The 113,927-nt window shown below is 72.6% G+C and carries 100 protein-coding genes, 1 pseudogene and 1 riboswitch (2 of these 102 cut by a window edge); of the genes and pseudogenes, 65 read left to right on the plus strand and 36 right to left on the minus strand.

The window, feature by feature from the left end; genetic code table 11:
- The 3 genes from ACIGAQ_RS00450 to ACIGAQ_RS00460 all read left to right on the plus strand — a co-directional run.
- Positions 1-699 carry the 3' portion of a pitrilysin family protein gene (locus ACIGAQ_RS00450; RefSeq protein WP_311683347.1) on the plus strand. 690 nt of this gene lie to the left of the window's left edge, so only the last 699 of its 1,389 coding nucleotides appear in the window; its start codon lies beyond the left edge, outside the window; it ends in the stop codon at positions 697-699.
- Positions 700-891: 192 nt separating this feature from the next.
- Positions 892-1,057, plus strand: a riboswitch (cyclic di-AMP (ydaO/yuaA leader).
- Between the two features lie 12 nt (positions 1,058-1,069).
- The gene (locus tag ACIGAQ_RS00455; RefSeq protein ID WP_399778058.1) at positions 1,070-1,858 is read left to right on the plus strand and encodes a M23 family metallopeptidase; all 789 of its coding nucleotides are present in this window, start codon (positions 1,070-1,072) and stop codon (positions 1,856-1,858) included.
- Positions 1,859-2,045: 187 nt separating this feature from the next.
- Positions 2,046-2,741, plus strand: coding sequence for a GntR family transcriptional regulator (locus tag ACIGAQ_RS00460; RefSeq protein ID WP_311683343.1), 696 nt, complete (start codon positions 2,046-2,048; stop codon positions 2,739-2,741).
- Positions 2,742-2,921: 180 nt separating this feature from the next.
- Here ACIGAQ_RS00460 and ACIGAQ_RS00465 read toward each other — a convergent pair whose 3' ends face one another.
- Positions 2,922-3,203: an HPr family phosphocarrier protein gene (locus ACIGAQ_RS00465; protein ID WP_003993478.1), complete on the minus strand. Its 282-nt coding sequence runs from the start codon at positions 3,201-3,203 to the stop codon at positions 2,922-2,924.
- Between the two features lie 174 nt (positions 3,204-3,377).
- Here ACIGAQ_RS00465 and ACIGAQ_RS00470 point away from each other — a divergent pair, with 174 nt between their 5' ends.
- From ACIGAQ_RS00470 to ACIGAQ_RS00485, 4 genes are read left to right on the plus strand one after another with little or no spacing between them, the layout of a single operon-like run.
- A complete protein-coding gene (locus tag ACIGAQ_RS00470; RefSeq protein ID WP_399778060.1) occupies positions 3,378-6,197 on the plus strand; it encodes a GNAT family N-acetyltransferase in 2,820 nt (939 codons plus the stop codon).
- Positions 6,198-6,248: 51 nt separating this feature from the next.
- Positions 6,249-6,836, plus strand: a complete 588-nt coding sequence (locus tag ACIGAQ_RS00475; protein ID WP_094053888.1) for a DUF5998 family protein — start codon at positions 6,249-6,251, stop codon at positions 6,834-6,836.
- The gene (locus ACIGAQ_RS00480; protein ID WP_311683336.1) at positions 6,836-8,032 is read left to right on the plus strand and encodes an alkaline phosphatase family protein; all 1,197 of its coding nucleotides are present in this window, start codon (positions 6,836-6,838) and stop codon (positions 8,030-8,032) included. Before ACIGAQ_RS00475 ends, ACIGAQ_RS00480 begins: the two co-directional genes overlap by 1 nt.
- Before the next feature lie 44 nt (positions 8,033-8,076).
- A complete protein-coding gene (locus tag ACIGAQ_RS00485) occupies positions 8,077-8,727 on the plus strand; it encodes a thymidine kinase (protein WP_399778063.1) in 651 nt (216 codons plus the stop codon).
- Between the two features lie 31 nt (positions 8,728-8,758).
- On the opposite strand, the gene ACIGAQ_RS00490 is transcribed toward ACIGAQ_RS00485, so the two are convergent.
- Positions 8,759-9,562 carry a VOC family protein gene (locus tag ACIGAQ_RS00490; RefSeq protein ID WP_311683332.1) on the minus strand — a complete coding sequence of 268 codons (804 nt, stop codon included), beginning with the start codon at positions 9,560-9,562 and terminating at the stop codon, positions 8,759-8,761.
- A 252-nt stretch (positions 9,563-9,814) separates the two neighbouring features.
- Here ACIGAQ_RS00490 and ACIGAQ_RS00495 point away from each other — a divergent pair, with 252 nt between their 5' ends.
- Positions 9,815-10,666 carry a sulfurtransferase gene (locus ACIGAQ_RS00495; protein ID WP_399778065.1) on the plus strand — a complete coding sequence of 284 codons (852 nt, stop codon included), beginning with the start codon at positions 9,815-9,817 and terminating at the stop codon, positions 10,664-10,666.
- Between the two features lie 196 nt (positions 10,667-10,862).
- On the opposite strand, the gene sepH is transcribed toward ACIGAQ_RS00495, so the two are convergent.
- The gene (sepH, locus tag ACIGAQ_RS00500; RefSeq protein WP_311683328.1) at positions 10,863-11,912 is read right to left on the minus strand and encodes a septation protein SepH; all 1,050 of its coding nucleotides are present in this window, start codon (positions 11,910-11,912) and stop codon (positions 10,863-10,865) included.
- A 471-nt stretch (positions 11,913-12,383) separates the two neighbouring features.
- On the opposite strand from sepH, the gene ACIGAQ_RS00505 reads away from it, so the two are divergent.
- A complete protein-coding gene (locus ACIGAQ_RS00505) occupies positions 12,384-13,211 on the plus strand; it encodes a hypothetical protein (RefSeq protein ID WP_399778067.1) in 828 nt (275 codons plus the stop codon).
- Here ACIGAQ_RS00505 and ACIGAQ_RS00510 read toward each other — a convergent pair.
- The gene (locus ACIGAQ_RS00510) at positions 13,135-14,454 is read right to left on the minus strand and encodes a D-arabinono-1,4-lactone oxidase (RefSeq protein ID WP_311683324.1); all 1,320 of its coding nucleotides are present in this window, start codon (positions 14,452-14,454) and stop codon (positions 13,135-13,137) included. The genes ACIGAQ_RS00505 and ACIGAQ_RS00510 overlap by 77 nt on opposite strands.
- A complete protein-coding gene (locus ACIGAQ_RS00515) occupies positions 14,414-15,652 on the minus strand; it encodes an MFS transporter (protein ID WP_399778069.1) in 1,239 nt (412 codons plus the stop codon). The genes ACIGAQ_RS00510 and ACIGAQ_RS00515 overlap by 41 nt, the downstream gene beginning before the upstream one ends.
- Before the next feature lie 170 nt (positions 15,653-15,822).
- Here ACIGAQ_RS00515 and ACIGAQ_RS00520 point away from each other — a divergent pair, with 170 nt between their 5' ends.
- On the plus strand, positions 15,823-16,950 hold the full coding sequence (locus ACIGAQ_RS00520) for a ferrochelatase (RefSeq protein WP_311683320.1): 1,128 nt from the start codon (positions 15,823-15,825) through the stop codon (positions 16,948-16,950).
- An 8-nt stretch (positions 16,951-16,958) separates the two neighbouring features.
- Positions 16,959-17,774 carry an inositol monophosphatase family protein gene (locus tag ACIGAQ_RS00525; protein WP_311683319.1) on the plus strand — a complete coding sequence of 272 codons (816 nt, stop codon included), beginning with the start codon at positions 16,959-16,961 and terminating at the stop codon, positions 17,772-17,774.
- Between the two features lie 282 nt (positions 17,775-18,056).
- Here ACIGAQ_RS00525 and ACIGAQ_RS00530 read toward each other — a convergent pair whose 3' ends face one another.
- On the minus strand, positions 18,057-18,230 hold the full coding sequence (locus ACIGAQ_RS00530) for a hypothetical protein (protein WP_184989363.1): 174 nt from the start codon (positions 18,228-18,230) through the stop codon (positions 18,057-18,059).
- 411 nt (positions 18,231-18,641) lie between these two features.
- Between ACIGAQ_RS00530 and ACIGAQ_RS00535 the strand changes: the two genes are divergently transcribed.
- The 4 genes from ACIGAQ_RS00535 to ACIGAQ_RS00550 all read left to right on the plus strand — a co-directional run bounded on the left by ACIGAQ_RS00535 (position 18,642) and on the right by ACIGAQ_RS00550 (position 22,224).
- Positions 18,642-19,295 (plus strand): response regulator transcription factor, encoded by a 654-nt coding sequence (locus ACIGAQ_RS00535; protein ID WP_003993508.1) that lies wholly within the window; start codon positions 18,642-18,644, stop codon positions 19,293-19,295.
- 6 nt (positions 19,296-19,301) lie between these two features.
- Positions 19,302-20,534 (plus strand): HAMP domain-containing sensor histidine kinase, encoded by a 1,233-nt coding sequence (locus tag ACIGAQ_RS00540; protein WP_311683318.1) that lies wholly within the window; start codon positions 19,302-19,304, stop codon positions 20,532-20,534.
- 405 nt (positions 20,535-20,939) lie between these two features.
- Entirely contained in the window at positions 20,940-21,236 is a 297-nt protein-coding gene (locus ACIGAQ_RS00545) for a DUF4193 domain-containing protein (protein ID WP_003993510.1), read from the plus strand.
- A 13-nt stretch (positions 21,237-21,249) separates the two neighbouring features.
- A complete protein-coding gene (locus ACIGAQ_RS00550) occupies positions 21,250-22,224 on the plus strand; it encodes a hypothetical protein (protein ID WP_399778072.1) in 975 nt (324 codons plus the stop codon).
- A gap of 91 nt (positions 22,225-22,315) precedes the next feature.
- On the opposite strand, the gene ACIGAQ_RS00555 is transcribed toward ACIGAQ_RS00550, so the two are convergent.
- Positions 22,316-22,774 carry a DUF3093 domain-containing protein gene (locus ACIGAQ_RS00555; protein ID WP_399778074.1) on the minus strand — a complete coding sequence of 153 codons (459 nt, stop codon included), beginning with the start codon at positions 22,772-22,774 and terminating at the stop codon, positions 22,316-22,318.
- 58 nt (positions 22,775-22,832) lie between these two features.
- On the opposite strand from ACIGAQ_RS00555, the gene ACIGAQ_RS00560 reads away from it, so the two are divergent.
- The 8 genes from ACIGAQ_RS00560 to ACIGAQ_RS00595 all read left to right on the plus strand — a co-directional run bounded on the left by ACIGAQ_RS00560 (position 22,833) and on the right by ACIGAQ_RS00595 (position 30,605).
- Positions 22,833-23,417: a PaaI family thioesterase gene (locus ACIGAQ_RS00560; RefSeq protein WP_399778076.1), complete on the plus strand. Its 585-nt coding sequence runs from the start codon at positions 22,833-22,835 to the stop codon at positions 23,415-23,417.
- Complete coding sequence (gene dut, locus ACIGAQ_RS00565; RefSeq protein WP_311683309.1) at positions 23,414-23,965, plus strand: dUTP diphosphatase; 552 nt, start codon at positions 23,414-23,416, stop codon at positions 23,963-23,965. The genes ACIGAQ_RS00560 and dut overlap by 4 nt, the downstream gene beginning before the upstream one ends.
- A 1-nt stretch (position 23,966) precedes the next feature.
- Positions 23,967-24,719: a DUF3710 domain-containing protein gene (locus tag ACIGAQ_RS00570; RefSeq protein WP_094053904.1), complete on the plus strand. Its 753-nt coding sequence runs from the start codon at positions 23,967-23,969 to the stop codon at positions 24,717-24,719.
- A gap of 158 nt (positions 24,720-24,877) precedes the next feature.
- On the plus strand, positions 24,878-26,062 hold the full coding sequence (locus ACIGAQ_RS00575) for an alginate lyase family protein (protein WP_399778078.1): 1,185 nt from the start codon (positions 24,878-24,880) through the stop codon (positions 26,060-26,062).
- 132 nt (positions 26,063-26,194) lie between these two features.
- Positions 26,195-28,738 (plus strand): ATP-binding protein, encoded by a 2,544-nt coding sequence (locus ACIGAQ_RS00580; RefSeq protein WP_399778081.1) that lies wholly within the window; start codon positions 26,195-26,197, stop codon positions 28,736-28,738.
- Positions 28,735-29,418 carry a response regulator gene (locus ACIGAQ_RS00585; RefSeq protein WP_399778083.1) on the plus strand — a complete coding sequence of 228 codons (684 nt, stop codon included), beginning with the start codon at positions 28,735-28,737 and terminating at the stop codon, positions 29,416-29,418. The genes ACIGAQ_RS00580 and ACIGAQ_RS00585 overlap by 4 nt, the downstream gene beginning before the upstream one ends.
- A 53-nt stretch (positions 29,419-29,471) precedes the next feature.
- Complete coding sequence (locus ACIGAQ_RS00590) at positions 29,472-29,870, plus strand: OB-fold nucleic acid binding domain-containing protein (RefSeq protein WP_311683300.1); 399 nt, start codon at positions 29,472-29,474, stop codon at positions 29,868-29,870.
- Positions 29,871-29,873: 3 nt separating this feature from the next.
- Positions 29,874-30,605 carry a DUF3159 domain-containing protein gene (locus tag ACIGAQ_RS00595; protein ID WP_309094476.1) on the plus strand — a complete coding sequence of 244 codons (732 nt, stop codon included), beginning with the start codon at positions 29,874-29,876 and terminating at the stop codon, positions 30,603-30,605.
- Positions 30,606-30,674: 69 nt separating this feature from the next.
- Here the strand turns inward: ACIGAQ_RS00595 and ACIGAQ_RS00600 are convergent, their stop codons facing one another.
- Positions 30,675-31,352, minus strand: a complete 678-nt coding sequence (locus tag ACIGAQ_RS00600; protein WP_311683296.1) for a TrkA family potassium uptake protein — start codon at positions 31,350-31,352, stop codon at positions 30,675-30,677.
- Positions 31,352-32,023: a TrkA family potassium uptake protein gene (locus ACIGAQ_RS00605; RefSeq protein ID WP_033308364.1), complete on the minus strand. Its 672-nt coding sequence runs from the start codon at positions 32,021-32,023 to the stop codon at positions 31,352-31,354. Before ACIGAQ_RS00605 ends, ACIGAQ_RS00600 begins: the two co-directional genes overlap by 1 nt.
- A 248-nt stretch (positions 32,024-32,271) precedes the next feature.
- On the opposite strand from ACIGAQ_RS00605, the gene ACIGAQ_RS00610 reads away from it, so the two are divergent.
- The 3 genes from ACIGAQ_RS00610 (at position 32,272) to ACIGAQ_RS00620 (ending at position 36,953) form a co-directional block, all read left to right on the plus strand.
- A complete protein-coding gene (locus ACIGAQ_RS00610; protein ID WP_399778086.1) occupies positions 32,272-33,186 on the plus strand; it encodes a PfkB family carbohydrate kinase in 915 nt (304 codons plus the stop codon).
- Between the two features lie 265 nt (positions 33,187-33,451).
- Positions 33,452-35,503, plus strand: a complete 2,052-nt coding sequence (locus tag ACIGAQ_RS00615; protein WP_311683291.1) for an APC family permease — start codon at positions 33,452-33,454, stop codon at positions 35,501-35,503.
- Positions 35,504-35,624: 121 nt separating this feature from the next.
- Positions 35,625-36,953 (plus strand): class I SAM-dependent RNA methyltransferase, encoded by a 1,329-nt coding sequence (locus ACIGAQ_RS00620; protein WP_399778089.1) that lies wholly within the window; start codon positions 35,625-35,627, stop codon positions 36,951-36,953.
- 818 nt (positions 36,954-37,771) lie between these two features.
- Here ACIGAQ_RS00620 and ACIGAQ_RS00625 read toward each other — a convergent pair.
- Positions 37,772-38,113 (minus strand): annotated as a pseudogene (locus ACIGAQ_RS00625) (maltose acetyltransferase domain-containing protein); the annotation flags it as partial.
- A gap of 178 nt (positions 38,114-38,291) precedes the next feature.
- On the opposite strand from ACIGAQ_RS00625, the gene ACIGAQ_RS00630 reads away from it, so the two are divergent.
- Positions 38,292-38,990, plus strand: a complete 699-nt coding sequence (locus tag ACIGAQ_RS00630) for a GNAT family N-acetyltransferase (protein ID WP_311683258.1) — start codon at positions 38,292-38,294, stop codon at positions 38,988-38,990.
- A 28-nt stretch (positions 38,991-39,018) separates the two neighbouring features.
- Here ACIGAQ_RS00630 and ACIGAQ_RS00635 read toward each other — a convergent pair whose 3' ends face one another.
- Positions 39,019-39,684, minus strand: a complete 666-nt coding sequence (locus ACIGAQ_RS00635; RefSeq protein ID WP_311683256.1) for a thioredoxin domain-containing protein — start codon at positions 39,682-39,684, stop codon at positions 39,019-39,021.
- Positions 39,685-39,773: 89 nt separating this feature from the next.
- The gene (locus tag ACIGAQ_RS00640; protein ID WP_399778092.1) at positions 39,774-40,364 is read right to left on the minus strand and encodes a hypothetical protein; all 591 of its coding nucleotides are present in this window, start codon (positions 40,362-40,364) and stop codon (positions 39,774-39,776) included.
- Positions 40,365-40,821: 457 nt separating this feature from the next.
- Between ACIGAQ_RS00640 and ACIGAQ_RS00645 the strand changes: the two genes are divergently transcribed.
- From ACIGAQ_RS00645 to ACIGAQ_RS00655, 3 genes are all read left to right on the plus strand, one after another.
- Positions 40,822-41,880, plus strand: coding sequence for an N-acetylmuramoyl-L-alanine amidase (locus ACIGAQ_RS00645; protein WP_362278207.1), 1,059 nt, complete (start codon positions 40,822-40,824; stop codon positions 41,878-41,880).
- Between the two features lie 92 nt (positions 41,881-41,972).
- On the plus strand, positions 41,973-42,203 hold the full coding sequence (locus ACIGAQ_RS00650; protein WP_399778094.1) for a DUF2945 domain-containing protein: 231 nt from the start codon (positions 41,973-41,975) through the stop codon (positions 42,201-42,203).
- Positions 42,204-42,209: 6 nt separating this feature from the next.
- Positions 42,210-42,545, plus strand: a complete 336-nt coding sequence (locus tag ACIGAQ_RS00655; RefSeq protein WP_399778097.1) for a DUF3140 domain-containing protein — start codon at positions 42,210-42,212, stop codon at positions 42,543-42,545.
- A 16-nt stretch (positions 42,546-42,561) separates the two neighbouring features.
- Here ACIGAQ_RS00655 and ACIGAQ_RS00660 read toward each other — a convergent pair whose 3' ends face one another.
- The 4 genes from ACIGAQ_RS00660 to ACIGAQ_RS00675 all read right to left on the minus strand — a co-directional run bounded on the left by ACIGAQ_RS00660 (position 42,562) and on the right by ACIGAQ_RS00675 (position 45,935).
- On the minus strand, positions 42,562-42,732 hold the full coding sequence (locus ACIGAQ_RS00660) for a hypothetical protein (protein WP_399778099.1): 171 nt from the start codon (positions 42,730-42,732) through the stop codon (positions 42,562-42,564).
- Between the two features lie 209 nt (positions 42,733-42,941).
- Entirely contained in the window at positions 42,942-43,169 is a 228-nt protein-coding gene (locus tag ACIGAQ_RS00665) for a hypothetical protein (RefSeq protein WP_311683243.1), read from the minus strand.
- Positions 43,170-43,572: 403 nt separating this feature from the next.
- A complete protein-coding gene (locus tag ACIGAQ_RS00670; RefSeq protein WP_399778101.1) occupies positions 43,573-44,595 on the minus strand; it encodes a hemolysin family protein in 1,023 nt (340 codons plus the stop codon).
- Positions 44,592-45,935: a hemolysin family protein gene (locus ACIGAQ_RS00675; protein WP_399778103.1), complete on the minus strand. Its 1,344-nt coding sequence runs from the start codon at positions 45,933-45,935 to the stop codon at positions 44,592-44,594. Before ACIGAQ_RS00675 ends, ACIGAQ_RS00670 begins: the two co-directional genes overlap by 4 nt.
- A 671-nt stretch (positions 45,936-46,606) precedes the next feature.
- Between ACIGAQ_RS00675 and ACIGAQ_RS00680 the strand changes: the two genes are divergently transcribed.
- From ACIGAQ_RS00680 to ACIGAQ_RS00695, 4 genes are all read left to right on the plus strand, one after another.
- Entirely contained in the window at positions 46,607-47,002 is a 396-nt protein-coding gene (locus ACIGAQ_RS00680) for a cell division protein SepF (protein ID WP_094053930.1), read from the plus strand.
- A 96-nt stretch (positions 47,003-47,098) separates the two neighbouring features.
- Entirely contained in the window at positions 47,099-48,448 is a 1,350-nt protein-coding gene (locus tag ACIGAQ_RS00685) for an ATP-binding protein (protein ID WP_399778105.1), read from the plus strand.
- Positions 48,441-48,767: a nucleotide pyrophosphohydrolase gene (locus ACIGAQ_RS00690; protein WP_362278193.1), complete on the plus strand. Its 327-nt coding sequence runs from the start codon at positions 48,441-48,443 to the stop codon at positions 48,765-48,767. The genes ACIGAQ_RS00685 and ACIGAQ_RS00690 overlap by 8 nt, the downstream gene beginning before the upstream one ends.
- Positions 48,768-48,964: 197 nt before the next feature.
- Positions 48,965-49,435 carry a DUF6099 family protein gene (locus tag ACIGAQ_RS00695; protein WP_362278191.1) on the plus strand — a complete coding sequence of 157 codons (471 nt, stop codon included), beginning with the start codon at positions 48,965-48,967 and terminating at the stop codon, positions 49,433-49,435.
- Between the two features lie 270 nt (positions 49,436-49,705).
- On the opposite strand, the gene ACIGAQ_RS00700 is transcribed toward ACIGAQ_RS00695, so the two are convergent.
- Positions 49,706-49,879, minus strand: a complete 174-nt coding sequence (locus tag ACIGAQ_RS00700; RefSeq protein WP_311683230.1) for a hypothetical protein — start codon at positions 49,877-49,879, stop codon at positions 49,706-49,708.
- 239 nt (positions 49,880-50,118) lie between these two features.
- On the opposite strand from ACIGAQ_RS00700, the gene ACIGAQ_RS00705 reads away from it, so the two are divergent.
- The 13 genes from ACIGAQ_RS00705 (at position 50,119) to ACIGAQ_RS00765 (ending at position 71,056) form a co-directional block, all read left to right on the plus strand.
- Entirely contained in the window at positions 50,119-51,042 is a 924-nt protein-coding gene (locus tag ACIGAQ_RS00705; protein WP_311683228.1) for an LLM class F420-dependent oxidoreductase, read from the plus strand.
- A gap of 156 nt (positions 51,043-51,198) precedes the next feature.
- The gene (locus tag ACIGAQ_RS00710; RefSeq protein WP_399778108.1) at positions 51,199-52,662 is read left to right on the plus strand and encodes a 3' terminal RNA ribose 2'-O-methyltransferase Hen1; all 1,464 of its coding nucleotides are present in this window, start codon (positions 51,199-51,201) and stop codon (positions 52,660-52,662) included.
- Positions 52,659-55,235, plus strand: a complete 2,577-nt coding sequence (locus tag ACIGAQ_RS00715) for a polynucleotide kinase-phosphatase (protein WP_399778110.1) — start codon at positions 52,659-52,661, stop codon at positions 55,233-55,235. Before ACIGAQ_RS00710 ends, ACIGAQ_RS00715 begins: the two co-directional genes overlap by 4 nt.
- Positions 55,236-55,391: 156 nt before the next feature.
- Positions 55,392-56,906 carry a hypothetical protein gene (locus ACIGAQ_RS00720; protein WP_399778112.1) on the plus strand — a complete coding sequence of 505 codons (1,515 nt, stop codon included), beginning with the start codon at positions 55,392-55,394 and terminating at the stop codon, positions 56,904-56,906.
- Between the two features lie 16 nt (positions 56,907-56,922).
- Positions 56,923-58,017: an AAA family ATPase gene (locus ACIGAQ_RS00725; protein WP_311683218.1), complete on the plus strand. Its 1,095-nt coding sequence runs from the start codon at positions 56,923-56,925 to the stop codon at positions 58,015-58,017.
- Positions 58,017-62,507 (plus strand): FxSxx-COOH system tetratricopeptide repeat protein, encoded by a 4,491-nt coding sequence (gene fxsT / locus ACIGAQ_RS00730; protein WP_311683216.1) that lies wholly within the window; start codon positions 58,017-58,019, stop codon positions 62,505-62,507. Before ACIGAQ_RS00725 ends, fxsT begins: the two co-directional genes overlap by 1 nt.
- Before the next feature lie 87 nt (positions 62,508-62,594).
- The gene (locus tag ACIGAQ_RS00735; protein WP_399778115.1) at positions 62,595-63,770 is read left to right on the plus strand and encodes a hypothetical protein; all 1,176 of its coding nucleotides are present in this window, start codon (positions 62,595-62,597) and stop codon (positions 63,768-63,770) included.
- Positions 63,767-64,894 (plus strand): caspase family protein, encoded by a 1,128-nt coding sequence (locus tag ACIGAQ_RS00740; RefSeq protein ID WP_399778117.1) that lies wholly within the window; start codon positions 63,767-63,769, stop codon positions 64,892-64,894. The genes ACIGAQ_RS00735 and ACIGAQ_RS00740 overlap by 4 nt, the downstream gene beginning before the upstream one ends.
- 97 nt (positions 64,895-64,991) lie before the next feature.
- Positions 64,992-65,228: a hypothetical protein gene (locus ACIGAQ_RS00745; RefSeq protein WP_311683211.1), complete on the plus strand. Its 237-nt coding sequence runs from the start codon at positions 64,992-64,994 to the stop codon at positions 65,226-65,228.
- Between the two features lie 95 nt (positions 65,229-65,323).
- Positions 65,324-67,009 (plus strand): HEXXH motif domain-containing protein, encoded by a 1,686-nt coding sequence (locus tag ACIGAQ_RS00750; RefSeq protein ID WP_399778119.1) that lies wholly within the window; start codon positions 65,324-65,326, stop codon positions 67,007-67,009.
- A gap of 127 nt (positions 67,010-67,136) precedes the next feature.
- A complete protein-coding gene (locus ACIGAQ_RS00755; protein WP_399778121.1) occupies positions 67,137-68,360 on the plus strand; it encodes an arginine deiminase in 1,224 nt (407 codons plus the stop codon).
- A 103-nt stretch (positions 68,361-68,463) separates the two neighbouring features.
- Positions 68,464-69,471, plus strand: a complete 1,008-nt coding sequence (gene argF / locus ACIGAQ_RS00760; RefSeq protein ID WP_311683206.1) for an ornithine carbamoyltransferase — start codon at positions 68,464-68,466, stop codon at positions 69,469-69,471.
- Between the two features lie 154 nt (positions 69,472-69,625).
- Entirely contained in the window at positions 69,626-71,056 is a 1,431-nt protein-coding gene (locus ACIGAQ_RS00765; RefSeq protein WP_362278171.1) for an amino acid permease, read from the plus strand.
- Here ACIGAQ_RS00765 and ACIGAQ_RS00770 read toward each other — a convergent pair.
- Positions 71,013-71,480: an ATP-binding protein gene (locus ACIGAQ_RS00770; RefSeq protein ID WP_362278169.1), complete on the minus strand. Its 468-nt coding sequence runs from the start codon at positions 71,478-71,480 to the stop codon at positions 71,013-71,015. The genes ACIGAQ_RS00765 and ACIGAQ_RS00770 overlap by 44 nt on opposite strands.
- A gap of 308 nt (positions 71,481-71,788) precedes the next feature.
- Here ACIGAQ_RS00770 and ACIGAQ_RS00775 point away from each other — a divergent pair, with 308 nt between their 5' ends.
- Positions 71,789-72,616, plus strand: a complete 828-nt coding sequence (locus tag ACIGAQ_RS00775) for an enoyl-CoA hydratase family protein (protein WP_362278167.1) — start codon at positions 71,789-71,791, stop codon at positions 72,614-72,616.
- The gene (locus tag ACIGAQ_RS00780) at positions 72,601-74,958 is read left to right on the plus strand and encodes a bifunctional salicylyl-CoA 5-hydroxylase/oxidoreductase (RefSeq protein WP_399778124.1); all 2,358 of its coding nucleotides are present in this window, start codon (positions 72,601-72,603) and stop codon (positions 74,956-74,958) included. Before ACIGAQ_RS00775 ends, ACIGAQ_RS00780 begins: the two co-directional genes overlap by 16 nt.
- On the opposite strand, the gene ACIGAQ_RS00785 is transcribed toward ACIGAQ_RS00780, so the two are convergent.
- Positions 74,942-75,769 (minus strand): PaaX family transcriptional regulator C-terminal domain-containing protein, encoded by an 828-nt coding sequence (locus tag ACIGAQ_RS00785; RefSeq protein ID WP_399778126.1) that lies wholly within the window; start codon positions 75,767-75,769, stop codon positions 74,942-74,944. The two genes, ACIGAQ_RS00780 and ACIGAQ_RS00785, sit on opposite strands and share 17 nt — an antisense overlap.
- Positions 75,770-75,784: 15 nt before the next feature.
- The gene (locus ACIGAQ_RS00790) at positions 75,785-77,413 is read right to left on the minus strand and encodes an AMP-binding protein (protein ID WP_399778128.1); all 1,629 of its coding nucleotides are present in this window, start codon (positions 77,411-77,413) and stop codon (positions 75,785-75,787) included.
- A 126-nt stretch (positions 77,414-77,539) separates the two neighbouring features.
- Between ACIGAQ_RS00790 and ACIGAQ_RS00795 the strand changes: the two genes are divergently transcribed.
- On the plus strand, positions 77,540-78,667 hold the full coding sequence (locus tag ACIGAQ_RS00795) for an acyl-CoA dehydrogenase family protein (RefSeq protein ID WP_399778130.1): 1,128 nt from the start codon (positions 77,540-77,542) through the stop codon (positions 78,665-78,667).
- On the plus strand, positions 78,664-79,062 hold the full coding sequence (locus tag ACIGAQ_RS00800; protein WP_311683190.1) for a RidA family protein: 399 nt from the start codon (positions 78,664-78,666) through the stop codon (positions 79,060-79,062). Before ACIGAQ_RS00795 ends, ACIGAQ_RS00800 begins: the two co-directional genes overlap by 4 nt.
- Before the next feature lie 13 nt (positions 79,063-79,075).
- Here the strand turns inward: ACIGAQ_RS00800 and ACIGAQ_RS00805 are convergent, their stop codons facing one another.
- The gene (locus ACIGAQ_RS00805; RefSeq protein WP_311683188.1) at positions 79,076-79,270 is read right to left on the minus strand and encodes a DUF5999 family protein; all 195 of its coding nucleotides are present in this window, start codon (positions 79,268-79,270) and stop codon (positions 79,076-79,078) included.
- Positions 79,271-79,516: 246 nt separating this feature from the next.
- Between ACIGAQ_RS00805 and ACIGAQ_RS00810 the strand changes: the two genes are divergently transcribed.
- The 6 genes from ACIGAQ_RS00810 to ACIGAQ_RS00835 all read left to right on the plus strand — a co-directional run bounded on the left by ACIGAQ_RS00810 (position 79,517) and on the right by ACIGAQ_RS00835 (position 85,287).
- Positions 79,517-79,972 (plus strand): DUF6299 family protein, encoded by a 456-nt coding sequence (locus tag ACIGAQ_RS00810; protein ID WP_362278151.1) that lies wholly within the window; start codon positions 79,517-79,519, stop codon positions 79,970-79,972.
- A gap of 173 nt (positions 79,973-80,145) precedes the next feature.
- Positions 80,146-81,735, plus strand: a complete 1,590-nt coding sequence (locus ACIGAQ_RS00815; RefSeq protein WP_399778133.1) for an ABC transporter substrate-binding protein — start codon at positions 80,146-80,148, stop codon at positions 81,733-81,735.
- A 20-nt stretch (positions 81,736-81,755) separates the two neighbouring features.
- A complete protein-coding gene (locus ACIGAQ_RS00820) occupies positions 81,756-82,724 on the plus strand; it encodes an ABC transporter permease (protein ID WP_399778135.1) in 969 nt (322 codons plus the stop codon).
- Positions 82,714-83,613, plus strand: a complete 900-nt coding sequence (locus ACIGAQ_RS00825; RefSeq protein WP_399778137.1) for an ABC transporter permease — start codon at positions 82,714-82,716, stop codon at positions 83,611-83,613. The genes ACIGAQ_RS00820 and ACIGAQ_RS00825 overlap by 11 nt, the downstream gene beginning before the upstream one ends.
- A gap of 98 nt (positions 83,614-83,711) precedes the next feature.
- A complete protein-coding gene (locus ACIGAQ_RS00830) occupies positions 83,712-84,641 on the plus strand; it encodes an ABC transporter ATP-binding protein (protein WP_399780615.1) in 930 nt (309 codons plus the stop codon).
- A complete protein-coding gene (locus ACIGAQ_RS00835; RefSeq protein ID WP_311683178.1) occupies positions 84,634-85,287 on the plus strand; it encodes an ATP-binding cassette domain-containing protein in 654 nt (217 codons plus the stop codon). The genes ACIGAQ_RS00830 and ACIGAQ_RS00835 overlap by 8 nt, the downstream gene beginning before the upstream one ends.
- Before the next feature lie 12 nt (positions 85,288-85,299).
- Here ACIGAQ_RS00835 and ACIGAQ_RS00840 read toward each other — a convergent pair whose 3' ends face one another.
- The 5 genes from ACIGAQ_RS00840 to ACIGAQ_RS00860 all read right to left on the minus strand — a co-directional run bounded on the left by ACIGAQ_RS00840 (position 85,300) and on the right by ACIGAQ_RS00860 (position 90,667).
- Positions 85,300-85,599: a hypothetical protein gene (locus tag ACIGAQ_RS00840; protein WP_311683176.1), complete on the minus strand. Its 300-nt coding sequence runs from the start codon at positions 85,597-85,599 to the stop codon at positions 85,300-85,302.
- Positions 85,600-85,735: 136 nt separating this feature from the next.
- Positions 85,736-86,500 (minus strand): class I SAM-dependent methyltransferase, encoded by a 765-nt coding sequence (locus ACIGAQ_RS00845; protein ID WP_399778140.1) that lies wholly within the window; start codon positions 86,498-86,500, stop codon positions 85,736-85,738.
- Positions 86,501-86,592: 92 nt separating this feature from the next.
- Positions 86,593-87,789 (minus strand): aminotransferase class V-fold PLP-dependent enzyme, encoded by a 1,197-nt coding sequence (locus ACIGAQ_RS00850; protein ID WP_311683172.1) that lies wholly within the window; start codon positions 87,787-87,789, stop codon positions 86,593-86,595.
- Positions 87,790-87,794: 5 nt separating this feature from the next.
- Positions 87,795-89,114 (minus strand): pyridoxal-phosphate dependent enzyme, encoded by a 1,320-nt coding sequence (locus ACIGAQ_RS00855; RefSeq protein WP_399778142.1) that lies wholly within the window; start codon positions 89,112-89,114, stop codon positions 87,795-87,797.
- Positions 89,111-90,667: a Y4yA family PLP-dependent enzyme gene (locus tag ACIGAQ_RS00860; protein ID WP_399778144.1), complete on the minus strand. Its 1,557-nt coding sequence runs from the start codon at positions 90,665-90,667 to the stop codon at positions 89,111-89,113. The genes ACIGAQ_RS00855 and ACIGAQ_RS00860 overlap by 4 nt, the downstream gene beginning before the upstream one ends.
- Positions 90,668-91,133: 466 nt before the next feature.
- Between ACIGAQ_RS00860 and ACIGAQ_RS00865 the strand changes: the two genes are divergently transcribed.
- The gene (locus ACIGAQ_RS00865) at positions 91,134-92,225 is read left to right on the plus strand and encodes a type I phosphomannose isomerase catalytic subunit (RefSeq protein ID WP_399778146.1); all 1,092 of its coding nucleotides are present in this window, start codon (positions 91,134-91,136) and stop codon (positions 92,223-92,225) included.
- Here ACIGAQ_RS00865 and ACIGAQ_RS00870 read toward each other — a convergent pair.
- The gene (locus ACIGAQ_RS00870) at positions 92,198-92,746 is read right to left on the minus strand and encodes a DUF488 domain-containing protein (protein WP_362278139.1); all 549 of its coding nucleotides are present in this window, start codon (positions 92,744-92,746) and stop codon (positions 92,198-92,200) included. The genes ACIGAQ_RS00865 and ACIGAQ_RS00870 overlap by 28 nt on opposite strands.
- A gap of 355 nt (positions 92,747-93,101) precedes the next feature.
- Here ACIGAQ_RS00870 and ACIGAQ_RS00875 point away from each other — a divergent pair, with 355 nt between their 5' ends.
- Entirely contained in the window at positions 93,102-93,437 is a 336-nt protein-coding gene (locus ACIGAQ_RS00875) for a DUF397 domain-containing protein (RefSeq protein WP_399778149.1), read from the plus strand.
- Here ACIGAQ_RS00875 and ACIGAQ_RS00880 read toward each other — a convergent pair.
- The 3 genes from ACIGAQ_RS00880 to ACIGAQ_RS00890 all read right to left on the minus strand — a co-directional run bounded on the left by ACIGAQ_RS00880 (position 93,419) and on the right by ACIGAQ_RS00890 (position 96,537).
- Complete coding sequence (locus tag ACIGAQ_RS00880; protein WP_399778150.1) at positions 93,419-94,255, minus strand: helix-turn-helix domain-containing protein; 837 nt, start codon at positions 94,253-94,255, stop codon at positions 93,419-93,421. The two genes, ACIGAQ_RS00875 and ACIGAQ_RS00880, sit on opposite strands and share 19 nt — an antisense overlap.
- Positions 94,256-94,714: 459 nt before the next feature.
- Complete coding sequence (locus tag ACIGAQ_RS00885) at positions 94,715-96,244, minus strand: UDP-N-acetylglucosamine 1-carboxyvinyltransferase (RefSeq protein WP_311683160.1); 1,530 nt, start codon at positions 96,242-96,244, stop codon at positions 94,715-94,717.
- 92 nt (positions 96,245-96,336) lie between these two features.
- A complete protein-coding gene (locus tag ACIGAQ_RS00890; protein ID WP_395573544.1) occupies positions 96,337-96,537 on the minus strand; it encodes a DUF4236 domain-containing protein in 201 nt (66 codons plus the stop codon).
- Positions 96,538-96,899: 362 nt separating this feature from the next.
- On the opposite strand from ACIGAQ_RS00890, the gene ACIGAQ_RS00895 reads away from it, so the two are divergent.
- Complete coding sequence (locus ACIGAQ_RS00895; protein WP_362278133.1) at positions 96,900-99,713, plus strand: aconitate hydratase; 2,814 nt, start codon at positions 96,900-96,902, stop codon at positions 99,711-99,713.
- Between the two features lie 72 nt (positions 99,714-99,785).
- Here ACIGAQ_RS00895 and ACIGAQ_RS00900 read toward each other — a convergent pair whose 3' ends face one another.
- Genes ACIGAQ_RS00900 through ACIGAQ_RS00920 form a run of 5 tightly spaced genes read right to left on the minus strand, consistent with a single transcriptional unit; the run spans position 99,786 to position 107,525 of the window.
- On the minus strand, positions 99,786-101,144 hold the full coding sequence (locus ACIGAQ_RS00900; protein WP_399778153.1) for an ABC transporter substrate-binding protein: 1,359 nt from the start codon (positions 101,142-101,144) through the stop codon (positions 99,786-99,788).
- 45 nt (positions 101,145-101,189) lie between these two features.
- Complete coding sequence (locus ACIGAQ_RS00905) at positions 101,190-102,491, minus strand: sugar ABC transporter permease (protein ID WP_394814273.1); 1,302 nt, start codon at positions 102,489-102,491, stop codon at positions 101,190-101,192.
- Positions 102,482-103,261, minus strand: coding sequence for an ATP-binding cassette domain-containing protein (locus tag ACIGAQ_RS00910; protein WP_362278130.1), 780 nt, complete (start codon positions 103,259-103,261; stop codon positions 102,482-102,484). Before ACIGAQ_RS00910 ends, ACIGAQ_RS00905 begins: the two co-directional genes overlap by 10 nt.
- Positions 103,262-103,275: 14 nt before the next feature.
- On the minus strand, positions 103,276-104,355 hold the full coding sequence (locus ACIGAQ_RS00915) for a sugar ABC transporter substrate-binding protein (RefSeq protein ID WP_399778156.1): 1,080 nt from the start codon (positions 104,353-104,355) through the stop codon (positions 103,276-103,278).
- Positions 104,352-107,525: a SpoIIE family protein phosphatase gene (locus ACIGAQ_RS00920; protein WP_399778158.1), complete on the minus strand. Its 3,174-nt coding sequence runs from the start codon at positions 107,523-107,525 to the stop codon at positions 104,352-104,354. Before ACIGAQ_RS00920 ends, ACIGAQ_RS00915 begins: the two co-directional genes overlap by 4 nt.
- 566 nt (positions 107,526-108,091) lie before the next feature.
- On the opposite strand from ACIGAQ_RS00920, the gene ACIGAQ_RS00925 reads away from it, so the two are divergent.
- The gene (locus tag ACIGAQ_RS00925) at positions 108,092-108,511 is read left to right on the plus strand and encodes an MmpS family transport accessory protein (protein ID WP_399778160.1); all 420 of its coding nucleotides are present in this window, start codon (positions 108,092-108,094) and stop codon (positions 108,509-108,511) included.
- A gap of 25 nt (positions 108,512-108,536) precedes the next feature.
- On the opposite strand, the gene ACIGAQ_RS00930 is transcribed toward ACIGAQ_RS00925, so the two are convergent.
- Positions 108,537-109,547: an acetylxylan esterase gene (locus tag ACIGAQ_RS00930; protein WP_399778162.1), complete on the minus strand. Its 1,011-nt coding sequence runs from the start codon at positions 109,545-109,547 to the stop codon at positions 108,537-108,539.
- 230 nt (positions 109,548-109,777) lie between these two features.
- Here ACIGAQ_RS00930 and ACIGAQ_RS00935 point away from each other — a divergent pair, with 230 nt between their 5' ends.
- The 4 genes in view from ACIGAQ_RS00935 to ACIGAQ_RS00950 are tightly spaced (at most 54 nt apart) and all read left to right on the plus strand, a layout consistent with a single transcriptional unit that may run on beyond the window.
- Positions 109,778-110,770, plus strand: a complete 993-nt coding sequence (locus ACIGAQ_RS00935; protein ID WP_362278123.1) for an ABC transporter permease subunit — start codon at positions 109,778-109,780, stop codon at positions 110,768-110,770.
- Positions 110,764-111,636, plus strand: coding sequence for a carbohydrate ABC transporter permease (locus ACIGAQ_RS00940; RefSeq protein WP_311683144.1), 873 nt, complete (start codon positions 110,764-110,766; stop codon positions 111,634-111,636). The genes ACIGAQ_RS00935 and ACIGAQ_RS00940 overlap by 7 nt, the downstream gene beginning before the upstream one ends.
- A 54-nt stretch (positions 111,637-111,690) precedes the next feature.
- Entirely contained in the window at positions 111,691-113,346 is a 1,656-nt protein-coding gene (locus ACIGAQ_RS00945) for an extracellular solute-binding protein (protein ID WP_399778165.1), read from the plus strand.
- A 19-nt stretch (positions 113,347-113,365) separates the two neighbouring features.
- Positions 113,366-113,927, plus strand: the 5' portion of a protein-coding gene (locus ACIGAQ_RS00950) for a hypothetical protein (RefSeq protein ID WP_399778167.1). It continues 122 nt past the right edge of the window; the window shows 562 of its 684 coding nt (coding positions 1-562); the start codon lies at positions 113,366-113,368; the stop codon falls past the right edge of the window.

The following is a 113,927-nucleotide window of genomic DNA, read 5'->3' on the forward strand; positions in this document are numbered from 1 at the left end:
GGCGCGTGGACCGGCTCCTCGGCCGAGCCGCGCCCGGTGCCGCCCGTGACCGCCGACGACACCGGCCGGGTCGTCATCGTGGACCGCCCGGGCGCCGTGCAGACGCAGCTGCTCATCGGCCGGATCGGACCGGACCGGCACGACCGCGTCTGGCCCGCCCAGGTCCTCGGCACGTACTGCCTCGGCGGCACCCTCACCTCCCGCCTGGACCGCGTCCTGCGCGAGGAGAAGGGCTACACCTACGGCGTGCGGTCCTTCGCCCAGGTGCTGCGCTCCGCGCCCGACGGCACCGGTGCCTCGATGCTCGCCATCAGCGGGTCCGTGGACACCCCCAACACCGGTCCGGCCCTGCAGGACTTGTGGACGGTGCTGCGCACCCTCGCCGCCGAGGGACTGACCGACGCCGAGCGGGACGTGGCCGTGCAGAACCTGGTCGGGGTGGCACCGCTGAAGTACGAGACCGCCGCGGCCGTCGCGAGCACGCTGGCCGACCAGGTCGAGCAGCACCTGCCCGACGACTACCAGGCCACGCTCTACCGCCAGCTCGCCGCGACGGGCACGGTGGAGGCCACGGCGGCGGCCGTCAGCGCCTTCCCCGTGGACCGTCTGGTGACCGTCCTCGTGGGCGACGCGGCGCAGATCAAGGCCCCCGTGGAGGCCCTGGGCATCGGCGACGTCACGGTCGTGGCCGCCGAGTAACGGCACACGCGCCGAGGAGCCCTGGTTGTCTTCCAAGGCACCAGGGCTCCTTTATGCCCGAATTGGGACGGGAGTTGCCTGTCTGCCCTGTGGGATGCGCTACAAAAGCCCGGATCCGTTTGGGAATTGAAAGTGGCCCCGTTTAGCTTCGTCCGGGCTGTTCGTCAGGCAGTGCGCCGCACCCGCGGCACCGGACAGTCATCGCCGAGTCCCCGTACGGCGCGAGCCAGGGGAGCCGGGGACCCAACCGCAGTCCCTGGGGTGAATCGGACGCCCACGCGAGTCGCGAGGGGGTCCGTAGGAGACCTTCCTGCTCCGAACCCGTCAGCTAACCCGGTAGGCGAGAGGGAAGGAAAGGACCAGCCACTTCATGGCGTTCACACGCGCCACCGGCAAGCATCGCCGTCCCAGCAGGATCCAGCGCGGCACCGCCCGCGCGGCGGGCGTCGCGGCGCTCGCCACCACCGGCGTGATCGGCACCGTGGCCGCCCCGGCCTTCGCCGCCTCCGAGCCGGCCGTCGAGCAGACCGGCCTCACCCCGGTCGTCACCATGGGCGACACCGTGGCCCAGCAGATCGACGCCCAGGCCGTCGCGCAGAAGCAGGCGGCCGAGGAGGCCGCCGCCAGGCAGAAGGCCGAACAGGCCGCCCGTGAGCGCGCGGCCGAGGCCGCGAAGAAGGCCAAGGAAGCCGCCGAGAAGGCCCGCGAGGCCAAGGAGCGCGCCGCCCGCGAGGCCGAGCGCAAGCGCCTCAACAGCTTCGTCTCGCCGATCCCGGGCTCCTACGTCTCCACCGGTTACAAGGCCGGCGGCGCCGTCTGGTCCTCCGGCAGCCACACCGGCATCGACTTCCACGCGGCCACCGGCACCTCCGTCCACGCGGTCGGCGCGGGCACGGTCGTCGAGGCCGGCTGGGGCGGTGCCTACGGCAACCAGGTCGTGATCAAGATGAACGACGGGACGTACACCCAGTACGGCCACCTGTCGTCCGTCGGCGTCTCGGTCGGCCAGCAGGTCACCCCGGGCCAGCAGATCGGCCTGTCCGGCGCGACCGGCAACGTCACCGGCCCGCACCTGCACTTCGAGGCCCGCACGAGCCCCGAGTACGGCTCGGACATCGACCCCCTCGCCTACCTCCGCTCGCACGGCGTGAACCTCTGACGCCACCCGCTCAGCGCCCGAAAGGCCCCGGCTCACCGAGCCGGGGCCTTTCGGCATTCACCGGACCCCTGTCCAAAAAATATCCATGGATTCCGGGCTGCCGTCGGAAATTCCGGCTGATTGCAATAGAGTCACGGAACACACGTCACTCGTCGACGTTTCACGGGGATTAAGCGGAGGTCGGGTCATGCGTATTCCCGCGCACTCGGTGTGCACGGCCATCCGGGACGACATCGTCGCGGGTGTCCACGAGCGCGGCAGCCGGCTCACCGAGGAACTCCTCGCGCGCCGCTACGGCGTCTCGCGCGTCCCCGTCCGGGAGGCCCTGCGCACCCTGGAGGCCGAGGGCTTCGTGGTGACCCGGCGGCACGCGGGCGCGTGCGTGGCCGAGCCCACCGAGCAGGAGGCCGCCGACCTGCTGGAGATGCGCGGGCTGCTGGAGCCGCTCGGTGCCGCCCGAGCCGCCCAGCGGCGCACCGAGGCGCATCTGAAGGTCCTGCGCGGCCTGGTCCGGCTCGGCCAGGAGCGCGCCCGCAGGGGCACCAGCGACGACCTGCGTTCCCTGGGCGGCTGGTTCCACGAGACGCTGGCCCAGGCCTCGGGCAGCCCCGCCCTGATCGCCATGCTCACCCAGCTGCGCCACAAGATCGCCTGGATGTACGCGGTGGAGACGCCGGCCGATCCGGTGGAGTCCTGGACGGAGCACGGCGCGATCGTGGACGCGGTGGCGCGCGGCGACGGCGAGCGCGCGCGGGCGCTCACGGCGCTGCACACCGAGCGCGCGACGGCCGCGCACCGGCTGCGCCTCGGCCGGCCGCGGGAGCGCGCCGAGCATGTGAGGAATCCGCAACATGCCGTAAACAAGGCGAGCCTGCGGCATTAACACGGAAGCCGTATACAAAGAGTGGTGAATTCGCGGGGGATTATTTCTGCTGCCATTTTCCGGTCGGCGCGTCCCGCGGGCGGTGCGAATTCCTTGCCGCCGGTAGCCGGAAATGAGTGAAGCCGCACCGGCCGTGCAGGCCGGCGCGGCTTCACCCGCGGAAAAAACCGCTCGAACGACTCAGACGGTCTCGGGCAGTTCCTCGAGGCCCTCGGAGACCAGCTTTGCCAGCCGGTCCAGGGCGGCGTCCGCGCCCTCGGCGTCGGACGCGAGGACGATCTCCTCGCCACCCTGGGCGCCGAGGCCCAGGACGGCGAGCATGGAGGCCGCGTTGACGGGGTTGCCGTCTGCCTTGGCGATCGTCACCGGGACGCCTGCGGCCGTGGCGGCTCGGACGAAGATGGAGGCGGGGCGGGCGTGGAGGCCCTCGGCCCAGCCGACGTTGACGCGGCGCTCAGCCATGTGTTGCTGCCCTTCGCTGTTCAGGGTTGTCTAGACCAGTTTCCCACACGTGAAGCCGGGGGCGGACCTGTCGTTCCGCCCCGCGGGTGCCGTCGGATCGCGGCCTCGACCCGACTGACGCCCTCCACAGACTGCCTCGCGCCGTTGTCAGGCGCTAGCCGTACTCTGGGGCCCATGCAGACCTCGCCGGACCGGCACGAGTATCCCGCCCACTGGGAAGCCGACGTGGTGCTGCGCGACGGGGGTACCGCGCGCGTCCGGCCCATCACCGTCGATGACGCCGAGCGTCTGGTCAGCTTCTACGAGCAGGTCTCCGACGAGTCGAAGTACTACCGCTTCTTCGCGCCGTACCCTCGCCTGTCCGCCAAGGACGTCCACCGCTTCACGCACCACGACTTTGTGGACCGGGTGGGACTCGCGGCCACGGTCGGCGGCGAGTTCATCGCCACCGTACGCTACGACCGGATCGGCGCCGACGGAACGCCCGCGTCCGCACCCGCCGACGAGGCCGAGGTCGCCTTTCTCGTGCAGGACGCCCACCAGGGCCGCGGCGTCGCCTCCGCCCTGCTCGAACACATCGCGGCCGTCGCCCGGGAGCGCGGCATCCGCCGCTTCGCCGCCGAGGTGCTGCCCGCGAACACCAAGATGATCAAGGTGTTCACGGACGCCGGGTACACCCAGAAGCGCAGCTTCGAGGACGGCGTGGTCCGGCTGGAGTTCGACCTGGAGCCCACCGACCGCTCGCTCGCCGTGCAGTACGCGCGCGAGCACCGCGCCGAGGCCCGGTCGGTGCAGCGGCTGCTCGCCCCCGGTTCGGTCGCCGTCATCGGCGCCGGGCGCTCCCCGGACGGAGTGGGCCGCAGCGTCCTCGGCAACATCCGGGACGCCGGCTTCACCGGCCGCCTGCACGCCGTGAACAAAGCCCTGCCCGAGGGGCAGAAGGAGCTCGACGGGGTACCGGCCCACCGCTCCGTGCGGGACATCGACGGCCCCGTGGACCTCGCGGTCGTCGCCGTGCCGGCCGAGCACGTCCCCGAGGTCGTCGCCGAGTGCGGCGAGCACGGCGTGCAGGGGCTCGTGGTCGTCTCCGCCGGGTACGCCGAGAGCGGCCCCGAGGGGCGCGAACGCCAGCGCGCCCTCGTGCGCCAGGCGCGCACGTACGGCATGCGCATCATCGGCCCGAACGCCTTCGGCATCATCAACACCTCGCCCCGGGTGCGCCTCAACGCCTCCCTCGCCCCGGAGGTGCCGCGCCCGGGCCGGATCGGGCTGTTCGCCCAGTCCGGCGCCATCGGCATCGCCCTGCTGTCCCGGCTGCACCGGCGCGGCGGCGGTGTCACGGGCGTGACCGGCGTCTCCACGTTCGTCTCCTCCGGCAACCGCGCCGACGTCTCCGGCAACGACGTCCTGCAGTACTGGTACGAGGACCCCGACACCGACGTCGTCCTCATGTACCTGGAGTCCATCGGCAACCCCCGCAAGTTCACCCGCCTCGCCCGCCGGACCGCCGCGGCGAAGCCGCTGGTCGTGGTCCAGGGCGCCCGGCACGGAGCGGCCCCCCAGGGACACGCCGTACGGGCGACGCGGCTGCCGCACGCGACCGTCTCCGCCCTGCTGCGGCAGGCCGGCGTGATCCGGGTGGACACGATCACCGAGCTGGTGGACGCCGGCCTGCTCCTGGCCCGCCAGCCCCTGCCCGCCGGACCCCGGGTGGCGATCCTCGGCAACTCCGAGTCGCTCGGCCTGCTCACGTATGACGCCTGCCTCGCCGAGGGACTGCGGCCGCACCCTCCGCAGGACCTGACCACGGCCGCCTCCGCCGCGGACTTCCACGCGGCCCTGTCGCGCGCGCTGGCCGACGACCGGTGCGACGCGGTGGTCGTGACCGCGATCCCGGCGGTGGGGGAGGGCTCCGTCGGGGACGCCGCCCTCGCCGAGGCCCTGCGCTCGGCCGCGGCCGCGGCACCCGCCAAGCCGGTCCTCGTGGTCCACGTGGAGCTCGGCGGCCTGGCGGAGGCCCTGTCGGCGGCGGCGAGCACGGCACCCCAGCCCGAGGCGGACAAACCCCCGCTGCCCGCCCCCGACCCGGCGTCCGCGGCGGCACGGCCCCCCGCCGAGGCTCCCGAGGGCGCCCACCTGATCCCGGCCTATCCCGCCGCCGAACGCGCCGTCCGCGCCCTGGGCCAGGCCTTCGCCTACGCGCAGTGGCGGCGCGACGCCGCCGACCCCGGCAAGGTGCCCGAGTACGAGGACGTCGACGAGAAGGGCGCCGCGGCCCTGATCGACGGGCTCCTCGCGCGCGGGCAGGGCCTCACACTCGACACGGACGCGACCTGCGACCTGCTGGGCCACTACGGCATCGACGTCCACCGCGCCCTGCCGGCCCCGACGGCGGACGCCGCCGCGGACGCCGCCCGCGCCCTCGGCTACCCCGTGGCCCTGAAGGCCACCGCCCCGCACCTGAGGCACCGCGCCGACCTGGGCGGCGTCCGCCTCGACCTCGCGGACGAGGAACAACTGCGCCGGTCGTACGCCGAGTTGACCGAGCTGTTCGGCGCGCCGGACGAGCTGCGCCCCGTGGTGCAGCGGATGGCGCCACGCGGCGTGGACGTCGTCGTACGGGCGGTCATCGACCCGGCGGCCGGTGCGGTGCTCTCCTTCGGGCTGGCCGGAGCAGCCTCACAGCTGCTCGGGGACACGGCGCACCGGCTGATCCCCGTCACCGACCGCGAGGCCGGCACGCTGGTGCGCTCCATCCGCACGGCCCCCCTCCTCTTCGGCTGGCGCGGCTCCGCACCGGCCGACACCCGCGCCCTGGAGGAACTGCTGCTGCGCGTCTCCCGGCTGGTCGACGACCATCCCGAGGTCGTGGCGGTCACCCTGGAGCCGGTCGTCGTCGCCTCGCACGGCCTGAGCGTCCTGGGCGCCTCCGTCCGCCTGGCCCCGCCCCCCGCCCGCGACGACCTGGGCCCGCGGACCCTCCCCGCGTACTGACAGGGGGCGAGCGGTGCCTCGCAGTCAGTGGTCCCCCGTAGGATGGGCGTCATGGCCAAGACCAGTACGACGACCCAGGGGCTGCGGGCGGCGATCGAGCGCAGCGGCTACTACCCGGCCCTCGTGGCCGAGGCGGTGGAAGCCGCCGTGGGCGGCGAGCCCATCCGGTCGTACCTGGTCCACCAGGAGACGACGTTCGACCAGAACGAGGTGCGCCGGCACGTGACGGTGCTCGTCCTCACGGACCACCGCTTCATCGTCAGCCACACCGACGAACAGGCCGCCGACAGCACCTCCCCGACGCCGTACGCCACGACGTCCACGGAGTCGGTGAAGATCGGCCGCATCTCCTCGATCGTGGTCAGCCGCGTGGTCGCCAACCCGGAGTCGTACAAGCCGGGCACCCTGCCCCGCGAGGTGGTGCTCACCATCGGCTGGGGCGCCGTCTCCCGCATCGACCTGGAGCCGGCCGCCTGCGGCGACCCCAACTGCGAGGCGGACCACGGCTACACCGGAAACTCCACGGCGGACGACCTCAGCCTGCGCGTCAGCGAGGCCGGCGACGGACCGGAGACCGTGCGCCAGGCACTCGACTTCGCGCAGGCCCTCTCCGAGGCGACCGCGGACAGCGCCCGCTGATGGCACAGCCGAAGACGGCCTGGGACCACCACCCCGAACCGCTGGCCGTGGCCTCCGCACCGACCCCCGAGTACGGCAGCGGCTCCCTCGCCGACCTGCTGCCCACCCTGGCCGCCGGGCTGGGCGTGCCCGGCATGACCGCCGCGATCCCCGAGCTGACCCCGGCCGACCGGAACTGCGTGTTCCTGATCGACGGTCTCGGCTGGGAGCAGCTCAAGGCGCATCCCGAGGACGCCCCGTTCATGACGTCCCTGCTGGCCACCTCGCGCGGCGGCACCGGACGTCCGCTCACCGCCGGCTACCCGGCGACCACGGCGACCTCCCTGGCCTCGGTCGGCACCGGCCTGCCGCCCGGCGCGCACGGCCTGCCCGGCTACACCGTGCGCAATCCGGACACCGGGGAGCTGATGAACCAGCTGCGCTGGCAGCCCTGGACCCCGCCGGGCCCCTGGCAGCCCTACCCCACGGTCTTCCAGCGGGCCCACGAGGCGGGTGTGCACGCCGCGCAGGTGTCCTCCCCGACTTTCGAGAACACGCCGCTCACCCGGGTGGCGCTCAGTGGCGGAACGTTCCTGGGACGGCTGACCGGCGAGGACCGGATGGACCTGGCCGCCGAGCAACTGGCCGCGGGCGACCGTTCCCTGGTCTACACGTACTTCGCCGAGGTCGACGGCGCCGGCCACCGTTTCGGCGTCGACTCCGACGCCTGGCGCGGCCAGCTCATGTACGCCGACCGCCTGGTCCAGCGCCTCGCGGAGCAACTGCCCCCGCGCAGCGCCCTCTACGTCACCGCCGACCACGGCATGATCGACGTGCCCTTCGGCGAGCAGCACCGCATCGACTTCGACGAGGACTGGGAGCTCAGCGCCGGAGTCGCCCTGCTCGGCGGCGAGGGCCGCGCCCGGCACGTCTACGCGGTACCGGGCGCCGCGAACGACGTGCTGACCTGCTGGCGCGAGGTGCTCGGCGAGCAGTTCTGGGTCGCCTCCCGCGACCAGGCCATCGAGGCGGGCTGGTTCGGCCCGCACGTCGACGCACGGGTCTACGACCGGATCGGCGACGTGGTCGCCGCCGCGCGCGACGACGTCCTGCTCATCGCCTCCGAGCGGGAGCCCAAGGAGTCGGCGATGGTCGGCAACCACGGTTCGATGACCCCCGCCGAGCAGCTGGTCCCCCTGCTCGAAGTACGCTCCTGAGACCGCACGCCGACCCCCTTCCGCCGAAAGGTGCCCAATCCCCCATGCCCGAGCTGGTGTTCTTCTGCGGAACGATGGACTGCGGGAAGTCGACGCTGGCTCTCCAGATCGAGCACAACCGCTCGGCACGCGGACTGCAGGGCATGATCTTCTCCCGGGACGACCGCGCCGGCCACGGCAAGCTGTCCTCGCGGCTCGGGCTGGTCACGGACGCCGTGGAGGTCGAGGACGGGCAGGACCTGTACGCCTACCTCGTCGACCACCTCTCCCAGGGCGGCCGGGCCGACTACGTGATCGCCGACGAGGCGCAGTTCCTCGCACCCGAGCAGATCGACCAACTCGCCCGCGTCGTCGACGACCTGGGGCTCGACGTCTACGCCTTCGGCATCACGACCGACTTCCGCTCCAAGCTGTTCCCGGGCTCCCAGCGGCTGGTGGAGCTGGCCGACCGGGTCGAGGTGCTCCAGGTCGAGGCCCTGTGCTGGTGTGGCGCACGCGCCACGCACAACGCCCGCACGATAGCCGGCGTCATGGTCGTCGAGGGCGCCCAGGTGGTCGTCGGCGACGTCACCCGCTCCGCCGACGAGGTCGGCTACGAGGTGCTGTGCCGCCGCCACCACCGCCGCCGCATGACGGCCGCGACGGCCCGCGCGGCGGCCCTTTCCCCGGACGTCCTGCCGGTGACGTCGGCCTGACCGCCCGCGCCGGGCAGCGACCCGGTGCCCGTCAGCTCGGCCGCTGCAACAGCGCGAACCGCGCTCCTTCCGGATCCGCCACCGCCGCCACGCGCCCCTGCGGGGTGTCCCGCACCGGCTTCAGGACGGTCCCGCCCAGGTGGACGAGGTGGTCCAGCGCGTCTCCGACGTCGGCGACCTGGAAGTACGTCACCCAGTGCGGGCCCCGGTCGCGGGGCAGGGACTGGCCCAGGCCGTGGACGCCCGCGACGGGGCGGCCGCCGAGGTGCAGGGTGACGTAGTCGAAGTCGGCGGAGACCACTGGCTCCTCCTCGTAGCCGAACACCGTCCGGTAGAACTTGGCGACGGTGGCCGACTCGAAGGTGAGCAGCTCGTTCCAGGCGGGCGTGCCGGGAACGTCCGAGACGGCCGTGCCGAGGTGCGCGGCGGGCTGCCAGACGCCGAAGACCGCGCCGGACGGGTCGGAGCCGATCGCGAGCCGGCCCGCGTCGGCGGCGTCCAGCGGGCCCACGCCGATCGTGCCGCCGCAGCTGCGTACCGTCTCCGCCGTCAGATCGGCGTTGCGCGAGGCGAAGTAGGGGGTCCACGCGATGGGCAGGTGCCGGTCCGGCGGCAGTTGGCCGATGCCGGCCACCTCGCGGCCGTCGAGCAGCGCGCGCACGTACGGGCCGAGCTGCTGGGGGCCGGGCCGGAACTCCCAGCCGAACAGCGCCCCGTAGAACTCCTCGGTCGCGGCCAGGCCGTGCACCATCAGGCTCACCCAGCAGGGGGTGCCGGGCGCGTGCCGAGCGGGTGTTCCGCCGCTCGGGCCGGCGGACGCCGGTGCGTCGCTCATCGTCACTCTCTTCTCGGCCTGGCGGTGGCCGTGCTCTCCGCAGCCCTCGTGGGGCCTGCCCCGCGGGACGAACCTCGTCCGGGAGAATGCCCGAAGTGCGGGGCGCTGTCCCTTGCGGCGCGCTTGTCGACAGGTGTCGTTCAGCTGTACAGCATGTGCTTGTTCCCGTACACCGAGTGATCGACCCGGTTCGGCGGAGCAGAGTAGCCGGACGGCGACGGCTCGGCCACCCGGTGCGCGAGGATGGGGAGCATGAACGCCATCATCTCCGCATCCGACCTCGCGCACGCTCTGACGGGCCCGACCCCGCCGGTCCTGCTCGACATCCGCTGGCAGCTCACGGCGGCGAAGGCGGCCGGCGAACCGCCGTTCGACGGCCGCGTCGCGTACGAGGCAGGACACCTGCCGGGCGCCGTCTACGTCGACCTGGACCGGGAGTTGGCCTCGGCGCCGGGCACGGGCGGCCGGCATCCGTTGCCCGACCTGGCGCGCTTCGGCGCGGCGATGCGCCGGGCGGGCGTGTCGTCCCGGACGCCGGTGGTCGTCTACGACGGTGGCCAGGGATGGGCGGCGGCCCGGGCGTGGTGGCTGCTGCGCTGGACGGGTCACCCGGACGTGCGGGTCCTCGACGGCGGGTTGCCGGCCTGGGAGGGGCCCCTGGAGACGGCCGTGCCCGCTCCGGCGGAGGGCGACTTCGCGCCCGAGCCGGGCGCCGCGGGACTGCTCGACGCGGATGCCGCGGCGGAACTCGCGCGGTCCGGGGTGCTGCTGGACGCGCGGGCGGGGGAGCGGTACCGGGGCGAGGTGGAGCCGATCGATCCGGTGGCCGGTCACATTCCGGGCGCGGTGTCGGCGCCCACGACGGAGAACGTGGGCGCGGACGGCCGTTTCCTGTCCGCCGAGGAACTCCGCGAACGCTTCAAGGGCCTCGGTGTGTCGGAGGGTTCACCCGTGGGCGTGTACTGCGGGTCGGGCGTGTCGGCGGCGCACCAGGTGCTGGCGCTCGCGGTCGCGGGCATTGCGGCAGAGCTGTACGTGGGCTCGTGGTCGGAGTGGTCGGCGGACCCGGACCGCCCGGTCGCGGTGGGGCCGGACCCTCAGTGACCGGACACGCGCGGCCCTTGCTGACCGGACGCGCGCGCCCCTCAGTGATCGGACGCGCCCTCCGGCAGTGATCGAACGCGCCCCCGGCAGTGATCGGACACGCGAGGCCCTCGGGGACCGGACGCGTGTGAGGGCCGCACCCGGCACGGCGGGTGCGGCCCTCAGGCGTTCTCACCTGGACGACGGCCGGATCCGGCTACTCCTGCTTCTTGCGCCGGGTCCCGAACACGATCTCGTCCCAGCTCGGCACGGCGGCTCTGCGGCCGGGGCGGACGCCGTCGGCCTCCGCCTGGCGGTCGGTGGCGCCGATGAGCCGGTCGCGGTGGCTGCCGACGGAGCGCGGCATGAGGACGTCCGCGTACGCGGAACCGGCCGAGGCGGCGGGAGCCGGCGGCTCCTCCTCCTCGGACTCGACGACGGGCTCCTCCTCGGGCTCCGGCGCGGGACGCTCCGGCACCACCAGGTCGCCCCGGAAGCTCGGCACCGCCTCCAGGAGGCTGGTCAGCGAGTCCCGTTCGGACGAGGCCGTGATGGCCAGCGTCTCCTCGTCCGGCTCGGACGCCTGCGCGGGCAGGCTCGGCCGCTCGCGGTCACCGGGACGGTCCAGCGGCCTGTCGCGCGGCAGCCGGGCGATCCGCGGCACGAACGGGAAGCTGGGCTCGGGCGCGGCCAGGTCGTCGGACTCGCCGATCAGCGAGCGCGCCTCGTCGTCGACGGCCTGGACGAGCCGCCGTGGCGGGTCGTACGTCCAGCTCGCCGAGTGCGGCTCACCCGCGACGCGGTAGACCAGCAGGACCTCCCACGTGCCGTCGTCACGACGCCACGAGTCCCACTGGACGGTGTCCTTGTCGGCCCCGCGCAGCAGCAGCCGCTCCTGCACGGCCTCGCCCAGCGGCGGACCGGAGTTCTCGCCGGGGCGGCGGACCGGGGTCTTGCGGGCCCGCTCCGCCATGAACGCCCGCTCGGCGAGCACCGGACCCTCGAAGCGGCGGACCCGGTCGACGGGGATGCCGGCCATCTGCGCGACCTCTTCCGCGGTCGCGCCGGCACGTATACGCGCCTGGATGTCGCGGGGACGGAGGTGGCTCTCCACCTCGATCTCGATCTGGCCGAGGCGGGGACGGTCGCCGCGCACGGCGGCGCGGAGCCGTTCGTCGATCGGAAGCGTGTACTCCGTGCTGTCCGCAGCCTTCAGCACCAGCCGTGTGCCGTCATTCGAGACGGCCACGACACGCAGTTCGGGCATGGGGACCTCCCGGGTGGTGCCTGCCGACGTCACGTGCGTCGCTGCTTCCGCTAGTCGAGTGTGGCCTGCCCGGGTGCAGCCTGCCACAACCTTGCCGAGTTGCCCGGCGTGTCGGGCGCGGGCCCTGGATCGCCGTTATGGCACGGTTACCTATTCGCAACGCTAAGTGACGAACTTCATCACCCTGTGCAACTAGCCCCCTCCCGGCGGTCCTCAAAGGTCCCGAGCACCCTGACGGGAGACCGGACCCAGGGCTCGCAACAGTACTCCATTCGGGCCACGTGCGTGGATTGGCACGCCGCCCAACTTCTGGCAAGAGGGGGGACTTGGCCGCCCCATGCCCCGCTTCCTCGATCTTGAACGTGGGGAACTTCACGTAATCGCCAGAATCGGAACTAAGGGTTTCGGTCGCACGTCCCCTTCTTGTGCAGTTGATCGACCATGTATGGGAAAGGCAGGCAAGGTCCGGGGATGCGTGAAAGGCCCGATGGTGTCGGCGAGATGGGCGAGAGGGACGAGCCCAGGGCGGGGACGTCCAGGAGACTCGATCTGAACGTGCCGCAGGTGGCCGGTGGTGCCCTGGCCGCGGTACTGGCGGCCAAACTGGCCTCGTACTTCGGGGTGTACGGCACGATCCTGGGCGCCGGCGTGGTCAGCGTCGTCGCCACGTGTGGAGGCTCCCTCTTCCAGCACTTCTTCAAGCGCACCGGCGAACAGCTCCGCGGTGCGACGGCCGTGCCCGCGACCCCGGCAGCCGTGTCGGCGCCGCAATCGCCTTCGCCGTCCGGCGAGTTCACCAGGGGCACCGTCTACCGCGCCCGGGCCCGGGGCTGGAAGCGGCCGGTGCTCGCGGCGGCCGTCGTGTTCGGTGTCGCCATGGCCGGAATCACCACCTACGAGCTGGCGTCCGGCCACCCCCTCGGTGGCGGACGCAGCACCACTGTCGGTGACGCCTTCTCCGGCGGCGGCGACTCCGCGCCGGACTCCGGCGGTTCGGGGAAGGAGAAGCCGGGCGCCCCGGGCGGCTCCCCGACGCCCGAGGGTTCCGACGCGGGTTCGGAAGGTGACGGCGGTGCCACGGACGTTCCGTCCACCGGCTCCGCACCCGGCGGGGACGTCCCGCCTTCCCCCGGCGGCTCGGGTGGCTCGGTGTCCGGCTCCACCCCGACGCCGGACGAAACCGGAAGCGAGGACCCGGAGCGCACCACCCCCAGCGCGTCGCCTACGCCCCCAGCACCCGCCGCAAGTAGTCGTTCCGGAACAGCCGATCAGGATCCAGGCGGTCCCGCAGCGCCGTGAACTCGCCGAAGCGCGGATACACCCGGGAGAAGTACTCCGCGTCCCGGGTGTGGATCTTGCCCCAGTGCGGACGGCCCTCATGGGCGGTGAAGATGCGTTCGGCCGCGGTGAAGTACCGGTGGTAGGGCGTGCCCCGGAACATGTGCACGGCGATGTAGGCGCTGTCGCGGCCGGAGGCGGTGGAGAGGGTGATGTCGTCGGCCGGAGCGGTGCGCACCTCGACGGGGAAGCTGACCTTGAGACCCGAGCGGTCCACCATGGTGCGCAGCTCGCGCAGCACCTCGACGACGGCCGCACGCGGAACGGCGTACTCCATCTCCACGAAACGCACCCGGCGTGGCGACGTGAAGACCTTGTAAGGGATGTCGGTGTAGGTCCGAGCGGACAGGGCCCTGCTGGAGATCCGGGCGATCGAGGGGATCGTCGCGGGCGCCGCCCGGCCCACCCAGTTGGCCACCTGGAAGACGCCGTTGGAGAGGAACTCGTCCTCGATCCAGCCCTTAAGTTGCGGCACCGGCTGCTCGGGACCCGCGCTGCGGTTGTTGCGCTTGGTGTTGGTGCTGCCGGTGTGCGGGAACCAGTAGAACTCGAAGTGCTCGTTCTCGGCCCACAGTTCCTCGAAGTCCGCCAGAACCCGGTCGAACGGCATCGGTTCCTCGCGGGCCGTGAGGAGGAAGATCGGCTCGACGGCGAACGTGATCGCGGTGACGATCCCCAGGGCGCCCAGGCCGATGCGGGCGGCCGCGAAGATCTCCGGGTTCTCCTTCTCGGAGCAGGTGAGGACCGAACCGTCGGCGGTGACCAGCTCCAGGCCCTTGATCTGGGCGGCGATCGAACCGGAGTCCCGGCCCGTGCCGTGCGTCCCGGTGCCGGTGGCGCCGGAGACGGTCTGCTCCATGATGTCGCCCATGTTGGTCAGCGACAGGCCCTCGCGCGCCAGCGCGACATTGAGTCTCTTGAGCGGGGTGCCGGCCTCCACCGTGACCGTCATGTTCTCCCGGTCGACCCTGCGTATGCCGGTCAACAGTTGAGGGCGGATCAACACGCCGTCCGTCGCGGCGATGGAGGTGAACGAGTGGCCCGAACCGGCCGGCTTCACCGGCAGGCCGTCCTCGGCGGCCTGCCGCACGGCGTCGGCCAGCTCGTCGACGGAGGCCGGGGTGACCTCCCGCGCGGGGCGCGCGGAGACGTTGCCGCCCCAGTTACGCCACGTGCCGTTCTTTCCGCTCGCTGTGCTGCTCAACGGAGCCTCCCCGACCCGGAGCCGGCCGCTTGAGCCGGCGGTAACCGAGGAAACCCACCGCGACCGCGACGGCCCCGGACACGGCCGGAACCCCGTACCCGGCGCGAGCCCCGGCGGAGTCGATCACCCAGCCGGCCGCGGAGGAGCCGAGCGCGACCCCCACCGCGAGCCCGGTGCTCACCCAGGTCATGCCCTCGGTGAGCTGCGCGCGTGGTACGTGCTCTTCGATGAGGGACATCGTCGTGATCATCGTCGGCGCGATGGACAGACCCGCAACGAACAGCGCCACGGCCAGGAACGGCAAGTTTCCGACCAGTAGAAGTGGGATCATACTCACGGCCATGGCGCACACGCCCAGCAACCACCGACGTTCCGGTGCCCCGGCGAAGTGCATCAGCCCGTAGACCATGCCCGCGACACAGGAACCCGCCGCGTACACCGCGAGGACGACGCTCGCGGCCGCCTTGTGTCCCTCCTCGTCGGCGAAGGCCACGGTCACCACGTCGACGGCACCGAAGATCGCCCCGGTGGCGACGAAGGTGGCCACCAACACCTGGAGTCCAGGTGCGCGCAGCGCGCTGCCGCCGCCCTTGCGCTCGCGCGGATGCGGCTCGGGCTCGGTGGCGCGCTGCGCGGTCAGCCAGAAGACGCCCACCGCGAGGAAGCAGGCGGCGAGCAGCGGACCGGCCTCCGGGAACCAGGCCGTGGACAGGCCGATGGAGATGATCGGCCCGAAGATGAAGCACACCTCGTCCACCACGGACTCGAAGGAGTACGCGGTGTGCAGCTGTGGAGTGCCCCGGTACAGGGTCGCCCAGCGGGCCCGGATCATCGCGCCCACGCTGGGCACGCAGCCGATGCCGACGCAGGCCACGTACAGAACCCAGTCGGGCCATCCGTAGTGCGCGGCGAGCAGCAGCAGGGCCGCCGCCGCGAGCGAGACCAGCGTCGCCGGGCGCAGCACCCGCCGCTGCCCGTACTGGTCGACCAGACGCGAGACCTGCGGTCCGGCCACCGCCGCGGCCAGCGCGATCGTCGCCGACAGGGCACCGGCCAGGCCGTACCGCCCGGTGAGCTGGGAGACCATCGTGACCACGCCGATGCCCATCATCGACAGCGGCATCCGGCCGAGGAAGCCCGCGGCGGAGAAGCCCTTGGTGCCTGGGGCGGCGAACAGGGCGCGGTAGGGGCTGGGCAACGGGGACTCCGAAAGGCTCAGTAAGCTGCGAACGCAGTCGACACAGCTTACGGCTCCGGGCCTCTCCGGCGCACCTGTTCGACCGTTCCCGGAACCGGCCGGGGCCGCCGCCGCGCGGGTGTCACCCCGCCGTTTCCCGGCTGTCAGTGCAGGGTGGCAGGATCGGACTCATGCCAGACGCGCGTGATGTCACCCCCTACGACGCCCTGCTCCTGCTCTCCTTCGGCGGCCCGGAAGGCCCGGACGACGTGGTCCCGTTCCTGGAGAACGTGACCCGCGGGCGCGGCATCCCCACCGAGCGCCTCAAGGAGGTCGGGCAGCACTACTTCCTGTTCGGCGGGGTCAGCCCCATCAACGACCAGAACCGCGCCCTGCTGGACGCCCTGCGCAAGGACTTCGCCGAGCACGGCCTGGACCTGCCGGTCTACTGGGGCAACCGCAACTGGGCGCCGTACCTCACCGACACCCTGCGCGAGATGGTCCGTGACGGCCGCCGCCGCATCCTGGTCCTGGCCACCAGCGCCTACGCGTCGTACTCGGGCTGCCGCCAGTACCGCGAGAACCTCGCCGACGCGCTCGCCGCCCTGGAGAGCGAGGGCCTGGAGCTGCCGAAGATCGACAAGCTACGGCACTACTTCAACCACCCGGGCTTCCTGGAGCCCATGATCGACGGGGTCGTCCGCTCCCTGGAGGAGCTGCCCGCGGACGTCCGCGACGGGGCGCACCTGGCCTTCTCGACGCACTCGATCCCGACGTCCGCCGCCGACACCTCCGGGCCCGTGGAGGGTCACGGCGACGGCGGCGCGTACGTGCGGCAGCACCTGGACGTGGCGAAGCTGATCGCCGAGGCCGTCCGGGAGCGCACCGGCGTCGACCACCCCTGGCAGCTCGTCTACCAGTCCCGCTCCGGCGCCCCGCACATCCCGTGGCTGGAGCCCGACATCTGCGACCACCTGGAGGAGCGGCACGCGGCCGGTGTCCCGGCCGTCGTGATCGCCCCCATCGGCTTCGTCTCCGACCACATGGAGGTCCTCTACGACCTCGACACGGAGGCCGAGGCCAAGGCGCAGGAGCTGGGGCTGCCGATGCGCCGCTCGGCCACCGTCGGGGACGACCCGAGGTTCGCCGCCGCGGTCCGTGAGCTCGTCCTGGAGCGGGCCGCCGCCGAGCGCGGGCAGGAGGTCACGCCGTGCGCCCTGGGCGCGCTCGGCGCGAGCCACGACCTCTGCCCGGTCGGCTGCTGCCCGGCCCGCGCCCCCCGGCCCGCCGCCGCGGGCGCCGACAGCCCCTACGCGTGAGGAGCCCCGTGACCGACCCCCTGCACTCCGATCTGCTCGCACTCGCCCAGGAGGCCGCCCGCCGCGCCGGCGCGCTGCTGCGGGACGGCCGCCCGGCCGACCTGGCGGTCGCCGCGACGAAGTCCAGCCCCATCGACGTCGTCACGGAGATGGACATCGCCGCGGAGAAGCTGATCACCGGGCTGATCGCCGAGCACCGCCCGGACGACGGCATCCTCGGCGAGGAGGGCGCCTCCACCGAGGGCACGAGCGGCGTCCGCTGGGTGATCGACCCCCTCGACGGCACGGTCAACTACCTCTACGGGCTGCCCACCTGGTCCGTCTCCGTCGCCGCCGAGCAGGACGGCGAGACCGTGGTCGGCGTCGTCACGGCCCCGATGCGCGGCGAGACGTTCCACGCGGTGCGCGGACAGGGCGCCTGGGCCACCGGCGCCTGGGACGGCGAACGCCGGCTGGCCTGCCGCCCCGCGCCGCCCCTCGATCAGGCCCTCGTCTCCACGGGCTTCAACTACGTCGCCGAGGTCCGCGCCCACCAGGCCGAGGTCGCCCGGCGGCTGATCCCGCTGCTGCGCGACATCCGGCGCGGCGGTTCGGCGGCCGTCGACCTGTGCGACCTGGCCGCGGGACGCCTCGACGGCTACTACGAGCGCGGACTGCACGCCTGGGACCTCGCGGCGGGCGACCTGATCGCCCGGGAGGCGGGCGCGCTGACCGGTGGACGCCCCGGAGAGCGCCCCTCGGGCGACCTGACGGTCGCCGGGACCCCGGGCGTCTTCGAACCCCTCCAGCGCCTCCTGGAGGACTTCGGCGCCTGGCACGACTGAGGACGCCCACGCCGGGCGGCGAAACAGTGGCTCCCGCCGCCCGGCGGGCAACGACCGGCGCCGGCGGACGGCCCACGCCGGGTTCCGGAAGGCGGCTCCCGCCACCCGCAGGCAACAGCCGGTGGCACCACGAAACCCCGGCACCCGGCGGGCAACGGCCGCGCCGCGCCGCCCGGCGAACAACGGCCGACGGCCCTGCGAACACCGTGTGAACGCCCCCGCGGGACAAAAGCGGCGGGCCCCGGCGCTGGATTCGCCGGGGCCCGCCGTACAGGCCTTGAGTCAGACGCTCGTCGCGCTGACCTCCACACCGTGCTCGGCGGCGAGACGGCGCAGGTCGTCGAGCTCACCCTGCTCCACCTCGACGAGGAACTCGTCGCCCTCGTCGCGAGCCCGGGACAGATCGGACTCGGTCGCCCTTATGCGCTGCAGAAGTCCTGCGGTGAATGCGTCCATGCTGCGCCCCCTCGTCCTGGGTCGTGGGTAGATGGCACGGGGGTGTGCCGATCGGAAGGGACGATCACGTCTCCTGCGGATGCCCAGCGCCGCTCGGCTGGGCGGCGACGGTGCCGGACACCCACGGCCGCCCTGCGGAAAAGCGGTTGGTGCGCACCGCATGGTGGTGCGGTACCTGCAGAGGGTGATCGTGGGATGTAAAGCCGTCCTCCCCAAGCTCCCTTCCGTGGAAACCTAACCGCGGGAGAAAATCTCTTATTCCCCGGCGCCCCCACGGCCCCGCACCTGCCTTACCTCCGACTTATGGCCGAAAAGGGCAGGATGGAGGCAACACACCGACACCGTCGAAGCCCCCTGCCCGCGTGCGCCCGAAGAGCGTGGCGCGGGCGGACATCAGGAAGGACAAGGGACGTGCGCGTACTCGTCGTCGAGGACGAGCAACTGCTCGCCGATGCGGTGGCCACCGGACTGCGCCGGGAGGCCATGGCGGTCGACGTCGTCTACGACGGTGCGGCCGCCCTGGAACGCATCGGCGTCAACGACTACGACGTGGTCGTCCTCGACCGGGACCTGCCGCTCGTGCACGGCGACGACGTCTGCCGCAAGATCGTCGAACTCGGCATGCCCACGCGCGTGCTGATGCTCACGGCCTCCGGCGACGTCAGCGACCGCGTCGAGGGCCTGGAGATCGGGGCCGACGACTACCTGCCCAAGCCCTTCGCCTTCAGCGAGCTCATCGCCCGCGTCCGCGCCCTGGGCCGGCGCACGAGCGTGCCCCTGCCGCCGGTGCTGGAGCGCGCGGGCATCAAGCTCGACCCCAACCGCCGCGAGGTCTTCCGCGACGGCAAGGAGGTCCAGCTCGCGCCCAAGGAGTTCGCCGTCCTGGAGGTGCTGATGCGCAGCGAGGGCGCCGTCGTCTCGGCGGAGCAGCTGCTGGAGAAGGCCTGGGACGAGAACACCGACCCGTTCACCAACGTCGTGCGCGTGACGGTCATGACCCTGCGCCGCAAGCTCGGAGAGCCGCCCGTCATCGTCACCGTCCCCGGCTCCGGCTACCGGATCTGATCCCCCGTGGCAGCGACCCCCGCGCCTCCGCAGGCGCCCCCCAAGCCCACCTGGGATCCCAGAAGGCCCGTACCGCCCTTCCCGTGGCTGCGCCCGACCATCCGCATACGGCTCACGCTGCTGTACGGCGGCATGTTCCTGATCGCCGGCATCCTGCTGCTGTCGATCATCTACCTGCTCGCGGCGCAGGCCCTGAACGTGGGCAGTGATCTGCCGTTCAAGATCGTCGAGGGCAAGGTCACCAGCGACATCTGCAACCTGCCCGACCAGGCCTCGCCCAGCGAGTTCAACAACGCGATGAACCACTGCGTCAACGAGCAGCGCCAGAACGCCCTGGACAACCTGCTCAGCCGCTCGCTGCTGGCGCTGCTGGGCCTCGCGGTCATCGCCTTCGCCTTCGGCTACGCCATGGCGGGGCGCGTCCTGTCGCCGCTGGGCCGGATCACCCGTACCGCCCGCGCGGTGGCGGGCTCGGACCTCTCCCGCCGGATCGAGCTGGACGGCCCGGACGACGAGCTGAAGGAGCTGGCGGACACCTTCGACGACATGCTGGAGCGGCTCCAGCGCGCCTTCACCGCCCAGCAGCGCTTCGTCGGCAACGCCTCGCACGAGCTGAGAACGCCCCTGGCGATCAACCGCACCCTCCTGGAGGTGCACCTGTCCGACCCGGGCGCCCCGGTGGAGCTCCAGCAGCTCGGCAAGACCCTGCTGGCCACCAACGAGCGCAGCGAGCAGCTGGTGGAAGGGCTGTTGCTGCTCGCCCGCAGCGACAACCAGATCGTCGAGCGGGGCCCGGTGGACCTGGCCGAGGTCGCCGGGCAGGCCATCGACCAGGTCCACGGCGAGGCCGAGGGCAAGGGCGTGACCATCCGCGGCGAACGGAAACCCGCGGTCGTCCAGGGCAACGGCGTGCTGCTGGAGCGGATCGCACTGAACCTGCTGCAGAACGCCGTGCGCTACAACGTGCCCGAGGGCGGCTGGGTCGAGGTGACCACCGAGGTGCAGCACGGCCAGGCGGTCCTGACCGTCTCCAACACGGGCCCGGTCGTGCCGGCGTACGAGATCGACAACCTCTTCGAGCCGTTCCGGCGGCTGCGCACCGAGCGCACCGGGAGCGACAAGGGCGTCGGGCTCGGTCTGTCCATCGTCCGCTCCGTGGCCCGGGCGCACGGCGGGCACATCTACGCCCAGCCCCGTGAAGGAGGGGGGCTCGTGATGCGAGTCACGCTGCCCATCTGAGATCATGGCGCCGATCAACTCGGCGACACGCGGGGATGTTCGCTTTGCGCGGAATTTCGCAAGGTTCGCCGCATCGGCCCCGTGTGTGATCGATCACAGGGGCGCCTTTCCGGCCATCTACTCTCCGTGATCATGCACCCTGTCGGAAAGCCGGGAAAATCCCGGTTTTCGAGGGTCTTGATCACGGGAAGTACACGGTGAGACGCCTTTGAAGTGCGGCATTCGGACCGTGTACGGTCCCCATCGCCATCCAAGCCGATCACTCGTGAGGAGTCCGGTTGGGTGTCGATTGAGTAACAGACCTTGATGTGAGGCAAAATCTCCGCCTCAGGTCGGGCACAAGTCCGGCCTCTCACGCGTTACGTGCGCTGGAGACACCGCAGACACCCAGAGGGGGAGAGCGACATGGCAACCGATTACGACACTCCACGCAAGACCGACGACGACGTCGACTCGGACAGTCTCGAAGAACTGAAGGCCCGGAGGAACGACAAGTCGGCCTCCGCCGTGGACGTCGACGAGTTCGAGGCCGCCGAAGGCCTCGAGCTGCCCGGGGCGGACCTCTCGAACGAGGAGCTGGCCGTCCGGGTGCTCCCGAAGCAGCAGGACGAGTTCACGTGCATGAGCTGCTTCCTGGTGCACCACCGCAGCCAGCTGGCCCGGGAGAAGAACGGTCAGCCGATCTGCCGCGACTGCGACTGAGGGCGGGTCGGCCGTGACTGGCTCGACCCCTCCCTGGAAGCGCCGCTTCTCCAAGCGGAAGGCGGACGAAGGGCCGACCGACGACGGCCCGCAGTACGGCGCGCGTGACGACGAGCGAGGCTCCACCGGTACGGGGGCGGCCTCGCTCGAACCGGCAGCGGACCGGGGTGACCTCCCGGCGTCCGTGGACGTCCCCGCACCCGTCGCCCGGCGGCGGGCGGGGGCGATCCGGGAGCGGGCCAGGCAGAGCGCCCACAAGGGCGGTGAGAGGGCCCGTGCGGGCCTCGCCTATCTCGCCGACCGGATCATCGAACTGGCCCCGCGGGTCCCCGTGCGGGACCTGGCGACGCTGCGCAGGCAGTTCCCCGGCCTCGGGCCCGAGGAGCTCGCGGACAAGCTCGTGGCGGGCGCCGCGAAGGCGACGGCGACGGTCGGAGCCGGCGTCGGTGCGGCGGCCATGCTGCCCGTGCCGCCCGCCATGCCGACGGAACTGGCCGCCGAGGTCACCGGCGTCGCCGCGATCGAGCTCAAGCTGATCGCCGAACTCCACGAGGTCTACGGCGTACGACCGCCCGGCAACCTCAAGCAGCGCAGCACCGCGTACCTGGACTCCTGGTCGGGGGAGCGCGGCATCGACGCGACCAAGCCGTCGACCTTCAGCACGGCCCTGAACAGCCGCATGAAGCGCGAGCTGCGCCAGCGGATCATGAAGCGGATGGTCCGCAACATGCCCAATCTGCTGCCGTTCCTGGTGGGGGCCGCCGTGGGCGCGGCCATGAACCGCAGCGAGACGAGAAAGCTCGCCGGGCGGATCCGCGAAGACCTGCGCAGAATCCAGGTGCCCTGGGACGCCCTGGACGCGCTGCCCGCCCTGGAGCAGCCGGCGGACGCCCTGCGCATGGGCGAGATCACCCACGATCCCCTCGGTCGCCACGACGACCGTGAGCACCGCGGAAGAGACGACGGAAAGCAGGACGGCGGGCCCTGAGCCGGGCCGCCGTCCGCCCCACGCCGTCGCCGTCCGCTGCCCGTCTCCCGGGGGGAAAGCCTTCTCCCGGGTGAAGCCCCGAGCGGCTGTGCTACTGCGGCTTCGCGGCGCGCAGCGCCTGTGCCAGCCGCTCCGGCTCGCGCGTCGACAGGTACAGGTACGGCGTCGGGTCCTGCGGGTCCGTGACCTCCACGCGCAGGGCCGTGGGGATGTAGGCGCGCAGCAGGAGGAAGGCGCGCGGGTCGGCCTTGTGGGTGCGCCAGGCGCGGGCCTCCTCCGCGTCCAGCACCTCCGCCTCGCCCAGGGCCGCCACCGGGATCCGCGCCTCCCCGGCGATCAGGGCGTCGCCCACGACCCGGATGCGGACCGCACCGTACGAACTCGCGGCGACGGCCGCGACCGCGGTGCCCCCGGCCAGCCCGCCGAGCATCGGCAGCGTGCCGAACGGGAGCAGGACCAGGGCCATGGAGACGCCCACGAGGAACGAGATCAGCCACCAGGTCCGCGGGGCGGTGAGGCGTTCTTCGTAGGGGGCGGCGGAGAGCTGCATGGAGCCAAGCTTGGCACGGTGTCCGCGGCGGGCCGACGCGCGGGTAAGGTCTGCGCCTGTGAGTGGTACTTCCGCAGCTCTTCAGCCCCCGGCCGACGCCGCGCCGCCCGTACGTCATCCGGACGCCCCGGCGCCCGGAGAACTCCTCGGCGCGCACTACGGCCAGTGTTTCGGCTGTGGCGGGGACCAGCCGCACGGGCTGCACCTGGAGGCGCGGGCCGGCGAGGGCGTCTCCCTCACCGCCGAGTTCACCGTGCAGCCCGCGCACCAGGGGGCGCCGGGCCTGGCGCACGGCGGTGTGCTCGCCAGCGCCCTGGACGAGACCCTCGGCTCGCTGAACTGGCTGCTGCGCACGATCGCCGTGACCGGGCGGCTGGAGACCGACTTCGTGCGGCCCGTGCCCGTCGGCACCACGCTGCACCTGGAGGCCCGCGTGACGGCCGTGGCCGGGCGGAAGATCTACTCGACCGCGACCGGCCGGGTAGGCGGCCCCGACGGGCCCGTCGCCGTGCGCGCCGACGCGCTCTTCATCGAGGTGAAGGTCGACCACTTCGTCGACCACGGACGCCCGGAGGAGATCCGGGTGGCCATGAACGACCCGGACCAGGTCCGGCGCGCCCGTGCCTTCGAGGTGAACCCGTGAGCCGCCCGCCCGTGGACGTGCTGATCCGGCGCGTCGATCCCGACGTACCGCTCCCGTCGTACGCGCACCCCGGTGACGCGGGGGCCGATCTGCGCACCACCGAGGCGTGCGAACTGGCGCCCGGGGAGCGGGCCGTGCTGCCCACGGGGGTGTCTGTGGCACTGCCGGAGGGGTACGCGGCCTTCGTGCACCCGCGATCCGGCCTGGCCGCGCGCTGCGGCGTCGCCCTGGTGAATGCCCCGGGGACGGTTGATGCCGGGTACCGTGGGGAGATCAAGGTGATCGTGGTGAATCTCGACCCGCGCGAGGCCGTGCGGTTCGAGCGCTTCGACCGGATCGCCCAACTGGTCGTCCAGCAGGTCGAGAGGGTCCGCTTCCGGGAGGTGGCGGAGCTTCCCGGCTCCGTGCGGGCCGAGGGGGGCTTCGGGTCCACCGGAGGCCACGCGGCGGTGGACGGGACGAACGGCACAAGCGGTCAGGCCGCCCTGGGCGGTCGGGCGGGTGGGAATCGATACGCTTCGGTCGTATCCGACCGGGAAGGACAGTGACGTGTTCGGACGTCGCAAGAAGAGGGATGCCGCCGAGGACGCGGCCGGCGAGGCCGAGCAGGTCGTCGACGGTGTCGACACTGAGGCGGACGAAGAGGGCGGGCGCCTGAGGCTCGAACCGGCGCCGCGCCCCGACGGACCCTGGGACAGCTCCGAGGTGCGCGACCCGGCCGAGGGCCGGGTCGACCTGGGGGGCATGTTCGTGCCGGGCGTCGACGGCATGGAGCTCAGGGTCGAGGTCGCGGGCGACGCGATCGTCGCGGCGACGGTCGTGCTGCGCGACAGCGCCATCCAGCTGCAGGCCTTCGCCGCGCCCAAGCGCGAGGGCATCTGGGGCGAGGTGCGCGAGGAGATCGGCACCGGCATCACCCAGCAGGGCGGCATCGTCGACGAGGTCGAGGGCCCGCTCGGCTGGGAGCTGCGCGCTCAGGTCCCCGTTCAGCTGCCGGACGGCACCGGCGGCTTCCAGGTCGTGCGGTTCGTCGGTGTGGACGGCCCCCGCTGGTTCCTGCGCGGTGTGATCTCGGGCCAGGGCGCGGTGCAGCCGCAGGCCGCCGGGCTCCTGGAGCAGATCTTCCGCGACACGGTCGTGGTGCGCGGCGAGGGCCCGATGGCGCCTCGCGACCCCATCGTCCTGAAGCTGCCGAACGACGCCCAGATGGTCCCGGAGGGCGTGCAGCAGGAGGAGGGCTCCCGTTTCGCGGGCGGAATGGGCCAGCTCCAGCGCGGACCGGAGATCACCGAGGTCCGCTGACCGCCGAAGACGCAAGGGCCGCATCCCAGCAGGGGTGCGGCCCTTTCTCGTGCGCGGAACCTTGACGGCGCATTGGTCTGTACCTACCGTCTCCGACCAACGCGCCTGTTCATAAAGGCGCTTCGCGTTCACATACGAGAACGGAAGGCCCCCCACGCATGCGCAGAACCGCTCTCTTCGCCGCCGCGGCCGCCCTCGTCGCCGGTGTCCTCGCCTGGCCCGCCGGCGCCGCTCCCAACGCCCCCGCCGCCCCCGCCGCCTTCGTCCACCCCGGAGTCACCGTCTCCAAGGGGCAACTGGACTTCGCCCGGTCCCAGGTCAACGCCGGCGCCCAGCCCTGGAAAGGCGCCTTCGACCGGATGATGGCGAGCAAGTACGCCGACCTGAACCGCACGCCCAAGCCCCGGGCGGTCGTCGAGTGCGGCTCGTACTCCAACCCCAACTACGGCTGCACCGACGAACGCGAGGACGCGATCGCCGCGTACACCCAGGCCCTGGCCTGGTACATCACGCGCGACGAACGGCACGCGCGCAAGGCCATCGAGCTGATGGACGCCTGGTCCGCCGTGATCCGCGACCACACCAACAGCAACGCGCCCCTGCAGACCGGCTGGGCCGGCTCCTCCTGGCCCCGGGCCGCCGAGATCATCAAGTACACCTACACCGGGAGCTGGGCCAACTCCGGCCGCTTCGCCACCATGCTCCGCACCGTCTACCTGCCGGAGATCATCAACGGCTCCAACTCCAACGGCAACTGGGAGCTGTCGATGATGGAGGCCGCCGTCGGCATCTCCGTCTTCCTGGAGGACAAGGCGTCCTACGACAAGGCCATGGCGAAGTTCCGCACCCGCACCGCCGCCTACGTCTACCTGGAGTCCGACGGGGCGCTGCCGAAGACCGTCCCCAGCCAGAACCTGGACACCCGGGACAAGATCGTCAAGTACTGGCAGGGGCAGTCGACCTTCGTCAACGGGCTCAGCCAGGAGACCTGCCGCGACTTCACCCACACCGGCTACGGTCTCTCGGCCATCTCGCACGTCGCCGAGACCAGCCGGATCCAGGGCCAGGACCTCTACGGCACGGACGTCGGGGAGCGGCTGCGGCACGGGCTCGGCTTCCACGCCAAGTACGAGCTCGGCACGGCCGTCCCGAGCTGGCTGTGCGGCGGCTCGCTCAAGCCCGGACTCGGCCCGGTCACCGAGGTCGGCCACAACGCCCTCGCCAACCGCCTCGGGCACACCATGACCAACACCGAGACGCTGAACCTGCGCGGCCGCCCCGCCGGCAGCAACAACCTCTTCGTCGCCTGGGAGACCCTCACCCACGGCGACAACCCCGCCTGAGGCCCCCGGCCGGCCGGGCGCGTCAGGGTTCCGTCAAAGACCGGCCCGCGGACCCGCCCGGCACCGGCACGCCGCCCCGGCCGGCCGTAAGGTCGACGCTGCGCAGGCAGCAGACCGGAAGACAATGGGGCCATGGCACGCGGCAAGCTACGGATCTACCTCGGTGCGGCACCGGGCGTCGGCAAGACGTACGCGATGCTGTCCGAGGCGCACCGCCGCGTGGAGCGGGGCACGGACTGCGTGGTCGCCCTCGTCGAGCACCACGACCGGCCCCGCACCGAAGTGATGCTGCGCGGCCTGGAGCAGGTGCCGCGCCGGGAGCTGGAGTACCGCGGCGGCGTCTTCCCCGAGATGGACCTCGACGCCGTGCTCGCCCGCGCGCCCCGGGTCGCCCTGGTGGACGAACTCGCCCACACCAACGTCCCCGGCTCCCGCAACGCCAAGCGCTGGCAGGACGTGGAGGAACTGCTGGCGGCCGGCATCGACGTGGTCTCGACCGTCAACATCCAGCACCTGGAGTCCCTCGGTGACGTCGTCGAGTCGATCACCGGCGTACGGCAGCAGGAGACCGTGCCGGACGAGGTGGTGCGGCGGGCCGACCAGGTCGAGCTGGTCGACATGTCGCCCGAGGCGCTGCGGCGCCGGATGGCGCACGGCAACATCTACCAGCCCGACAAGGTCGACGCGGCCCTGTCGAACTACTTCCGGCCCGGCAACCTCACCGCGCTGCGCGAGCTGGCCCTGCTGTGGGTGGCCGACCGGGTCGACGCCCACCTGACCCGGTACCGCAGTGAGCACCGGGTGTCCCGGATCTGGGGCTCGCGCGAGCGGATCGTGGTCGGCCTGACCGGCGGCCCCGAGGGCCGTACCCTCATCCGCCGCGCCGCCCGGCTGGCCGAGAAGGGCGCGGGCGGCGAGGTGCTCGCCGTGTACATAGCGCGCAGCGACGGGCTGACCTCCGCCTCGCCCAAGGAGCTGGCCCTCCAGCGGACCCTGGCCGAGGACCTCGGCGGCACGTTCCACCACGTGGTCGGCGACGACATACCCGCCGCGCTGCTCTCTTTCGCCCGCGGGGTGAACGCCACCCAGATCGTGCTGGGCTCCTCCCGCCGCAAGACCTGGCAGTACGTGTTCGGACCAGGCGTCGGCGCCACCGTCGCGCGGGAGTCCGGACCCGACCTCGACGTGCACATCGTCACCCACGACGAGGTCGCCAAGGGCCGCGGCCTGCCGGTGGCCCGGGGCGCACGCCTCGGGCGGTCCCGGCGGGTGTGGGGGTGGATCACCGGAGTCGCCGGGCCGCCGGTGCTGACGGCGCTGCTGAGCACCGTCGACCTCGGCCTGGCCAACGACATGCTGCTGTTCCTGGCGCTGACGGTGGCGGCGGCCCTGCTCGGCGGACTGCTGCCCGCCCTGGCCTCGGCGGCCGTCGGGTCGCTGCTGCTGAACTACTTCTACACGCCGCCCCTGCACCGGTGGACCATCGCCGACCCCAAGAACATCGTCGCCATCGTGATCTTCGTGGCGGTCGGCGCGGCCGTGGCCTCCGTGGTCGACCTCGCCGCCCGCCGCACCCACCAGGCGGCCCGGCTGCGGGCCGAGTCGGAGATCCTGTCGTTCCTCGCGGGCAACGTGCTGCGCGGCGAGACCGGTCTGGAGGAGCTGCTGGAACGGGTCCGGGAGACCTTCGGCATGGAGTCGGCCGCCCTGCTGGAACGGGAGAGCGACGTCGCGCCCTGGACCTGCGCGGGCCGCGTCGGGCAGGGGCGCCCCGTCGAGCGGCCCGACCAGGCGGACGTGGACATGCCGGTCGGGGACCACATGGCCCTCGCGCTGACCGGCCGGGTCCTGCCCGCCGAGGACCGCCGGGTGCTGGCCGCCTTCGCCGCCCAGGCGGCCGTCGTGCTGGACCGGCGCCGGCTGCGCGAGGAGGCCGACCGGGCCCGGGCCCTCGCCGAGGGCAACCGCATCCGTACGGCGCTGCTGGCCGCCGTCAGCCACGACCTGCGCACGCCGCTGGCCGGGATCAAGGCGGCGGTCTCCTCGCTGCGCTCCGAGGACGTGGAGTGGTCCGAGGAGGACCGGGCCGAGCTGCTGGAGGGCATCGAGGAAGGCGCCGACCGGCTCGACCACCTCGTCGGCAACCTCCTCGACATGTCCCGCCTGCAGACCGGCACCGTCACCCCGCTGATCCGCGAGATCGACCTCGACGAGGTGGCGCCGATGGCGCTCGGCGGGGTGCCCGAGGGCAGCGTCGAGCTGGACGTGCCGGAGAGCCTGCCCATGGTCGAGGTGGACCCCGGACTGCTGGAGCGGGCGATGGCCAACCTCGTCGAGAACGCCGTCAAGTACGGTCCGCCGGACGTGCCCGTGCTGGTCGCCGCCAGCGCGCTCGCCGACCGGGTGGAGGTGCGCGTGGCCGACCGCGGACCGGGCGTCCCGGACACGGCCAAGGAGCGCATCTTCGAACCCTTCCAGCGCTACGGCGACGCCCCGCGCGGCGCGGGCGTGGGGCTGGGACTCGCGGTCGCCCGCGGCTTCGCCGAGGCCATGGGCGGCACCCTCAACGCCGAGGACACCCCCGGCGGCGGACTCACCATGGTCCTCACCCTCCGCGCGGCGGGAACGCGCCCGGACGTCCTCCCCCTGGCAGAACCGGAAAGGCAGGTCTCATGACCCGCGTCCTGGTGGTCGACGACGAGCCGCAGATCGTGCGCGCCCTCGTGATCAACCTCAAGGCACGCACCTACGAGGTCGACGCGGCCCACGACGGTGCCACGGCCCTCCAGCTCGCCGCGGCCCGCCACCCCGACGTGGTCGTCCTCGACCTCGGGCTGCCCGACATGGACGGCGTCGACGTGATCCGGGGCCTGCGCGGCTGGACACGGGTGCCGATCCTGGTGCTGTCCGCGCGGCACTCCTCCGACGAGAAGGTCGAGGCGCTGGACGCCGGTGCCGACGACTACGTGACCAAGCCGTTCGGCATGGACGAGCTGCTGGCGCGGCTGCGGGCCGCCGTGCGCAGGGCCGAGCCGGCCGGCGCCGGCGAGGGCGACGTGATCGTGGAGACCGGCGAGTTCAGCGTGGACCTGGCCGCCAAGAAGGTCCACCGCGCCGGGAAGGACGTCCGGCTGACCCCCACCGAGTGGCACCTGCTGGAGGTCCTGGTGCGCAACAGCGGCCGCCTGGTGGGGCAGAAGCAACTGCTGCAGGAGGTGTGGGGGCCGTCCTACGGGACGGAGACCAACTATCTGCGCGTGTACATGGCGCAGCTGCGCAGGAAGCTGGAGGCGGATCCGTCCCACCCCAAGCACTTCATCACCGAGCCGGGGATGGGGTACCGGTTCGAGAAATAGGGTCCTCGCCACAGCGCTACGGAGATGTCGGCACGCCCCGGTACGCTTCAGATATGAGTGCTGTTCCTCGTTCCGAAAAGCCGGCTGGCCGGTTCCGGCGCATGCTCGACCGGCTCTCCTCGTCGCAGGAGGACCTGGAGTCCGAGGAACTGCGGGAGGACACCGCGACGGCCGGCTGCACCCGGATCGGAGACTGCCAGGACCGCCAGATAGTGACGGTTACTGGTACCTTGCGCACGGTCACCCTGCGGCCGCGGGCCGGAGTCCCGGCCCTGGAGGCCGAGCTGTTCGACGGCTCGGCCGCGCTGGACGTGGTGTGGCTCGGCCGGCGCTCCATCGTCGGCATAGAGCCGGGCCGCAAGCTGATCGCATCGGGCCGGGTCTCCATGAGCCGGGGCCGCCGGGTGCTGTTCAACCCCAAGTACGAACTGAGACCCCTCGGACGGGAGTAGCCGGTGACGTCGCTCGACAAGCCGACCGAAGAGAATTCTGCGGACGACGCCCGGGCGGTGACCGAGGCCGCCCTGTTCGAGGCGTTCGGCGGCGTGCGGGGCATGGTCGAGACGGTGGTGCCCGGCCTGCTGTTCGTCACCATCTACACGATCAACAAGGACCTGCACCTGTCGGCGATCGCGGCGCTGGCCGTGTCGCTGGTGCTGGTCGTGGTCCGGCTGGTGATGAAGGACACCGTCAAGCACGCCTTCAGCGGTGTCTTCGGTGTGGCCTTCGGTGTCGTCTTCGCGATGATGACCGGCAACGCCAAGGACTTCTACCTGCCCGGCATGCTTTACACGCTGGGCCTCGGGCTCGCCTACGTGATCACCGCCGTGTGCGGGGTGCCGCTGATCGGGCTGATCCTCGGGCCGGTCTTCAAGGAGAACCTCTCCTGGCGCACCCGGAACCCGGGGCGCAAGAAGGCGTACACCAAGGCCAGTTACGCCTGGGGCGCGATCCTGCTCGCCAAGTGCGCGATCCTCTTCCCGCTGTACTGGTGGGCCGACACCACACAGCTGGGCTGGGTCCTGGTCGCCCTGAAGATCCCGCCCTTCCTGCTCGCGGTCTGGCTGACCTGGGTCTTCCTGGCGAAGGCGCCCGCGCCCATCGACGTGTTCGCGGAGATGGAGGCGGAGGAGAAGGCCGCCGAGGAGAGGGAGCGGCAGGCCGCCGCCCGGTCCGCCGAGCAGTGACCTCGTACGGCTGAGCGAAGGGGCGTCCCGACCGGTTCGGGACGCCCCTTCTGCTTGCCCGGCCGGCGGTCAGCCCGCCGCGCTGTCCCGGCGTACCGACAGCAGGTCCTCCAGCTGCTCCTCGCGGGCCTGCGCGGCCACGAAGAGGAGTTCGTCGCCCGCCTCCAGTGAGTCCTCCCGGGAGGGGGTCAGGACGCGCGTGCCGCGGATGATCGTGACCAGGGACGTGTCCTCGGGCCAGTCGACGTCGCCCACCTGCGTGCCGGCCAGGGCCGACTCCTCCGGCAGGGTCAGCTCGACGAGGTTGGCGTCGCCGTGGCTGAAGCGGAGCAGGCGGACCAGGTCGCCCACGCTCACCGCCTCCTCGACCAGGGCCGACATCAGCCGCGGCGTGGAGACGGCGACGTCCACGCCCCAGGACTCGTTGAACAGCCACTCGTTCTTCGGGTTGTTCACCCGGGCGACGACGCGCGGGACGCCGTACTCCGTCTTGGCCAGCAGCGAGACGACCAGGTTGACCTTGTCGTCGCCCGTGGCGGCGATCACGACGTTGCAGCGCTGGAGCGCCGCCTCGTCCAGGGACGTGATCTCGCACGCGTCGGCCAGCAGCCACTCGGCCTGCGGGACGCGTTCGACCGAGATGGCGGTCGGCGCCTTGTCGATCAGCAGGATCTCGTGGCCGTTCTCCAGCAGTTCGCCCGCGATCGAGCGGCCGACCGCGCCGGCTCCGGCAATGGCGACCCTCATCAGTGACCGCCCTCCTCTTCGGGACCCTTGGCGAACGCCGCCTCGACCTTGTCGACCTCGTCGGTGCGCATCATCACGTGCACCAGGTCGCCCTCCTGGAGAACCGTCTGCGAGGTGGGCAGGACCGCCTCGCCGAGCCGGGTCAGGAAGGCCACGCGCACGCCGGTCTCCTCCTGGATCCGGCTGATCTTGTGGCCGACCCAGGCGGTGGAGGTGTGCACCTCGGCGAGCTGGACACCGCCGGTCGGGTCGCGCCACAGCGGCTCGGCGCCCGAGGGGAGCAGCCGGCGCAGCATCTGGTCGGCCGTCCAGCGGACGGTCGCGACGGTGGGGATGCCCAGGCGCTGGTAGACCTCGGCACGGCGCGGGTCGTAGATGCGCGCGGCGACGTTCTCGATGCCGAACATCTCGCGGGCCACGCGGGCGGCGATGATGTTGGAGTTGTCACCGCTGGAGACGGCGGCGAAGGCGCCGGCCTCCTCGATGCCCGCCTCCCTCAGGGTGTCCTGGTCGAAGCCGACACCCGTGACGCGGCGGCCGCCGAAGCCCGAGCCCAGCCGGCGGAAGGCGGTGGGGTCCTGGTCGACCACGGCGACGGTGTGGCCCTGCTGCTCCAGGTTCTGGGCCAGGGCAGAACCGACCCTTCCGCAACCCATGATGACAATATGCATCGCGTCACACCGCGCTTCCTGCAGGCCCTCTGACCTTCATGAATGTCGTGCTCATGTCTCTCTTTCGGCTCGCCAGGCAACACGTCGCGGCCTGAGTGCGGGCCGCCAGGCAACATCATGCCGGTGGAATCACGCCATGATGCCCTCCGGGGGCGGTGCCGCGTTCGGCTGCCCGAGTCCAACGTATCGGCAAAGCCGGGGGCGTTGCCGGGGCCCCGGTGACGGCCCGGGCGGGGGAGGAGACGGCCATGACCATCGAGATCGACGTCCTGGTGCTGGGCGGCGCGGGCGTGGACACGATCGTGCACGTGCCCGAGCTGCCCGTGCCCTACGCGGACAGCCACATGATCCGGCCCGGGATCGTGACGCGCGCGGGCCAGAGCGGGGACTTCGTCGCGCTCGCGGCGAGCGCGCTGGGGCTGCGCACGCACCACCTCGACCTCCTCGGCGACGACCCCGAGGGCGACCTCGTCCGGGCGCTCCACCGCGACCGGGGCATCCCCCTCACCGCCGTCCCGCAGCCGCTCGGCACCAAGCGCGCGGTCAACCTCGTGGGCCCCGACGGCAGGCGCCTGTCCCTCTACGACGCCACGCGCGCCGCCGACACCGATCGGCTGCCGGAGGCCACGGTGCGGGAGCTGGCGGCCGTGAGCCGGCACGCCCACGTCGTCATCACCCAGCCGTGCGCCCACGCGCTGCCGATCCTGCGCGCGGCGGGCGTCACGATCTCCACCGACCTGCACGACTGGGACGGGGAGAACCCGTACCACGAGCCGTTCGCCCACGAGGCCGACCTGGTCTTCCTCTCCAGCGCGGCTCTCGCCGACCCGGAGGCGACCATGCGGCGGATCGCCGGGCGGGGCCGCGCCCGGGCCGTGGTCGCCACCGCCGGGGCGGACGGGGCGTACCTGCTGGCCGACGGCGAGCTGACCCACGTGCCGGCCGCCGCGCCCCCGGCCCCGGTCGTCGACTCCAACGGCGCGGGCGACGCCTTCGCAGCCGCGTTCCTCCACGCCTGGCTCGCCGGCGCACCACCCCGCCGCTGCGCCCTGCACGGCACGGTGGCCGGCGCCCACGCCTGCACGGTCCCGTCGACCCGCACGGACAGCATCGGCCGCGAGGAACTCGCGGCGGGGGTGGCGGCGCTGCTCACCGGCGGCTGATGCTGCGCACGCTCGCCAGTGTGAGGATTCCGAGGGCGACGAGTGTGACTGCGGCGCCGATCAGTTCCGCGGACGCGTGCATGGGGCCTCCTGGGGCGGTGACGGGCCAGGTCGGGGGCGGGCTAAGTCATATAGGCATGGAAGTGGCGTGACCTGCGGAATCCGCAGCCGCACGCGCCCCTGAATTCACTCGGAGAGCAGAGGGATCGCCGATGGGGGGTGGCGGGTGGGCGGCCCCGCGTTCGAACGCTTACGATCCTCTGTTGTGTCCAAACTGACCGACGTGCCCAAACGGATCCTGATCGGGCGCGCACTGCGCAGTGACCGGCTCGGGGAAACGCTCCTGCCGAAGCGCATCGCACTCCCCGTCTTCGCCTCCGACCCGCTGTCCTCCGTGGCGTACGCGCCCGGCGAGGTGCTGCTGGTTCTGTCGATCGCGGGTGTGACGGCGTACCACTTCAGTCCGTGGATCGCGGTCGCGGTCGTCGTCCTGATGTTCACCGTCGTGGCCTCGTACCGGCAGAACGTGCACGCCTACCCCAGCGGCGGCGGCGACTACGAGGTGGCCAACACCAACCTCGGCCCCAAGGCGGGCCTGACGGTCGCCAGCGCGCTGCTCGTGGACTACGTCCTCACCGTCGCCGTCTCGATCTCCTCCGGCATCGAGAACCTCGGCTCCGCGATCCCCTTCGTCGTCGAGCACAAGGTCGCCTGCGCGCTCGGCGTGATCGTGCTGCTGACGCTGATGAACCTGCGCGGCGTGCGCGAGTCGGGCACCTTGTTCGCGATCCCCACGTACGTCTTCGTCGCCGGTGTCTTCACCATGCTCGCGTGGGGCGCCTTCCGCGCCCTCGTGCTGGACGACACCATGCGGGCACCGACCGCGGACTACGTCATCAAGCCCGAGCACCAGGGCCTGGCCGGCTTCGCCCTGGTCTTCCTGCTGCTGCGGGCCTTCTCCTCCGGCTGCGCCGCCCTCACCGGCGTCGAGGCGATCTCCAACGGCGTCCCGGCCTTCCGCAAGCCCAAGTCGAGGAACGCCGCCACCACCCTGGCGATGATGGGCCTGCTCGCCGTCACCATGTTCTGCGGCATCATCGCGCTGGCCGCCGCCACCGATGTCCGCATGGCCGAGAACCCGGCCAAGGACCTCGTCCACAACGGCGTACCGCTCGGCCCGGACTACGTCCAGAACCCGGTGATCTCCCAGGTCGCCGAGGCCGTCTTCGGCGCCGGCAGCTTCCTGTTCATCGTGCTGGCCGCCGCCACCGCGCTGGTGCTGTTCCTCGCCGCCAACACCGCCTACAACGGCTTCCCGCTGCTCGGCTCGATCCTCGCCCAGGACCGCTACCTGCCGCGCCAGCTGCACACCCGCGGCGACCGGCTGGCCTTCTCCAACGGCATCGTGCTCCTCGCCGGCGCCGCCGCCCTGCTGGTGGGCATCTACGGCGCCGACTCCACGCGCCTGATCCAGCTGTACATCGTCGGCGTGTTCGTGTCGTTCACGCTCAGCCAGACCGGCATGGTCCGGCACTGGAACCGGCACCTGGCCACCGAGAAGGACCAGGCCAAGCGCCGCCACATGGTCCGCTCGCGCGCCATCAACGCCTTCGGCGCGTTCTTCACCGGCCTGGTGCTGGTGGTCGTCCTCGTCACCAAGTTCACCCACGGCGCGTGGGTCGCCCTGCTCGGCATGGTGATCTTCTACGCGACGATGACCGCCATCCGTAAGCACTACGACCGGGTCGCCGCCGAGATCGCCGCCCCCGACGGCCCGAGCGACGACAGCGTCCGGCCCTCCCGCGTCCACTCGGTCGTGCTGATCTCCAAGATCCACCGCCCGACGCTGCGCGCCCTGGCCTACGCCAAGCTGATGCGCTCGGACACCCTGGAGGCCCTCAGCGTCAACGTCGACCCGGCCGAGACCAAAGCGCTCCAGGAGGAGTGGAACCGGCGTGGCATCGACGTACCGCTGAAGGTCCTCGACTCGCCCTACCGCGAGATCACGCGGCCGATCATCGAGTACGTCAAGAGCCTGCGCAAGGAGTCGCCGCGCGACGCGGTCTCCGTCATCATCCCCGAGTACGTCGTCGGCCACTGGTACGAGCACCTGCTGCACAACCAGAGCGCCCTGCGGCTGAAGGGCCGGCTGCTGTTCACGCCGGGGATCATGGTGACCTCCGTGCCGTACCAGCTGCAGTCCTCCGAGGCGGCCAAGCGGCGGGCCCGCAGGCAGCAGGAGTGGAACGCGCCCGGATCGGTGCGGCGCGGTCCCGCCCAGGTGCGCTCGAAGGAGAACACCGACCACACGTCCTGAGACGACGGCTCGTGTGAAACGGCCGGGCGGCAGCCACGTAGACTGGTGGGCTGTTGTCCGGCCGTTTCGCTGCGGCCGTTCGCCCCGCCTTTCCCCTCACGCGTTTTGGAGTCACCCCGCCATGCAGGCAGAACCGAGGAAGTCGCTGGTGGGGGAGGAGTACGAGGTCGAGGTCGGCCCCGTCGCCCACGGCGGCCACTGCATCGCCCGTACGTCCGAGGGCCAGGTGCTGTTCGTACGGCACACCCTGCCCGGTGAGCGGGTCGTGGCCCGGGTGACCGAGGGCGAGGAGGGCGCGCGCTTCCTGCGGGCCGACGCCGTGCGCGTGCTCGACGCCTCCAAGGACCGCATCGACGAGCCCTGCCCGTACGCCGGGCCGGGACGCTGCGGCGGCTGCGACTGGCAGCACGCCAAGCCCGGAGCGCAGCGGCGGCTGAAGGCCGACGTGATCGCCGAGCAGCTCCAGCGGCTCGCCGGACTCACCCCGGAGGAGGCCGGCTGGGACGGCACGGTGGTGCCCGCCGAGGGCGACAAGGTGCCCGCGGGCCAGGTCCCGTCCTGGCGCACGCGGGTCCAGTACGCCGTCACGGCCGACGGCCGCGCCGGTCTGCGCCGCCACCGGTCGCACGAGGTCGAGCCGATCGACCACTGCATGATCGCCGCGGACGGCGTCAGCGAACTGGGCATCGAGAAGCGCGACTGGACCGGCATGGACTCCGTCGAGGCGATCGCGGCGACCGGCTCGCAGGACCGGCAGGTGATCCTCACGCCGAAGCCGGGCGCGCGCCTGCCCCTGGTCGAGCTGGACCGCCCGGTGTCCGTCCTGCGCGTCGACGAGCGCTCCGGCGGCGTCCACCGCGTCCACGGCCGCCCGTTCGTCCGCGAGCGGGCGGACGGCCGGACCCACCGCGTGGCCAACGGCGGGTTCTGGCAGGTCCACCCGATGGCGGCGGACACCCTGGTGAAGGCGGTCATGCAGGGCCTGCTGCCGCGCAAGGGCGACATGGCACTCGACCTGTACTGCGGCGTCGGCCTCTTCGCCGGTGCCCTCGCCGACCGGGTCGGCGACCAGGGCGCGGTGCTCGGCATCGAGTCCGGCAAGCGCGCGGTGGAGGACGCCCGGCACAACCTCGCCGAGTTCGAGCGGGTGCGGATCGAGCAGGGCAAGGTCGAGAGCGTGCTGCCGCGCACGGGCATCAGCGAGGTCGACCTGATCGTCCTGGACCCGCCGCGGGCGGGCGCCGGCCGCAAGACGGTCCAGCACCTGTCGTCGCTCGGGGCCCGCCGGATCGCGTACGTGGCCTGTGACCCGGCCGCGCTGGCGCGGGACCTGGCGTACTTCCGGGACGGCGGGTACCGGGTGCGGACGCTGCGGGCGTTCGATCTGTTCCCGATGACGCATCACGTGGAGTGCGTGGCGATTCTCGAGCCTGCCGCGAAGGGCCTCTGATCTGCCGCTTCCGTGCGACGCTTGCCCCGTCCGGATGGAACGTCATCACTGAAGGAACCATCATGGTGGCGTCTACGCAGGGCATTCGGGAGCGGCCAAGCGGCAGGGGCAGCAACTGGATTCACCGGTAGTCGGGCTTCTGCGACGGTTCGCCATATCTCCGGGACGGTGGTTCCGGAGAGAGGTCGTGCGGACGTCAGGTGAGACGACGAGGCGGCTGGCACGGGGCACGACCGCTGCGTAGCTGACGGCCAGCGACCACCACATGCCGACCTTGGCTCCTACCATTCCGGCTGAGTCGTGCGGGGAGCCCACACACTCCCCGACGCCCTCTGGGGCCGGCTCCGTGGTTCCTCCCCTGAGTGAGGAGCCGCCGGAAGCCGTGCAACAACGCAAAGAATCTTCCTCAGGGGGCCCGCCCAGCGTCAAGGGCGGTTCGGCTTCGTGCCATGCGGGATTCCTCGTCGGCGCTGCCGGCACAGCGTCGGTGGCGACCACCGCCGTTGCCGCATGGCTGACGGGGGTTCAGGTTTTCCCCGCATTGACAGTGCGCTCGGAATCCGAGCAGCAACCGGCCTGACCGCTGGTGCAGGGTCAGACCCTCGATCTGCGCGTCGAGCCGGCGTGCGGTGTCGGGGTCGGAGTGCCTCCCCAAGTGAACGCGGCTGCGGCGCATCCACGAGGACGGCCACGGCCTCGCGGGCCCGGTCCGGGTGCCGAGCCGGGCGTCGGGATGCGGGTGCGGCGCCCCGGGCCGGTGTGTCCGGTGGCCATGGCGTCAGGCCTACAGGCTGCGCACCACACGGGCGGGATTGCGGCTTGTCGCGACGGGGCCCCGGTTTCAGGGGGGTGAGCAACTGGACGTTCGGTCCGATCCGGCAGTCTTCGCCGATCGTGATGGCGGCGACAACCAGGGCGGCGAGGTTGAAGTTGACGAAGGTCCTTGCGCCGATGGTGATGTTGCTGCCGTGGCCGACGTACAGCGGCGGGCGGACGTGCGCCCGGCCGTGAGGGAGCCGAGCAGTTCGGCCGGCACCGGCTGGGCCGCCTCGGTGTCCTCGGCGTAGACGGGCCTGGTAGCGGCCGGTCAGGCGGACGGCCCGCTGCTGCCGGTGGGCGATCTCCGGGCCGTCGGCGATGTGCAGATCGCCGGCCTCCATGTGTTCCAGGTTCGTGCGCGGGTCGTTCGCGAAGTGGTCCGGCGGCGTGCGGGGAACGTTATCGGTGGAGTGTGCGAACGTACGTTCATCGGGCCGGGCGCATCCCCGCCACCGCGCCTGACACGATTTCCCTGGCGCACCGCTCGGAGTGCGTGGTGACAGGTGGAGGTGCAGCACCATGACGGACCGCGACGTCCCGGCCCTCGACGACCCGGTGGGCGGGTCCCTCGGCGGCCGGCACGCGCATCTCGCCCGCCGGCTCGGCCGGGCCGTGAGCTTCCTGCCGGAGGTCGCGTCGTTCTCCGCGGTCTCCGCCGACCCGGACGCGGCCGAGTGGAACGACCTGGCGAAACTGCTCGGTCCGGGCGAGCTCGCCGACCTGTTCAGCGCTCCGGCCACGCCGCCGCCGGACTGGGAGCCCGTCTTCCGCATGGAGGGCCGCCAGATGGTGTGGTCCGGCGATGCCCCGACCGAGCCGGAGGAGGCCGGGCCCGCCGTCGTCGAACTGGGGCCGCACGACGTGCCCGAGATGCTCGACCTGGTCGCGCGGACCCAGCCGGGGCCGTTCCGGCAGCGGACCCCGGAGCTCGGCACGTACCTCGGCATCCGTGAGCACGGCGCGCTGGTGGCGATGGCCGGGGAGCGGCTGCGGCCACCGGGCTGGACCGAGATCAGTGCCGTCTGCACCGCCCCCGAGGCACGCGGGCGCGGCCACGCCGCCCGGCTGATCACCGCGGTCGCCGCGCGCGTCACGGCCCGCGGCGAACGTCCCTTCCTGCACGTGGCCGAGGCGAACACCGGTGCGCTCGCCCTGTACGAGCGCCTCGGCCTCACCACCCGCAAGCGGGTGACCTTCCGCGGCTTCCGCGTCCCCTGAGACGGGCCCGCCTCCGGGGGTGGGGGCGTCAGTCGGCCAGCCGGTCCTCGATGAGGGCCTCGAACTCCTCGTAGGAGGCGGGGACCCGGATCATCTCCCCGTCGACGAAGAACGTCGGGGTGCCCTGGACACCCAGGCCCAGTCCGTCGCGCTGGTCGTCCTGGACGCGTCCGGCCACCTCGGGGTCGGCGAGGGCGGCGTCGAACTTCGCCATGTCCAGGCCCAGTTCCCGGGCGTAGCCGCGGAAGACGTCCTGCTTCCAGTCCTGGGACTCGCCCCACTCGCGCTGGGTGGTGAAGAGCTTGACGTACATCTCCTCGAACCTGCCCTGCCGGGCCGCGGCCTCGGCGGTGCGGGCGGCGAGTTCGCCGTTGCGGTGCCCGGGCATGGGGAAGTAGCGCGCGACGAAGGTGACCCGGTCGCCGTACTCCTCGCGCAGCCGTTCCACGACCGGGTACATCGCGCCGCACCCCTCGCACTCGAAGTCGAGGAACTCCACGATCGTCAGTTCGCTGTTCCCGGGCGTGGTCAGCCGGTGGCTGTCGGCGCGTACCGGCAGTGCCTCGGCGGCGGGCCGCACGTCCGGGCCGCCGCCGCGGTCGTCCGGGGAGAGCAGCAGGAACGAGGCCAGGGCGGCGGCGAACCCGGCGACGAGCACGGCGGCGACGGAGAGGTGCTTCTTGAACTTGCTCATGGTTCCTTCCACGCGGGAAGTCGGGACGCTCCGGCGTCACCGGGCCCGCGGGGAAGGCGCCTGGGGGCGCGGAGGTGCGGTGCCGGGCGTCAGCCGGAGAAGGACAGGGCGGAGGCGACCCCGGGGCGCGGCGGCGCCCGTCCTTCGTGCAGCCGCTCCAGGAGCGCCGGCCTCAGGGGCGAGGCGCTTTCCCGGACGGTGCCCCGCGGACCCGCGCCGTGGACACGGCCGAGCAGCGGCCAGACGAAGAGCAGCAGCCGGCGTACGGCGGTGAGCAGCGGTCTGCTCTGCCGCAGCAGCCGCTCCGTGAGGCCGAGCAGGCGGGCCGCGACGACGGCGGCGATCAGGTGGCCGGCCAGCAGCACACCCGCCGGGGGCGTGACGTGCCCGGCCGCCCGGCAGACACCCGGCGCGTACGCGGCGTGCGCGGCAGCCTGGGCGGCCAGCAGGACGCCCAGCACCTGCGCGTCCGACAACCGGCGGCGCGTCAGGAACAGGCAGCCGGGCAGCGCCACGGCGGCGACCGCCGCCGCGACGGTCCACCGCGGCGCGTGGCACCGCTCCAGGACGTGACAGGCCGCCGGCAACAGCACGCACAGGACCGCGAGGAACCCGGCACGCAGTCCGCGCAGCACACCGGAGGCCGGGGAGGCGGGGCCGGTCGGCCACAGCGATCGCATCTGGCGGGCTTCCGAGGGCGGTTCGGGCGCGGGGAGCGCGGTGAGCGGGGGCGCGAGCTGTTCCGCGCCGGGTCCCGGCAGCGTACCGGCCTCGGGGGTGCCGGTCGCTGCCGGGCCTCCTCCGCGCCGGTCCCGCAGGGTCGTATTCCCGCCGAATTCACGTAAGGGGCGTACGGCGAGGTGAGTGACGGCGCGCACGGCGCGAGAATGGTGAGGGCCCGGCGCGTTCACGCGGCCCTTCCGGCGCGACGATCCGCGCCGTGCGCCCCCACCCCGCGCGACCGCCTCGCACGCTCCACGGCACGCCCCGCTCCACACGCGTCACCCCCGAGCCATGCCCGGCAAACCCGCCCCCACGCCCCGCCCTGCACACTCCACCCCCCACGCCCCCCACGCTCCGCCTCGGGAGCTCCGCCCCGGACGATCCGCCTCGCGCGCCGAAACGGAGGACCGAACCATGGCCACACCGCTCACCGCCGACCGGCTCGTCGCCGCGCTGCGCGCCGAGGGCTGCTCCGTGCGCGAGGTCGCCGGCTGGCGCACCAACAACCGCAACCACGTGGGGCCTTGGGGCCCCGTGCACGGCGTGATGGTCCACCACACCGTGACCGGAGCGGGCACGGACGTCGTCGGCCTCATCTACCACGGCCACAGTGCCCTCCCCGGTCCGCTCGCCACCGGCTGCATCACCAAGGACGGGGTGGTCCACCTGACCGGCAACGGCCGGGCCAACCACGCCGGTGGCGGCGACGGCGACGTCCTGAACGCCGTCATCGGCGAGTCGTACGGCACGTACCCGCCCCCGACGCACGAGCACGACGGCTCGGGCGGCGCGGTCGACGGCAACGCCCGTTTCTACGGCTGGGAGTGCGAGAACCGGGGCGACGGCAGGGACCCGTGGCCCCCGGCGCAGTACCTCGCCATGGTCAAGGCCACCGCCGCGGTCTGCCGCGCGCACGGCTGGGGCCACAAGAGCGCGATAGGCCACCTGGAATGGAGCGACTGGAAGGTCGACCCGCGCGGGTTCGACATGGCCGACTTCCGCCGCGACGTCGCCGACGCCCTGGCCCTCCCGGCGGGCCTGTGGGAAGGAGAGGACATGCCCCAGTACGTCAACCTCGGTATCGCCGGGCCGTACCGGCTCGCGCCCGGTGCCTGGGACTCGGTCGAGTTCGCCGCGGAGTGGACCGACGAGACCGGCGACCACGCCACCGGCGGCAGCGTCTTCGCGCGCGGCCCGGCCCGGTTCAGCGGGACCTTCAGCGTGCACATCGACGGTCTGCCGGCGGGCGCGGTCGTACAGGCGCGGATGTCGGAGTACCAGGGCGAGGAGCTGCGCGCCGACCATCCGATCCACGAGGTCGCCGGGACCGGCGGCGGCACGTTCGTCGTCCTGCCCGTCACGAAGCGGCTGGCGTCGGGCCGTGGCATGCGGGTGCGGCTGCTGAACCAGGCCGCCGTCCCGGTCACCGTCGCGAGCGCCGTACTGACCGTGCTGGTGTGGAAGGAGCCCTGACCTTCCCCGCGGGTGGCACCCGCCGGGCTGCGCGGTGAACGCGGAGCCCGCAGGCTGGAGGGACAGCACACTCTGCGCGAGGGAGCACCGGCATGGCGAAGCACCGCAGCGAGGGCGGGAAGCCGAAGAAGGGCGACAAGGTCACCTGGAGCAGTCACGGCAGCCGCACCGAGGGCACCGTGGAGCGGGAGATCACCGAGCGGACGAAGGCGGCCGGCCGCACGGTCGACGCCTCGAAGGACGAACCGCAGTACGAGGTGCGCAGCGACAAGTCGGGACGCAACGCGGTGCACAAGCCGTCGGCGCTCAAGAAGAAGAAGTGAGGCGGCGTGGACGGCGAGGAGCGCGAGGAGACCTGGAACGACTTCCACGAGCTGGTGAACATGACACCGGCCGTACTGGAGAAGTGGCTGGAGTCGGACGACTCCCGCGACGCCGGCCAGCACCAGGACGGGGGCGAGTCCACCGGGCACGCCTCCGGCCGCCGCATCGTGACGATCCTGCGGGCCAGGAAGGGCGACCTCACGGACGACGACTACCGGCACATGCGCAAGGTCGTCGGCTACGTCCGCCGCCACCTCGCCCAGCGGCCCTCCGGGGACGTGCGGGACACACGGTGGCGGTACTCCCTGATGAACTGGGGGCACGACCCGCTCGACGGGTGAGCCCGGCGGCTCCGGGTCAGTGCTCCCCGGCCTCGGCGGGGGGCGCGGCGTGTCCGGCCAGCGCCTGGCTCATCTGCTGCTGGGTCTTCTCCGCCACCACGCGGGCCTCTTCGACGACATCACCGCGTTCGCGTATGAGGCTCTCGTAGATGGGCAGTTCGGCGGTTCGGGTCGCGTCCGTTTTCACAGCGGTCTTCCTGTCGATTTCACAGCCGGTTTCTCACGGCTCCGAGTAAGTCTGCGTCACCGCCCCGCACCGCGTTACCCACCCCCGCGGTGTCCATGCATCCGTCACGTACTCCGCGCATTCCCCACGTGTGTGACCACAGCGGGAATCTGCACCGGCACGGGGAAAGGCCCCGGGAATCGTCTCCCGGGGCCTTTCCTCGGTGCTCGTCAGAGCGAGGTCGTCCGCACGCCCGCGTGACCGCCCAGCGCGGCACCGTCCACCGACAGGGCACCCTGCACCGTGGCGCAGAGTTCACCGGTCAGCGGCCCGACCAGCCCGGCGGAGAGGCCGCCCACCAGGCCCGCGGAGGCGCCGACGCCCGCGTTGCCGCCGGAGATCTGCTCCAGGTCCGCGTCGGACAGCTCGGCGACGTCGACCCGAGGAGTGAGGTTCATGGGGGTGTTTCCCTTCGCGTGAATGTCTCGCAATGGCGGGGAGTGCCGACGGGCGCCGCGGTTCTCGAGAATTCCCCGAAAACCGGGACGACGCCCCGGCGGCTGCGCCGTGCGCAGGATCAAAGCACTCCCCGCGGAAGAGGGCCAGCCGCCCGCCGACCGTGCGCGGCGCATTCCGGCGGACGTCTTCACCGCTGTGACCGGCGGGTCACCGAACAGGGACATTCCTTCACAGGGCCCGTCGCCCGGCGGCACGCCGCGAGTGTTGCGCCCCGCGCGCGGAAGCGGACACTTCGGCGCCAAGTCCCCGTGCGGCGACGGCACGGGGGCGGCGGGCCCGGGCGGCCCGCCGCCCCTGGGCGCGCGGTGTGCAGATGTGCGGGAGGTCCGGGCCGCGGCTCCGTCAGGCCGCAGCGGCCGGTTGCATCAGGCGGGCCAGCAGGTCGTCCAGCGTGACCAGGCCGGAGAGCCGGCCCGAGCCGTCGCGGACCACGGCCAGGGACGAGCGGCGGCGGCGCAGGACCTCGATCGCGTCGGCGACCGTCGTGTCCTCCGTCAGCTCGGGCACCGGCCGGGCCAGATCCCGCGCGGTCGTGGCACGCCCCCGGGCCCGGGCGACCAGGGCGTCCCGGGCATGCACGGACCCGAGGACGACGCCGTTCTCCCGGACCAGCAGCCGGGTGCGGTCGTGCGCGGCCGCCAGCCGCAGCAGGGCGTCGACGTCCGCGCCGCCCTCGACCCAGGTGATGTCGGCGGCCGGGATCCGCAGCGCCGCCACCGGCGTCTCCGGCTCGGTCAGCGAGCGGGTCAGCAGCTCCGAGTCGGCCGCGCTGATCAGGCCGAGCCGCTCGGACTCCTCCACCAGGTGCGTCAGCTGCTCCCGGTTGTGCACGGAGGCCAGCTCGTCGCGCGGCGCCACCCGGCACAGCCGCACCAGGCCGTTGCTGAGCCGGTTGAGCAGCCGGATCAGCGGGCGCACGGCCCGCACCACGGCCCGGAAGGGCGGGGAGAGCAGCATCGCCGACCGCTCGGGATGAGCGATCGCCCAGGACTTCGGGGCCATCTCGCCGACCACCATGTGCAGGAACACCACCACGACCATCGCCACGGCGAAGGCGACGCCGTAGCTGACGGCGCTGGGCAGGCCCAGGGTGTGCAGCAGCGGGTCGAGCTCGTGCGAGATGGCCGGCTTGGACACCGAGCCCAGACCCAGCGTGCACACCGTGATGCCCAGCTGGGCACCGGCCAGCATCAGCGACAGCTCGCGCATGCCGGCCAGGGCCGCCCCGGCCCCGCGCCGGCCCTCGGCCGCCGCCTTCTCCACGCGGTGCCGCTTGGCGGCGACCAGGGCGAACTCGGCCGCCACGAAGAAACCGCTGCCGATCAGCAGCAGCACGGTCACGAAGACCGCCATCGGGAAACTCACGCCATCTCCTCGGCTTCCTCGGCGTCCGCGAGCACGCTGATCCGGACGCGGTCGGCCACGTGCCGGTCCAGCGTCCGCACCTCGATCACGGCACGGCCGCCCTCGGGCAGCCCGACCGTGACCCGGTCGCCGACCGTCGGGAAGCGGCCGAGCCGGTCCACGACCAGGCCGGCCACGGTGTCGTAGTCGTCGTCCTCCGGCAGCCGGACACCGGTCGCCTCGGCCACCTCGTCCAGACGGCGCCCGGCGTCCACCAGCCAGCCGTCGCCGACCGCGACGGCCAGGAGCGTGACCTTGTCGGACTCGTCGGCGATGTCACCGACCAGTTCCTCGGCGATGTCCTCGTACGTGACGAGGCCCGCCACGCCGCCGTGCTCGTCCAGGACGACCGCGAACTCGTCGTCCTGCTCGCGCATCCGCGCCACCGCGTCGGGCAGCGCCAGTGTGTCCGGCAGCAGCAGCGGACGCCGGGCCACCTCGCCCGCCCGGGCGCCGGCGAGCCGGGCCGCGGGCAGTGCCATCAGCTCGCGCACGCCCAGCACGCCCGCGATGTCGTCCGGGTGGTCGCCGAGCACCGGGTAGTTGGAGTGGCCGTGCCGCGCGATCAGGCCGACCGCCTCGTCGGCGCCGGCGTCCTTGCGGACGAAGACGGCGTCGGCGCGCGGCACCATCACCTCGTCCAGGGTCCGCTCGGAGAACTCCAGCGCGTGGTCGAGCAGCGCCGCGGTGTCCTTCGGCAGCTCGCCCTGCTCGTGGGACTCGCCGATGAGATGGCCCAGCTCCTCCAGCGTGGCGCCGTGGTGCAGCTCCTCGACCGGCTCGATGCCCACCTTGCGCAGCAGCCTGTTCGCCGCGCCGTCGAAGACGTGCACGACGGGCCCGACGACCTTCAGATACGCCAGCGTCGACGGGGCCAGCGCCTTCGCCAGCCGCTCGGGCACGGCGATGGCGAGGTTCTTCGGGGCCAGCTCGCCCAGCACCATCTGCACGACCGTGGCCAGCACGAAGGCGAGCACCACGGAGACGCCGCTCACGGCCGCGCCGGGCAGGCCGAGCCCGGACAGGGCCGGCTTGAGCAGGGCGGACACCGACGGTTCGGCGATGAAACCGACGACCAGCCCGGTGACGGTGATGCCGAGCTGCGCGCCCGAGAGCATGAACGACAGCCGCTCCAGCACCTTCAGCGCACGGGCGGCCCGGCGGTCACCGGCCTCGGCCTCGCGCGCGAGGGTGAGCCGGTCCGCGGAGACGTAGGCGAACTCCTGGGCGACGAAATAGCCGGTGCCGGCGGTCAGCAGGAACACGGCGAGCAGGCCCAGCAGGGCCTGTGCGGCACTCATCGAACACCACCCCGCCGTGTGCCGCGATCAGTGATGCCGTGGCGGGATGGTCCGGGACTGTGCCCCGGGGGGTCCGTCGGTCTGGCGGACAAGGACGCGCTCCTCATGTCTGGTCTGTACCCGGCACAACGCTCGTCGTCGTGCCCGTGTTCCCGAGCCGATTCTACGACGGTGTAGAAAACGGCGGGAGCGCGCCCGGATCCGTCCTGGATTCCCGGGCCGGTTCCCAGCAGGCCGTTCGGCAGCGCCAGGTCGGTACCCGGCCGGATCTGGAGGAACAGGTCGGCCTTGGCGGCGGTGGTGGTGCGGCACGGGTCCACCACGATCAGCTCGGCACCCGCCTTGACGCGCTCCATCCCTTGGCCGGCCGCGCATCAGCGCGGTGGTCAGCCACCCCGGCGCGGACAGCGTGTCCGCCGCCGCGCCCTTGGTGCACAGCAGGCCGGCGCTCGGGATCGTGGTCGTGGTCGTGGTCGTGCACCGACGGTACGAATCGCCCGTCACGCCACGATCACGCCGCCTGGTCATCGGGAGTCGCAGCCCGTCGCGCAGCCGACATCCGGCCGTTGTGAGGTGCACTGACATCGCGGAGCGTGTCGCAGTTGGGCCGAACGGGTGACTCTGCGCAAGAATTGCCCGATGCAGACAGCCAGTGCGAGCCAGGACGGAGCATGCCGGTGAACAGCCACGATGTCACCGACGAACAGTGGGAGGGGCTCGCCCAGGTCGTGCCGCTGCGGGGCCGGGACGCCTGGCCCTCCTCCGTCGGCCACCGCTCCATACCTGAGGCCGAGACCGAGGCGCGGCGCCGTTTCGTCGTGCTGCGCGTGAACGTCTTCGCCGACGCCCGGGACGTCGCGGAGACCCTGATGGCGGGCGTGCCGGTGCTGCTCGACCTGACCGGCGCGGAGACCGAGGTCGCCAAGCGGGTCCTGGACTTCAGCACGGGGGTCGTCTTCGGTCTGGCGAGCGGGATGCACCGGGTGGACCGGAACGTGTTCCTGCTGACACCGGCCGGGACCGAGGTCACCGGGCTGATGGAGGGGGTCGGGGTGCCAGGGGCGTGAGGCGGTGGGGGCCCCGCCGCCCCGAGGTCGCCCGATCGTAGGAACGCCGCGGGGGCGGAACGGTTCGTCCCGCCCGCGGACCCCTACGGTCCGCTTATGACGCCGCCCCCCGACCCCGCCACACCCTCCCGCCCGTCCACCCGCCCCGTCCCCGCTCCGGCCGCCCCGCTCACTTCGGTTCCGGCCCCCGCCCCCGTGCATCCCGACCGCCCCCGCATCACCGAACTGCGCCTGTCCGCCTTCGCCGGGCACCGCCGGACCGTGCTCCCGCTCGGGCGGCTCACCCTCCTGGCCGGCCCCAGCGGCTCCGGCAAGTCCAGCGCGCTGCGGGCCTACGAGGCGCTGGCCCGGCTCGGAGGCGGGGCCGTGCTCGGCGAGGCGTTCCCGGACCCCGTCGTCTGCGTCCCGGAACGGGCCCGGCCCGACGCCCAGAACCGCCGGGGCTTCCGCATCGGCTGCACGGCCGACGGCCCGGCCGGTCCCGTCCGGCTCGACCTCGCCGTGCAGGCCGAACCCGAGCCCCGCATCGTGGGCGAGCGGCTCACCTCCGGCAATCTCGTCCTGCTGGAGACCGCCCTGCGCGACCCGGGCAAACGCGCCGTCCAGGCCGCCTGGCACACGGGCGGTCCGACTCCGGTGACCCGCGGCCCGCTCCCCGACGACCGGCTCGGCACCGCCCTGCTGCCGCTGCGCGTCGCGGGCCGGACCCCCGGGCAGCGCAGGGTGCTGGCCGCCGCCGAGCAGATGGTCGTCGCCCTGCGCTCCGTCTTCGTCTGCGACCCCGAACCCGGCCGGATGCGCGTCCCCGTACCGGCGGGCCCGGGCCGTCTGCTCGGCGACTGCGCGAACCTGGCCGAGGTGCTGTGGCGCACCCGCGCCGAGTGCGGGCGGCGGCACGCGCGGTTCGTGGCGGCGGTGCGCGCGGGATGCGCCGGGCCGGTGGCGGACGTGCTCGCGGAACGGGTGGGGCAGGACCTGGTCGTGGGGCAGGCGAGGCAGGGCGGGCCCGCGGAACGGGCGGGACGGGTGCGCACCGGACGGGGCGGCGCGGGCGGTGCTGCCCGGCCGCTCGCCGACGGCCCCGCCCTGCCGGACGGCGTCGGCGCCGTCCGGGCCGCGCTCGACCGCGGCGACGGCGTCCGTACGGACCTGGTCCGGCTCGGCGACGGCGAACTCCGTTACCTGGCCCTGTCCTTGGTGCTGCTCACCGGTCCCGGTGTCCTGGAGGTCGACCCGGCAGGCGAGGTGCCCGCCGCGCTGCAGACGCTCACCGTCCTGGCCGACGGACTCGACCGCGCGATGGACCTACGGCAACGGCGGGAACTGCTGGGCCTCGCGGCCGCGATGGGCGAACGGGGGCACATCCGCCTGGTCGGCGCGGTCAGCGACGCCTCCTGGGCCGCCGGGGCCGAGGGTGTCACGGTGGTACACCTGGACCGTGACTGATCCCCTGGACGTGGCCACCCTGCAACGCCGGCTGGCCGATTTCGCCGCCGCGCGCGACTGGCAGCGGTACCACACCCCCAAGAACCTGGTCGCCGCGCTCAGCGTGGAGGCGTCCGAACTGGTCGAGATCTTCCAGTGGTTGACGCCCGAGGAGTCGGCGGGCGTGATGGCCGACCCGGACACCGCGCACCGCGTCACCGACGAGGTCGCCGACGTGCTCGCGTACCTGCTCCAGCTGTGCGAGGTGCTCGGCATCGACCCGCTGGCGGCCCTGGACGCCAAGATCGACCGCAACGAACGCCGGTTCCCGCTGCCCTAGTGCGGTCCGGCCCGGCGGGGGAGTGGCGCAGTCCGCTTGTACGCTACGTAACCAAAAGGCGGCCCGAATCCGAATTGTTGTCCGTTAATTTCCGTCTTCCTCTGGCTTTTGGTCTCACGGGCCTTCACTCTGGGTAGTGAACAAGGGAGTTCGGGCAGACGGACGCGCGGGGCGCGTCGGACAGACGGGGGCAGCGCATGGACGCGGTGCGGCTCATCGTGACGAGCAGGCGGTCCCTGGCCGCGGGCGGCGAGGCGGGGGAGGTCATGGCCGAGGTGTGGCAGGCGCAGGCGCTCGCGCAGGCGATAGGGAGCCGCCTCGCGGTCGCCGGACCGCCCGAACTGCGCGGTGAGGCCCTGGGGTTGACGGAGCTGGCGGGGCGCGGCTGCGGCGTCCTGGACGCGCCCGAACTGGCCCCGGGCGAGCTGCGGGCGGGCCAGCTCACGGAGCTGGGCGACGCCCGCCACACCTTGATGTACCTCGGCGGCCTCCTCGGCGAGGTCGGCATCGCCCTGGTCGCCCTGGCCTGCGCCGCGGCCGACGAGGGCACGTACTGGCAGTGCATGGAGGCCATCGACGCGGCGGACGAGTCCCGCGACCGCGTCCTGGAGATGCTCCGCAGACTCGCGGACCGCGAACAGGGGGTCCCGGAGCGGGAGGCGGGCTGAGGCCGGAGGGCGAGACCCGGACACGGCCCCAGTCCCAGGGACGGCCTCAGCCCCCGGGAGGCCCCAGTCCCAGACGCGGCCCCTCGTTCCCGGTTGGGCCCCCAGTCCCAGACGCGGCCCCAGTCCTCGGGACGGCCTCAGGCCTGGGCACGGCCCGCCGTTCCCGGTTGCGCCCCCAGTCCCAGACATGGCCCCTCGTTCCCCGGACGCGCCCCCAGTCCCGGACACGGCCCCCCATCCCGGACGCACCCCCTCCGTAGCCGCCCAGGCCTAGCCGGCCCGGCCCTCCTCCACCGCCTCCCGCCCCGCGTCCCCCGAGGCCTGAAGGTCCGCGTCCAACGCCGACAGGTCCGCGTTCAACGCCGCCATCAGCTCCTCCATCTGCTGCAACAGCCCTTTCGGCTGCCCGGTCCCGCCCTGCTGCGGCACGGTCTCTTCGGACATGACGGCCTCCTCGGCCCCTGGCCCCCCGGGGAGGCCGACGCGGGTGACGCACCGGCGGTGACCGGCCGGTGCGGAAGCCGGGGGCTCCGGCTCCGCCCGAGCCAACGATCACCACCGGGGGCGGTCACTGGCCCGGTCCCGCGCGTCCTGCGGTATTGACGTAATTTCACCCGACCGGGGACGCGGTGGGACGGGGGACCGATCGCGTGATCAGCCGCCCCGGCGTGCAGGATGGAGGCATGGATCTTCGCATCTTCACCGAGCCCCAGCAGGGGGCCACCTACGACACTCTGCTCGCCGTCGCCAAGGCCACCGAGGACCTCGGCTTCGACGCCTTCTTCCGTTCCGACCACTACCTGCGCATGGGCAACGTGGACGGCCTGCCCGGCCCCACCGACGCCTGGATCACCCTGGCCGGCCTCGCCCGCGAGACCAAGCGCATCCGCCTCGGCACACTGATGACCGCCGGCACCTTCCGGCTGCCCGGCGTCCTCGCCATCCAGGTCGCGCAGGTCGACCAGATGTCCGGCGGCCGTGTCGAACTCGGCCTCGGCGCGGGCTGGTTCGAGGAGGAGCACAAGGCCTACGGCATCCCCTTCCCCAAGGAGAAGTTCGCCCGGCTCGAGGAGCAGCTGGAGATCGTCACGGGCCTGTGGGCCACGCCCGCCGGCAAGACCTACGACTTCCACGGCACCTACTACGACCTCACGGACTCGCCCGCGCTGCCCAAGCCGGCCCAGGCGAAGATCCCCGTCCTCGTCGGCGGCCACGGCCCGACCCGCACCCCGCGGCTGGCCGCCCAGTACGCCGACGAGTTCAACATGCCCTTCGCCTCCGTCGAGGACAGCGAGCGCCAGTTCGCCCGGGTGCGCGCCGCCGCCGAGGAGGCCGGCCGCAAGGGCGACGACCTGACCTACTCCAACGCCCTCGTCGTCTGCGTCGGGCGGGACGACCAGGAGGTGGCCCGCCGGGCCGCCGCGATCGGCCGCGAGGTCGACGAGCTCAAGCTCAACGGCCTGGCCGGCTCCCCGGCCGAGGTCGTCGACAAGATCGGCCGCTACGCCGCGATCGGCTCCCGCCGCATCTACCTCCAGGTGCTCGACCTGGACGACCTGGACCACCTGGAGCTGATCTCCTCGCAGGTGCAGTCGCAGCTGTCGTAGCGGCCGGGCCCGTCCGCCGCCGATAAACGAAGGCGCTGGTGGGCACAGGTGTGCGAAGCTGTGGGCGTCGTCCTGCCGGGCCCCCGGGATCACCACTCCTGGGGGCTTTCGCGTACGGCACCGCAGACATCCGACCCGGCCGGAGAGGCCCTCCGCATGTTCCTGACGATCAGTACCACCGGCACCCCAGAGCGCCCCGCGACCGACCTCGGCTACCTGCTGCACAAGCATCCCGACAAGGCGCAGGCGTTCTCCACCTCCTCCGGCACCGCGCACGTCCTCTACCCCGAGGCGGACGCCCGGCGCTGCACGGCGGCCCTGCTGCTGGAAGTGGACACGGTGGCCCTGGTCAGGAAGGGCAAGGGCAAGGGCCGCGGCGGCGCTCCCGACGCGGCGCTCGCCCAGTACGTCAACGACCGCCCCTACGCCGCCTCCTCCCTGCTCGCCGTGGCGCTGGGCAACGTCTTCTCCAGCGCGATGAAGGGCGTCTGCCACGCCCGTCCGGAGCTGCCTGGTCAGGCCAGGCCGCTGCGGATCGAGGTGCCCGCGCTGCCCGCCCGCGGCGGCCCGGCCCTTGTCGCGAAGCTCTTCGAGCCGCTCGGCTGGACGGTCACCGCGGAACCGGTGCCGCTGGACACCGAGTTCCCCGGCTGGGGCGACTCGCGGTACGTGCGTCTCGTCCTCGAATCCGGCACGCTCACCCTCGCCGAGGCCCTGCGCCACCTGTACGTGCTGCTCCCCGTCCTCGACGACGCCAAGCACTACTGGGTCGCCCCCGACGAGGTCGACAAGCTGCTGCGGGCCGGTGAGGGCTGGCTGCCCGGCCACCCGGAGCAGAAGCTGATCACCAGCCGCTACCTCGCGCGCCGCTGGTCACTGACCCGCCAGGCGACCGAGCGGCTGGAGCTCGTACGGCTCGCCGAGGCCGACGACAGCGAGGTCGAGACGATCGACAACGCCGTCGAGGCGGAGACCGAGACGGAGGAGAAGCCCACCCCGCTGGCCGTGCAGCGCCGCGAGGCGATCGTCACCGCGCTGCGGAACTCCGGGGCCTCCCGCGTGCTCGACCTGGGCTGCGGCCAGGGCCAGTTGGTGCAGACGCTGCTCAAGGACCCGGCGTTCACCGAGATCGTCGGCGTCGACGTGTCGATGCGCGCCCTCACCATCGCCTCCCGGCGGCTGAAGCTGGACCGCATGGGTGAGCGGCAGGCGTCCCGCGTCACGCTCCTCCAAGGCTCGCTCACCTACACCGACACCCGCCTCAAGGGCTACGACGCCGCCGTGCTCAGCGAGGTGATCGAGCACCTCGACCTGCCCCGGCTGCCCGCCCTGGAGTACGCCGTGTTCGGCGCGGCCCGGCCGCGCACGGTCCTCGTGACCACCCCCAACGTCGAGTACAACGTGCGCTGGGAGACCCTCCCGGCCGGCCACGTCCGGCACGGCGACCACCGCTTCGAGTGGACCCGCGACGAATTCCGGGCCTGGGCGCAGGCGGTGGCCGAACGCCACGGCTACACGGTCGCGTACGAGCCCGTGGGACCCGACGACCCCGAGGTGGGACCGCCCACCCAGATGGCCCTGTTCACCCTGACCGGCCCGAAGGAGGCGAAGGCGGCATGACCGACGAGACGCAGGGGCGCGTGCTGCCCGTCACCGACCTGTCCCTGGTGGTGCTGATCGGCGCCTCAGGCTCCGGCAAGTCCACTTTCGCCCGCAGGCACTTCAAGCCGACCGAGGTCATCTCCTCCGACTTCTGCCGCGGCCTCGTCTCGGACGACGAGAACGACCAGAGCGCCACCAAGGACGCCTTCGACGTCCTGCACTACATCGCCGGCAAGCGTCTGGCCGCCGGTCGGCGCACGGTCGTGGACGCGACCAGCGTGCAGTCCGAGGCCCGCCGCCAGCTGATCGACCTGGCCCGTCAGTACGACGTGCTGCCCATCGCCATCGTGCTCGACGTGCCCGAGGAGGTGTGCGCCGAGCGCAACGCGGCCCGCAGCGACCGCGCCGACATGCCCCGCCGGGTCATCCAGCGCCACACCCGCGAACTGCGCCGCTCCCTCAGGCACCTGGAGCGCGAGGGCTTCCGCAAGGTGCACGTCCTGCGCGGCGTCGAGGAGGTCGAGCGTGCCACGGTCGTCACCGAGAAGCGCTTCAACGACCTCACCCACCTCACCGGACCGTTCGACATCATCGGCGACATCCACGGCTGCGCCGCCGAACTGGAGGCCCTGCTCGGCAAGCTGGGCTACACCGACGGCGTCCACCCGGAGGGCCGCACGGCCGTCTTCGTCGGCGACCTCGTCGACCGCGGCCCCGACAGCCCCGGCGTGCTGCGCCGCGTGATGTCCATGGTGAAGTCCGGCAACGCGCTGTGCGTGCCCGGCAACCACGAGAACAAGTACGGCCGCTACCTGCGCGGCCGCAACGTCCAGCACACGCACGGGCTCGCGGAGACCATCGAGCAGATGGCGGGCCAGAGCGAGGAGTTCGTCGCCGAGGTGCGGCAGTTCCTCGACGGGCTCGTCAGCCACTACGTCCTCGACGGCGGCCGGCTCGTCGTCTGCCACGCCGGGCTGCCCGAGAAGTACCACGGCCGCACCTCCGGCCGGGTCCGCAGCCACGCCCTGTACGGCGACACCACCGGGGAGACCGACGAGTTCGGCCTGCCGGTGCGCTACCCGTGGGCGGAGGAGTACCGCGGCCGGGCGGCGGTGGTCTACGGCCACACCCCCGTCCCCGAGGCCACCTGGCTCAACAACACCATCTGCCTGGACACCGGCGCCGTCTTCGGCGGCAAGCTCACCGCGCTGCGCTGGCCGGAGCGCGAGCTGGTCGACGTACCGGCCGAGCGGGTCTGGTACGAGCCGCTGAAGCCGCTGCGCAGCGAGGCGCCCGGCGGGCACGACGGCCGCCCGCTGGACCTGGCGGACGTGCACGGCCGGCGGGTCGTGGAGACCCGGTACCAGGGGCGCGTCTCGGTCCGCGAGGAGAACGCGGCGGCGGCCCTGGAGGTCATGAGCCGCTTCGCGGTCGACCCGCGGCTGCTGCCCTACCTGCCGCCGACCATGGCCCCGACGGCCACGAGCCACGTCGACGGTTACCTGGAGCACCCGGCCGAGGCCTTCGCCCAGTACGAGCGGGACGGCGTCGCGCGGGTCGTGTGCGAGGAGAAGCACATGGGCTCGCGGGCGGTGGCCCTGGTGTGCCGCGACGCGGAAGCGGCGCGCAAGCGCTTCGGCGTCGGGGGCACCTCCCGCTCGGGCGCAGCCGGGAGTGGGGGAGGGCCGACCGGCTCCCTCTACACCCGCACCGGCCGCCCCTTCCTCGACGACGACACGCTCACCGAGGCGATCCTCGACCGGCTGCGCACGGCGATCGGCGAGGCGGGCCTGTGGGACGAACTGGAGACGGACTGGCTGCTGCTGGACGCCGAGCTGATGCCCTGGTCGCTGAAGGCGTCCGGGCTGCTGCGGTCGCAGTACGCCGCCGTGGGCGCCGCGTCCGGCGCGGTCTTCCCCGGGGCGCTGGACGCACTGCGGGGCGCCGCCGAGCGGGGCGTGGACGTGTCCGGCCTGCTGGCCCGCACCGGTGAACGCGCCGCCGACGCCGCCGCGTTCACCGCGGCCTACCGCCGCTACTGCTGGACCACCGAGGGCCTGGACGGCGTCCGCCTGGCGCCGTTCCAGATCCTCGCGGTCCAGGGTCGCAGCCTGGCCGCCCTGCCGCACGACGAGCAGCTCGCCCTCATCGACCGGCTCGTCGAGCACGACGGCAGCGGCCTGCTGCAGACCACCCGCCGGCTCTACGTCGACACCGCCGACCCCGAGTCGGTCCGGGCCGGTGTCGACTGGTGGCTGGAGATGACCGGCCGCGGCGGCGAGGGCATGGTCGTCAAGCCGGTCGGCGCGGTCGTCCGCGACGGCCAGGGCCGCCTGGTCCAGCCCGGCATCAAGTGCCGCGGCCGGGAGTACCTGCGGATCATCTACGGCCCCGAGTACACCCGCCCGGAGAACCTCGCCCGCCTGCGCTCCCGCTTCCTCAACCACAAGCGCTCCCTGGCGATCCGCGAGTACGCACTCGGCCTGGAGGCCCTGGACCGCCTGGCCGGGGGCGAGCCGCTGTGGCGGGTGCACGAGGCGGTGTTCGGGGTGCTGGCGCTGGAGTCGGAGCCGGTGGATCCGCGGCTGTGACCCCGCGGGGCGGTCTCCGGCCGGCTTCGCGCCACTCCGGCGCGATCCGGCCGGGGGCCGTGATGCCGGTCCCAACCGTCCCTGGTGAACCGTGGGTTGCCGTGCTAGCTTCGCTGGTCGGTCCAGGCAGGTGAAACCGACTCAGGGGGAAAGTCGGTGCAGACAGGTGCGGCGCCCGGCGCGTCCGGCGACTCCGGACAGCAGGCGGATTTCGAGCTGCTGTTACAGCTCACCGAGGTCCTCTGCGAGCTGGGCTGCGTCGAGGACGCGCCGAGCCGGGTGCAGTTCGCCAGTCTCCTCGCGGGCCAGCTCCGCCGGCCGGTCGACCTGCGCGGCGTGCGGCTCCGCGAGGACGTGGTGAGCCTGGTGACCGCCGCGTTGAGCGTCCCGGGCGGCGAGCACGTACTGGTCGGGGTGGTCCGCATCCTCGAAGGCGCCCCGGCCGGGGACGAGCTCGAACGGCTGATCACTCCTGCGCCCGTCCTGATCGGGCCGCTGTCCAAGGAGGACGAGAAGAGCGCTCGCGTCGCCCTGTGGCGCGGCGACCTGCCCGCCGCACGCTTACGGGACGGGCTGGCCGAGGAACTGCCCGGTCTCGACCTGCCCGACGGACTCACCCCCGAACAGCTCTTCACCCACCTGCTCGAATGGAACGTGCAGGAGGACGGCCTGCCGCCCGCCGTCCTGCTCCTGGACCACGCGGCCCGCCTCGCCCGCACCCTCGACCACCGCCACACCCTGACCGCCTGGGTCGACGACTGGGCCGTGCGCGCCGGGCTGACCGCCGAGGTGGCGAGACGCCGGGACAGGCGCGCCGCGGTGGTCTGGTCGCCCGACATCCCCCGCACCCTCGTCGTCGCCGTCGAACCGGCCCGGGACGGCAGCTCCGACGTGACCGTGCGGACCTGGACGAACGCCACCCCCGGCCGCTGGGACCCCCGCCCCGGCGAACCGGACACCATCCCCCTGGACGACCTCGGCCGAGCGGTCGACAAGGCGCTGCGGCGCGGCACCCAGCTCTGGCTGGTTCCCCGCGAGCCGGAGGCGGGCGGACTCCGGGAGCCGCCTGCGTACATAGAGTTCCTCCTTCCGTACGATCTGATGAACCACGATGTGGCCGGGTTGACGTTCGCCATCGGCGACGGTGAGCCCACTCCGCTCGGCCTGCGGTACGGAGTGCATCTACGCAGCCTCGAACGCATGCGTACGGACAATGCCGTGGTCCGGCAGCAATGGCAGCGGCGCTGGGCGGCGCTGAAGCAGCACGGGATCACGGTGCACGCCTGGCGGGAGGCGGACGCCCGCCGGCTGCGCGCATGGCAGATCGCTCTCGCGGGGGAAACAAGAAGTACGGCGGTGCTGTTGGACGCGCCGAGCGGGGCGTCCGCCCTGGAGGCACTCAAAGCGGCGATCGCGGAGGGGATCGGGCTGGCCGTCTGGGACCGCAGAGGCGTGTTCATCGAGGAGAGGCGCGAGGTGGTGACCGCGGTCTTCGCGGCCGTCACGATGCCCGTACAACTCCCTTCCGTCATGCATCGCATGCGCCTGAACGCCGAGAGCGGCGCGCAGGACGCGGTCCAGTACCTCGCCAGGAACGTCGGCTTCCTGTGGGACGACCCCACGCGTGTCGTCGACGTGCAGACCAGCGACCCCGGCGATCTCGCCGGCTGAGCCAGGAGGCTTCGGCATGAGCGCACAGGAACGGACGGCCGCGGACGACTGGCGGGTCTTCCACGCCACCGGACGCCCGCAGGACGCCCCACCCGTGCTGCCGGACCCACCGCCCTGGCGGAGGTTCCGCGGCGGCCCGGCGCAGGACCCGCCACCGGACGACGCCGAGGCGGCGCTGCGCCGCCTCGGCCCCGGCGGCCTCACGCCCCAGCTCGACGAGGAACAGATCGAGACGGTCAACGCGGCCCTGCTGCTGCGCCGCCCCCTGCTGATCACCGGCCCGCCCGGCGTCGGCAAGTCGACCCTCGCCTACCTGATCTCGCGTGAGCTCGGCCTCGGCCGGGTACTCGAATGGAACATCGTGAGCCGTACGAGCCTGCGCGACGGCCTGTACGTCCACGACGCCATGGGCCGCGCCCAGGCCATCGCCGCCTGGCAGGCGGGACTGCGCGACTCGGCCCGGGCGGAGCCGGTGTTCGAGGACGAAGCCGAACAGGGCGTCAACTCCCCGCCCTTGTCAAAGGATCGTCAACTTGCGCCGGTAATAGGCGAGTTCATTACACTGGGACCGCTGGGTACCGCCCTGCTGCCCTACGAACGGCCCCGGGTGCTGCTCGTCGACGAACTCGACAAGAGCGACATCGACTTGCCCAACGACCTGTTGCACGTTCTGGAGAATGGAAGTTATGAGGTTCCCGAGCTGGTGCGCGACGCCGCCGACGCGGCGCGCGTGCACACCAGCGATCCGGGAGGCCGGGCGGTGGTGCGCGACGGGCGTGTCGAGTGCCGGGAGTTCCCGGTCGTGGTGATCACCAGCAACGGGGAGCGCGAGTTCCCCGCCGCCTTCCGTCGCCGCTGCCTGCCGATGGAGATGCACACCCCCACCCGGGAGCAACTACTGGCCATGGTGGAAGGGCACCTGGGGCTCAGGCCGCGTGGCACCGAAGACCTCGTCGACCTGTTCGTTCAACGGGTCCAGGCGGGCGGCGTCCACTCCCTCGACCAGTTGCTCAACGCTGTCCAGATGACGACCGCGGGTGGTTTCCAGGCCGACGGTGACGGGCGTAAGCTCGTCGAATTGCTGCTCCGCGACCTCGCGAAGGGCCGCTGATGACCCGGGAGCGCGCATCCGGACCGGGCGACGGGGATCCCGCATCGGGACCGCCGCCTCCTTCGGTGTACCCCGAGCCGCTCGCGCACGCGAGTGAGCGCGGAGACCGGGTCCCCGCCGCTCCCGAACCGTTCGTGCCGCGCTGGCAGGAGTTCGCCGACGCCGTGTGGCTCGCCGCGCACCGGAGCCGGTACGGCGGTCCCGGCCCGGCGGGCCGGGAGGTGCCCACCGAGCGGGCCGCACTCCCACAGGAGCCCGAGGCCCCACCACCGTCCCGGCCACCGGCGGCCGACGAGGACCTCCCCGGCCGCCCCGAGGGAGGCGAGGACGTCCCCGCCCAGCCCCCGCCCGCGCTCCGCACCCCCGCCGCGCCCGACCTGCCCGGCGACCGCCCGGCCACCCCGGCCGACGACCGCGTCTTACCCCACCCCGAAGGCCGCTTCACCCTGCACCTCGGACCGCCACTGCTGCCCCGCGCCGAACCCGACCCGTCGGGTCCCGGCCGCTTCACGGCCCTGCTCGCGCGCGCCCTGCACCAGCTGGCCCGCCGCATCCCGTCCCGCGACAGCCTGGAGCTGGACGAGGAGACCACGGCCGAACAAGGCCTCGTCGACGGGCTGTGGATGCCGTTCCTGCGCCCCTCCCGCGTCTCCGCCTTCGAGCTGGTGCTGCTGCTCGACGACGCGCCCACGATGCGGATCTGGGAGGAGAGCGCCGCGCGCCTGGCCCGGGCCGCCGAGCACAGCGGTGCCTTCCGCGGCGTGCGCACGCTACGGGCGACCGTGCCGCGCACCGGGACCGCCACCCTGCGCTGGGCCACCGGACGGCCCGTCGCCGATCCCGCCGAACTGCTCGACGGCCGGGGCAGCCGGATCTTCCTCGTCGTCACGGACGGGCTCGCCCACGGCTGGGCCGCCACCGCCGCCGACGACCTGCTCGGCCGCCTCGCCCACGCCGGCCCCACCGCCCTCGTCCACCTGCTCCCGCCCCACCTGCGCCACCGGTCCTCGCTCTACCCCTACCCGGCCGTCCTGGAGGCCGGGGGTTTCGGCGCCCCCAACGGCAGCCTCGGACACTGGGCGCCGCCCGGCGGCCCCGACCCGATGCGCCCGCTGCCCGAGGCGGGCGACGACTCCGTCGCCGTCCCGGTGCTCTCCCTGAAACCCGCCTCCCTCGCGGCCTGGTCCGACCTGGTCACCGGCGGGCGGGGCGTCCGGCGTTCCCTGCCCGTGGTGCTGGCCGGCGCCCTCAGCAAGGGCGCGCCCGCCCCGGGCCTGCGCGCCCCGCGCCTGCCCCGGGCCGCAACGGCCGCGGTACGGCGCTTCTTCAGTCTCGCCACCCCCTCCGCTCGCCGTCTCGCCACCCAACTCGCCGCTGTCCCCTTCGACTTCGACCTCGTCGAGCAGCTGCGGCGGCGCGTCGTGCCGGAAGCCGGTCCCGACCACCTGGCCGAGATCCTCATGGGCGGGCTGATCGACTGGGACGGTGCGGGGGAGGGACGCCCCGAGTTCGCCGAGGGCGTCCGGGAAGCCCTGCTCGCCACCACCACGCGCAGCCAACTCGCCCGCACCGTCAGCCTGGTGGGCGACCTGCCCGCCGCCGGGGAACGGGGCGTCGCCCTGCGGGCCGCCCTGCACGACCCGCTGCGCACCAGGCTGCCCGACCCCGCCGAGCGCGGCTGGGCCCGCAGCGAACTCGCCGTGATGCGTGCCCTGTCGGGGCCCTACGCCGACCGGGCCAGGCGCATCGAGCCGAACCTCTCCAGGAACCCGCCCGCAGCGGCGGAACGGGTGGACAACGGCGCGTCCCCCCAGCCACCCCCACAGGTGAAAAATCCGGGCGCAACGCCCCCAATCGGCCCAGCGGACGTCAACCCGGATCCGGCTGTGTCCGATCCGACCGGAGAATCCGCGCCGTCACCGACGGTCGGCCCCGACCCACAACAGACCCCGGAGGCAGAGCCGCTCATGCAGCGCACCACGACCGCAACGCCGGCCCTACTGGTGAACGTGCCCATGCGCAACACATCGTTCGTCGGCCGCCAGGCGCTGCTGAGGGCCGTGGAGGAGCAGCTCGCCGCCCAGGACACCGCCGCCGTGCTGCCCAACGCCCTGCACGGACTCGGGGGCGTGGGCAAGTCCCAGCTGGCGCTGGAGTACATCTACACCCACCAGCGCGACTACCGGATCATCTGCTGGATCCCCGCCGAGCGCGAGAGCCTCATTCTGGCCGCGCTCTCCTCGCTCGCCTCCCAGCTGGGCGTCGCACCGGCCGGCCAGGACAGCCTCGGTGCCGCCGCCGCCAACACCGCCGTCCCCGCCGTACTGGAGGCCCTGCGCACCGGGACGCCCTACGACAACTGGCTGCTGGTCTTCGACAACGCAGAGGACATCGAAGCGGTGCGCGGCTACTTCCCGCACAACGGACCCGGCAAGGTCATCGTCACCTCACGGAACCGCGGCTGGGAGCGGGTGGCCACCTCCCTGCCCGTGAACGTCTTCGAGCGCGACGAGTCCATCGAGCTGCTCCAGAAGCGAGCCAAGGACCTGCCCCGCGAGGACGCGGACCGGCTGGCCGAGGCCCTCGGCGACCTGCCGCTCGCCGTGGAGCAGTCGGGGGCCTGGCTCGGGGTCACCGGGATGGAGGTCGACGAATACCTCGAACTCCTCGCCCAGCGCAGCCCGGAGATCCTGGAGATCGAGCAGAGCCCCGACTACCCGGTCTCCGTGGCCGCCGCCTGGGACATCTCCCTGGAGCGGATCAGGCAGAACAATCCCGGAGCCCGCCAACTGCTGGACATCTGCGCCAGCATGGCCCCCGAACCGATCCCCAGGTCGATCCTGCGCAGCAGCCGGGGCGTCAACATCACACCGCAGATCGACCCGATGCTGCGCGAGCCGATCAAACTGAACCGGGCGATCCGCGACCTCAGCCAGTTCTCCCTGATCAAGGTGGACCCGCGTGCGGGCACCCTGCAGATGCACCGCCTGCTCCAGACCGTGCTCCTCGCCAAGCTGAGCGAGGAGGAACGCGAGCGGATGCGCGACGCCGCCCACCAACTGCTGTCCGCGGCCAACCGGGGGCCCTACGGATCCTCCCAGGAGTGGCGCGACTACCAGGCGCTGCTGCCCCATGTGCTCGCCTCCCAGGCGGTGACCAGCACCGACCCGTACGTGCGCGACCTGGTCTACGACACCATGTGGTTCCTCTACTACTGGGGCGACCACGAGGGCGCGGCGGCCTTCGGCCGGCAGGCGTGGAGCGCCTGGCTCGCCGCCTCCGGCGAAGAGGACATCTACGTCATCCGCATGACGAAGGGCGTCGCGTTCCTGCTGCGCCAGGTGGGTCAGATCGCCGAGTCGATCCCGCTCACCGAGAAGGCGCTGGAGGTCTCCCGCCGGGTGCAGGTCGAGCCGGAGGAACTCATCGACTCCCTGTGCGAGATGTCCGACGCCCACCGGTACCAGGGACGGTTCCAGCAGGCCCGGGACCTGGGCAAGGAGGCCACCGAGCTGGCCCGTTCACTGTTCGGGCCCGAGGACCAGGCCACGCTGAGAGGCGCTCACAGCTGGGGCGTGGACCTGCGGCTGTGCGGGCACTTCAAGGAGGCGCTGACGCTGGACGAGGAGACCGCCCGCCAGCGCGACGTGCTGTTCGGCGACGCCAGCTTCTTCACGCTCAACACCCTGCACTGCGTGGGCATCGACACCAGGGAGGCGGGCCGCTACCCCCAGGCGCGCGAATTCCAGGAGGACGTCTACCGCCGGGCGCTGTCCGCGCTGGGTGAGAAGCACCCGCTGACCCTGCGCATCGCCCGTGAGCTCGCGGTCTGCCGCCGCCGGGACGGCGAACTCGCCGAGGGCGCCAAGCTCGCCGAGGAGACCCTGCGCCACTTCAAGTCCCGCTACGGCGACGAGCACCTCGACTCGCTGACCACGGCGACCAACGTCTGCGTCGACCGGCGCCTGGCCGGGGACCTGGAGGGCTCCCGGCGCATCGCCGAGTCCACCGCGGCCAGGCTGGCGCGGCGCCTCGGGCCGGACCACGCGCACACGCTGGTGATCAGGGCCAACCTGGCCGCCACCGAGCGTGCCCTGGGCTCTCTGGACGTCGCGCAGGAACTGGAGGACGACGTGGTGCGCCGGCTCGGCGACACGGTCGGGGCGCAGCACGTCATCACCCTCACCGTCGGCATCGGCCGGGCCAACACCGCGTACGCGCGGCTCGATTTCGAGCAGGCACACGCGATCGACTCCGCCAACCTGCCGCACCTGACCGAGGTGTCGGGCGCCGATCACCCCCTCACCCTCTCCTGCACCTCCAACCTCTCTCTCGACCTGCGGGGACTCGGGCGGGCCGACGAGGCGGACGTGCTGCAGCGCAAGGCGGTGGAGGGCCTTGCCGCGGTGCTGCGCAACGACCACCCCTGGCTCCAGGCCGCCCGGCAGCGTCGCCGCATCGAGTGCGACATCGCTCCCATGCCGATGTGACACCGGCCGCGCCGGTTTGCCCGGCCGCAACTTCCGCGCGATAGTGAGGAGTTGACACCGCAAGGGTGTTCGTGTCACGGGGGGCGCATGACAGCGGTCGTCTTCGTTCACGGAACCGGGGTGCGGGAGCCGGCCCTCTCCGCCCTGGTGGAGCGGGTGACGGCCGGACTGGCGGCACAGCGCGCCGGTCTGGACGTCGTGCCCTACGCCTGGGGAGCGGCACACGGTGCCACCCTCGCGGCCGGCGGGGCCAGTCTCCCGCCGCGCTTCGGCACCACACGCGGCCTGGGAGAGGGCCCGGCGGGCCCGGACCCGGGCGACGAGACGGCCGCGGCGTGGGCCGTCCTCTACGACGACCCCTACGCCGAACTGGCCGCGGCGGCCACGGCATCCGGTCCGGCCGCCGAGCGTCCGCCCGGGACCCTGCCCCCGCAGGACCTCATACGCGCGCGGCTCGCCGCCCTCGCCGCCGGAGGCGACGCACCGGCGGCCGAGGCCGGCCCCGGACTCGCCCGGGCCGCCACCGCTCTGGCCGCCCATCCCCTGCTCGGACCCGCGGCCGAGGCCCTCCAGCCGGCGGACCTCGCGTTCTTGGCCGCCCGTTCCCTGACCGCCCGCGTCGTCGCCGACGCCCTCGACGCCGACTCCCCGCTCGTCCCCGTCGGTGCCACGCGGGACGCCGTCACCGACCGGATCGCCGAGGCCCTCGGCGCACCGCCCCGGGGTGCGGAACGGGGGCTGCGTTCCGTCCTGCTCCGGTCGGCCGGAGGCCTGGCAGCGCGGGCCGTGGAACGCCGCCGCCGCGCCCTCACCGAGGCCGCCCACCCCGCCGCCGGCGACATCCTGCGCTACCTGAGCCGGGGCGCGGCCTTCCGGGAGGGTCTGCGTGCCCTGGTCGCCAGCCTCGAGCCGCCCGTCGCCGTGGTCGGTCACAGCCTCGGCGGCATCATCGCCCTCGACACCCTGATCTCGCAGCCGCTGCCGCAGGTCGGCCTCCTGGTGACGGCCGGCTCCCAAGGGCCCTTCCTCTACGAGTCGGGCTCGCTGCCGTCCCTGGAACACCCCGCACCCCTGCCGCCGCACGTCCCCGCCTGGCTGAACCTGTACGACCCACGTGACCTGCTCGGCTACCTCGGCGCGGAACTCTTCCCCGGCCGGGTCACCGACGTCCCCGTCGACAGCGGCCAGCCGTTCCCCGCCGCGCACAGCGCCTACTGGACGAACCCCGTCGTGTACCGCCACATCGTGGACCACCTGCCGTGAACGGCCCGGTGCCGTCCGTCGATCCGGCCCGCGTGCACGCCCTCGTCGTCGGGATCGAGACGTACGAGGCCGGTGACGCCTGGCGGCTGCCCGGGCCCGCCCGGGACGCCGTGCGGTTCCGCCGGCTGCTGCGGGACGCCGGGGTACCGGAGTCCCAAGTGCGCCTGCACCTGGCCCCGTTGCCGCCGTACGACCCGCACGTCCCGTACCAGCCGGCGGACCGGGCGACCCTGCGCCGGGTCCTGGTGCGTGAGCTGTCCCCGGCCCAGGGCGATGTGCTGTGGGTGTGGTGGGGCGGGCACGGAGTGCTGGACCGGGCCGGGCGGTTGCGGCTGTTCTGCGCCGACGCGGGCGTGGCCGACAAGGTGGGGATCGACCTCGAATCCGCCCTCGCCCGGTTCACGAGCGACGCCGTGCCCGGGCTGCGGGAGCAGATGTGGGTCGTGGACGCCTGCGAGACCTTCGAGGAGGACCTCGCCTTCCGGGAGGCGCTGCCCGCCGACGCCCTGCCCGTGGGCCGGCCCACCCACGCGCACCGGCAGGTCGTGCTGCGCGCCGCCGGCCGGGGCAGGGCGGCGGCCAACGACCCGGTCCGGGCCACCGGTCTGTTCTCCGACGTCCTGCTGGGTCTGCTGGCCGAGCGGGCGGCCGCTCTGCCCGCACCGCCCGATCCGGAGGAACTGTTTCCGGCCGTTCGGGCGCGCATCGCGGCCCTCAGGGAAGAGGGCCGTACCCTTCAGCACCCGGAGATCCGGCTCCAGGGCCCCGAACGCACCGAGACCCTGCCGCCGTCGGTGCCGCCCGCCGCCCCGCGGTCCCTCACGGCGTTGCAGCGGGCGGTGGAGGCGCTCCTCGCCTACCCCGCGATGCACGACCCCGACGAACGGCAGACGGTCGTCACCGCGCTGAACCCCCGTGTCACAGCCGTACTGCGCCGGCACAGCAAGGCGCGCACCGACGTCGTCAACATCGTCGGCGGGCTCGCCCGCCGCGCCCCGGAGGCACTGTGGGACCTGTTCGACGCCGTCGTGTCCGTCGACGACGACCCGGAGCTGAAGGCCGAACTGGGCGCTGCGCTCGCCGAGTTGGCGCCGCCGGCGGCACACCGGCTTGATCGCCAGTGATCAGTGGCGTGATCGTACGGTTTTCGCCCCCGGGGGAAATGGCCATCATGGAAAGACACGGGGCATCGCGTGCCACCGTGCGAGAAGGGGGAGCATCTTGGACCAGCCGCCCGCTCTGCACCGCGCCGGAGCCGCCACCGCGCCTGAACCCGTCGTCGCCACCGCGGGGACCGGTGTCTGGGAATCCGATCTGGCGGACCTCGCGGCGCTGCCCCTGAGCGCCGTGGACGGTCTGCCCGCCCTGCCCCCCACCACGCGCCTGCTGACCGAGGTGCTGCGCGCCCGCAGCAGCATGAGGAGCGGCGAGGGCCCGGGGGGCGCCCGGGCCGATTAGCCGCCGACGCCGTCCCGACGGCAGCACCCCGGTGCGGCACCCGCACACGCACCGGGGTCCGCGCATGTCCCCGAGCGACCGAAAGGCCCGCGACGATGACCAGCGAGCAGCACCTCGCTCCACTCCGCATGCCGGACCGGCTCTTCGCGGAGCTGGCCGCCGGAGGTGGCTCGGCAGCGGCCGTCGCCTTCCTCGAACGAGCCGAACGGGCCCGGAGGTTGCTGCTCCTGCGCACCCTCCTGGGGCACCTCGACGACCTGTCCACGCCCCTCACCCCGGTCCCCGAGGCCTGGCGGGTGCTCAAGGAGGCGGCCGAGAAGTCGCCCGAGCCGGTCGAGCGGCTGCTGCTGGCACCGGCGACCGGCGGCTGGATCTCCCACATGCTGCGCCGGGTGCACGGCACGGCGAGCGGGCCGCCCCTGTGGGCGGAGGCCGGCCACCTGAGCGCGCTGGCCCTGTCGGCCGCCCTGCACGCGGGCACGGAGGCGGCACTGGACGTGCCCCTGACCGGCGGTCGGCTGCACCTGCCCGGGCTCGGGATGGTGCAACTGCCGGAAGCGGCCGGGGACCTGACCGTGGGCCGGGCCACGACCGCCGGGGGAGAGCTCACGGTCACCGGGCCGGGCCGCACGACCGGCTCGGTGGCGGTGACGTGCCGTCCGCTGACCCCGCGTGCGGACACCGGCACCTGGCTGCCGCTGCGCACCCTCACCCACCCCCGCCCCGGTGGCGGCGCCCCCCTCTCCGTCGTGCTCGAAGACCTCGACCCCTATCGCGATCTCGACGACCATCTGCCCCCGGCCCGGCTCGACGAGGACGAGGCCCGGGAGTGGCAGCGGCTGTTCGGCGAGGCGGTGCGGATCCTCGCCCGTCCGGGCCCGCCGGGCCCGGGGCGGGTCGACCCCGGCATGATCCGGGCGATCGTGCCCTTCGGGCGCACGTCGGTCAGCCCGCCCGCGCTGCCCTTCGTCCAGGTGTCGGCCTCCAGCGGCGACTCCTTCGGCGGCATGCTCATCGTCCGCCCGGCCTCCGCGCTGGCCCTCGCCGAGACCCTGGTGCACGAACTCCAGCACAGCAAGCTGGCCGCCCTCCTCCACCTGTTCCCGCTGCTGGAGGACGACCGTGCCGAGCGCTACTACGCCCCCTGGCGCACCGACCCCCGCCACCTCACCGGCCTGCTGCACGGGGCGTACGCCTTCACCGGTGTCGCGGGCTTCTGGCGGGACCGGCTGGCCGGCGCGGAGGGGGAGACGGCCGAGCGGGCGGCCTACTTCTTCGCCCTGCGCCGTCTGCAGAGCCGCCTGGCCGTGCGCACCCTGCTGGCCAGTGGCCGGCTGACCCTGCCGGGCCGCGCCCTCGTCTCCGGCCTCGCCCGCACCCTGGACGGCTGGCTGCGCGAACCCGTGCCGTCCGCCGCCCTGGCCCGGGCCCGCACGGCCGCCGCCCTGCACCGCACCGAGTGGCGCTTGCGCAACGTCGACCCCGCAGCGGAGCAGCCGTCGGACGGCCCCCTCTTCCGCCCCGACCGCACCCCCTGGCCCGACGATCGCACCCAGGCCTTCGCCATCCGTCCGGCCGCACCGCGCACCGCCGACGAGCACCTGGCCGCCGGGGACGCGGCCGCCGCGCTCACCGCGTACGCCGACCGGCTGGCCCGCGACCCGGCCGAGCCGCACGCCCTGGCCGGCTGGATCGTCGCCCGGGCCGCACTGGAACCGGGCCGTACGGCCCGCCGCATGCTGGCCCGCCCGGAACGTCTCCAGCCCCTGCCCAGCGGCTGACACCCGGTATCGGTCCCGGCTCCTTCCCCGGACCCCGGCCCGTTGTCGTCACCCCGACGCGAACAGAAGTGCGGCGAAACCCCGCGAGGAGCGCGTCAACCCGGGCCCCGCCGGTCAGGATGAAGGCATGGCATACCACGTCCAATCCGAGGCCGGGCGGCTGCGCCGCGTCATCCTGCACCGGCCCGATCTCGAGCTCAAAAGGCTCACCCCGAGCAACAAGACCTCGCTGCTCTTCGACGACGTGCTCTGGGTGCGCAGGGCCCGCGCCGAGCACGACGGGTTCGCCGACGTGCTGCGCGACCGGGGCGTCACCGTCCACCTCTTCGGTGACCTGCTGGCCGAGACGCTGGAGGTTCCCGAGGCGAGATCCCTCGTCCTGGACCGGGTCTTCGACGAGAAGGAGTACGGCCCCCTGGCCACCGACCACCTCAGAGCCGCCTTCGAGGACCTGCCCGGGCGGGAGCTCGCGGAAGTGCTGGTCGGCGGGATGACGAAGCGCGAGTTCCTCGACGTGCACCCCGAGCCCACCTCCGTGCGCTTCCACGCCATGGAACTCGACGACTTCCTGCTGGGCCCCCTGCCCAACCACCTCTTCACCCGCGACACCTCCGCCTGGATCTACGACGGCGTGTCCATCAACGCCATGCGCTGGCCCGCCCGGCAGCGCGAGACCGTGCACTTCGAGGCGATCTACCGGCACCACCCGCTCTTCCGCGACGAGACCTTCCGCCTCTGGTCGGAGGGCCAGGCCGACTACCCGTCCACCATCGAGGGCGGGGACGTGCTGGTCATCGGCAACGGGGCCGTGCTCATCGGCATGAGCGAGCGGACCACCCCACAGGCCGTGGAGATGCTCGCCCACAAGCTGTTCGCCGCCGGGTCGGCGCAGACGATCGTCGCCCTCGACATGCCGAAGCGCCGCGCCTTCATGCACCTGGACACCGTGATGACGATGGTCGACGGCGACACCTTCACCCAGTACGCGGGCCTCGGGATGCTCCGCTCGTACACCATCGAGCCGGGTGTCGGCGAGAAGGAGTTGAAGGTCACCGACCACCCCCCGGAGCACATGCACCGCGCGATCGCCGCGGCCCTCGGCCTGAACGAGATCCGCGTGCTCACCGCGACCCAGGACGTGCACGCCGCCGAGCGGGAGCAGTGGGACGACGGCTGCAACGTGCTCGCCGTGGAGCCCGGCGTGGTCGTCGCCTACGAGCGGAACGCCACCACCAACACCCACCTGCGCAAGCAGGGCATCGAGGTGATAGAGATCCCGGGCAGCGAACTGGGCCGGGGACGGGGCGGTCCGCGGTGCATGAGCTGCCCGGTCGAGCGCGACCCCGTGTGAGGACACCGGGCACGGACCCCGCTCCGTATAGACATGCTGAGTTTCGTATAGTATTCCAGGAGTCCGTGTCCCTGTTCCCGTCCCGTATCCCTGGAGCGCCCCCATGGCGACTGTCCCGACCGCCCTCGCCGGCCGCCACTTCCTCAAGGAGCTGGACTTCACCGAGGAGGAGTTCCGCGGTCTGGTCGAGCTGGCCGCCGAGCTGAAGGCCGCCAAGAAGGCCGGGACCGAGACCCCGTACCTGCGGGGCAGGAACATCGCGCTGATCTTCGAGAAGACCTCCACCCGCACCCGCTGCGCGTTCGAGGTCGCGGCCGCCGACCAGGGTGCCTCGACCACGTACCTGGACCCCTCCGGCTCCCAGATCGGGCACAAGGAGTCGGTCAAGGACACCGCGCGGGTGCTGGGCCGGATGTACGACGCGATCGAGTACCGGGGCGACAGCCAGCGGAAGGTGGAGGAGCTGGCGGAGTTCGCCGGGGTTCCCGTCTACAACGGGCTCACCGACGACTGGCACCCCACCCAGATGCTCGCCGACGTGTTGACCATGACCGAGCACTGCGCCAAGCCGCTGACGGAGATCGCCTTCGCCTACCTCGGCGACGCCCGCTTCAACATGGGTAACTCCTACCTGGTGACCGGCGCCCTGCTCGGCATGGACGTCCGTCTCGTCGCGCCGAAGGCCTACTGGCCGGCGGAGGAGGTCGTCGACCGGGCGCGCGCCCTCGCCGAGAGCAGCGGCGCCCGGATCACCCTCACCGAGACCCTGGACGAGGGCGTCCGCGGCGCCGACTTCGTCGCCACCGACGTGTGGGTCTCCATGGGCGAGCCGAAGGAGGTCTGGGACGAGCGCATCACGGCCCTCGCCCCGTACGCCGTGACCATGGACGTGCTGCGCGCCACCGGCAACCCGGACGTGAAGTTCCTGCACTGCCTGCCCGCCTTCCACGACCTCGGCACGAAGGTCGGCCGGGAGATCCACGCCTCGCACGGCCTGGACCACCTGGAGGTCTCCGACGAGGTCTTCGAGTCGGCCCACTCGGTCGTCTTCGACGAGGCGGAGAACCGGATGCACACCATCAAGGCGGTCATGGTCGCGACCCTGGCCTGAACCGGCCGGAACGACCCCCGTCCCAGCCGGCCGTGCCATCCCTCGCCTGAACAGGCCTTATGCTGACCGGCGGTCCGGAACCACCCCTCCTCCGCGGCCGTCCGCGCGACACACCCGTCGCACTCCCGCACCACCAGAAACGAGCACCACCCGCATGCCCCGCTACAAGTCGCCCCATCTGCTGGTGGCCGAATCCGGCGCCGACCGCGAAGGCCACGGCCTCAAGCGCACGATGGGCCTCTTCCAGCTCGTCTGCTTCGGCGTCGGCGCGATCGTCGGCACCGGCATCTTCGTCGGCCTGTCCGACTCGGTGGCCCAGGCCGGCCCGGCCGTCGTCGTCTCGTTCGTCCTGGCCGCGATCACCTGCGTCTTCACTGCGTTCGCCTTCGCCGAGTTGGGCGGCGCGATCCCGGTCTCCGGCTCCTCGTACTCCTTCGCCTACGCCGGACTCGGCGAGGGCACGGCCTTCCTCGTCGGCTGGTGCCTGCTGCTGGAGTACGGCGTGTCGGTGTCCGCGGTGGCGGTCGGCTGGAGCCAGTACGTCAACGAACTCCTCGACGGCCTCGTCGGGCTGCGGCTCCCCGCGGCCCTGTCGGGCGGCCCCGCCGACGGCGGCGTGATCAACCTCCCGGCCGTGATCGTCATCGCCATGGCCGCCGTCCTGCTGGTCCGCGGGGTGCGTGAGAGCGCCCGGGCCACGGCCGCGATGGCCGTCCTCAAGCTCGCCGTCCTCGTGGCCTTCGTCGCGATCGGCTTCACCGCCTTCCAGGACGGCAACCTCACGCCGTTCTCCCCGGAGGGCCTGGCCGGCATCGGCGCGGGCACCACCGCCGCCTTCTTCTCGTACATCGGCTTCGACGCGATCACCACGGCCGGCGAGGAGGCGAAGAACCCCCGCCGGGACATCCCGGTGGCGATCCTCGTCTGCATCGGCCTGGTCACCGTGCTCTACTGCGCGGTCGCGCTCGCCGCCATCGGGGCCATCGGCGGCGACGCGGTCGGCGGCCGTCCCGCCGCGCTGTCGTACGTGGTCAACCAGGTCACCGGCTCCACCGTCGGCGGCGGCGTGATCGCCTTCGGCGCCGTCGTCGCGATCGCCTCCGTGGTGCTCGCCGTGATGTACGGCCAGACCCGGATCCTGATGTCGATGTCCCGTGACGGGCTCGTCCCGCGGGTCTTCGAGAAGGTCTCGCCCAAGACCTCCACACCGGTCGCCGGCACGCTGATCGTCGCGCTCGTCTTCGCGCTCCCCGCGGCCTTCGCGCCGCTGGACGCGGTGGTCAACCTGTGCACCATCGGCACGCTCGCCGTCATGGCCGCCGTCAACGTCGCGGTCATCGCCCTGCGCCGCCGGGAGCCGGGCCTCGCCCGCACCTTCCGCGTGCCGCTGTACCCGGTCACGCCGCTGCTCGGCGTCGGCTTCTGCCTGTACCTGATGTACGAGACGGGCCGGGCGACCTGGATCCAGTTCGCCGTCTTCCTGGCGGTGGGTGCCGCCCTGTACCTGCTCTACGGGCGCCGGAACTCGCGGCTCGCCCGCGTCACTCCGCCGGACGCCGAGGAGCGGGTACCGCAGGCAGTCTGAACCAGACCGCCTTGCCCGACTCGGTCGGACGGTGCCCGCACGAGGAGCTCAGGGCGCGGATCAGCAGCAGCCCGCGCCCGTGCTCCTGCCAGGGGTCGGGCGGCCCGCCGGCCGGGCAGGTGAGGTCGCCGGGCGGGGCCGGGTCGGTGTCGTGCACCTCGACCTGGCACCCCGACGGCATCAGCTCCACGACCAGCTCTATCGGCGTCTCGCCGGAGGTGTGCTCCACGGCGTTGGCCACCAGCTCCGCCGTGAGCAGCTCGGCGGTGTCGCAGTCCGCCCCGTGCTCCAGCTCGGCCAGCGCCGTACGGACCAGGGCACGGGCCACGGGCACCGCCGCGGCGGTGTGCGGCAGCGCGACGCGCCAGGAGGCGGGGGCTGAGGGGAGTTCGTACAAGGCGGGTCCGTTCATGGAGCAGGACATCCTGCTTTCAACCTTATGAATGGTACGGCGCCACTTCCCGGACGCGTCCGAGGGGCACCGGTGGGGGGCACCGTCGCCCCCCTTACCGGCGGCTTACCCAGGTGAACGCGGTGCCGCGCACGGCTGCTCCCACCGTTACGCCGGTGTGGACGAGCTGTGACGGATGTGACCGGCCCGGAGCACTCCCGGACTCACGGGATTCCTACCCGGACGGCGTATCGCGCACTCATGACGACAGTCACGGATGAGTGATAGCTTCGGGGGGTAGAGCTCTGTGAGGCAGTGCCCGCCCTAGGAGGCCGCCCGTCATGAGTCCCTTCACCGGCTCCGCCGCCCGCACCCCCGGCTGGGAGCATCTGCGCGTCGACGTCGCCGACGGCGTCGCCACCGTCACCCTGGCCCGCCCCGCCAAGCTCAACGCGCTCACCTTCGGCGCCTACGCCGACCTGCGCGACCTGCTCGCCGAGCTGTCCCGCGAGCGGTCCGTCCGGGCGCTGGTGCTGGCCGGCGAGGGACGCGGCTTCTGCTCCGGCGGCGACGTCGACGAGATCATCGGCGCCACGCTCGCCATGGACACCGCCCAGCTGCTCGACTTCAACCGGATGACCGGCCAGGTGGTCCGCGCGCTCCGCGAGTGCCCGTTCCCGGTGATCGCCTCCCTGCACGGGGTGGCGGCGGGCGCCGGGGCGGTCCTGGCCCTGGCCGCCGACTTCCGCGTCGCCGACCCCACCACCCGCTTCGCGTTCCTCTTCACCCGCGTCGGCCTCTCCGGCGGCGACATGGGCGCGGCCTACCTCCTGCCCAGGGTCGTCGGCCTGGGCCACGCCACCCGCCTGCTGATGCTGGGCGACCCGGTCCGCGCCCCCGAGGCCGAGCGCATCGGCCTGATCAGCGAACTGACGGAGGAGGGCGAGGCCGACGAGACGTCGCAGCGGCTGGCCCACCGCCTGGCGGAGGGCCCCGCCCTCGCGTACGCCCAGACCAAGGCCCTCCTGACGTCCGAGCTGGACATGCCCCTGGCGGCCTCGATCGAACTGGACGCCTCGACCCAGGCCCTCCTCATGACCGGAGAGGACTACGCCGAGTTCCACGCTGCGTTCACGGAGAAGCGCCCCCCGAAATGGAGCGGACGATAGTGGACGCACCTCGAGGGGCGCGGGGAACTGCGCGAGCAACCACCGGGCACCCGCAGTCGCACACCGGGCCGGACCACCCCCTGCGTGTCGCGATCATCGGCGGCGGCCCTGGCGGCCTCTACGCCGCAGTCCTCCTCAAACGCCTCGACCCCACCCGCGACATCACCGTCTGGGAACGCAACGCCCCCGACGACACCTTCGGCTTCGGCGTGGTCCTCTCCGACGAGACCCTCGGCGGCATAGAGCACGCCGACCCCACGGTCCACCAGGCCCTCCAACGGGATTTCGTCCGCTGGGACGACATCGACATCGTCCACCGGGGCGTGCGCCACACCTCCGGCGGCCACGGGTTCGCCGCGCTCGGCCGCCGGCGCCTGCTGGAGATCCTCCACAGCCGCTGCCGCGACCTCGGCGTCCGTCTCCGCTTCCGCACCGAGGCCCCCGGCGACCTCCCGGACACCCACGACCTGGTCATCGCAGCGGACGGCGTCCACAGCACCACCCGCGAGAGGTACGCGGACGTCTTCCGCCCCCGGGTGACCGCACACCGCTGCCGCTACATCTGGCTCGCCGCCGACTTCGCCTTCGGCTCCTTCCGCTTCGACATCGCCGAGACCGAACACGGCGTGATGCAGCTCCACGGCTACCCCTACGCGCCGGACGCCTCCACCGTGATCATCGAGATGCGCGAGGAGGTCTGGCAGGCGGCCGGCTTCGACGAGCTCGGCGAGGCCGAGTCGATCGAGCGCTGCGCCAAGATCTTCGCCGAGACGCTGAACGGCCGGCCCCTGCGCTCCAACAACTCCACCTGGACGACGTTCCGCACGGTCGTCAACGAGCGCTGGTCGCACGGCAACGTCGTGCTCCTCGGCGACGCCGCGCACACCGCCCACTTCTCCATCGGCTCCGGTACGAAGCTGGCCGTCGAGGACGCCCTGGCGCTCGCGGCGTGCCTGCAGGAGCAGGACACCCTGCCCGAGGCGCTGGCAGCCTACGAGGCCGAGCGGCGCCCGGTCGTCGCCTCCACGCAGCGCGCGGCACGCGCCAGTCTGGAGTGGTTCGAGGACATCGCCCGCTACCTGGACCAGCCGCCGCGCCAGTTCGCCTTCAACCTGCTCACCCGCAGCCGCCGCGTCACCCACGACAACCTCCGCCTGCGCGACGCGCACTTCACACAGGCGGTGGAGCGGGAGTTCGGCTGCCCGCCCGGCACGCCCCCCATGTTCACCCCGTTCCGGCTACGCGGCCTGACCCTGCGCAACCGGGTCGTCGTCTCGCCCATGGACATGTACTCGGCGGTCGACGGCGTCCCCGGCGACTTCCACCTCGTCCACCTGGGCGCGCGGGCGCTGGGCGGGGCCGGGCTGGTGATGACCGAGATGGTGTGCGTCAGCGAGGAGGGCCGGATCACGCCCGGCTGCGCCGGCCTCTACACCGGACGGCAGGCGGAGGCCTGGAAACGGATCACGGACTTCGTGCACGCGCAGGCCCCCGGCACGGCGCTCGGCGTGCAGCTCGGGCACAGCGGCCGCAAGGGCTCCACGAAGGTGATGTGGGAGGGCATGGACGAGCCGCTCCCGGAGGGCAACTGGCCGCTCGTGGCCGCGTCGCCGCTGCCGTACAAGCCGTCCGGCCAGACGCCGCGGGAGCTGTCCCGCGCCCAGCTCACCGATCTGCGCGAGCAGTTCGCCGCCGCCGCCTGCCGTGCCGCCCGGGCCGGCTTCGACCTGCTCGAACTGCACTGCGCCCACGGCTATCTGCTCTCCGGCTTCCTCTCCCCGCTGACCAACCGCCGCACCGACGCCTACGGCGGCACCCTGGACAAGCGGCTCCGCTTCCCGCTGGAGGTCTTCGACGCCGTACGGAACGCGTGGCCGGGGGAGCGGCCCATGACGGTCCGCGTCTCCGCGACCGACTGGGCCGAGGGCGGCACGAGCGCCGAGGAGGCCGTGGAGATCGCCCGGGCCTTCGCCGCGCACGGCGCCGACGCGATCGACGTGTCGACAGGACAGGTCGTGGCGGACGAGCGGCCCGACTTCGGACGCTCCTACCAGACGCCCTTCGCCGACCGGATCCGGCACGCCACCGGCGTCCCCGTGATCGCGGTCGGCGCGATCTCCTCCTGGGACGACGTCAACTCCCTGATCCTGGCGGGCCGCACGGACCTGTGCGCCCTGGGCCGCCCGCACCTGTACGACCCGCACTGGACCCTGCACGCGGCGGCCGAACAGGGCTACACGGGTCCGGCCGCCCCCTGGCCGGCCCCCTACCGCGCGGGCAGCCGCCGCCCCCGCACAGGCCGCACGGACGCCCCGAAGCCGCGGCTCACGCTGGGGAACTGAGCGGTCCGACGAACCCGGCCCCCGCATCCCGCAGCCGTTCGTGCAGCCCCCGGAACACCGCCGACGAACGGACGCCCGGCCAGTCGCCGGGGAGGAGGCCGGCGGGCAGGCCCGGGTCGGTGTACGGGAGGTGGCGCCAGGAGTCCAAGGCGAGGAGGTAGTCGCGGTAGGCCTCCTCGGGCGGTGTGTCCTCGCGCTTCTCCCAGGCGCGCAGGACGTGTTCGTGGCGGTCGAGGAACGCCTCGTGCTCCTTGGCGATGGCCGTCAGGTCCCACCAGCGCGCGACGGCGTCGGCGGTCGGGGCGAAACCGAGGTGGTCGCCGCGGAAGAAGTCGACGTACGTGTCGAGCCGCAGTCGCTGCAGGGTGTGCCGGGTCTCCTCGTACAGCCGCGCGGGCGCGATCCACACGCCGGGGGCCGCCGTGCCGAAGCCGAGGCCGGACAGGCGCGAGCGCAGCACGTGCCGCTTCTGCCGCTCCGACTCCGGCACCGAGAACACCGCCAGCACCCAGCCCTCGTCCTCCGGCGGAGCGGTGGCGTAGATGCGCCGGTCGCCGTCGTCGAGCAACTGGCGTGCGTCCGGGGACAGTTCGTAGCCCGCCGCGCCCTGGGCGGTGCGGGCGGGCAGGAGCAGTCCGCGTCTCTTGAGCCGCGACACCGAGGAGCGCACGGACGGGGCGTCCACGCCGACCGCGGCCAGCAGCCGGATCAGTTCGGCGACGGGCACGGGGCCCGGGACGAAGCGCCCGTACGCGCCGTAGAGCGTGACGATGAGAGACCGTGGTGCATGCTGGTCGGACACGTTGATCATCTTAGGTCGTACGGATCAGTCCCGGCCGCCTTCCGCGTACGGGCTTCCGGTGCGCGGGTCTTCGGCGCGGAGCCGGAACCGCTGGAGCTTTCCGGTGGCCGTGCGCGGCAGCGCGTCCAGGAACACGATCTCCCGCGGGCACTTGTAGGGCGCCAGTTCGCCCTTCACGAAGGCGCGCAGGGCCTCGGCGTCCCGCTCGGCGCCCTCCTTCAGCACGGCGAAGGCCACCACGACCTGGCCGCGTACCTCGTCGGGCCGTCCGACGACCGCCGCCTCCACCACGTCCGGGTGGCGCAGCAGCGCGTCCTCGACCTCGGGGCCCGCGATGTTGTACCCGGCCGAGATGATCATGTCGTCGGCGCGGGCGACGTACCGGAACCAGCCGTCGGGCTCGCGGACGTAGGTGTCGCCGGTGACGTTCCAGCCGTCGCGCACGTACACGCGCTGCCGCGGGTCGGCGAGGTAGCGGCAGCCGACCGGTCCGCGCACGGCGAGGAGCCCGGGCCGCCCGTCGGGCACCGGCCGGCCGTCCGCGTCCTGCACGCGCGCCTGCCAGCCCGGCACGGGGACGCCCGTGGTGCCCGGTCGGATGTCCTCGTCCGCGGCGGAGATGAAGATGTGCAACAGCTCGGTGGCGCCGATGCCGTTGATGAGGCGCAGGCCGGTGCGGTCGTGCCAGGCCCGCCAGGTGGCGGCGGGCAGGTTCTCGCCGGCCGAGACGCAGCGGCGCAGGGACGACAGGTCGTGGCCGTCGAGTTCGCCGAGCATCGCGCGGTACGCCGTGGGCGCGGTGAACAGCACGGTGACCCGGTGCCGGGCGATGGCCGGCAGCAGCTGCCGGGGGCCCGCCTGCTCCAGCAGCAGCGCGCTCGCCCCGGCCCGCAGCGGGAAGACGACCAGTCCGCCGAGCCCGAAGGTGAAGCCGAGCGGGGGGCTGCCGGTGAACACGTCGCCGGGGCGGGGCCGCAGCACGTGCCGGGAGAAGGTGTCGGCGATCGCCAGGACGTCCCGGTGGAAGTGCATGCAGCCCTTGGGGCGGCCGGTGGTGCCGGAGGTGAAGGCGATCAGCGCCACGTCGTCGGCCGCGGTCGCGACGGCCTCGAACGGTGCCCGGGGCGCGGGGCGGCGGAGGAGGTCGTCCGGCGCGTCACCGCCGTACGTCGTGATGCGCAGGCCGGGGATCTCGGCCTTGGCGAGGTCGTCGACGGAGCGGATGTCGCACAGCGCGTGCCGCACCCGGGCGATCTCGCACAGCGTGCTCAGCTCGTGCGGACGCTGCTGGGCGAGCACCGTCACCGCCACGGCCCCCGCCTTCAGCACCGCCAGCCAGCAGGCGGCGAGCCAGGGGGTGGTGGGGCCGCGCAGCAGCACCCGGTTGCCGGGGACGACGCCGAGCTCGCCGGTGAGCAGGTGGGCCACGCGGTCGACCTGGGCGCGCAGATCGGCGTACGTCCACGCCGCGCCGGTGGGGGTGAGGAAGGCGGGCCGGTCGCCGGGCTGGCCGGTGAGCAGCTCGGCCGCGCAGTTGAGCCGTTCGGGGTAGCGCAGCTCCGGGAGGTCGAAGCGGAGCTCGGGCCATTGGTCCGGGGGTGGCAGATGGTCGCGCGCGAAGGTGTCGACATGGGCCGTGCGCCGTGGATTCATACGGTTCGCCCCCTTGGCGTGGTGGGCTCGCCCCTGGAGCGTATCGTGTTGGTGACGACAGTCAACGGTCCGCGATAGCCTCGGAGTGGCCCGGCCGGAAGCAGGGCGGCGGAGAAGGGACCGGCGATGACCGCATTCTCGCTCGAACCGGCACAACTCGCCTGGTGCGCCGAGCTGCGTGCCCTGGCCGCGGAGCGGCTGCGCCCCCTGGCCGAGAAGGGCGAACCGGGCCGGGTGAACCGGCCCCTGGTCGCCGAACTGGGCCGACTCGGTCTCATCGAGCGCCTGTTCGCCGCGGGCGCGCTCGACCTGTGCCTGATGCGCGAGTCCCTGGCCCAGGCCTGCACGGAGGCGGAGACGGCCCTGGCCCTCCAGGGCCTCGGCGCCCACCCGGTCCACGCCCACGGCACCGGCGCCCAACGGGACCGCTGGCTCCCCGCGGTGACCGACGGCACGGCCGTCGCGGCCTTCGCCCTGAGCGAGCCCGGGGCGGGCTCGGACGCCGCGGCCCTGGCCCTGACCGCCCACCCCGACGGCCCCGCCCGCTGGCGGCTCTCCGGTGAGAAGTGCTGGATCTCCAACGCCCCCGAGGCGGACTTCTACACCGTCTTCGCGCGGACCACCGCGGGCGCCGGCGCCCGCGGCGTCACGGCGTTCCTCCTGCCCGCCGACCGCCCGGGACTGACCGGACACGGGCTCGACATGCTCTCGCCGCACCCGATCGGCGCACTCGACCTCGACGGCGTACCGGTCACGGCCGGCGACGTGCTCGGTGAGGTCGACCGCGGCTTCCGGGTGGCCATGGGCACGCTGAACCTGTTCCGGCCCAGCGTCGGCGCCTTCGCCGTCGGCATGGCGCAGGCGGCGCTCGACGCGACCCTCGACCACACCGCCCGCCGCGACGCCTTCGGCGGCAAGCTGCGTGACCTGCAGGCCGTCTCCCACCAGGTCGCCGAGATGGCCCTGCGCACGGAGGCGGCCCGGCTGATGGTCTACGCGGCGGCGACCGCGTACGACGAGGGCGCCCCGGACGTGCCCGGACGCTCCGCCATGGCGAAACTGCTCGCCACCGAGACCGCGCAGTACGTCGTCGACACGGCCGTCCAGCTGCACGGCGCCCGGGCGCTGCGCCGCGGCCACCTGCTCGAACACCTCTACCGCGAGGTGCGCGCCCCGCGCGTCTACGAGGGCGCGAGCGAGATCCAACGCGGCATCATCGCCAAGGAGTTGTACGCCAGGCAGGAGGCCCGGTGAGCATCGAACGCGTCAATCCGCCCGAGCTGTCCCCGCCCGCCGGCTTCTCCCACGCCGTCGTGGCCAGTGGCTCCCGCGTGGTGTTCCTGGCGGGACAGACCGCGCTGGACACCGACGGCAAGGTGGTCGGAGCGACCCTGCCCGAGCAGTTCGAGAAGGCCCTCGCCAACCTGCTGGACGCCCTCGCCGCGGCCGGCGGCACCCCGGCCGACCTGGCCCGCGTCACCGTCTACGCCACGGACGTCGCCGCCTACCGCGCCCACGCCCCGGAACTGGGCCGCCGGTGGCGGGAACTGGCCGGCCGCGATTACCCGGCCATGGCGGTCGTCCAGGTGGTCCGGCTGTGGGACGAGGAAGCGCTGGTGGAACTGGACGGCTTCGCGGTCCTGCCCTGACGCCGCCTGCCGGTCAGGCCGCGGAGGCCAGATGCCCGACGCTCAGGCGGTGCGGCTCCACCACGCGTCCGTCCGGCAGCAGTTCGCCGGTGTCGTCGAAGACGATCGCCCCGTCGCACAGCAGGCTCCAGCCCTGCTCGGGGCGGGCGGCGACGACGTGCGCGGCGGGGGAGCCGGTCGCGGGGCACTGGGGCTCGTGGGCACACATGGCGCACCTCCACGTCGGTAAGGCCGTCCGAACGGTTCGCACGACTCCTACGGACAGACCGTCCTCCCGTCCGGGACTCATCGGAACGGCGCGGCCGGAAGTGTGACACGTCCCGGACAGTCCCCGGACGGATCCACGACGCCCGGTGCGGACTCGCCACCGAAGGGGTGAGGGTCACGGGCGGCGGCCCGGAGGGCCGGTACGAGTGGGAGTCGGTCATTCCACTCATTACGGGAGGTTTCCCCCATGCGCATCCGTCCCCTTGCCGGCGCGGCCGTCGGTGCCGCGCTACTGGCGCTGACCGGCGCCGGCGCGGTCCCCGCCGCCGCGTCCAGCGCCGCCCCGTCCCTCGTCGCCCCGAACGAGTCCGTGACCGTCGACGCGGTGGGCCGTATCGCCGCCGACGGCACCGTCACCCTGTCCGGCACCTACCGCTGCGCGAGCTCCAGCGGCCCGGTCTTCGTCAGCTCCTCGGTGAGCCAGGGCGTCTCCACCACCCGGTACGGCGTCGGCGGCACCCGGGCCGTGTGCGACGGGGCCGTGCACCGCTGGGTGAACACGGGCCGGCCCGCGCCCGGCGTGCTCGTGCCCGGCGCGGCGCACGTCGAGGCCACCCTCATGGAACTGCGCACCTTCGGCCTCCTGCCGCTGCCCGCGTTCCACGCGGCCTCGAAGCAGGACGTCACCCTGGCCCAGGGCTGAACCACGGCGTGAACGGACCGGCGGCGAGCCCCACTTCACCGGCCCGCCGCCGGTCCGCGCGCATCGATGACCTGGCTCTTCCGCACCGCGATGGTGCGCGGCCACCCCCCTTGCCTGTTTAATTGCGAAGTCTTGGCAACAACCTGACTAGCGCAACAAGGGTGTGAGGTCACATGTCGACCCGTCGGATACGAGGGGCCGCCGTCACGGCGGCGCTGGCCGCGGCGGTCACCGCCTGCTCCGCGCCGAGCAGCGGCGGCTCGGGCGACGGCGCGTCCGCCGGATCCGTCGTCATCGCGGTGGCCTCCGAGCCGGACACGCTGAGCCCGCTGCTCGGCTACGGCAAGGACGGCAACTCCAAGATCTTCGACGGGCTCCTCGCCCGCGACGCCGGCCTGAAGCTGAAGCCCGCCCTCGCGGCGGCGCTCCCCGAGGTCACCGACGGCGGCCGCACGTACACCTACACCCTGCGCGACGGCGTCGAGTTCAGCGACGGTGAGCCGCTGACGGCCGACGACGTCGTCTACACGTACCGGACCGTGCTGGACGCGAGGACGAACAACACCTTCAAGAGCGAGCTGGACGCCGTCAAGGAGGTCCGGGCCGAGGGCGACGACCGGGTCGTCTTCACCCTCAAGTACCCCTACGCCCCCTTCGCCGCCCGCACGGTCCTGCCCATCGTCCCCGAGCACCTCGCGGGCAAGCAGGACCCGAACACCGGTTCCTTCAACACGAAGCCGGTCGGCACGGGACCGTACGTCCTGACGAAGTGGAGCAAGGGAGAGAAGCTCGCCTTCAAGGCCAACCCCCGCTACTGGGGCGGCGCGCCGAAGGTGAAGAGCTTCACCATGGCGATCGTCGCCGACGACAACGTCCGCGCCACCCGCCTGCGCTCCGGCGACCTCGACGGCGCCGTCCTCCCGCCGAACCTCGCCGCGACCTTCAGGAACGACGACGGCAAGCGCACCTACCAGGCCCGCTCCTACGACTTCCGCGCCGTCACCCTGCCCACCGCCGGCAAGGTCACCGGCGACCGCGCGATCCGGCGGGCCCTGGACGCCGCCGTCGACCGCAAGGCCATGGTGGACCGGATCCTCGACGGCGCGGGCCGTCCGGCCTACGGGCCGCTGCCCGTCGACGACCCGGCGTTCAGCACCTCCGTCGAGCGCGCCCACGACCTCGGCAGGGCGAAGAAGATCCTGGACGAGGCCGGCTGGAAGCCTGGCGGGGACGGCATCCGCACCAAGGACGGGCAGCGGGCCTCCTTCACCCTGCTCTACCCCTCGGGCGACAAGGTCCGCCAGGACCACGCCCTCGCCTACGCCTCCGACGCCAAGAAGGCCGGCATCGACGTCCGGGTGGAGAGTGCCACCTGGGAGGTCATCGAGCCGCGCATGAAGGACACCGCCGTCCTCGCCGGCTTCGGCAGCACCGGCGACCCCGACTTCGGCCTCTACACCCTGCTGCACTCCTCCCTCGCCGGCGACGGCTTCAACAACATGGCCCGCTACGACAACCCGGCCGTGGACCGCGCCCTCGACGACGGCCGCCGCAGCCAGGACCCGGACGAGCGCCGGTCCGCCTACGAGAAGGTGCAGCGCGCCTTGGTCCAGGACCCCGGCTACACCTTCCTCACCCACATCGACCACCTCTACGTCCTGGCAGACCGCTGGGACGGCCTGACCACCCAGCTGGAGCCGCACGAGCACGGCTTCGCCAGCGGCCCCTGGTGGAACATCGAGGACTGGCAGCCGAAGAAGTGAGCCGTCCGCCCTGGGGAGACATGGCACGGCTGGCGGGACGGCGGGCCCTGTTCGCCGTCCCCGCCCTGCTCGTCGTCACCTTCGGCGTGTTCGCCATCGCCGCCGCCTCCCCCTTCGACCCCGTCAAGGCCTACGCGGGCACCGCCGCCCTCGGCGCCGACCAGGAGACCCTGGACCGGCTGCGCGAGAACCTCGGCGTGGACCGGCCCTTCGCCGCGCGCTGGTGGGACTGGCTGACCTCCGCGCTCACCGGCGACCTCGGCCACTCCAGCGCGCTGCGCCAGCCGGTCGCCCAGGTGATCGGCGAACGGCTCGTGTGGTCCGCGCTGCTGTGCGCCGTCGCCTTCGCCGCCGCCGTGCTGGTGGGCACAGTCCTCGGCGTGCTCGCCGCCCGCCGGCCCGGCTCGGCCGTCGACCGGGCCGTCACCTCCCTCGCCTACACCCTGGAGGCGGCCCCGGTCTTCTGGATCGCGCTCCTCGCGATCTGGCTGTTCGCCCTGCAGTGGGACCTCCTGCCGGCCGGCGGGCTCACCGACACCGGCAGCGAGCGGGTGACGTTCGGTCAGGTCACGAGTCACGTCGTACTGCCCGCCGGAGTCCTCGCGATCTCCCAGCTGCCCTGGTTCACGCTCTACGTCCGCCAGGGCGTCGGCGACGCCCTGGCGGAGGACCCCGTGCGCGGCGCCCGCGCCCGCGGCCTGAGCGAACGCACGGTGCTGCTCGGGCACGCCCTGCGCTCCGGGCTGCTGCCGGTGCTCACGCTGATCGGCTCACGCGTGCCCGAACTCATCACCGGCGCCCTGCTGGTGGAGAGCGTCTTCAGCTGGCCGGGCATCGCCGCCGCCACCGTCGAGGCCGCCACCGCCGTCGACTTCCCGCTGCTCGCCGGCCTGACGGCCCTGGCCACCGCCGCCGTGCTCGCGGGCAACCTGCTCGCCGACCTGCTCTACGGACTGTTCGACCCGAGGGTGAAGCTCAGTGACATGTGACGCGCCGGCTCCCGCCGGCTCCCCGGCCGAGAGCGCGTGGCGGTCGCACGGGCCGAGGCGCCGCTCCACCCGCGCCCTGCGCGTGCGCACCTCCGCCGTGCTGGTGGCCGCGACCGTGCTGGCCGTGCTGCTCGTACCGCCGCTGGTGCAGCTCGACCAGCAGGCCGTCGACCTCGTCGCCAAGCTGCAACCGCCGTCGCTGCGGCACCCGTTCGGCACCGACGACGTCGGCCGCGACCTGCTGCTGCGCTGCGTCTACGGACTGCGCGTCTCGCTGCTGGTCGGCGTGGCGGCGGCGGTGACGGCGACCGTCGTCGGCACCGCCGTGGGCGCGGCGGCCGGGGCGCTGGGCGGCTGGGCCGACCGGGCCCTGATGCGGGTGGTCGACACGTTCTCCTCCGTACCGCACCTGCTGCTCGGCATCTTCATCGTCGCGATGTTCCGGCCCGGGGTGTGGCCGGTGGTGATCTCGGTCGCGCTCACGCACTGGCTGTCCACGGCCCGGATCGTGCGCGCCGAGGTGCTGTCGCTGCGGTCACGGCCCTACATCGACGCGGCCGTCTCCGGCGGGGCGTCCCGGTGGCGGGTGGCCGTACGGCACCTGCTGCCGGCCGTGCTCCCGCAAGCCGCCCTCGCCGCCGTGCTGATGGTGCCGCACGCCATGTGGCACGAGTCGGCCCTGTCCTTCCTCGGCCTCGGCCTGCCCACCCACACGGCGAGCCTCGGCACGCTCATCCAGACGGCCCGCGGCTCCCTCCTGGCCGGCCAGTGGTGGCCGACCCTCTTCCCCGGCCTCTTCCTCATCGTGCCCACCCTGGCCATCGCCGGCCTGGCGGGCGCGTGGCGGGAGCGGCTGCACCCCCGTCACCGATCGGAGCTGATGCTGTGAGCACCGGAATCGGGCCCGGGCCGGCCGGCACGGAGACCGGCCCCGCCTCCCGTCCCGCCCCCGTGCTGTCCGTGCGCGACCTCTCCGTGCGGTTCCTCATGCCCGCCGGGCGGCGCGTCGCGGCCGTCACCGGGGCCCGGTTCGACGTGGTGCCGGGGGAGTGCCTCGCCCTCATCGGCGAGAGCGGCTGCGGCAAGTCCGTGCTGGCCTCCGCCCTGCTCGGGCTGCTCCCGGGCAACGCGCAGACCGCCGGGTCCGCGTTCCTCGGCGACCTGGACCTGCTCACGGCCGGGGAGCGCACCCTCGCCCGCACCGTACGGGGCCGGCTCATCGGCCTTGTGCCGCAGAGCCCGGCCGCCCACCTCACGCCCGTGCGCACCGTCCGTTCCCAGCTGGAGGAGACGGTCGCCGCCCTGACCGCGACCCGGGGCCGGGCCGCCCTGCGCGCCGCCGCCGAGGCCGCCGCCGAACGGGCCGCGTTCCCCGCCTCCCACCTCGACCGGTACCCGCACGAACTCTCCGGCGGCCTCGCCCAGCGCGCGGCCACCGCCCTCGCCCTGGTCGGCGACGCCCCGCTGCTGCTCGCCGACGAACCCACCACCGGCCTCGACCGTGACCTGGTGGACCGCACCGTCGACGAACTGCGCCGGCACGTCGACGACCCGGCAGGCACGCACGGCGCCGGCCGGGCCCTGCTGATGATCACCCACGACCTGGCGGCGGCCGAGCGCATCGCCGACCGGGTCGCGGTCATGTACGCGGGACGGATCGTCGAACTCGCCGACGCCGCCGCCTTCTTCGGCGACCCCGGCCCCCGCCACCCCTACAGCCGCGGCCTGCTGGAGGCCCTCCCCGACCGCGCCTTCACGCCCGTCCCGGGCATGCCGCCCGAACTCGGCGACCTCCCCGACGGCTGCGCCTTCGCCCCCCGCTGCGCCCGGGCCACCGATCTCTGCACCGGCCAGGCGCCCCCGTCCGGCGAGGTCGCCTGCCACCACCCGCACGTGCCGGAGGACGTCCGTGCTTGAGCTGCGCTCCATCACCGCCGGATACACCAGGAACGTTCCGGTGGTCCGGGACGTCTCCCTGACGCTCGGCCCCGGCGAGTCCGTCGGGCTGCTCGGCCCGAGCGGCTGCGGCAAGTCCACCCTGGCCCGGGTCGCGGCCCTGCTGCACCGCCCCGACTCGGGCACCGTCCTGCTGGACGGCGCACCCGTACGCCACTGGCGCCACCGCGCCCCGCGCGACCAGCGCACCGCCTTCGGGGTCGTCTTCCAGCAGGCCAGGCTCTCCGCCGACCCCCGGCTGCCGCTCACCGACCTGATCGCCGAACCCCTGCGGGCCACCGGCCGCGCCCGGGAGATCCCGGGCCGGATCGCCGAACTGGCCCCCGCCGTCGGGCTCACCCCCGACCTGCTGACCCGACGGCCGCACGAGGTCAGCGACGGCCAGCTGCAGCGGGCCTGCCTGGCCCGGGCCCTGGTGCTGCGCCCGCGCGTGCTGGTGTGCGACGAGATGACCGCCATGCTCGACGCGTCCACCGCGGCCGCCCTGGTCGCCGCCGTCGAGGACTACCGGGCGGCGACCGGCGCCGCCCTGCTGGCCGTGGGCCACGACCGCACTCTGCTGCGGCGCTGGTGCGACCGCACGGTCCACTGGGACGAGCTGGCCTGAGACCGGCTCGGGTCAGTGGTCGTCCCAGTGCCCCTCGTGGGCGGCGTGGCGGTGCCCGTCGTGGACGTAGTCGGTGTGGTCGCCGTGCCGGACGGCCAGGTGGCCGCAGAGGTCGCCGTGCTGGTGGTCGTGGTTCTGGTGCACGGTGTGGCCGCCGGGGGCGCACTCGTCGACGTGGTCCCCGTGCATCCGGTGGAGGTGGCCGTCGTGGGCGTAGTCCGTGTGGTCGCCATGGGGGAAGGCGACATGGCCGCAGTCGTCGCCGTGGGCGTGCGCGTGGTCCGCGTGGGTGAGGTGCTCGGCGGTGGTCATCGGGGCTCCTCGCGTGTGCTGGTGGCCGCCGGGGGACCGGCAGGACGGCATCGCCAGGGGCGGCACCTGCGTCCATGGTCCGGCGGCCCGCCTGCGTCCACCATCCGGCGGCGGCGGACGGGTGAGCCCGGGCGGGTCAGCGGACCGCGACCAGCACGCAGCTCTCCCCGTACTGCCAGACCGGTCCGGCCTGGCGGAAACCCGCCCGCCGGAGCAGGTCCAGGTGCACGGAGAGGGGGAGTTCGGCGGGGCGGGCGGTGCCGGAGGGTTCCGCGCGGCGCCGGCGCTCGGCGAGCAGGTCGGCCAGCTCGGGGTCCTCCGCGACGGCGGCCCACCAGGAACCCCAGTCCTCGTGCGCGAAGACCCGCTGCCGGCCGGCCCGGCAGCGCCCGACATGGGCGGCGATCCCGGCCGGCCCCGCCTCGTCCGGAGGCAGGTGGTCGCCGTTGACGAGGACGCCGCCGGGGCGCAGCAGCGCGGCGAGCTGCCGGTAGGTGCGCAGCAGGGTGGCGCGGTCGAGGTAGTGCAGGGCCGTGGTGGAGACGGCCGCGTCCAGCGGCCGGTCCAGGCCCAGGGCCTCGGTCCAGCCCGGCGCGCCGATCTCCGCGTCGACGTAACGGGCGGCGTCCGGGTGGTGGGTGCGGCCCAGTTCCAGCAGCAGGGGGTCCCGGTCCACGGCCACGATCTCCGCCTCGGGCAGCCGCCGCACCAGCCGGGCGGCGAGGGATCCCGGCCCGCAGCCCAGGTCGACCACGAGCGGCCGGCCGGCGCGCCCCGCCGTGACGTGCTCGACCACGTCGGCGATCACCGTGAACCGCTCCTCGCGGTCGACGGCGTACCGCTGCTGCTGGAGCTCCCAGCGCTCCACCCACTGCTCCGCCGTCGCCAGACTCAGCCCCATCCGGTCGCGCCACCTTGCCGTCTCGCACCTGACTCCTGCCGCCCCGAGCCTACAGGTGGAAACGGTTCTCATTACGCCCAGGCGGCCCGGCCTCACCCGAGTGAGGCGAGAACGGACAGCAGCCGGTCGATCTCCTCCACGGTGTTGTACACATGCAGACTCACTCGCACCGAACCGGTCTTCTCGCCCGCGTCGCCCTGGCAGTGGTGATCGGAACGCACCATGAAGCCGTGGCTGAAGAGGATGAAGCCCAGATCGCCCGAGTCGATCGCGTGATGGCGCAGGGAGACGATGCCCTGGCGCCGCTGCACCGGCGCGTCGGCGGCCAGACTCAACGGGCAGCCGAGGATCTCGTAGGCGTCCAGCCGGCGCAGCCCGTCGGTCAGCCGGGACGCCAGGTCGGCCGTCCAGCGCTCGATCCGGTCCACACCGGCCGCGTCCAGCCAGTCCAGAGCCGCTTCCAGCGAGGCGATGCCCACGGTGTTCGGGGTGCCGCTCCACCCGCCGGGCACGAACGCCGGCCCGCGCGCCTGCCGCGCCCACACCGCGCCCGAACCGGGCAGGGCCAGCGCCTTGTGCCCGGAGAAGACGACGAAGTCGACGTCCAGGTCGGCCACCGACACCGGCAGATGCCCCACGCTCTGCGCCGCGTCCAGGCAGATCACCGCGTCCGGGCCGACCGCCCGGCGGATGCGCTGCACGTTCATGTCGCCGCCGTACACGTGGTGCACATGGGTCGTGGCGACGAACCGGGTGCGCGGCCCGGCCCGTTCCGCCAGTGCCCGGTGGTCGTAGTCCCCGGAGCCGCTCTGGTACGGCATCGGCACCACCCGCACCCGCACGCCCTCGCGGGCGAGCTGCCGCTGCGCCTCCAGCCAGGGCACGATGTTGGCCTGGTGATCGGCGTCCGGCACGACGATCTCGTCGCCGTCGCGCAGGAAACCGGGCAGCCAGTCGCGGGCGATCGTGCGCAGTCCCTCGGTCGTCCCGCCGGTGAAGTGCACGACCGGGCCGCCGGTCCCCGGATCGCCCAGGAACCGGGCGACGCGCTCCCGGGTCCGCTCGACCAGTTCCGTGGTCCGGTTGGCCCAGGTGTACGTGCCGCGCGCGGAGTTGGCGTTGGACGTCGTCAGATAGGTCTGCACGGTGTCCAGGACGGCCTGCGGCTTCTGCGCCGTGGCCGCGCTGTCCAGATAGGCGAGCTCCGGGTGCCCGGTGACGATGGGGAAGTGGGCGCGCAACTCCCGCTGCCACGCGCCCGGATCCTCGCCGGCGGTCGACGCCGTCACGGCCGTCAGTCCCGCACCAGGGGCGCGCCCGCGTCCCGCCAGGCGATGATGCCGCCCGCCAGGCTGCGCACGTCCGGGTGGCCCATCCGGGTCAGCAGCGCCGCGTACCGGGCGGACTGCTCGCCGACCGGGCACGCCAGCAGCACCGGCCGGCTCCGGCTGAACGGCAGCCCGCCCCGCACGAGTTCGGCGAACAGCTCGTCGACGATGTTGACCGAACCGTCGATGTGCAGCGCCGCGTACGCGTAGGAACTGCGCAGGTCGACCACGAGCGGCCGGTCGGTGTCGATCCAGCGCCGGGCCTCGGCCACCGTCACCGACGGCGCCCCGTCCACCTCCGCCTCCGACAGGTCGGCCGGCGCGTTCTTCCGCGGCGGCCGACCCAGCAGGTCCGGCCGCCGCTGCCGGACGTAGCTCAGATAGCTCTCCACCCGGTCGCAGACGATGAACACCGCTGTGCGCCGCTCCTCCGACTCCTCGTCCAGGGCGCGCAGATGACGCACCGCGCCGAAGTAGGCGGCCCCGCCCGTCGGCCCGCCCAGGATGCCGCAGCGGCGGTTCAGCGTGAGCATCCCCTCGATCGCCTCGTCCGCGGTCACCGACTCCATCGTGTCGTACGTGTCCGGGTCGAACAGGCCGACCTCCTGCACCTCGTCGATGGTGCGGATCCCGGGGATGAAGTCGGACTTGGCCGCGACCAGCCCGAGCACCCGCACCGACGGGTCCTCCTCGCGCAGCGCGCGGGCCACGCCCGTGGAGGAACCGGCCGTGCCGACGCAGGCGACGAACCAGTCCGGGACCCGCCCGTCCAGGTCCTTCACGATCTCCGGCCCCGTGCCGGTCAGATGGGCCTCGGTGTTGCGCGGGTTGAAGTACTGGTCGGTGTGCAGATAGGCGCCGCCCGACGCCGACAGCGTCCGGTGGAAGAGGGTCAGCGGATCGTCCGTCGCGGTCGGGTCCAGGCACTCGCTCTGCCCCGGCAGCTCCTCGATCTCCGCACCGAGCAGCAGCAGGAGGTCCTTGATCTCCGGGATGCGCATCCGGTTGGTGACGCTCTTGAAGCCCAGGCCGTGCATGCCCGCGACGACCGCCAGGGCCTTCGCCGTGTTCCCGCTGGACAACTCCACGACCTGGCTGCCCCGTTCGACCGCCTCGTCCAGCAGGGGCCGCGCCATGTTCCAGGCGGCCCGGTCCTTGACCGAGCCGAACGGGTTGAGCATCTCCAGCTTGGCGTACAGGTCGATGTGGCGCAGGCCGTGCACGGCCGGGTCGATCCGCACCAGCGGGGTGTTGCCTATCGCCTCGGTGATGCTGTCGTACCTCACTGGGCTCCCCCCGAGGGCGTGATCGGCCAGAACTGGTCGTCGAGGCACCACCGCCAGGCCTCGCCGTCCTGCCAGGCGGCGACCTTGCGGGCGGCGGGCTGCTGCTGCGCGCGGGTGGCGTGGAAGTCCATGGCGTAGCCCGCGGTGTTGGCGAAGGCCAGCAGGTCGCCGGGGGCCGGGCGGCGCGGCAGGAACACCGTGCGCCGGGTGATCAGGTCGCTCTCCAGGCACAGGCTGCCGAAGAGGTGCACGGCGACGGGCCCCTCGCCCGCCGCGGCTCCGCTCCGGGGGATGAGCACCGGGTCCATCAGCACGCCGTGGTCCTCCAGGGCGATGTCGTCCGCCTTCGCGGCCAGCCGTACGAGCAGGGCCCCGTCGGTCCCCTGCGTGCGGACCTCCAGCACCTTCGCGAGCGTCAGCCCGCACTGGTCCAGCAGGGCCCGGCCGGGCTCGGTGTACAGGTCGTAGAGATGCTCCAGCAGCAGCGCGGCCAGCGGGCGGCCGCCCAGGGAGGGAGCGGGCTGGGCCAGCAGCTCGTCCAGGTAGGCCGCGCCGGCCACGGACCGGTGGGCGGGGTACAGGCCGAGCGCGCCGCGCAGCGTGCCGGACTCCTCGCGCAGCCCGTAACCGTGCCCGCCCCAGGTCAGGGGAGGGCGGCGGCCCATCACCGCCGCGGTGAGCTCGCTCGTGTACGTCTCCCACTGCTCCCGCTCGGCCAGGTAACTGACGCCGAACCCGCCGCCCACGTCCACGGCCCGGGGCCGCAACCCCCGGCTGCGGCAGGCCTCAAGGACCGCCAGGCACCCTTCGAGGGCGACCGCCTTTTCCGCCACGCTCATCGTGTCCACATGGAAGGCCACTCCGGTCGCGTCGACCGCGTCACCGTGCCGCTCGACCGCCTCCAGGAGCAGCTCCGCCTCCCGTACGGGGGTGCCGAAGCGGCTGCGCCGGCTCAGCACGCGCACGCCCGTCGTCTCGAACCCCGACAGCCGAGGCAGGACCCGCACCCTTGCGAGCCCGTACTTGCGTACCAGCGTGGCCAGTTGGTCCAGCTCCGTGGGCCCGTCCACGCCGACCGTGACGCCCGCGCGAGCCGCGAGCCACAGGAACTCCGGGTTCTTCGGCCCCGTGGCCATGATCCGGTCCGGAGAGAAACCGGCCCCCAGCGCGTGCTGCAACTCCTCCAGCGACGCGACGTCCACGCCCGCGTCCGTCGCGGCCAGGCGGCGCACCAGCGCGCTGGACCGGTTGGCCTTGTGGGCGTAGAAGACCTGCCCGGCCAGGTGGTGCGCGCGGTACACGGACCGGAACCGCTCCACGTTCTCCGCGATCTGATCGGGCACCACGACGTGCAACGGCGAGCCGAGCCCGTCGGTGAGCGAGTGCAGGGTCGAGGCGTCCGCCAGGAAGGACCGCAGCCGGGGCTCCAGCCGGGGGTGGAGGTAGAGCGGTGCCGGATTCAGCGGCTCGGTGATCCGCGGTTCATGTTTCTGCGGCTCGGGAATCTGCGGTACGGGTTCCTGCGGTTCGGTGTACAAGGGCCGGCCGTCCATGCGCGCTCCCTCCCCTGAAGCCGCTGCGCCCGGCATCCGGGCACGTCGGACACTCCCCGCGTGTCGCCGTATGACCCATATCCATTCTTCGGTCGCTTTACGCCCTGTAAGGCCGGGGCCTGTCCTGTGGCCGGGGCGAAGCGGATCACGACCGGAGCAGGCGGCGCACGCCGGGCGCCCGGCCGTGCTCCCGGTCGTCCGGCAGGGCTCCCACCGCACGCATGCACCACCCGCACCAGGGGTACCCGGCGGTGCCGGCGAACGATGGGGCCGGTACCGCCGGACTTGGGACCGATATGGCCGATGACCGAGCCGATCCGGGACCGAGCCGGCTGCGGCGACCGATCCGGGCCGCCGCGACCGATCCGGGCCGCTGTGAACGATCCGGCCGTCGCTACCGAAAGCGGACCGATGCCGGCTGGAACCGAACTGCCGACGACCGATTGCCGCCCCTGTGAGGAGGCCCGTGAACTGGTATCCGCTGCGGCTCACCACCCCCGTCAAGCAGCACGTCTTCGGAGGCCGGGCCATCGCCGAGCGGCTCGGCCGCACCGGGCTGCCGGACGGCCCGGTCGCCGAGACGTGGGAGGTCAGCGACGTCGACGGCGACGCCTCGACCGTCGCGGACGGCCCTCTGGCCGGGCAGACCCTCCGGCAGCTCATGGCCGGGCACGCCGAGGAACTGCTGGGCCCCGTCCCGCACCCCGGTCCCCGCTTCCCGCTCCTCACCAAGTTCATCGACGGCCGCGGCCGGCTCCCCGTCCACCTGCACGCCGACGACGCCACCGCCCGTGAGCTGGAGGGCGAACCGAACGGCAAGACGGAGGCCTGGCACATCCTGGACGCCGCGCCCGGAGCCACCGCTCTGGTCGGCGTCCGCCCGGGCGTCGACCGCACCACCCTGCACCGCGCCCTGCTCGCCCAGGACTTCGACGCGGTCATGCGCCGCCTGCCCGTCCGCGCGGGCGAGACGATCCACGTCCCCGGCGGCACGCTGCACAGCTTCGGCCCGGGCACGCTCGTGTACGAGATCGAGCAGACCTCCGACATCCAGCAGCACGCCATGCGCACCCGCATGGAGGACGGCTCCCCGGTCCCCGACGCCGAATGGCACGCGAACCTGGAGAACCTCCTCGCCGAGTGGCGCCCCGAGCCGCGCCCCGAGTTCCACCCTGGCCTGAGCATCGGCGTCGACGACGGCGTACGGCGCACCATCCTCTGCGCCGGCCCCCACTTCGCCCTGGAACGCTGGACCGCCGGCACACAGGCGCCCCTGCGCCACACCTTCCCCACCGCCCGGATCCTCACGAACGCGGGCGCCCCGGTCACCGTCACCTCCGGCCCCTGGACCGGCACCCTGGACCGCGCCCGCACCCTGCTCCTGCCGGCGGCCCTGGGCGACCTGAGGATCGAGGGCCCGGCGGACGTCCTGCTGGGCTACGTCCCCGACCTGGACGGAGACATCCGCGCCCCGCTCCTGCACGCCGGGTACGCCCCGGCCGCGATCGCCGCGCTCGGCGAGGTCCCGGCTCAGCCGTCCGCCGCCTCCCCGTCGTAGCCGTCGTACACGAGCAGCCCGTCGTCCCGAAGGCGTACACCCGCCGTCGGGGCATGGGGGGTGAGGCGCCCGTCGTGCATGAGGTGGTGGACCGGTACGCCACGGGCGAGCACCGCGAAGTCGGCGATCAGCCGACGGTGACACCGCCACCAGACCGCCTCGCTGCACATCACGGCCGTACGGGCGTGCGCGGCCTCGCGCAGCAGGCGGTCCATCGCGTCGACGAACTCCGGGGAACGGGTGTGGGCGGCGTACCCGCGGAAGGACTTGTTGCGCCACACCACGTCCGGACTGTCCGCGGGCAGCGGCCGGAACCCGCCGAGGGCGGGCTCCCACCGGTACCCGACACCACGCTCCGGCAGCCACACACCGAGCCGCTCCCGCAGGAGATCGGGGTCGCGGCGACTACCGGGAGCGATCCGCACATCCACGACAGCCACGACCCCGGCCCCACCCAGCAACGCGCCGATCCGCTCCCGCCCGGCGGTGCTGTGCCCGAAGGTCACCAGTGATGCGTCCACAGGGCCGGACTATCCAGAATCGGCGGGTGCACGCCTGCGGCGTCCTGACGGTTTGTCCGAAGTTGCGTCTAGCCGTTGCGGAGCCACCAGACTAGGAAGGATATGAGGGCTCCTCCTGCCGCCGTGCTCGCGCCGCGCATCACATTGCCGGTGAACGTCCTGCCCCACCTGTCCCAGTGTTCTCGTACCAGTCGGCTGGTCGAGCGATTAGAATCCATCTCAGGGTGCTGCCTTCCCAATCATGAGGGAGCGCTCTGTGGGGGAGCCGCAGGCCGGATGCTTGCCGGCGAGGCCTGACGGCTCCCTTCCTCTTCGCGCTTTTCTGCGATCTTTTTGATTCCGCCCAATCCTCTGGATGCCTGTCGGAAAACACGCCTTGTCACCCCTTGTGAGGGTTGCCCATAATCGGCAGGGCGAGTGTTCTCGATCGAGGATTTCGGCGGAGCTTAAGGGGGTGCGTGTGAGGCCCAGGAGACAGCGCCGATGGCGCAAGAGCTCCCACAGCGGAGCGAACGAGTGTCTCGAGGTGCTGGAGGGGCCCCGAATATGCGTGCGGGACTCCAAATCCACCGACCTCGGGCCCATCTCGTTCGGTGTGAACGCCTGGACGGCGTTCGTCTCCTCGATGGTCATTCCCCGGTCTTCGCCGGAACGAGCGGCGTATGTGTGCGCTCACAGCCAATCTCCTTGAGTGATCTCCAGAGCGAGTGAATGCTCGACCTTCCAGAACGCGTCGAGGTAGTCGGAAGGGCTTTGCCTGCCCGACCTCGGAGTCTTCTCACTCAAGAGCTCCTCGGTCTCCGGCTTCTCCAGATAGGTGACGAGGTCGTCATTGTCCGGGAATTCGAAGATCGTGTAGGGGCTCCGGAACAGTGGGTAGAGCCCGACAGTGAACGGCACGTACAGCACCTTGACGTTGGGCCGTTCGTTCGCGGCGACAAGTGCCTCGTACTGATGCCGCATCACCGTCTCCGAGCCGACCTGACGGCGCAGCGTCGACTCGTCGAGGATGTAGAAGAACTCGGCTGACGTGTCCAGCACCTTCTGCCGCCGCATACGGAGCTCCACTCGCTTCTCCACGGCGTCCGCCGCGGTGCCGAAAGCAGCGAAGAGGGCGGCTGAGTACTCCTCGGTCTGCAACAGACCCGGGATCACGTTGCGCGCGAAGTCCCGGACGATCGAGGCGGACTCCTCGTAGGCCAGGTACGCCTCGAACTCCGGTGACAAGATCTCCTTGTATCCGGCGTACCAGGAGGGCTGGCGGGCCGCCCTCGCCAGTTCGGTCAGTCTCTCCGCCTCCTCGCCGGTGATTCCGTACTTGGTCATCAGCACCATGGCGTCGGGGACGTTCACCGGCTTCGAACCGCTCTCGATGCGGATGACCTTCGAAGGACTCCAGCCGAACGACTCGGCGACCTGTTGCTGGGTCAGGCCGGAGTCCTCACGGCCCTTCCTGAGTCGCTGGGCGAGACGCTGCCTCGAGTACATGGGGTTTTCTGTCACGGTCACATCAGCTCCTTCGTCCCGTATCAGCTCTTCGGTCGCGCGCGTGCGCGGGCTGACACGTAGAAACAGTGGTAACGAACCGGGCCCGGTGCAGGCTGTCGGCACGATTCATCACCCGATAGGACCATCTGATGTGCATGCTCATGTCGGATAACCATCCCATGCAGTACACGGCAGGAAGTGCTGTCCCAAGAGGCCTGGCGAGACCGTGACGTCCAGCACTGTGCGCTGGCCTACCGTGCTTCATAGCACAGCGTGTCATTGCGCGAAAACTCTTGGCAAGACACGAGGTGACGTCGCCTCAAATAGGTGAGGCTGAGGGTGTTTCTGGCGATGAGAGACGCAACTGTGTTCAAGTTTTTGCGGGATGGGGGCAGAGTCGCCGGGCTGTTCTGAACGCAGTGACCCGCGCCCGTCGAGATGCCGCTCGACAGGCGCGGGTCAGGGTGTGCGGAAAGTGACTCAGATGTCCCGGAAGATCTCGATCTGCGCCCCGATCGAGTTCAGGCGCTCCGCCAGGTCCTCGTAACCCCGGTTGATGACATACACGTTGCGCAGCACCGACGTGCCCTCGGCCGCCATCATCGCCAGGAGGACGACCACCGCGGGGCGCAGCGCAGGCGGGCACATCATCTCTGCGGCGCGCCAGCGGGTGGGGCCCTCGACCAGGACGCGGTGGGGGTCCAGGAGCTGGAGGCGGCCGCCGAGGCGGTTCAGGTCCGTGAGGTAGATCGCGCGGTTGTCGTAGACCCAGTCGTGGATGAGGGTCTTGCCCTGGGCGACCGCCGCGATGGCCGCGAAGAACGGGACGTTGTCGATGTTCAGGCCGGGGAACGGCATGGGGTGGATCTTGTCGATCGGCGCCTCCAGCTTGGAGGGGCGGACCGTGAGGTCGACCAGACGGGTGCGGCCGTTGTCGGCGAAGTACTCGGGCGTGCGGTCGTGGTCGAGCCCCATCTCCTCCAGGACCGCCAGCTCGATCTCCAGGAACTCGATGGGGACGCGGCGGACCGTCAGCTCCGACTCGGTGACCACGGCCGCCGCGACCAGGCTCATCGCCTCGACCGGGTCCTCGGAGGGAGAGTAGTCCACGTCGACGTCGATGGTCGGCACGCCGTGCACGGTGAGCGTGGTGGTGCCGATGCCGTCGACCTTGACGCCGAGCGCCTCCAGGAAGAAGCACAGGTCCTGGACCATGTAGTTGGAGGAGGCGTTGCGGATGACGGTGATGCCGTCGTGCCGGGCGGCGGCGAGCAGCGCGTTCTCGGTGACCGTGTCGCCGCGCTCGGTCAGGACGATCGGGCGGTCGGGGCGGGCCGAGCGGTCCACCTGGGCGTGGTACTGGCCCTCGGTGGCGGCGATGTCCAGGCCGAAGCGGCGCAGGGCGATCATGTGCGGTTCGACCGTGCGCGTGCCGAGGTCGCAGCCGCCGGCGTAGGGCAGCTTGAAGTGGTCCATGCGGTGCAGCAGCGGGCCGAGGAACATGATGATGGAGCGGGTGCGGCGGGCCGCGTCGGCGTCGATCGCCGCCAGGTCCAGCTCGGCCGGCGGCACGATCTCCAGGTCGACGCCGTCGTTGATCCACCGCGTGCGGACGCCGATGGAGCCCAGCACCTCCAGGAGGCGGTACACCTCCTCGATGCGGGCGACGCGGCGCAGTACTGTGCGCCCCTGGTTGAGCAGTGAGGCGCACAGCAGCGCCACGCACGCGTTCTTGCTGGTCTTGACGTCGATGGCACCGGACAGCCGGCGGCCGCCGACCACCCGCAGGTGCATCGGACCGGCGTAGCCGAGCGAGACGATCTCGCTGTCGAGGGCCTCCCCGATGCGGGCGATCATCTCAAGGCTGATGTTCTGGTTGCCGCGCTCGATCCGGTTGACGGCGCTCTGACTGGTGCCGAGCGCCTCCGCCAGCTGCGACTGCGTCCAGCCGCGGTGCTGCCGGGCGTCGCGGATGAGCTTGCCGATGCGTACGAGGTAGTCGTCTGCCATGGGGCTGAGGTTATCTCAGATATGAGATGCGGTCCGGGCGGGGGGTCCGTTCGGGTGAGGGGGTGAGGCACCGTCAATCCCGCCCGGGTGCCTCAGCGTCGCTTGGACGTCGTGGTGCGCCGCCACCCGAAAGGTCCGGGCAAATCCATCGATGTCGTACGACGTCCCGTGCTGCTGCGTGTGTGCCGGGGGCCGTTCTTGCCGCCGCCGGTGGTGATGGACCAGGAGCGCTTGTTGATGTTGAGCCGCACGCCGGGAAGAATCCGGAAACTCTTACGGAACGTGAGGGGCATTCAGGGCCTCCTTTCGGTGTCACCGGGTGAACCCGGTTCCGTTCGGTTACCCCGAGTTCCCGTTCTGATGACCCGTTGGGGGAGTGGGGTGGTGCGGCGGGCGCCCGCGGCGTCCCGGGCGGGGGTGTGGTCGCGGTGAGCCGATGGGGGTGTGTCGACGTGTTTCGGCCATGGCGGTGGCGGCTCGGGCGGCGCCCGGGCATGACCAACCGCCCCGGGTGTACTAGAGTTATCTCGACATCGAGATATCTGCCGAGGAGCACCGCAGCCGTCACCCCGGTAAGGGTTACCTAACTTAGCCTTACCTTAGCGGATCGGTCGAGAGGCCGTGGCGGCAGGATCGTGGTGGTACGCGCACATCAATGAAGGAGACTGTCGTGTCGGCGAACAGCTTCGACGCCCGCAGCACGCTGCAGGTGGGCGACGAGTCGTACGAGATCTTCCGGCTGGACAAGGTGGAGGGCTCGGCCCGCCTGCCCTACAGCCTCAAGGTCCTGCTGGAGAACCTGCTCCGCACCGAGGACGGCGCGAACATCACCGCCGACCACATCCGTGCCCTCGGCGGCTGGGACTCGCAGGCCCAGCCCAGCCAGGAGATCCAGTTCACGCCGGCCCGCGTGATCATGCAGGACTTCACCGGCGTGCCCTGTGTCGTGGACCTCGCGACCATGCGTGAGGCCGTGAAGGAGCTGGGCGGCGACCCGGCGAAGATCAACCCGCTGGCGCCGGCCGAGCTGGTCATCGACCACTCCGTCATCGCCGACAAGTTCGGCACGAACGACGCCTTCAAGCAGAACGTCGACCTGGAGTACGGCCGCAACAAGGAGCGCTACCAGTTCCTGCGCTGGGGCCAGACCGCCTTCGACGAGTTCAAGGTCGTCCCGCCCGGCACCGGCATCGTCCACCAGGTGAACATCGAGCACCTGGCCCGGGTCGTGATGATCCGCGACGGCAAGGCCTACCCGGACACCCTGGTCGGCACCGACTCGCACACCACCATGGTCAACGGCCTGGGCGTCCTCGGCTGGGGCGTCGGCGGCATCGAGGCCGAGGCCGCCATGCTCGGCCAGCCGGTCTCCATGCTGATCCCGCGCGTCGTCGGCTTCAAGCTGACCGGCGAGCTGCAGCCCGGCACCACCGCCACCGACCTGGTGCTCACCATCACCGAGATGCTGCGCAAGCACGGCGTCGTCGGCAAGTTCGTCGAGTTCTACGGCGAGGGCGTGGCCGCGACCTCCCTGGCGAACCGTGCCACCATCGGCAACATGTCGCCGGAGTTCGGCTCGACCGCCGCGATCTTCCCGATCGACGACGAAACGATCAACTACATGCGGCTCACCGGCCGCAGCGAGCAGCAGCTCGCCCTGGTCGAGGCGTACGCCAAGGAGCAGGGCCTCTGGCTCGACCCGGCCGCCGAGCCCGACTTCTCCGAGAAGCTGGAGCTCGACCTCGCCACGGTCGTCCCGTCCATCGCCGGCCCGAAGCGCCCGCAGGACCGCATCGTCCTCGCCGAGGCCGCCCAGCAGTTCGCCAAGGACGTCCTCAACTACGTCGAGGTCCCCGCCGCGCCGCAGTCCGGCACCGCGGCCTCCCCGGTCGACGAGGCCAGCGACGAGTCCTTCCCGGCCTCCGACGCCCCGGCCTACGGCAGCCAGGAGAACGGCGCCGGCGCCCCGCAGCACGCCGACGGCACCGGTGCCGCCGTTCCGTCCAACCCGGTCACCGTGACCGCCCCGGACGGCACCTCGTACGAGCTCGACCACGGCGCGGTGACGGTCGCGGCCATCACCTCCTGCACCAACACCTCCAACCCGTACGTCATGGTCGCCGCCGCGCTGGTGGCCAAGAAGGCGGTGGAGAAGGGCCTGACCCGCAAGCCGTGGGTCAAGACCACCCTCGCCCCGGGTTCCAAGGTCGTCACCGACTACTTCGAGAAGGCGGGCCTGACCCCCTACCTCGACAAGGTCGGCTTCAACCTCGTCGGCTACGGCTGCACCACCTGCATCGGCAACTCCGGCCCGCTGCCGGAGGAGGTCTCCAAGGCCGTCAACGACCACGACCTCGCGGTCACCTCGGTCCTCTCCGGCAACCGGAACTTCGAGGGCCGCATCAACCCCGACGTCAAGATGAACTACCTGGCGTCCCCGCCGCTGGTCGTGGCCTACGCCATCGCCGGTTCCATGAAGGTGGACATCACCAAGGACGCCCTGGGCACCGACCAGGACGGCAACCCGGTCTTCCTGAAGGACATCTGGCCCTCCGAGGCCGAGGTGAACGACGTCGTCGCCAACGCCATCGGCGAGGACATGTTCGCCAAGTCCTACGCGGACGTCTTCGCGGGCGACGCACAGTGGCAGGCCCTGCCCATCCCGACCGGCAACACCTTCGAGTGGGACGCCGAGTCCACCTACGTGCGCAAGCCCCCGTACTTCGAGGGCATGACGATGGAGACCACCCCGGTCTCCGACATCTCCGGCGCCCGGGTGCTCGCCAAGCTCGGCGACTCGGTCACCACCGACCACATCTCCCCGGCCGGTGCCATCAAGGCCGACACCCCGGCCGGCCAGTACCTCACCGAGCACGGTGTGGAGCGTCGTGACTTCAACTCCTACGGCTCGCGCCGAGGCAACCACGAGGTCATGATCCGCGGCACGTTCGCCAACATCCGCCTGCGCAACCAGATCGCGCCGGGCACCGAGGGCGGCTACACCCGCGACTTCACGCAGGACGGCGGTCCGGTCTCCTTCATCTACGACGCCTCGCAGAACTACCAGGCCGCCGGCATCCCGCTGGTCGTCCTGGCCGGCAAGGAGTACGGCTCCGGCTCGTCCCGCGACTGGGCGGCCAAGGGCACCGCGCTCCTCGGCGTCAAGGCCGTCATCGCCGAGAGCTACGAGCGCATCCACCGCTCGAACCTCATCGGCATGGGCGTCCTGCCGCTGCAGTTCCCGGAGGGCCAGTCCGCCTCCTCCCTCGGCCTCACCGGCGAGGAGACCTTCTCCATCTCCGGCGTCACCGAGCTCAACGACGGCACCACCCCGCGCACGGTGAAGGTCACCACCGACACCGGCGTCGAGTTCGACGCGGTCGTCCGCATCGACACCCCGGGTGAGGCCGACTACTACCGCAACGGCGGCATCATGCAGTACGTGCTGCGCAGCCTGATCCGCAAGTAGGCGGACCGGCAGGGCAGTCAGGGCGGTTCGAGGGCCGCGTTCCCGGGTGACCGGGGGCGCGGCCCGCGCCGTTCACCCGCCCCGGTACTTGGCCGCCGCGGCCTGGGCGAGGTCCTGGGACTTCTCCAGGGCCGTGTCCACCGACTGCCGCCCGGCGATGGCCGCGGCGATCTGCTCCGAGACCGCCGTGCCGAGCACGGCGAATTCGGGGATGTCCAGGAAACCGATGCCGCCGTAGGGGCGCGGGGCGACACCGGGGTTGCGCGGATCCGCCGAGTCGGTGGCCGCCGTGTACTCCTGCCGGTACCAGGCGCCGGCCGCCTGCTGGTACTCCGGGTTGGCGTAGAGCGACCTGCGGTTCCCGGCGGGTGCCGCCGTCCAGCCTCGCTCCTGCCCCACGAGCTCCTGGTACTCCTTGGAGGAGGCCCAGGAGATGAACTCCCAGGCGGCGTCCTTGCGCTCGGAGGCCTGCTGGACGCCCCAGGCCCAGGTCCACAGCCAGCCGGCCTTGTCCGTCTTCTCGTGCGGGGCCGGGACGTACCCCACCTTGCCCTTCACGGGGGAGGTGTCGGCCTCGATCGTCGACGCCAGCGAGGTGGCGTCGTACATCATGGCGCAGCCGCCCTCGACGAAGCGTTCGAGGATCTCCATGACGCCCATCCGTTCGGCGCCGGGCTGGCCGTGGGAGCGCAGCAGGCCCACGTAGAAGCCGACGGCCTCCCGGAACTCCGGCGAGGTCAGGCGCGCGTTCCAGTCCGTGTCGTACCAGGTGCCCCCGAAGGTGTTGACGACCGTGTTGATCGGGGCGAGGTTCTGGCCCCAGCCGGGCAGGCCGCGCAGGCAGATGCCGCTGGCGCCGTCCGTGCCGTCGACCCGGGCGGCGAGGTCGGCGACCTCCCGCCACGTCGGATCCGGCGGCATCGTCAGGCCGTCCTTGCGGAAGAGGTCCTTGCGGTACATCAGGAAGGAGCCCTCGCCGTAGAAGGGCTCGGCGTAGAGCCTGCCGTCCTCCCCGGTCAGCGACGCCACCAGGTTCGGGAAGACGTCGTCCTGGTCGAAGTCCTCGTCCGCCTCCACGTAGGAGTCCAGCGGGGCCAGCCAGCCGTTGTCCGCGTAGATCGGCACCTCGTACGCGCTGACGCTCGCCACGTCGTACGTCCCCGCCTGGGTGGCGAACTCGCGGTTCATCCGGTCCCGCGCCTCGTTCTCCGGGAGCAGCGTGTAGTCGACCGTGATGCCGGTCTCCGCGGTGAAGTGCCGCTTGGTGAGCCGCTCCAGGGTCTGCATCTGGGGTGCGTCCGTCGCGAGCACGCTGAGGTCGGCCTGCTGCTCCTCGGCGCCGGGCGGATCGGTGTCACCGCACCCGGCGAGGGCCAGGCCCGCGGCGACCGTGGCGGCCACGGCCACCCTGACGAGGCGGCTCCGTGTCATGACAACGGGCCCATACCCTTTTACCGCTTTTGTATGCATATGTGTTCAGGGGGGTGTGGCTCGGGACCGGCCGCTCCGGGCCGCCGCCCGTCTGGACAGGGCGTCGGCCGCGACGGCGGCCAGCAGCACCCCTCCGGTGATCATGAACTGCACCGCGTCCTGCACGCCCAGCAGAGCCATGCCCGAGGCGATCGACTGGATGACCAGCACCCCGAGCAGCACCGACCAGGGCGATCCCCGCCCGCCGAACAGGCTCGTGCCGCCGATCACGGCCGCCGCGATCGCGTTGATCAGCAGCATCCCGGAACCGGCGGCCCGGGCCGTGGTCGGGCTCGCCGAGGTCAGCCCCGAGGCCACGAACAGCCCGCCGACCGCGGCCAGCGTCCCCGACACCATGAACATCGCCACCCGGACGCGGTCCACCCCGATGCCCGCGCGCCGCGCCGCCTCGACCCCGCCGCCGAGCGCGTACACCCGCCGCCCGTAGCGGGTGCGCCGCAGCACGTAGTCAGAGACGACCAGCACGACCAGGAAGATCAGCAGGGCGAGCGGCAGGCCCTGGAAACGGTTGAGGGTGTGGGCCGCGGCGAAGGCGGCCACCGCGAGCAGGGCGGTGCGCAGCCAGATCTCGCGCTCCGGCGGGTACGGCATCCCGGCGGCGCGGTGTCGGCTGCGCCGGCGGCGCGCGGCCAGCAGGTACCCGGCCGTGCCGAGCGCGGCGACCGCGTACGCCGCCGCGTCGGCACCGAAATGCCGGCTGGTCAGCGACGCCACCAGCCCCTCCTCGTCGATGTTGATCGTGCCGCTCGCCCCCAGCAGGTAGAGCGTCAGGCCGTTCCAGATCAGCAGTCCCGCGAGCGTCACCACGAACGCCGGCACCCCCAGCCAGGCGTGGAAGACACCGTGGAAGGCGCCCACGGCCGTGCCCACGGCCACCGCCACGATCACCGCGAGCCACTCCGGCACCCCGTGGTTCACGTTCAGCACGGCGAACGCCGCCCCGGCCAGACCGCTGACCGAGCCGACCGACAGATCGATCTCCCGGATCAGCAGCACGAACACGATGCCGACGGCGACCAGGCCGGTCCCGACGATGTCCACGCCGATGTTCGACAGGTTGCGCGGCGAGAGGAACTTGTCGTCCAGCCCCTGGAAGACGCACCAGATCACGATCAGCCCCGCCACGACCAGCACCGGCCCGCGCTCGCCCTCCCGCACGCTCCCGCGCACCTCCAGGGCGTAGCCCCGCAGGTTCTCCTGCCAGCCGCGGCCGCGCTGTTCCCGGCCGGTCGTGACCGGCCGGGCCCCCGGGCCCTCGTGGTGCGGCCCGCCGCGGGTCACGGCCACGCCTCCTCGTCGCCCTTCGCGCGATGGGCGACCGCGTTGTCCGCCGCCCCGGTGACGGCGGAGATGATCTGCTCCTGCGTCACGGTGCTGACGTCGAACAGGCCGTTGTTGCGGCCCAGCCGCAGCACGGCCACCCGGTCCGCCACGGCCTTGATGTCGCCCATGTTGTGGCTGATCAGGATGATCGCCATGCCGCGGTCGCGGACCTCCTCGACGAGGTCGAAGAAATGGCTCGTCTGCTCCACGCCGAGCGCGGCCGTGGGCTCGTCGAGCAGCAGGACCTTGGGCGCGGCCATCAGCGAACGGGAGATCGCGACGGCCTGGCGCTGCCCGGCGGACAGCGCCGCGACCGGCACGCGCACGTCGGGGATGCGGATCGACAGCGTGCGCATCAGCTCGCGGGCGCGCCGCTCCATCTCCACCTCGTCGAGGATGCCGACCCGGTCGATCTCCCGGCCGAGGAAGAGATTGCCGACGACGTCGAGGTTGTCGCACATCGCGAGGTCCTGGTAGACGGTCGCGATGCCCAGGCTGTGGGCGTCGTGGGGACGCTTGATCTGCACCTGGCGCCCCTCCCACTCGATGACGCCCCGGTCGGCGGGACTCACCCCCGAGACCACCTTGACCAGCGTGGACTTGCCGGCGCCGTTGTCGCCCGCCAGGGCCACGACCTCACCGGCCCGCAGCTGCAGATCCACGTCCACGAGCGCCTGGACGCCGCCGAACCGCTTGGAGATGCCGCGCAACGCCAGCACGGGCGGATGGATCACGGCGACCACCTCCCTCACCGGGTGAGTCCGATCCGGTCGCAGGCGCGCCGGAGCTTGGGGGTACAGATTTGGTCGACCGTGTAGACGCCGTCCCGGACGAGGGTCCGGCCGATGCCGTCCCGCGTGACGGCGGCCGGGTTGAGCAGCACCGCCGGGACGTCCCGGGTGGTGGGACTGTCCACGGTCGTCGTGACGAGGGCGTCGAGGTCGTTGCCGCGCGCCAGCGCGACGGCCATCGCGGCCGCCGCGTCCGTCTCCAGCCGGAAGGGCTTGTAGACGGTCATGTACTGCTCACCCTTGACGATGCGCCGCACGGCGGCGAGGTCGGCGTCCTGGCCGGTGACCGGGGGCAGCGGGGAGACCCGGGCGCTCTTGAGGGCCGCGATGACACCGGCGGCGATCGAGTCGTTGGCCGCGAGGACCCCGTCGATCCGCTGCGGACCGAGAGCCCTGATCGCGGCGGACATGTGGTGGTGCGCGTTCTCCGTGCGCCACCCCAGGGTGTCGTACGACTTGAGGATGCGGACCTCGTCCTCCAGGACGGACTTCGCCCCGCGCTCGTACCAGGCGGCGTTCGGGCTGGACGGATCGCCGTTCATCAGGACGACACCGCCCCCGCCGGCCCGCGGGCCCATGGCCGTGAGCAGCGCAGCGGCCTGGAGCCGGCCGACCTGGTGGCCGTCGAAACTGACGAAACCGGAGATCGGGCCCTCGGCGAGACGGTCGTAGGCGACCACCGGCACGCCCTCGCGGTGCGCCTCCCGGACCGAGGAACGCAGGGCCTTGGGATCGACGACGTCCAGGATCAGCACCGAGGCCCCTCTGGTGATCATGGACGTCATCTGCTGCCGCTGGCTGGCCGCGTCGTTCTCGGCGTTGGCGTACATCACCGCGCACTCGGCGCACAGCTCCTTCACCCGCTTCTCGATCATGGGCCGGTCGGACTGCTCCCAGCGCGGTACGGCACGGCTCGGCAGCAGCACGCCGACGGTCGGCCCGTCCTCGCCGCCGTCACCGCTGCCGCCGGTGCACCCGGCACCCGCGAGGACGGCCGCCATGAGGACGGCCGCCATCCGCCCCGCCGGCCCCCTCACGACGGCCCTCCCTCTCCGGCCGGCCGCCGGGGTTCCCGGGGAGCGGGGGTACGGCGGGAACCCAGGTGACGGGGGTGGTCGTGGGCCGCGCCCCGGCGGTGGAAGGGGGGCCGCTTCCGGTCGTGGCCGGTGGTCCGGCGGGACTCTTCGCCGGGTGGGTGGTCCTCGTCGGGGATCCGGGGGCGGGCCCGGCTCTCGGACCGGTCCCGGTTCCCGTCGCCGTCGCGGCTTCGGCCCCGGCGGCCCATGCCCCAGCCCCAGCCGCCGGTCCGGTCCCGGAAGCGCTCCCGGGTCCGCTCAGGCCCGGGCGGCTCGGGCGGCCGGGGCTCCGAGGCCGCCGGCCCCGGCTCCGCTTCCTCCTCCGGGCGGGAGACGACGATCTCGCTCCACACCTGCTTGCCGCCGCCGACCGGCACCGAGCCCCAGGCCGCCGACATCGCCTCCACGAGGTACAGCCCCCGTCCGCCCGTCGACTCCCAGTCGACCACCACCGGCTTGGCCGGCGCGCGCGGCGAGGAGTCGCTCACCGTCACCCGCAGCCGGTCAGCGGCCAGGGTCAGATCCAGCCGGACCGCGCCCTGCGTGTGCACCAGCGCGTTGGTGACCAGCTCCGACACCACCAGCAGGACGGCGTCGGCCTCGGCCACCACACCCCACGACCGCAGCGTGCGCGCGCTGAACCGGCGGGCGTGCATCACCGCGTCCGGCAGCCGCCACACCACCCACCCGGCCCGCACCGGCCTGACCCGCATCCCGTCGTAGCGCAGCAGCAGCACCGCCACGTCGTCCTCCCGGCGCCCGGCCTCGCCCAGCAGCTCGTCGGCCATGCGCCCCGGGTCGGCCGGGTCGGCCGCGGCGAGTGCCCGGCGCACCAGCCGCATCCCTTCCTCCAGGTGCAGCTCAGCCGACTCGACCAGACCGTCCGTCACCAGCGCGAGGACCGAGCCCGGGGCGAGCGCGAGCGCCGTCAGCGGGAACTCCGCGTCCGCCAGGACCCCGAGCGGGAGCCCCCCCTCGACCGCGATCTCCGCGGTGCCGCCGTCGGGGTGACGCACCAGCGGGGACAGGTGCCCGGCCCGCACGAACAGCGCGTTGCCCTCCTCCATGTCCAGCTCGACGTAGCAGCACGTGGCGAACAGGTCGGTCTCCATGCCGACGAGCAGCCGGTTGGCGTGCGCGACGACCACGTCCGGCGGGTGCCCCTCGACGGCGTAGGCGCGGACCGCGGTACGCATCTGTCCCATGATCGTCGCGGCCCCGGCGCTGTGCCCCTGCACGTCCCCGATGACCAGGGCGACCTTCCCCTCCGACAGGGCGATCACGTCGTACCAGTCGCCCCCCACCTGCAGACCGCGCCGGGCGGGCAGGTAGCGGGCCACGGCGATGCCGCCGGGCAGCCGGGGAAGACGGCGGGGGAGCAGGCTGCGCTGGAGCATCGTCGCCAGTTCCTGCTCGGCGTCGTAGGCGTGCGCGCGCTTGAGGGCCTGGCCCACCAGTCCGGCGGTCGCGGTGAGCAGGGCCCGCTCCTCGGGGGCGAACGCGTGCGGGGCGTCCCAGCCGACCAGGCACACCCCGGCCACGCCGTTCTTCGCCGGCAGCGGCAGCACGGCCAGCCCGCCGGGGCCGATCCCGGCCAGCCCGGGCTCCAGTACGGCGCCCGCCGGCCACAGGCTCATCCGGCCGTCCCGCAGCGCCGCCTGGAGCGTGGGCAGGGCGCTGACCGGCGCGTCGGGCCACTCCGAGCGGCACTCCGAACGCCACAGCTCCGGCCAGGCGCCGGCACCGGGCGGATCGAGCACGGTGACCGCGAGCCGGTCCTCCAGCACCTCGGCGAGCGCCACCCGGTCCGCGTCGAGCGGTTCGCGCAGCGCGGCGACGACCACGCGACTGACGTCCCGCACCGTCGTCGCGTCGTCGAGCGCGGCCGTCAGCCACTGGATCCGGGCCACGTCACTGGCGCCCCGGCGCAGCACCGGGGCCGCCGTCACCACGCCCAGCACCCGTCGCGGGGCGCCGTCGGGCCCCTTCAGCAGGCGGCTGCCCAGGCGCAGCCAGCACAGCTCCCCGGTGGGCCGGCGGATGCGGAACTCCAGTTCGCGGCGGCCCGGGGTCTGCGCGGACGGCTCGATGACCGACATCAGGGCCGGGACGTCCTCCGGGACGCTGTACGACAGGAGGGTGTCGGTCTTGCCGTCGAAACCGCCCTCGGGGATGCCGACGAGTTCGAGCAGGGCCGGGTCCGTCTCGACCAGGCCGGTGCCGGGCGTGAGGGCGAAGGAGCCGACGCCCATGGCGCGCAGGGCGGAGTCCAGCAGCGGGGCGGGCGCGGACCGGTCGGCCTCACCCCGCAGGCGCCCGGCGACCGCCTCGGCGTACTGCTCCAGGAAGTCCCGCTGCTCGCCCCCGAACCCCTCCCCGGCCTCTCCCGCGACGACCAGACATCCCAGCCACCCGCCCGCCGCCCCCAGGGGCAACGCCCCGAACGGAACGGCGGCGCTCGCGTCTTCTCCCCGGGCGGCGAACCCGGCCCCGTCGAGCCAGACGGCCCGGCCCCGCAGGAAGGCCTCGCGGACGGCGGCCGCACGAGCCCGCCCTTCGGCGGGCATGGCGGTGAGGGCCGGGGCCGGGGCGGGGGCGGGCGCCGCGGCCGGAGCGGGGGTTCCGGGGGTGGAGTCGCCCCGCGGTTCCGGTGCCTCCGGGCCGGGGGAGGGGGCGCTGACGGTGTGGTCCGGGCTGTGCGAGGGGGCGCCGGCGGTGTGGTCCGGGCTGTGCGAGGGGGCGCCGGCGGTGTGGTCCGGGCTGTGCGAGGGGGCGCCGGCGGTGTCGTCCGGGCCGGGCGAGGGGGCGCGGGGCGTGCGGTCGTTGTCGGAAGACGGAGCGCCAGGCGTGCGGTCCGGGCCGGTACCCGGGCCGGTGCTGCGGGACGCCCCAGGCAGCCGCACCCGGCTCGGCACCCGGTACCGCTCGGGATCGCCCCCGGCCGACTCCACCACCCGGAGCTCCGCCCCGTCCTCACTGCGCACGTACACCGCCGCCAGCACCACCCCGGCGAACGCCAGCACCCGCTCCCGCGCGGCGGGTCCCGGCGCGGGGCGAGGCGAACCGGCGTCCCCGCTCCCCGGCGTCCGGAGGCCGGGGACCTCGGCCCGGGTCTCGCCGTCATGGGGCATGTCCGCATCCACCTCCCGTCCATGCCGCGGCCACCGGCAGGTGGGAGTCCCCGGAACTCAGGCGACGACGACGCGGGCACGGGACCGGCGGCGCCGGGTCACACCGACATGGCGGAACCACGCCGCACGTGAGCGGCAGGGCACCCACCAACAGAATCCCACACCTGGATATCGGCGACATATGGGGCGAAAGGCGCTCCCTCGCGACACCCTCGCGCCGGCTGTCGCGACAAGCCACCGTGACGCCCATCGCGCCACCCACCGCGACGCCCATAGCGCCAACCCGCCGTGACGCCCATCGCGCCACCCACCGCGACGCCCGGCGCGACGCCCACGGTCACGGCCAGGGGGGAGCACGGGGTGGGGTCGTCCCGAGGGCGGGTTCCGGTCCACCGAGTGGGAGCGCTCCCACCCCGGCTGCTGCGGAAGGTAGCGCCCGGCGGCCCGGATGTAAACCGTGGGCGGCAGGAGAACAGCGCCGCAACCGAGCCTCACGACACGCGAGTTGACTTCGCCGGACCGTCGCGATTGGCTGCGGTCCGACCATCAAGATCCGGGGGGATCCTGTGCACCGCACCATCCGCACCATCCGCGCCACCCTCTGCTCCGTCGCGATCACCGGGCTCGCGCTCGCTCTCAGCTCCTGCTCCGAGGCGGTGGACCGGGTGGACGAGGCGGTGGACCAGACGTACGAGGTCACCTACGAGGTGACGGGGGAGAACGTCGACTCGATCGAGTTCCACGGGGGCGGCGGCAAGGCCATGGAGCCGAAGACCGAGAGCGTGTCGAAGCCCGAGCTGCCGTGGCGCAAGACCGTCACCCTGCGCGGCATCATGCCCGCCGCGGTCATGCCCGTCGCCGCGGATCCCGAGGGCGCCCGGGTCACCTGCAAGATCATTCACAAGGGCAAGGTGCTGGACGAGCAGAGTGCCGAAGGTCTGGTGACCGCCGGCGGCTGCACCGCGGAGTCCCCGGTCACGGGGTGACCCGGCCCGGGCCCGATGAGGGGGCTCAGGGCCCGCCGCCCCGCCCGTCCAGCACCGCCCGCAGCCACAGCAGTTGCCGCCGCACCTGCACCGCGTCCCCGCCCTCGTGTCCGTTGAACGGGTACGCGTGGATCTCCTTGCGGGGTGTGGTCCCGGACCGTTCGCCGTACCGGTTGAACGCCGCGTACGCCCCGCTCGGCGGGCACACGGTGTCCCGCAGGCCCACCCCGAAGTGCGCCGGCGCCCGGGCGCGGAGGGCGAAGGAGACGCCCTCGACGAAGGAGAGGGTCCGGCGGGCGTCGCGCTCGGCGTCCCGGTGGACGGAGAGGTACGTGGCGATCTCGCCGTAGGGGGCCGCGTCCGTGAGGTCGAGGGCCCGCCGGATCCCGCACAGCAGCGGCGCGGTCACCAGCAGGGCGGCCAGGTCGGGGACGAGCCCCGCGACCGCCAGGGCCAGTCCGCCGCCCTGGCTGTTGCCGGCGGCGACGACCCGGGCGGGGTCGACCCCCGGCAGCTCGCGCACCGCCGTCACCGCCCGCACCGCGTCGGTGATCAGCCGCCGGTAGTAGAAGTCCTCGGGCGCCCGCAGCCCCCGCGTCATCACCCCGGGCCCGCCCGGCGTGCCGGTGTGCGGATCGGGCGTGTCGCCGCCGCACCCGTACTGGTCGCCCTGCCCTCGGTTGTCCATGAGCAGGTGCGCGTACCCGGCGTTCACCCATGTCAGCCGCTCGTGCGGTAGTCCGCGCCCGCGCCCGTACCCGGCGAACTCGACCACCGCCGGGAGCGAGTGCGTCGCACCGGCCCCGGCCGGCCTGCTGAACCACGCCCGCACCGGATCACCCGTGAAGCCCCGGAACGTCACGTCCCAGGTCCGCGTCAGCCGCAGCCCCGTCTCCACCTCCCGCACGGACACCAGCGGTTCGGCCCGCCCGGCCTCCTCCAGCGTGCTCCGCCAGAACGCGTCGAAGCCCGCGGGCTCCGCGATGTCCGGGCGGTGGCGCTCCAGTTCGGTCAGCGGCAGGTCGAACGCGGGCACGACGTCACCTCGCACGAGTCGGAGCAGTGTCAGAAACTTGCGGCGCAGAACGGTGGCAGCTTCTGGGATCTACCCAGCCCTCCTCCGGATCCAACCCTGCACAGACGCCTCGCACGACCCCTGCGGCACCCATTGACAGCGCTTTCTGCTGCCCCTAAGTTGCCGCGAAGTTACCGGTAAGAGCTCGAAAGTTTCGGATCCGCGTGCCCTGTCCACGGGAGGCCCGAGCCATGAGCACGTCGACCACACCGGCACCACGGGGCACCGAGGACGGGCCTGCGGCCCGGGCCGCACCCCGGCGCGGAAAACGGGCACCGGCCCGGACCGGCCGACGGCGGGCGGTGCGCCGCGACTGGCAGCTGTACTCGCTGGCGATCCTGCCCCTGCTGTTCTTCCTGGTCTTCCGCTACCTGCCGATGATCGGCAACGTGATCGCCTTCCGGCGCTTCGAGCCCGGCGGGTCGCTCTTCGGCGAGGAGTGGGTGGGGCTGCGCTACGTGCGGATGTTCCTCGAAGACCCCACGTTCTGGCAGGTGTTCCGCAACACCCTGTGGATCGGCGGGCTCACGCTGCTGTTCTGCTTCCCCGTCCCGATCGTGCTGGCGCTGCTGCTCAACGAGGTGCGCCGGCGCTCCCTGAAGCGGTTCGTGCAGTCCGTGTCCTACCTGCCGCACTTCCTGTCGATCGTGATCGTCGCGGGCATCACGATGCAGATGCTGGCCAGTGACGGCCCCGTCAACCACGTCCTCGGCTGGTTCGGTCACGACCCGATCCGCTTCATCCAGGAACCCGAGTGGTTCCGCGCGATCTACGTGGGCTCCGAGGTCTGGCAGACCGCCGGCTGGGGCACGATCCTCTACCTCGCCGCGCTCACCACCATCGACGAGGACCTCTACGAGGCGGCCCGCATCGACGGCGCCAACCGCTGGCAGCAGATCCGGCACGTCACCCTGCCCGGCATCCGGCCCACCATGGTGACGCTGCTGATCCTCAACATCGGCACCTTCATGGCGGTCGGCTTCGAGAAGGTGCTGCTGCTGTACAACCCGCTGACGTATCCCACCGCCGACGTGATCTCGACCTACGTCTACCGGGCCGGCGTCGAGTCCAACAGCTTCAGCTACGCGGCCGCGATCGGACTGTTCGAGGCGATCATCGGCCTGGTCCTCATCACCTCCGCGAACCAGCTCTCGCGCCGCACGGTGGGGACGAGCCTGTGGTGAGGCCGAGCCGCTCCTACCGGGTCTTCCAGGGCGTCAACGCGGTGGTGCTCACGCTCGTGGTGCTGGTGACCCTCTACCCCTTCGTCACCATCCTCGCGCGGTCCTTCAGCGGGGAGCGGCAGATCCGGGCGGGCGAGGTCACCCTGCTGCCCAAGGGGTTCAACCTCACCACGTACGGGATCGTGTTCCGGGACGCCATGTTCTGGCGGAACTACGGCAACACCGTGCTCTACACGGTGGTGGCGACGGCCGTGGCGATGGTGCTGACCACCTGTTACGCCTACGTGCTGTCGAAGAAGCAGCTGAGGGGCCGCGGCTTTCTCGTCGGCGTCGCCGTGTTCACCATGTTCTTCACCGGCGGCCTCATCCCGCACTACATCCTGGTCACCAGCCTCGGGCTGAAGAACAGCGTCTGGGCGATCGCCCTGCCGAACGCGATCAGTGTGTTCAACCTGCTGGTGATGAAGGCGTTCTTCGAGAACCTGCCGACGGAACTGGAGGAGGCCGCACAGATCGACGGCCTGAGCACCTACGGCATCCTGCTGCGGATCGTGCTGCCGCTGTCCAAGGCGGTCGTGGCGACGATGGTGCTGTTCTACTCGGTGTCCTTCTGGAACTCCTGGTTCGGTGCGTTCCTCTACATGGACCGGACCGAGCTGATGCCGGTCACGGTCTATCTGCGCAACCTCATCCAGGGCGCCACCGGCGGCGGCAACGCGGGCGCGGGCGCCGAACAGCTCAGCCAGGTCGGCGCCAACATCCAGTCGGTCACCATCGTGCTCACCGCTCTGCCGATCCTCTGCGTGTACCCGTTCGTCCAGCGCTACTTCGTCTCGGGCGTGATGCTCGGCGCGGTCAAGGGCTGAACACCGGCCGCCCCCGCCGCCCGCCCGGCCCGCTTACGGAACAAAGGAGTTCCCGTGCAGAACGCAGGACAGCTCTCGCGGCGCAGGATGCTCGCCGCCGCCGGTTTCATCGGTCTCGCCACGGTCACCGGCTGCGGCAGCGGCGACGACGGCGGGGACGGGAAGGACCTGTCGAAGAAGCAGAACGGGGCGATGAAGAACTACCGCGCCGGTCAGCGGTTCAAGGCGGCGAAGCCGCTGTCCTTCTCCGTGCTGCACAACAACAACCCGGTCTACCCCATGAAGAGTTCCTGGCCGTTCTGGAAGGAGCTCACCCGGCGCACCGGCGTGACCCTGGAGCCCGTCGACGTCCCGCTGGCCGACTACGAGAAGAAGCGCAGCGTGCTGATCGGGGCCGGGGACGCCCCGTTCCTGATCCCGAAGACGTACCACCCGTCCGAGGTGGCCTTCGTCTCCTCCGGCGCCATCCTCCCCGTCAGCGACTACGTCCACCTCATGCCCAACTTCCGCGACAAGGTCCGCAAGTGGAAGCTGGAGCCCGAACTGGACTCGATCCGCCAGTCCGACGGCAAGTACTACCTGCTGCCCGGCCTGCACGAGAAGGCCAAGGCCACCTACTCCCTGTCCTTCCGCACGGACGTCCTGGACCGGCACGGCCTCAGTCTGCCCACCACCTGGGACGAGGTGCGCGAGGTCCTCACGGCGCTCAAGGAGGAGTACCCCGGCAGGTATCCCCTCTCCGACCGCTGGAGCACCAACACCCCGTTCCCGTGCGGCGCCCTGTTCGGCTACCTCGGCCAGGCCTTCGGCGTCCGGGCCGGATGGGGCTACGACAACATCAGTTTCGACCACACGGCAGGCGAGTTCGTCTTCACCGGCGCCCAGGACGGCTACCGCGCCATGGTCGAGTACCTGCGCGGACTCGTCGCCGACAAGCTCATGGACCCCGAGAGCTTCAGCCAGACCGACGACCAGGCGGTGCAGAAGCTCCTCGCCGAGAGGTGCTTCGCGATGAGCGCCAACCCCCAGGAGCTGGTGCAGAACTACCGCTACAACCTGCGCAAGCAGGTCGAGGGCGCCACGATCGAGATGATCCCGGTGCCGCTCGGCCCGGCCGGCCCGGTGGTGCTCGGCGGAACCCGCCTGGAGAACGGCGTCATGGTCTCCGGCAAGGCGCTCAAGAGCGACAGCTTCGTCGCCCTGATGCAGTTCCTCGACTGGCTCTGGTACTCCGACGAGGGCCAGAGGTTCTGCAAGTGGGGCGTCGAGGGCGTCACCTACACCGAGTCCGGCGGCCGGCCCCGGCTGAAGCCGGGCATCTCCCTGATGGGCTCGGACCCGGACGCCGCCCGGGACCTCCAGAAGGACTACGGCTTCTTCAACGGCGTCTTCACTTACGGCGGCAGCTGGGAACTGGTCTCCTCGTCCTTCGGCCCGGACGAGCGGCGGTTCCAGGACGCGATGGCCCAGCGCCGGCAACTGCCCATCGACCCGGCCCACCCGCTGCGCTCCTTCGAGCAGGAGCAGGCCACCCTCTGGGACACCCCGCTGAAGGACACCGTCATCCAGAACACCCTGAAATTCGTCCTCGGCAAGCGCCCGTTGTCCGCGTGGGACGACTACGTCGCCGAGCTGAAGTCGAAGAACATGCAGCGACTCGTCGACCTGCACAACCAGGCGTACGAACGGTTCACGAAGGAGAACGGGTGACGCGCGGGGAGGCGGCGGCATGAGCACCGTGCGGGCCTCCGCCTTCGGCACCGGGGCCCTCTCCCGCGCCTGCGCCCTGATCCACACACTCCTCACCGTCGAGGCGCTGCTGCTCCTCGCCGCCTCCCCGGGCCTGGCCGGACTGCTCCTGCTCCGGCCCGACCCCGCTCACCTGCCCCTCGCGGCCCTGTGCCTGCTGCCCCTCGGCCCCGCCCTGTCCGCCGCGCTCTACGCCCTGCACCACCGCGGCCGCGACCTCACCGAACTGCACCCGGCCCGCGCCTTCCTGCGCGGCTGGCGGCTCAACGCCCGGCCGGCGCTGGCCCTCTGGGCTCCCCTGCTGGCCTGGCTGACGGTGATCGCCTTCACCCTGACCCACTTCGCCGCCACGGGCCTGCCCGGCTGGTGGGCCGTCCTGCTCGGCGGGATCGGCGTGGGCTCCCTGCTCTGGGGTGCGCACGCCCTCGTCCTGACCTCCTTGTTCGTCTTCCGGGCCCGGGACACCGCCCGCCTCGCCGCGTACGTCCTGCTCCGGCACGGCCGCGCCACTCTCGCCGCCGCCTCCCTGCTGGTCCTGACCG

Source organism: Streptomyces sp. NPDC085932 (assembly GCF_044540525.1).
GTDB lineage: Bacteria > Actinomycetota > Actinomycetes > Streptomycetales > Streptomycetaceae > Streptomyces > Streptomyces levis.

Bases quoted from the DNA above. Each gene is read 5' to 3' on its own strand.
- ACIGAQ_RS00455 (WP_399778058.1), top strand. From the start codon at position 1,070: ATGGCGTTCACACGCGCCACCGGCAAGCATCGCCGTCCCAGCAGGATC.
- ACIGAQ_RS00460 (WP_311683343.1), top strand. From the start codon at position 2,046: ATGCGTATTCCCGCGCACTCGGTGTGCACGGCCATCCGGGACGACATC.
- ACIGAQ_RS00465 (WP_003993478.1), bottom strand. From the start codon at position 3,203: ATGGCTGAGCGCCGCGTCAACGTCGGCTGGGCCGAGGGCCTCCACGCC.
- ACIGAQ_RS00470 (WP_399778060.1), top strand. From the start codon at position 3,378: ATGCAGACCTCGCCGGACCGGCACGAGTATCCCGCCCACTGGGAAGCC.
- ACIGAQ_RS00475 (WP_094053888.1), top strand. From the start codon at position 6,249: ATGGCCAAGACCAGTACGACGACCCAGGGGCTGCGGGCGGCGATCGAG.
- ACIGAQ_RS00480 (WP_311683336.1), top strand. From the start codon at position 6,836: ATGGCACAGCCGAAGACGGCCTGGGACCACCACCCCGAACCGCTGGCC.
- ACIGAQ_RS00485 (WP_399778063.1), top strand. From the start codon at position 8,077: ATGCCCGAGCTGGTGTTCTTCTGCGGAACGATGGACTGCGGGAAGTCG.
- ACIGAQ_RS00490 (WP_311683332.1), bottom strand. From the start codon at position 9,562: ATGAGCGACGCACCGGCGTCCGCCGGCCCGAGCGGCGGAACACCCGCT.
- ACIGAQ_RS00495 (WP_399778065.1), top strand. From the start codon at position 9,815: ATGAACGCCATCATCTCCGCATCCGACCTCGCGCACGCTCTGACGGGC.
- sepH (WP_311683328.1), bottom strand. From the start codon at position 11,912: ATGCCCGAACTGCGTGTCGTGGCCGTCTCGAATGACGGCACACGGCTG.
- ACIGAQ_RS00505 (WP_399778067.1), top strand. From the start codon at position 12,384: ATGCGTGAAAGGCCCGATGGTGTCGGCGAGATGGGCGAGAGGGACGAG.
- ACIGAQ_RS00520 (WP_311683320.1), top strand. From the start codon at position 15,823: ATGCCAGACGCGCGTGATGTCACCCCCTACGACGCCCTGCTCCTGCTC.
- ACIGAQ_RS00530 (WP_184989363.1), bottom strand. From the start codon at position 18,230: ATGGACGCATTCACCGCAGGACTTCTGCAGCGCATAAGGGCGACCGAG.
- ACIGAQ_RS00545 (WP_003993510.1), top strand. From the start codon at position 20,940: ATGGCAACCGATTACGACACTCCACGCAAGACCGACGACGACGTCGAC.
- ACIGAQ_RS00555 (WP_399778074.1), bottom strand. From the start codon at position 22,774: ATGCAGCTCTCCGCCGCCCCCTACGAAGAACGCCTCACCGCCCCGCGG.
- ACIGAQ_RS00575 (WP_399778078.1), top strand. From the start codon at position 24,878: ATGCGCAGAACCGCTCTCTTCGCCGCCGCGGCCGCCCTCGTCGCCGGT.
- ACIGAQ_RS00580 (WP_399778081.1), top strand. From the start codon at position 26,195: ATGGCACGCGGCAAGCTACGGATCTACCTCGGTGCGGCACCGGGCGTC.
- ACIGAQ_RS00585 (WP_399778083.1), top strand. From the start codon at position 28,735: ATGACCCGCGTCCTGGTGGTCGACGACGAGCCGCAGATCGTGCGCGCC.
- ACIGAQ_RS00590 (WP_311683300.1), top strand. From the start codon at position 29,472: ATGAGTGCTGTTCCTCGTTCCGAAAAGCCGGCTGGCCGGTTCCGGCGC.
- ACIGAQ_RS00600 (WP_311683296.1), bottom strand. From the start codon at position 31,352: ATGAGGGTCGCCATTGCCGGAGCCGGCGCGGTCGGCCGCTCGATCGCG.
- ACIGAQ_RS00605 (WP_033308364.1), bottom strand. From the start codon at position 32,023: ATGCATATTGTCATCATGGGTTGCGGAAGGGTCGGTTCTGCCCTGGCC.
- ACIGAQ_RS00610 (WP_399778086.1), top strand. From the start codon at position 32,272: ATGACCATCGAGATCGACGTCCTGGTGCTGGGCGGCGCGGGCGTGGAC.
- ACIGAQ_RS00620 (WP_399778089.1), top strand. From the start codon at position 35,625: ATGCAGGCAGAACCGAGGAAGTCGCTGGTGGGGGAGGAGTACGAGGTC.
- ACIGAQ_RS00630 (WP_311683258.1), top strand. From the start codon at position 38,292: ATGACGGACCGCGACGTCCCGGCCCTCGACGACCCGGTGGGCGGGTCC.
- ACIGAQ_RS00635 (WP_311683256.1), bottom strand. From the start codon at position 39,684: ATGAGCAAGTTCAAGAAGCACCTCTCCGTCGCCGCCGTGCTCGTCGCC.
- ACIGAQ_RS00640 (WP_399778092.1), bottom strand. From the start codon at position 40,364: ATGCGATCGCTGTGGCCGACCGGCCCCGCCTCCCCGGCCTCCGGTGTG.
- ACIGAQ_RS00645 (WP_362278207.1), top strand. From the start codon at position 40,822: ATGGCCACACCGCTCACCGCCGACCGGCTCGTCGCCGCGCTGCGCGCC.
- ACIGAQ_RS00650 (WP_399778094.1), top strand. From the start codon at position 41,973: ATGGCGAAGCACCGCAGCGAGGGCGGGAAGCCGAAGAAGGGCGACAAG.
- ACIGAQ_RS00665 (WP_311683243.1), bottom strand. From the start codon at position 43,169: ATGAACCTCACTCCTCGGGTCGACGTCGCCGAGCTGTCCGACGCGGAC.
- ACIGAQ_RS00675 (WP_399778103.1), bottom strand. From the start codon at position 45,935: ATGAGTGCCGCACAGGCCCTGCTGGGCCTGCTCGCCGTGTTCCTGCTG.
- ACIGAQ_RS00680 (WP_094053930.1), top strand. From the start codon at position 46,607: ATGCCGGTGAACAGCCACGATGTCACCGACGAACAGTGGGAGGGGCTC.
- ACIGAQ_RS00685 (WP_399778105.1), top strand. From the start codon at position 47,099: ATGACGCCGCCCCCCGACCCCGCCACACCCTCCCGCCCGTCCACCCGC.
- ACIGAQ_RS00695 (WP_362278191.1), top strand. From the start codon at position 48,965: ATGGACGCGGTGCGGCTCATCGTGACGAGCAGGCGGTCCCTGGCCGCG.
- ACIGAQ_RS00700 (WP_311683230.1), bottom strand. From the start codon at position 49,879: ATGTCCGAAGAGACCGTGCCGCAGCAGGGCGGGACCGGGCAGCCGAAA.
- ACIGAQ_RS00705 (WP_311683228.1), top strand. From the start codon at position 50,119: ATGGATCTTCGCATCTTCACCGAGCCCCAGCAGGGGGCCACCTACGAC.
- ACIGAQ_RS00710 (WP_399778108.1), top strand. From the start codon at position 51,199: ATGTTCCTGACGATCAGTACCACCGGCACCCCAGAGCGCCCCGCGACC.
- ACIGAQ_RS00715 (WP_399778110.1), top strand. From the start codon at position 52,659: ATGACCGACGAGACGCAGGGGCGCGTGCTGCCCGTCACCGACCTGTCC.
- ACIGAQ_RS00725 (WP_311683218.1), top strand. From the start codon at position 56,923: ATGAGCGCACAGGAACGGACGGCCGCGGACGACTGGCGGGTCTTCCAC.
- fxsT (WP_311683216.1), top strand. From the start codon at position 58,017: ATGACCCGGGAGCGCGCATCCGGACCGGGCGACGGGGATCCCGCATCG.
- ACIGAQ_RS00735 (WP_399778115.1), top strand. From the start codon at position 62,595: ATGACAGCGGTCGTCTTCGTTCACGGAACCGGGGTGCGGGAGCCGGCC.
- ACIGAQ_RS00750 (WP_399778119.1), top strand. From the start codon at position 65,324: ATGACCAGCGAGCAGCACCTCGCTCCACTCCGCATGCCGGACCGGCTC.
- ACIGAQ_RS00755 (WP_399778121.1), top strand. From the start codon at position 67,137: ATGGCATACCACGTCCAATCCGAGGCCGGGCGGCTGCGCCGCGTCATC.
- argF (WP_311683206.1), top strand. From the start codon at position 68,464: ATGGCGACTGTCCCGACCGCCCTCGCCGGCCGCCACTTCCTCAAGGAG.
- ACIGAQ_RS00765 (WP_362278171.1), top strand. From the start codon at position 69,626: ATGCCCCGCTACAAGTCGCCCCATCTGCTGGTGGCCGAATCCGGCGCC.
- ACIGAQ_RS00770 (WP_362278169.1), bottom strand. From the start codon at position 71,480: ATGTCCTGCTCCATGAACGGACCCGCCTTGTACGAACTCCCCTCAGCC.
- ACIGAQ_RS00775 (WP_362278167.1), top strand. From the start codon at position 71,789: ATGAGTCCCTTCACCGGCTCCGCCGCCCGCACCCCCGGCTGGGAGCAT.
- ACIGAQ_RS00780 (WP_399778124.1), top strand. From the start codon at position 72,601: ATGGAGCGGACGATAGTGGACGCACCTCGAGGGGCGCGGGGAACTGCG.
- ACIGAQ_RS00785 (WP_399778126.1), bottom strand. From the start codon at position 75,769: ATGATCAACGTGTCCGACCAGCATGCACCACGGTCTCTCATCGTCACG.
- ACIGAQ_RS00790 (WP_399778128.1), bottom strand. From the start codon at position 77,413: ATGAATCCACGGCGCACGGCCCATGTCGACACCTTCGCGCGCGACCAT.
- ACIGAQ_RS00795 (WP_399778130.1), top strand. From the start codon at position 77,540: ATGACCGCATTCTCGCTCGAACCGGCACAACTCGCCTGGTGCGCCGAG.
- ACIGAQ_RS00805 (WP_311683188.1), bottom strand. From the start codon at position 79,270: ATGTGTGCCCACGAGCCCCAGTGCCCCGCGACCGGCTCCCCCGCCGCG.
- ACIGAQ_RS00810 (WP_362278151.1), top strand. From the start codon at position 79,517: ATGCGCATCCGTCCCCTTGCCGGCGCGGCCGTCGGTGCCGCGCTACTG.
- ACIGAQ_RS00815 (WP_399778133.1), top strand. From the start codon at position 80,146: ATGTCGACCCGTCGGATACGAGGGGCCGCCGTCACGGCGGCGCTGGCC.
- ACIGAQ_RS00820 (WP_399778135.1), top strand. From the start codon at position 81,756: ATGGCACGGCTGGCGGGACGGCGGGCCCTGTTCGCCGTCCCCGCCCTG.
- ACIGAQ_RS00830 (WP_399780615.1), top strand. From the start codon at position 83,712: ATGCCCGCCGGGCGGCGCGTCGCGGCCGTCACCGGGGCCCGGTTCGAC.
- ACIGAQ_RS00840 (WP_311683176.1), bottom strand. From the start codon at position 85,599: ATGACCACCGCCGAGCACCTCACCCACGCGGACCACGCGCACGCCCAC.
- ACIGAQ_RS00845 (WP_399778140.1), bottom strand. From the start codon at position 86,500: ATGGGGCTGAGTCTGGCGACGGCGGAGCAGTGGGTGGAGCGCTGGGAG.
- ACIGAQ_RS00860 (WP_399778144.1), bottom strand. From the start codon at position 90,667: ATGGACGGCCGGCCCTTGTACACCGAACCGCAGGAACCCGTACCGCAG.
- ACIGAQ_RS00875 (WP_399778149.1), top strand. From the start codon at position 93,102: ATGCCTGTCGGAAAACACGCCTTGTCACCCCTTGTGAGGGTTGCCCAT.
- ACIGAQ_RS00885 (WP_311683160.1), bottom strand. From the start codon at position 96,244: ATGGCAGACGACTACCTCGTACGCATCGGCAAGCTCATCCGCGACGCC.
- ACIGAQ_RS00890 (WP_395573544.1), bottom strand. From the start codon at position 96,537: ATGCCCCTCACGTTCCGTAAGAGTTTCCGGATTCTTCCCGGCGTGCGG.
- ACIGAQ_RS00895 (WP_362278133.1), top strand. From the start codon at position 96,900: ATGAAGGAGACTGTCGTGTCGGCGAACAGCTTCGACGCCCGCAGCACG.
- ACIGAQ_RS00900 (WP_399778153.1), bottom strand. From the start codon at position 101,144: ATGACACGGAGCCGCCTCGTCAGGGTGGCCGTGGCCGCCACGGTCGCC.
- ACIGAQ_RS00920 (WP_399778158.1), bottom strand. From the start codon at position 107,525: ATGCCCCATGACGGCGAGACCCGGGCCGAGGTCCCCGGCCTCCGGACG.
- ACIGAQ_RS00935 (WP_362278123.1), top strand. From the start codon at position 109,778: ATGAGCACGTCGACCACACCGGCACCACGGGGCACCGAGGACGGGCCT.